Genomic DNA, 114,820 nt, shown 5'->3' with positions numbered 1-114,820 from the left:
CGTTGCTGTCGACCACCGGCAGGTCGTCGAGATCGACCTCCTCGCGCTCGAGGCGATGGCGATGGCCGCTGCCGCGCCACACCTCGACCGTCGGCAGGAATTCGCGGATGTGCTGGAAGGCCCAGCGGTTCCAGGGTGGCCGGTCCCAATCGAGCTTCGGCGGAACCAGCTTCGGCGGCGAGCCCTGCATGATCGGCGGGCGCGGATCGGAGTTGCGATAGGACGTCATTGACCCCTCCCTGAACGAAGAAAGGGAGGCCGGAGCCTCCCTCCTTTCATGCGCTGCGCAAAATTATTTGCGCAGGTTGGTCCAGATCTTGTTGTAGATCTCGACCACGTCAGGCGGGCAGGGCGGCACGAATTCCGGCGTCGGCGAGCCGGCTGGAGGGCTGATTTCCGGCGAGTTGGCGAACTCCGTTGGCAGGAATTTGTGGCTGCCGGCGATGCCGTTGTCATAGCCGGCGAACTCCGAGATCAGCGCCGCGTTCTCGGGCGCCATGACGAAGTCCTGGAACAGCTTGGCGTTGTCGAGGTTCTTGGCGCCCTTCAGCACCGCGACATTGTCCATCCAGCCTTCGATGCCTTCCTTCGGATAGGCATATTTGATCGCCGGTATCTTCTGCCGCGAGCGGTAGCTGGCGCCGTTCCATTGCTCCGACACGATGACGTCGCCGGAGGTGATCTTGGTGATGGTGTCGTAGCTGAAGGTCTTCCACGACGGCTTGGCGGCCATGAGGATATCGTTGACCTTCTTCAGATTGGCCTTGTCGGCGCCGCAGCGCGGCACGCCGGCATAGCGCTCGGCGGCATGCATGACGGTGTTGACGTCGTCGAGCACGTTGATCTGGCCCTTGATCTCGTCCGGCGGGTTGAACAGGATCGCCAGCGTATCGATGTCGCCCTTGAACTTGTCCGTGTTGACCGAGAACGCCGTCGTGCCGAACTGCCAGGGCGCGGTGTAGTGCCGGCCGGAGTCCCAATAGACGTCGACGAAGCGCGGATCGATGTTCTTGCCGTTCGGCATCGCGTTGGGCTCGGTCTTTTCGAGCAGGCCCTCCTCGACCATGATCTTCACGGTGTAGTCGGACGGCACCACGATGTCGTAGCCGGAATTGCCGGCGCGCACCTTGGACAGCATGGTTTCGTTGGAATCGTAGTCGTCCAGCGTCACCTTGACGTTGTACTGCTTCTCGAATTTTTCGATCAGCTTGGGGTTGGTGTAATCGCCCCAGTTGTAGATGTGCAGTTCGCCGTCGGCGAGCGCCGGCACTGCCCACAGCAGAACGACCGCGGAAACGGCCGCCATCAGTTTTCCAGACATTTTATGTTCTCCTTGCCTTCCCATTGTTTTGTGTTGGAGCTCTTGGTCACTTGGCGCGTCGCCGCGCAATCAGGAACGAGACCGAGACGAACAGGATCGACACCAGCAGCAGGATTGTGGAGATGGCGTTGATCTCAGGCGTCATCGGCCGCCGGATCTGGTTCCAGATGTAGAGGGGCAGTGTCGTCTGGCCGGGACCGGCGACGAGCTGCGTGATGGTGAAATCGTCGAAGGAGACGATGAAGGCGAGCGCGCCGCCGGACATGATGCCGGGAACCAAGAGCGGCAGCGTTATGCGCTTGAAGGCGTTCCACGGCGTCGCATAGAGATCGGCCGCTGCATATTCCAACGTCAGGTCCATGTCCTCGAGCCGCGCTCTGATCGGCATATAGGCGAAGGGGATGCAGAACACGGTGTGGGCGAGGATCAGATTGCCGATGCCGAAATTCAGTCCGAGCGTGCCGGCGATCAGCGCGAAGAAGGAGAGCGTCGCCACCGCCGTGATGATCTCAGGCACCATCAGCGGCAGGTTGATGACCATGAAGGCCGCGGCAAGCCCGCGCCATGGCTTCACCCGGGTCATGCCGATCGCCGCCAGCGTCGCGCAGATGGTCGAAACGATCGTCGCGGTCACCGAGATGATCAGCGTGTTCTTCGCGGCGCTGTGGAACTCCTCGTTGAGCAGCGCGCTGCCATACCAGCCGAGCGTGACGCCTTCCCAATGCGTGACCAGCGAGCCGCTGTTCAGCGAGAAGATCATCAGGATCAGCACCGGCACATAGAGCACCAGCAGGCAGATGATGGCGATCGAGCGGAAGCCCGGCTGGTCCTTGATGTCCATGATGCGGGGCTCAGCCATGCTGCATCTTCCCCGACGTGTTGCGGACATAGAAGTAGAGCGCCACCAGCACCGCCGCCATCAGGATCAGCGCCTGCGCGCAGCCGAGCGGCCAGTTGCGTCCCGATCCGAATTGCTGCGCGATGAGATCGCCGATCATCAGGTGCACGCCGCCGCCCAGGATCAGCGGCGTCACATAGGCGCCGAGCGCCGGGATGAAGACGAGCAGGCAGCCGGCGATGATGCCGGGCTTGGACAGCGGGATGATCACCCGCCACAGCACCTGCCGGCGCGTCGCATAGAGGTCGTAAGCCGCTTCGATCAGCCGGAAGTCGAGTTTCTCCAGGCTCGAATAGAGCGGCAGCACCATGAACGGCAGGAAGGCGTAGAGCAGGCCGAGCTGGATGGCGAAATTGGTGTAGAGCATGGTGATCGGCTTATCGATCACGCCGAGCGCCAGCAGCGCGTCGTTGATCAGGCCCTCGTCGCGGATGATGAACATGATCGCCAGCGTGCGGACCAGAAGGTTCGACCAGAAGGGGATGGTGATCAGAAGCACCCACCAGTTGCGCTGCGCTGGCGGCCGGGTCGCCATGAAATAGGCGGTCGGAAAGCCGAGCAGCAGGCAGATCACCGTCGTCACCACCGCGAACAGGAAGGAGCGCAGGTAGATGATCAGGAAGTCCGGCGTGAACTGCAGCGTGTCGTCGAAGATATCGCGCTGGAACAGGAAATTCAGATAGGCGTCGGTAGAGAACTGCCACTGCACGCCGCCATAGGGCGCGGCGACGAGGAACGAATAGACGCAGATGATGATCAGCGGCAGCACGCCGAAAATGCCGATGATGATCAGCGCCGGCAGCGACAGCAGCCGGTTCCGCCGTGCGCCGGCTTTCACCGCCCGGGCCTCGAACAACGCGGCCTTGGAGATCGTGGTTGGGGAGAGCGTGGCTGTCGTCATCAGTCTTTCAGGACGCGCGCGGCGTCCTCCTCGAACTGGATGCCGACCTTGGCGCCGGTCTCGTAGGTCACCGCGCTCGAACGGCTGTTCTGATGGCGCACGATGAAATCCTCGCCGCCGCCGTCGAGCTTGACGTGATAATGCGTGTCGGTGCCGAAATAGACGATATTGGAAAGTGTCCCGGCGATCGTGCCCTTGGCCGGATCGGGCACCAGATCGGCATGCTCGGGACGTACCACCAGCGTCACCTCGCCGGTCGGGTCGAAGCCTTCCGGATAGCCCGCTGAGATTGTCGCATCGCTGGCGAACTTGACCGTGGCCACTCCGGCCCGCTTCGACACCACCGTGCCAGGCAGGAAATTCGTCTCGCCGATGAAGTCGGCGACGAAACGTTCCGCCGGCCGGTCGTAGATGTCGCGCGGCGTGCCGACCTGCAGGATCTTGCCGGCCGACATCACCGCGATGCGGTCTGACATCGTCAGCGCTTCTTCCTGGTCATGGGTGACGAAGATGAAGGTGATGCCGGTTTCGTGCTGCAGCCGCTTCAGCTCGATCTGCATTTCCTTGCGCAGCTTGTAGTCCAGGGCCGACAGCGGTTCGTCGAGCAGAAGCACCTTCGGTTGCGGCGCCAGCGCGCGGGCCAGCGCCACGCGCTGCTGCTGGCCGCCCGAAATCTGGCTGGTGCGGCGTGCCTTCTGCACCTCCATCTTGACCAGCTTCAGCATCTGGGCGACGCGCGCTTCGATCTCCGCTTTCGGCTTGTCGAGCATCTCCAGCCCGAAGCCGATATTCTGCGCCACCGTCATATGCGGGAACAGAGCGTAGCTCTGGAAAACCGTGTTGACCGGGCGTTTGTAGGGTGGCAGCGGCGCGATATCCTGGCCGTGCAGCAGGATCTCGCCGGCGGTCGGGAAATCGAAGCCGGCAATCAGTCTCAGCAGCGTCGTCTTTCCGCATCCCGACGGGCCGAGCAGCGTGAAAAACTCGTTCTCGCGGATCGACACCGACACCGTGTCGAGAGCGGCGACCTGGTTTTCACCGGTTCCAAATACTTTTCTTACACCACGAACTTCGATCGCGTTCTTACCCGGTTGTTCCGGCACGATTACCCCATTGAGAAAGCCTGCTCTTGTCGGCAGGTGTGTTCCTGTTTGATTGTCACCATAAGCCGGGCGGCTTGGCAACTGCGCAGCAGTGACTCGATCCGAGCCCCTATTCAATTAAGCAATTCCTATGCCATCGTTAGGCTTGATAGGTGACCTTCCCCCCGCAGATGGTGGTCAGCGGACGCACGGTGTGCAACGCTTCCGGCGCCGTCGCCTCGATATCAGCCGACAAAACGACGATATCGGCCAGATACCCCGTTTTCAGGCGGCCCTTGCGATGTTCCATGAACTCCGCATAAGCGCCCTCGACCGTGTAGCCCTCAATTGCTTCCTGCAACGAGAAGCTCTGGTCCGGCATGCCTTCTGCCCAAGGTCTGCGCATCACTGCCGCCTGGATGGACAGGATCGGATCGACCGGCGAAACCGGCCAGTCGGACGCGAACACCACGCGCGCGCCGGCATCTTTCAGCGTGCGCCAGGCATAGCTCAGCGGCCACTTGTCGCGACCGATGCGCGAGATCGTCGGCTCCATCGGAAAGTTCAGCGCGCCCGGCGGATGCGCCGGCTGCATCGAGGCGAGCACGCCGAGCTCGGCGAAGCGCGGCACGTCGGAGGCCGTCGTCACCTCGATATGCTCGATGCGGTGCCGGCTGTCGCGCCTGCCGTTCTTCTTGAGCGCAGCCTGGTAGCCGTCGAGCACCGCCCGCACCGCGCCGTCACCGATCGAATGCACGGCGATCTGCAGGCCACGCCTGTCGGCCTCGACCGCCACTTTGGCGAAATGTTCCGGCGAAAACAGCGGTTCGCCGCGCCATCCGGGCCGGTCGGCATAGTCGTCGACCATCACCGCCGTCCAGGAATCCAGCACGCCGTCATAGAAGACCTTGACCATGCCGGACGAAAGCCATTCGGAATTGTAGGTCGCGGCCATGCGCGAGGCCTTTTCCAGCATGTCCAGCTTCATGAAATTCTTGAAGTGGAACGGGATCTTGGTGCGGCACAAAAGCCGCCCCTCCTTTTCCAGCCCGGCCAGCAGCTCGAGCTGGTAGAGATTGCCGTCCATGTTCTGGATCGATGTGATGCCGTGCTTGGCGCACCATTGCAGGCCGCGATGCATGAGGTCGCGATCGGCCGCCAATTCCTTCGCCGAAGGATAGGGATCCGGCTCGGCACCTTCGAGGCCAAGCCGCGTCCTGTTCGCCCCGTAATGGTCGAGGACCGGCCCGAAGGCCTCGCCTTCGCGCAGCTCGCCGGCGGCGAGCCCGTCCGCGGCCATGACGATCTCATTGCCCTGTCCGACCTGCCTGCCATGAAGCAGCCCGGCCTCTTCCAGCGCCTTGGTGTTCGCCCACATCGTGTGGTGGTCGGACGCCGACATGGCGAAGGGACGGTCGGGAATGATGCGGTCGAGATCGTGGCGCGTCACCGGCTCCGGCAGGATGGCGTAGTCGACGCCGGCTCCGATCAGAAGCGTGGCGTCCGGGCGCTTCGCCGCGAAATCCTGGATCGCGTCGCGCAGCGCGTCGAAGCCATGCACGCCCGCCAGATGCAGATTGTCGAGCTCGGCCGCACCGCCGAACAGATGCATATGCGCCTCGACGAAACCCGGCAGGACGGAGCCGCCCTGGGCGTCGACAACCTTTGTCGCCGGTCCCTTGAGCTCTTCGATGGAAGCGCGGTCGCCAATTGCAATGATGACGCCGTCCTTGACGGCAACAGCCTCAGCGGCGGGATTGTCATCGTTCATGGTCAGCACTCGGCCGTTGACGACCACCAGATCCGCACCACCATCCGCAACCGACATCGCGACTCCACATTTTGCTGAGGGACCGACAGCGGCCAGGTCCAACGAGCTGCCGCTCCACCGGGGCGACGCCGTGTGACAAAAGCCGATGCCGATGCGCCGTCTTCGAAATTCCCCTTGTTATCGTTGAAGACAGCGCGGATAAAGAATGCGACTGATTATTCGCGTTTGTCAACATGCCGAATTTGGAATGTATTGTGGACAGCACCGCGCGCCGATGGTGAGGCCGAGCGGGGAACGGGGGCAGCAAGCAGTGAAGCGCAGTCTCGACCGCAAGACCAGGATAGCGCTCGAACCGCGCAAGCAGCCGCGGCAGAAACGGTCAAGCAAGGTGGTCGACAGGATTCTCGACGCGGCGCTGATCCTGACGCGAGAGCAGGGAACCAGAACGCCGACGACGCTCGCCATCGCGCAGCGCGCGGGCCTATCAGTCGGTTCGGTCTACCAATATTTCCCCAACAAGGAAGCCATCCTTCTCGAACTCGGCAGGCGCTGGCTGTCGTCCTTTCCCGAGGTGATCGCCAAGCGCATCAAAGTCGCCCCACCCACCAACCCCGAAGAGTTTCGCCGCGAAGTGCGCAAGCTCTTTATCGACACGTCCCGGATCTATCTCGACAACGCGACCCTGATGCCGGTGATCGAGGCGATCTCCGGCAACGCCGACCTGAGGCCGATCCAGGACGAATACGACAAGGACATCATCGCCCTCTACGCCGCCTGGCTGCAGCATGTGAACCCGGCCCTTGAGGAAAAGACCGCCAAGCGGCTGGGCCTGGTGATGATGGAGGTCGGGCACGCCTGCAGGCTTGTCGGACTAAAGCGGGATCGCAAGACATTCGACCTCATCGAGGACGATGTGGAAGCCATGTGGCTGGCTCTCGTGACCCCCTATCTCAACCTCGACTGATTTTCGCACCTCCAACTGATTTCGCACTTCCAGGGGAATTTCTATGAAAACTGTCTATTCGCCGCTTCATGCCGGCCACTCAGGCCAGATGGAACTGGTCACCTCGGCGATCGTGCCGGGTTTCGAGAAGCCGTCGCGGGCCGAATTCATCAAGGCGCGGGTGGAGAGCGAGAAGCTCGGGCCGATCATCGGACCGGTTGAGCACGACCTCGCCGCCGCCAAGCGCGTGCATGAGGCCCACTACATCGATTTCCTGCCGACGGTGTGGCCGGAATGGGTCGCCGCCGGTTTCAAGGGATCGGCCATGGGCTTCACCTGGCCGACGCGCGGCCTGCGCGGCGACGTGCCGCCGAAGCGCGTCGATGCCTTGCTCGGCTACTATTCCTTCGATGCCGGCGCCACTTTCGTCGAAGGCACCTGGGCGGCGATCAAGTCTTCCTATGACGTCGCGCTGACCGCTGCCGCCCTGGTCAAGGGCGATGAGCGCACCGCCTTCGCGCTTTGCCGTCCGCCCGGCCACCATGCGGGTGCTGCCTTCATGGGCGGATATTGCTTCATCAACAACGCCGCCGTCGTCGCGCAATGGTTCCGCGACCAGGGCGCCAAACGCGTCTCGATCCTCGATGTCGACTATCATCACGGCAATGGCACGCAGGAGATCTTCTACCGCCGCGGCGACGTCCAGGTGCTCAACCTGCATGGCGATCCGATGGTTGAGTACCCCTTCTTCCTCGGCCATGCCGACGAGCGCGGCGAAGGCGAAGGCGAAGGCTTCAACGTCAATTACCCGATGCCCTTCGGCACCGACTGGGACGGCTGGAGCGCATCGCTTGAGGACGCCTGCGCCAGGCTCACGGCCTACGCCCCCGATGCGGTCATCGTCTCGCTCGGCGTCGACACCTTCGAGAAAGACCCGATCAGCCAGTTCAAGCTGAAGAGCGGGGATTACCCGAAGATCGGCCGCCGCATCGCCAAGCTCGGCCTGCCGACGCTGTTCGTGATGGAAGGCGGCTACGCGGTGGAAGAGATCGGCATCAATGCCGTCGGCGTGCTGACGGGTTTCGAGGATAGCTAAGCCAATCCCCCTCAAGGACATACGCCCTCGGATGCAACCGGGGGCGTATTTTTTTGCGAACCCGCCAGGAATCACCGGCCCAATTCGACTTTGAAATCACCACCACGTAACGCGAAGACTGGCCGCTGAGTCGCAATGCGAGTCCATCAGATTCGATTTTGTCAAATCGCGTTTGATGTCGGATTCATCTGCGGGTAGATTAGACCCGAATCAGCCGGTCCATGGGGGGCGCGGCGACCACCCAAAGTCTCAAGTCCCGGCGCCAGGCCGGCACCAGACGCGGACGGTTTCGCGTTCCCTAGAGGGATTCGGCGCGGTTGGGCGCCGTTCGCGCCTTTGAGTGTGTCTTCGTAAACGTGACGCGTTTCGGGTCCGGCCGTTGGCTTCGCCAGCGCCGGGCACAAGGATCGATTCCGGCAAGAATCCAAGAATTAAAATGAGCAGTTCCGCCGCGCTTCTCCAACCCGATGCTTCAGGCTCGCGCCTGACGTCGCGCGGCGATCTCACCAGCTTCTTCATGCAGCTTGCCGCCGATATCGGCGCCGACAGCTACATGCTGGTCGCCATCGTGCATGACCAGGACCGCAACGATGCGCGCATCGTCTCCTCGAACTGGATCTTCGACGCCATTGAGCTGATCGGCAAAAGGCTGATCGCCAACCTGGCGCTAGGCCCCTTGACCGTGGCACCGGGCGTACGCCCAAGGCCGTTGGTGGCCGCGCACGCGCCTGACGCCGGCGCGTTGCTGACCGGGGAAGAGGCCCGCCTGCTCGACGTGCTTGGCCACGCCGAAATCTATTCGTTGCGGCTCAATGTCGGCCGGCAGCGCCTGTTCGTGCTGTTCTCGGCCGCAGAGGCGGGGAAGATCGACCTGACCGCCCTGATGAAGGCGCAGCTCAAATGCTGCTATGCGCTTTCCAGCATTCCGCAGCTGATCGCGGCGGCGTCCATGCAGGATCCGCTGTCGGACCGCGAGCGCGAATGCCTGTTCTGGGTTTCGGAAGGCAAGACCACCGATGAGGTGGCCGTCATCCTCGGCGTCTCGTCGAACACCGTCAACAGCTACATCACGCACGCCATCCAGAAGTTCGCGGCCAGCAACCGCGCGATGGCGATCGCGACGGCGATCAGGAGCGGCATCATTTGAAGCACGCACAGGTCAGAGAGGCGGCCGCCGCCCTTTTCAACGATCAGCGCAACCCGTTCGGCGCGTTCTCGCTCGGCTCGGAGACCCACCACGCGGTCACCATTCCGGATGCCGTGCGCCGCTGCCGCTGGATCGCCGTCGACATCAACGCCTCGGCCTTCGGGCTATATTTCGTCAGCCCGTCCGCGGAACGCGCGCGGCTCGTGGCGTGTTTCGATTCCGATTATCCCGGCACGGCGGTCGCGACCAAATTCATCTCTGGCGCCAATGGCGAGGATATGGTGCGCCACAGCCGCATCTCGACGGCGCCGCGCTGGTGGGCGGACGATGGCGCGGCCGGCTCGCGGCAGATTTTTCAATCGCTCGCCTGGGCCGAGCCGACGGCGCCGCTGGCGCCCGGCACCAACGGCATCGCCTTCCCCGTGCATGCCGATCGCGGTCAATGCGGGCTGGTCGTCTTTCTGGGTTCGGAGATCGCGTTGTCCGACGACGCGCTTTGCGAGATCCACGCCCGCTCCTTTGCACTCTTCGCGGCGGTCGCCCGCATCCGGCCCAGCGACACCGGCAGGACGCGCTCGATCTCCAAGCGCGAGCTCGAATGCCTGAAGCTGACAGCCAACGGCAACACCAGCGAAGAGATCGCCAAGCTCCTCAAGCTCTCGGTGCACACCGCCAACCAGTACCTCACCCAGTCGACGCAGAAGCTCAACGCGGTCAACCGCAACCAGGCGGTCGCCAAGGCGTTGCGGCTCGGCCTGATCGAATAGCCACACCAAGCCCGCAGCGCTGAACGCGCCGCGGCAAGGTTGGCCGTCTGCTATCAAACCATCAAGGAAATGCCAGTGGCTCGGTCCTGCGGATGCGCGCTTCGTCGATTGCGTCCTCGAGCAAGGCGGTGTTGTGCTCGGGCGTCTCGCCAGGCTTCTCGAACGACACGTAGTTGACCACCACGGAAGCACCGTGCTCGGTCAGCGTCAGCTGGAAATACACCGTCACGCCGCGCGGCCGCAGCTCCAGATCGAGCACGATGCGCGGGCTGCCGCCCCAGTCGACATGCGCCTCGCCGCCATGGCCAAGCCGCAACGTGCCCGGCCGGAAGTAGAGCTCGGCGGCCGAATCCACCAGGTCCGACAGGCAGGCGAAATGCTCGAGCCGGATGAAGGCGATATAGTCGGCAACGTCGATGAGCCTCAATTCGCCCACCACAGGCTCGATGGCGCTGGCGACGATGAGCTCGCGGGAATTGGCGTGTGGTTGCCGGTCCATGGATTAGCGGCGTCCGTTCATTGGGTTGCTTTGCGCGCGGCCTTTTTCGAGTAGACGATCCGCACCAATTCGGCGACCGCCTGGTAGAATTGCGACGGGATCACGCTATCAACCGAAACTTGCTTGTACATGGAGCGCGCAAGCGCCACGTCCTCGAAGATCGGGATGTTGTTCTCCCTGGCGATCTCGCGGATCTTGAGCGCGACCAGATCCTGTCCCTTGGCCAGCACGATCGGAGCGGAATCCTCGTCGCGCACATATTTCAGCGCGATCGAATAGTGCGTCGGGTTGGCGATCACCAACGTCGCGCGCGGCACAGCCGTCATCATGCGCTTGCGCGCCCGGTCGCGCGCCAGCGAGCGCAGCCGCGACTTGACGATCGGATCGCCTTCCGACTGCTTCATCTCGTCCTTGACTTCCTGCCTGGTCATGCGCAGGTCGCGCCGCCAGTGGAAACGCGACCAGACGATGTCGACCACCGCGATCAGGCCCATGACGAAGACGATCGCCACCAATATGTCGACGAAGATGCCGCGGATGACCATGCCGAACGAGACCGGGTTGGTGATCATGCCGGCGAGCAGCTTGCGGTGATCTTCCGACAGCGTGAAGCTCAGCACAGCGATTGCGAAGCCGAGCTTGGCAAGCGACTTCAGGAATTCGACCCACCCCTGCACGCCGAACATCCGGCTCCAACCCTTGGCGATCGAGATGCGCGACAGCTGCGGCCTGATCCGTTCGCCGACGATTTGCGGCATGTTCTGGAAAATCGAGGCGCCGATGCCGGCAACCGTCAAAAGCACCAGCAGGCTGACGACGGCACGGCCGATCTCGGTCATCACCTGCTTGTAGAGCGAGATGACGTCGGTCTCGGTGTCCATCGGCCAGGCTTCCGGCTTTTCCAGGAACGTCGACAGGAACATGCCGAGATCGACAACCGCGTCCTTGGCGTAGAAGACGGCGAAAACCAGTATGGCGAGGAAGGACGCAAAGATCGCCGTCTCACGCGAATGGGGCAGCTTGCCCTGTTCGATCGTGTCGCGGATCTTCTTTTCTGTGGCTTCCTCTGTTTTGGAATCCTTGTCGACCGCATCCGCCATGGCGCTCTGACCGGGTCGTTATCGTCAAGCGGCTTCGGCGGCGGCCGCCTGCGTCGAAGGCAGCTCGAAAGCCCCTTCGCGCGACAGCCGGATGGCGGCGACCGATATGCTCTTGCGGGCCGCCATGATGTCGGCAAGCGCAATGCCTTCCGATCCTTGTCCGAGTTCGGATTCGATCATGCGGCGAGAGCGCGCGCCGATTGCCGATAGCGCGGATTCGGCAAGTTCCGGCGCCGCGCCGCGCAGCGCCAGCGTGACGAGCTCGGTCGACAGCCCGTCGAACAGCAGAACCCGCGCTTTCTGCGGCAGCAGAGGCAGGTCGTCGAAGGCGAACAGCCGCGACCTGACGCCGGCGAGATCGGGCGTTCCGGCTTGTTCCAGGTCCTGCATGAGGTCGTCCAGTTCCGGCTTCGCCATTTCGTTGAGCATGCTGGCGACGCGTTCCTGGCCGGCCGAGGTGTCCCTGCTGGCCTTCTGCGACAGCACGCTTACGCGCAGCTGGTTCTCGACGATCCGGGATGCCGCATCCGGGATGTTGGCCATCGTCACCATGCGCTTGATGATCTGGCTGCGCATCGGCTTTTCCATGGTGAGGAGCACATTGGCGGCTGTCTGCGGCGCGAGCTTCGAAAGCACCATGGCCGACGTCTGCGGATGCTCGCCGGAAAGGAAGGCGCCGAGCCGTGCCGGTTCGAGCTTTTCGAGGTCCGGCCATATCGGCGCGGGTCCTTCCGGGACCGGCTCGAACTTCTTGTCGCCCATGATGGCGCTCATCTCCTCGGGCGATAGCGATTCGTTCAGGATCGTATCCATTCGGTCGGCTGAATCGAGCAGGCCCGCGCCCTCGGTGAATTCGGCTTCGAACTCGGCGACGATGCGCTCCAGGTCGGCCTGCGGAATGGTGCGCAGCAGACGCGCGCCCTCGATCAGCGCCTTCAGTTCATCCTGTTTGAAGAATTTGAGCAGCCGGCTGGCCGCGGGCTTGCCCATGGCTACCAATATGGCTGCCGCCTTTTGCGGACGTGTGAGCGCCAATGCCGTCGTCATGCGTGTAGCCCTCGCTGCCGATTGGTCCGTCCGCCGACCATTCTCAGGCGCTCTTCGTCGCGGCGATGATCTCGGTGAGTCTGATGCCGAAGCGCGTCGGATCGCTTTCCAGCACCGTGATCTCGCCGCGCGCGATCTTGCGGCCGTTGACCACGACGTCGACGGGCTCGCCGATGCGGCGGTTGAGCGCGACAGTGGAACCCTTCTGCAGTGCCATCAACTCCGACACCGGCATCTCCGTGCTGCCAAGGATGATCTGCACGTCGACCGGAATGGTCATGATGATCGAGGAATTGGCGCCCGACTGAAGGGCGGCATCGGGGCGATTTTCTTCTTCCCGCAGCACGCCGCGCAGTTCCTCTATGGCGCGGTCGAGCTGTTCGTCGGGCTGATCGGGTTCGGCTTCCACCTTGGTCTTTGCCATCTGTCGTCTCCATAAATCCCGGGCCTGGCGTCAGCCCGGCATCAGTCCGTCGATGAAATCCTGCCCGGCATCATGCGGATGGCTGATGCGAACGGTGTAGTTCTGTCCCAACTTGCCGAACTCGCAGACAAACAATGTTTTGTCGCGGGTGCTGAGCCTGGCGTTGAGCTGCGCGTTCTCCTCGAATTCGATCACCTGGCCGGGCTCGAACGCCGCAAGGTCGCCGAGCGTCAGCCTGGCGAGCGGCATCGTCGCCTCGACGGGGACGGTCGAGCGCATCACCTCTTCGGAGAAGCGGGCCCGCCAGTCGAACTCCGTGGCCTCCCCATCCTCGCCCGCGGTGGCCTCGGCGCCGCGCGAGGTAAGCAGCAGGCGCTGCGGGATCATCACCGTGAGCGTGCCGCTGTCGGACGGCGTCGACAGGCCATAGACGATGCGCACGGCGGCGCCGTCGCGCAGCACGCGCCGCCTCGCCTCGTTGCCGGACATCGCCTTCGGCACCGGTAGGCGCAGATCGAGCGAGCGTTTGCCGGAGCCATTGAGCGCCGTCGCGACCTCCTGGAAAACGGTGGTCGCGACATCGGCCTCGATCTGCGACAGGTCGCGCTCGATCGGCGCGACCGGCTGGTCGGGATCGCCGCCGAACAGCGCGCTCACCATGACGGCGACCGCTTGCGCATCCATCACCAGCGTCATGGCGTCGGCCGAGGCCGGCGAAGGAATGATGCTCAGCGCGAACGCCTCGCCGGCGCGCGAGCGCGCCTCGGGGACGCGGCTGACTTCCACGACTTGCAGATCGACCGTCACCGGCGCGCCGAGCTCGCCTGCGAGCGCCTTTTGCAGCAGCGGCAACGCGCGCTCGGCCATGCCGCGCCCAACGCCGATCACCTGCGCGGCCTCGCCGCTGTCGCCGACGAGGCGCTCGATGATCAAGGCCCGCGTTTCTGACGGACTGGCCGGGCTGGTCATGACGGCAAGCGGCCCTGTCTGAGAAGGAGCATGCTCAGGCCGCCTTCTTCTCGGCGCCGCCAGCGTTCATGGTGCTCTGCTCGACGGCATCGATCGTCGGACGCTCGTAGGAAGAGATGGTCTTGCGGCCGAACTCGATCGCGACCTGCGGCAAGGCGCCGTTCATATACGCAAGCAGCGTCTGCTTGACGATGATGTAGAGGCGGTTCTTCTTTTCGCGCACTGTCTTGATCTTGGTAGCGACCGGACCGACCACGGCATAGGAGAGGAAGATGCCGAGGAAGGTTCCGACGAGCGCCGCGCCGATCAGCCCGCCGAGGATTTCCGGCGACTGGTCGAGCGCGCCCATCGCCTTCACCACGCCGAGCACTGCGGCGACGATGCCCAGCGCCGGCAGGCCGTCGCCGACCGCCACCATCGCGTGATAGGCCTTCAGCTTGTCGGTGCGGATCGTCTGGATCTCCTCATCCATCAGCGCCTCGATCTCGTGCGAGCGGGCATTGCCGATGATGATGATGCGGCAATAGTCGCAGATGAAATTCGTCAGATCGTGGTTCTTGAGCACGGTCGGGAACGCCTGGAAGATGGCCGACTCTTCCGGGTTGTCGATATGCGCCTCGACCTCGCTGCGTGACTTCGAGCGCAGCTCGCGCATCAGGCTGTGCAGCACGCCCAACGTCTCGAGATAGTCGCGCTCCTTCGGCACCGCCTGCTTGAACGCTTCGAGAATGCCCTTGCCGGTGTCCTTGACCGTCTTCATCGGATTGGCGACGAGGAAGGTGCCGAGCGCGGCGCCGCAGATGACCACCGCTTCCCATGGCTGCAGCAGCACATGCAGATGGCCGCCCATGGCCATGAAGCCGCCGAGAACGCAGCCGAGCGTCACCACAAGTCCGATCAGAATGCCCACGACAGGTCCTTCCGCATGTCACGTCGTGGATCAGGGATAGTCCCCGTGCCTTGTGTGAGGCTTGAAACCCGGCACCAGGCCAGGCGCAAACATCCACCATGGCAACGGCTTCATCGAGTTCGTCTACGAACTTCGACCGACGCCGGCGCGACCTGCGCGTCCGCGCCACCAAGTCGCGCATCGCCACACGGTATCGACACTGCGCCGTTTCGGTGCCCGCTCGCCCGGTCCCCGACCAAATGCAGCGCGCTTGAATTGGGATTCACATCAAGCCCAAAATGGCCTTGGCCATGCCCTCATTGGTGATGAAGCCATTCACGCAGCCGGACTTCAACGCAGCGAAGCCCGCTTGCGCTTTCTCGGCGCCGCCCGCCACAATGATCAGCTCATGTGAAGAGAGTATCGCCGGGCTCACGCCGATCGTACGCAGCGCGACGCTTTCGGTGATGAATTTGCCCGTGTCGGTGAGCAAATTGCCGGCAATATCGGCCACGACATTCAAATCGCGCAGTTCCTTGATCTCAAGCTTAGAAAGGAGGCTGTAGCTTTCAAAGAAGGAATTGACGCCCACGTGGCCCAGGCCAGTGAAATAGAAATCCGCCTCGTTCACCAGCTTCATGGCCCAGGACATACCGCGCTGGCGCAGGAAAAGCTCCCGGTCTGCCGCTGTCTCGACAATCAGCGGCGCGGTGAAAGCATGGCCTTTGCCGCCCGTTTTCTGGATCAGCGTGTTGATCACTTCAAAGGGGTTTGCATCATTGAGCACAGCAAAGTCCCCGGTCAATGACACAAAGCTTGTGTCAGGCCGGTGGACGGAGGGCAGGGAGCGCACGGTCGCCGCCATGGTACGGCCAGAGCCAATGCCGATGGTGCGGGGCTCGGTTGATTCCAGCCGGTTGAATAGGAAGGAAGCAGCCGCAGTCGAAACGACGCTCATGGCCGAGAACATATCGCCCTCAGTCCCGCCATCCGGTGCTACCATGCACGCCGAAAGGCCAAAAGCTGCGATCAGTTCTTTTTCCAGCTCCATGCAGAAGGTAGGCACACGGTCAACGAAGACGCGCACATAGCCGCGCTCGTAGGCGAGCTGCAAAAGCCGATGAACCTTCATGCGGCTCATACCGCGCCGATCCGCCACCTCGGCCTGGCTTAAGCCCTGCACGAGGTGAAGCCAGGCCACGTCGGCAGCAAGGCTGAGATTGTCAGTATCCCAACGTTTCTCTTCCTTGTGTGCCGCGGCGGACGAGGCGCTTTGCTTTTTCATGGCGAAAAACTATTCGATGGGAATCCGGAAGCAACCCAAAACTGAGGAAAGCCCCAAGACTCATGCGCTTTTCAGCTTGGCCTGCTCCAAGGACCAATACTCCATGTCAAAGAACTCGTTTTCCTTGATCGGGGTAAAGCGGCCGAGCTTTTCAGCAGCGACAATGACACGCGCGGCCTGTTCGGCGAGATCGGCACATATCCTGGCTTCTTTGTCATTGCGGCCAATACCGACCACGCCAAGCCCGCGAACAAGTGCGACTCGCGGCAGCGGATCAAGCATGGCCTTAGGCTCTGCCGCTTGCGGGGCATGGCGGCTGAAGTAGGCCGTGTAGTCATCGACATAGCGGACCACAGCGCGCTTCCAGTTTTCGGCCGAGAATTTGACGTCCCCCAACACCGGCTTCTGCTTCAAGCGGATCACATGGTCCGGCGTGATGGTACCGCGGCCGCTCACCTCTTCAAGATCGGGTATCGCAAGAAACTCTGAGATGCTCGCATTGGAACGCACATCAAAGGTCACGCCCTTCATGAAAGCGGGATAGGCCTGCAGCGCTTGCGCCAGCTTGCCAAGGACGTCCGTCTTCGCGGCGCCGTCCAACGGCCCATTTGCTTCAGGCGCGCGCAGGGCCGCGCCATGCCTGGCAATGAAGTCCTCGCAGGCCGTGGTGAAGGCCAGGATGGCTTCATAGGAGGTACGCGCGTCGTCATGGAAGCTGAACAGGCCATGATTGACGAGGAACAAGCCCTCGCAATCCGGCACCTTGTCGAAACAGTTGGCGGCTTCGATGGCAAGATCAAAGCCCGGCATCACATATGGCACGATGGCGAGTTTCTTGCCGAAGATTTCCTTGGCCAGTTCTGCGGCATTGGGCTGGTCGGCGATCACCAAGGCCGCCGCGGAATGGGTGTGGTCGACAAAAGCTGCGGGCAGGAAGGCATGAAGCAGTGTCTCGACCGAAGGATTGGGGCCTGACAGGTCGATCATATTCTTGCGGAGTAGAGCCACCATTTCAGGGTCCGAAAGGCGTGGACCCTTGCGTGTCGCAAGGAGAGGTTCGTGGACGATGCTCGGCAGGCCAGGCGCCTCAATGGTGGCGAGGTCCCATCCCGATCCCTTCACGTGAATGATCCGGCGCCTTTCTTCCTCGACCTTGACGGACGTGTTGCCCCCGCCATGCAGTACCAGGTCCATCTCCCGGCCGAGGAGTTGCGACGTATAGACTCGCAAAGCGAGCGCTTCCGCGGCCGCATTGCCTTTTCCGCGCGCACGCCATGAGTTGGCCGTTGCGTCATTCCAAAGTGATTGCATTCGAGGTTCCGATCTTGGAGAGGGTGATGATGAAGATGGCCGCGTCAGGTAAGAGCGCCTGCCGGCCGCCACAGCGGCTCTACCAGCCCTCGGTTGGCGATCTTGGTGATCTCGCCATTGAGGGCCATCCACTGCCGTTCCAGACTGCTGTAGGCCTCATGTTTTTCGGGCGCGGGCTCGATCTGGCGCTCCACCGGGCTTGCCATCGCAGAGACGGCCTCATCGAGCGTCTTGAACAAGCCAGCGCCGACAGCCGCAAGCATCGCGCAGCCGAGGGCTGTCGTCTCTTTCACCACTGGAATGTCGACCGGCAGGCCGAAGACATCGGCAATGATTTGCGGCCAGAGCGCGCCCTGACTGCTGCCCCCGGTAAATTGGATACGCTCAAAGGAATAGCCGGAAAGCGCCTTGAGCGTCTTCAGATGATCATGCGCGATGAAAGCACCCGCCTCCATGATACCACGTGTAGCCGCGCCAATGCCCACATCGGCGCGATTGATGTTGAAGCCGAGGAAGCCGGGGGCCGGGTGCAGCCACCGGTCGGCCTGCATCGGATTGGCCATCGTTGCATAAACACCCTCGCAGCCCGGCGGAACAGCAGTTGCAAGCTCTTCCATGCGCTGGAAGGCCTTGGACCGTTCGGAGGCGGGCAGCAGCGGCAGCACAAAGGCATCGCGCAGCCAGCGCATGGAGAAGCCGGTGAGGAAGCCGATGCCTTCCACCATCCATTCCCCGGGCTGCACATGGCACAGCGTACGCGGCGAACGCTTCGGGTCTATGAGTGGTTTGTTGGCGAGAATGGTTGTCTGCCAGAAACTGCCGCCCACCAGGGTGGCATCGCCCGCGCGACGCCCGAGGCCGAAGAGGGCAAGCTGCGTGTCCGCCCCACCGGCAATGACCGGGGTACCTGCAGCAAGGCCGCAGCGTTGCGCGGCTGCGGTCATCACACGGCCGACCACCGTGCCGGGCTCGACCACCGGCGGCATGATGGCAGGATCAAGGCCGATGGCCTCCACCAGTTCCATCGACCATGAGCGCTTGGAAAGATCGAACAAGGCCGAGGAAGAACCGACACTCGGCTCGGTGTAGTAGGTGCCGGTGAGGCGCGTTGCCAGCCAGTCCGAAATCAAGCCGATATGCCGCGCCCGGCTGGCAAGGTCGGGGTGACGCTTCTGCAGCCATTTCAAGCGGGCGGGGGCGGTGATCGAAACCCAGTCGCCGGCCGTTTCATAGATCTTTTGTGCTATGCCTTCGCGCACCAGTTCATTGGCCTCGGCCTGCGCGCGGGCATCTACATTGGGACAGGCCCAGAGCACGGTACCTGCCGCATCATAGAGCACGACGCCCTCGCGCATCGAAGTGGTCGAAACCGCGGCGATTTCCGAAGAGCTCAGATTGGCCTCGTGGATGGCTTTGCCGATCACGCGGTCAACCAGCGCGCCATTGACTTCCGCCGCAAAGTCGAAACCGCCCGGCACGTCCGGGACTGCTGGATGCGACCATTCCTCTTGCGCCAGGCTGACGATGGCGCCCTTCAGGTCGTAGACAATGGCGCGGCCGCTGCCGGTCCCGGCATCGATGGCTAAGACATAGCGTCCCAATTTCTCCTCCCGGCGCAACTCATGTTCCTGGTTTTATTAGCCAGTCATGCACATTCATTGATAAGCGGCTTTCCCTCCAGAAAGCGCTTGAGATCGGCCACCACTGTCTCTGCCGCATAGGTCGCAACGCGCCGCGAGGCGCCAGCGATATGCGGGGTCAGCGTCACGTTGGGGAGTGTGAGCAGATCGTCCTTGGTATCCGGCGGCTCTACCTCATAGGCGTCGAGGGCCGCGCCACCCAACGCGCCGCTCTTCAGCGCCTGAACAAGCGCCTTCTGGTCGATCAGTTCGCCGCGTGCGTTGTTGATGACGATGGCACCGCGCTTCATGCTTGCAATGTGCTCCTTTGACAGCATGCCCCGCGTCTGGTCTGTCAGCCGCGCATGCAGGGTGACCACGTCGCTACGCTTGATGAGGTCGTCGAAGTCGGTCTGCTCAACGCCGTCAGCACTGTCATAGATGTTGAGCTTCACGAAGGGATCGCACACCAGCACCTTGCAGCCGAAGGGCTTGAGCAGGCGCACCACGCGCTGGCCCACATGGCTATAGCCGACAATGCCCACCGTGAGATCGCAAAGCTCGTCGCCGGTACGATCGTAGCGGTAGAGGTCGCCGCGCCATGCGCCGGCGGCCATGCCCACATGACCTTCAGCGATCTTGCGTGTGCAGGCGAGGATTTCGCCGATGGTGAATTCGGCAACTGCGGTTGCATTTCGGCCCGGCACATTAGCCACCCTGATTCCCTTTTCGCGCGCGGCAGCCATATCGATGTTGACCGGACCGCCTCGGGTAACGCCAATGAATTTCAATTTTGGCGCGCGCTCAATCAAGCTGCGGGAAATGGGCCCCAGATGGGTCAGCAGCACATCAGCACCCATCACGTAAGCTTCGATGTCTTCCGGCTTGCCGCTGTATTCAGCGATCTCCGGGCCGGCGGGGCCGGAACGGTCGAAGAAGGGCACATCCGGCCAATCCGAATCGCAACCGTCGAGTTCATAGCCATCGGCGAGAACTGCCTTCAGCGCCCGGTCGAACACGGCCATCCCAATAAACTGGTCGCCAACCGCCGCGATCTTCAGCTTGCTCATCCTAGCAAAATCCTCCTGTGTGATAAAAATCACTTGACTGTTATTAATATCACAGATCAATATCACAATCGAGGCCGGGTGGAAGAATTTTTTTGGACCGGCCATCGGGAGGAACAAAAATGAAGAAGTTCATGAATGGCCCCGGCATGACGCGACGGGGCATGATCAAGGCCGGCATCGGCGCAGCAGCGGCCGCGCTCGCAGCCTCGCGCTTTGCTTCGCAGGCTTATGCGGCCTCGGGCGGCAATATTACGGTTCTCGCCTCACAGCCTCAGGCCGGCGGCATGCAGATCGTGGCCGACGCGTTCAAGGAAGCCACTGGGGTTTCAGTTGAGGTCGTCACGGCACCCCTGGACCAGATCCAGCAACAGCTGACGCTTGACCTGCAGTCGGGCGCCAAGCGCTTTGACGCTTTCGATTTCTGGTACGTGTCCAAGGGCGCGCTTGCCGATCAGGGCATCCTGCTCGACCTCACCGACCGCATCGCCAAGGATGCCGGCGAAATCAGTCCCGATGACTACATTCCGGCCCTTTACGATGCCTACAGCCTACACAAGGGCAAGCGCTATTCGTTGCCGTTCGACGGCGACACCCACGCACTTTTCTTCAACAAGGAGATCTTCGAACGCAACGGTGTGACCCCGCCCAAGACTTGGGATGACGTGGTGGCCGTTTCCAAGAAGATCACTGAGGCTGAAGGCAGCAAGGGCATCTATGGCATGGCGCTGATGGGCGTAAAGGCGCCGATCCTCAATGTCTCGGTCTATGCCAACCGCCTCGCCAATTATGGCGGCGCCTTCATCAACGATCAGGGCAAACCGGCACTGAGTTCGGATGCCGCCCTGGCCGCAGCTGAAAATCTCGTTGCCACTGTTCCCTATTCCCTGCCGACTCCGGCTGAAACCGGCTTCGAACAGGCGCTTACTGCCTTCATCGGCGGCAAGGCGGCCATGACCGAAGGCTGGACCGACCTTGGCACCTATGCCGACGATCCGAAGAACTCCAAGGTTGCCGGCAAGTGGGATGTCGTGCCGCTGCCGATCGGCGGCAAGGCTACTACGAGCCGCGCGCCGCTCAATGCCGGCTGGACGCTCGGTGTCTCGACCTACAGCCAAAAGCAGGATGTAGCCTGGGCCTTCATCAAGCTCGCCTCTTCAGCCGCCATGGGTCTCAAGTTGATTACCACCACGGGAAGCGGCATCGATCCGTTCAGGAAGTCGAACCTGAATGATCCGAAATACATTGCCTTCAACCCGGGGGTTCAGCGTGCCGCTTCATCCGCGCTCAACGGCGCGGTGGGCTGGCCCTCTGGTGCGCAATCTCCGCGCATGCTGGAAGCTCTCTCCGAGCAGCTCGCGGCGATGGTCTCTGGCGAAACCAGGCCGGAAGACGGCTTGGCCAATGTCCAGGCAGCCTGGGAACGCCTCCAGGATTAAGGCACAACAACTGTCACGGATGGCGGATCGCTTCCCTGCCATCCGTGAACACGGTCAAGACAGATGAACAAGTCTTTTCAATCCCAGCGTTCGACGTGGGCGGGCGCAATCATGGTTGCGCCGATGGTGAGCGGGCTGGCCGTCTTTGCCGGTTATCCGCTTGTCTATCTGATCGCATTGGCCTTCACCCGCTCTGATTTGGGCGACCGCTTCCAGAAGTTTGTAGGTCTCGGCAATTTCATCTGGGCGCTGAAGGGCACTGTCTTTGCCACGTCGCTCTTCAATGCCATCTGGTTCGCACTGGCGGTTTCCGCCGTGCAGCTCTGCCTTGGCCTCTTCATTGCGCATCTGCTGAACAGCTATGTGCGAGGAGGCCGCTGGCTCCGTGCCCTGATCCTCCTCCCGATGATGACGCCACCGGTGATGGTGGGCATCGCCTGGAAGCTGATGCTCAATCCCGCCGGCGGCTGGATCAATGGCGTGCTTTTGCGAAGCGGCCTGACCAGCGAGCCAATTTCGGTTTTCGGCGACCGCTATCTTGCTTTCCCTGGCATCATGGTGGCCGACACTTGGCAGTGGACGCCGCTGGTGGCGCTGCTTTGCTTCGCGGCCCTTACCACCGTGCCTGAAGACGTTTATGAGGCGGCGGCCCTTGATGGCGCCTACCCGCGCCGCATGTTCTGGACCGTGACCCTGCCGATGATCGCGCCGGCTTTGGTGGCGATCTATCTCCTGCGCCTCGTCATGGCCTTCAAGACTTTCGACCTTGTCTACGCGCTCACGCAAGGCGGCCCCGGCAACGCCACCACTATTGCGACTTTCGAGATTTGGAAAACCGCAATGCGCGAATTCGACGTCGGCCTCGCCGCGGCACAAACCATTCTCTTTGCCCTGACTGTCTCGATCGTGACGCTGCCCGTGGTCGCCCTGTTCAACTATCTGGAGAGCCGCCGGTGATCGAGGGTATGCCCATTTCGAAGATTGCACGCCGCCTGGCTTGGCTGTGGCTACTGATCATCATTGCCTTTTTCATGGTGCCCATCGCCTATCTCCTCGCCACCTCCTTCAAGACGCCGGACGACGTCCTTCAGGGCTATCTGCTGCCCGGCAATACGACGCTGGAGAATTATCCAGCCGCCTTCCGTCATGTGCCTATCGCCAGCATGATCCGCAATTCAACCCTCATCGCGGTTCTGAGCGGCATCATCACCCTGGTGATCACCGTGCCTGCCACTTATGCCATGGTAAAACTTGGCTTCCTGCGGCGGGTGATCCCCAACATCACACTGGCTTCCTATGCCGCACCACCCATCATCGCGCTGGTGCCGCTGTTTTTCCTGATGCAGATGATCGGGCTCATCGACACCATTCCCGGCCTGGCGCTGGTCTATGGCATCATGAACATTCCCGTTGCCTTCTGGCTGCTGCGCAGCTTCGTGAAGGATATTCCCGACGACATTGATGAGGCCGCCTGGGTCGACGGCGCTGGTTATTGGCTCACTCTCCGCCGAATCGTCTTGCCGCTGTTGTGGCCCGGCATCATCGCCACAGCCCTGATCTGCATCATACTCTCGTACAACGAGTTGCTCTTTGCCTCCGCCATGACCTTCAAGGACACAAGCCGCACCATCACCGTTGGCATGTCGCTTTTCCAGGGCGAAAGGCTTGTCAATTTCGGCCAGATGGCGGCCGGCTCCTTTGCCGGCATGCTGCCGGTCTATGTCATCGCTGTATTCTTTCAGCGCTACCTTGTCGGTGGCCTCACCCAGGGAAGCGTCAAATAGGTCTGATCATGGTTGCGATTTCAATTCAGGGTCTGGAAAAGCGCTACGGAGAATTGCCGGTTCTGTCCGGTATTGACCTCGAGATTGCCGATGGCGAATTCGTGGTGCTCGTTGGCCCCTCGGGCTGCGGCAAGTCTACGCTTCTGCGCTGTATCGCCGGCCTCAACACCATTTCAGGCGGAGTGATCCGCTTTGGGGACCGCATGATGAACGGCTTGCCGCCGCAGGAGCGCAATGTCTCCATGGTGTTCCAGAACTACGCGCTCTATCCGCATCTCACAGTGGCGGAGAACATGGCCTTCGGCCTCAGGATCAAGAACGTCCCCAAGGACGAGATCAGCCGCCGCGTTGCCTGGGCGGCTGAAATACTTTCAATCACACCCTATCTGCAGCGTCGCCCGCGCGCGCTCTCAGGTGGCCAACGCCAGCGCGTCGCCATGGGCCGCTCGATGGTGAAGTATGCGGATGCGTTTTTGTTCGACGAGCCGCTTTCCAACCTGGACGCCAAGCTGCGCGTGCAGATGCGCAAGGAAATCCGCAATCTGCAAATGAAGATCAAGACCACCTCGATCTACGTGACACATGACCAGGTCGAGGCCATGACCATGGGCGACAGGATCGTAGTGATGAATGCCTCGCGCATCGAGCAGGTGGGAACACCGCTTGAGCTTTATGAAAACCCCAAGACCCAATTCGTCGCAGGCTTCATCGGCTCACCGCCGATGAATTTCCTCGCCGCGGAGTCTAGCGGCCGCGAAGTGCGGCTGGTCAATGGCGCCGTGCTGAAGACTGTCGTGGATCATCGCGGGCCGGTGACGGTGGGCATCCGCCCGGAACACTTCTTCGGTGGCGGGGTTGAGAACCGCATCATGGTGCCGGTGAAATACCGTCAGGAACTGGGGGCGGCGGTCAGCTATTTCGCGGAGATCGGCGGCCAGGAGATCGAGGCCTATGACGCGCGGCCAGATCGTCTGCCCAAGGACAAACTCGACCTTTGCGTGGCGCCCGAACGCATTTTACTGTTTCATGAAGGCAGGCGGCTGTAAGACCCCTGCCTGATGGTCGCGCCGGAGCGGCCCGTCCCTTCTCCTTGTGGATCACGACATGATCGCTCCGCAGCCGCAGGGTGGCGCAGACCGCCAGACATCGGTGTAATGGAGTGGGCCCGTGCGGGTTCCGGCCTGGATCATCCGTGATCGGGGCCTCCCCTTTATGGATCGGCGCCGGTCGGGCCTTCCCGACGCATTGCGCCGAATCCCACAGAGCTTGAATCCCAAGGCGAGAGTATCCGATTCAGCTTCGCGCAAGGAAGTGACGCTATTGTGCCGGGATAGCTTCGGCCGGAGGCGTGTCCTTGCTCAATACCTACACCAGCTATCAGTTGATTGTTAAAGACATCAACAAGTCGATCGACCAGGTTGAAAAACAGCCGACAGTCGATCGGGATACCCAATATTATCTGGCCAACATCACGAAGGTGAAATCGATCGACGATTTCGTCAACAACGATCGGCTGTTCAAATATGCCATGAAGGCCTACGGCCTCGAGGGCATGGACTATGCCAAGGCCTTCATGGTCAAGGCGCTCAAGGAAGGCGTTTCCGACCCGGACAGTTTCGCCAACAAGCTGACCGACAAGCGTTACGCCCAATTCGTCAGCGCCTTCAATTTCGCCGCCAACGGCGCCGATGCGACCGTGTATAGCAAGGCGCAGCAGCTGGTGACGAAGAATTACGCCACGCAAGCGCAGATCGCAGGGCTCGATCCGAACTCGGACTATGTGAAGGGTGAGACGACCTATTACCTGGCAAACATCACCAAGGTGAAGTCCGTCGACGACCTGATGGGCAACAGCCGGCTCTACACCTACGCGCTGGCCGCGTTCGGGCTCGATTCCGCCACCGAAGACAAGGACCTGATCAAACAGGTCCTGCAAGGCGGCGTGCGCGACCCCAACAGTGTCGCCAACAAGCAGGCCGATCCGGCCTATGCCGCGCTGGCCTCCGCCTTCAACTTTGAACAATACGGCGAAAACGCCACCACCTATGTTCCGGCGCAGCAGCCGACCGTCGACAGATATATGCGCCAGACGCTGGAGGAAGACGCCGGCAAGACCAACGAGGGCGTGCGGCTGGCGCTTTATTTCCAGCGCAAGGCGCCGGACATCACCAGCTGGTATGACGTGCTCGCCGACACGGCACTTGCCAGCGTGGTGCGTTCCGCGCTCGGCCTGCCCGATTCCTTCGCCACCGCCGACATCGACAAGCAGGCGCAGTTGTTCGAGCAGAAGCTCGACATCAAGGATTTCACCGATCCCGAGAAGCTCGGCAAATTCCTGACCCGCTTCACCAGCATGTACGAGATCAACCACCCGACCTCGACGGCCGTGTCGTCGATCAGCGTGCTCTTCGCGAAGCCGACCACCGTCGGCATCTCCACCGATCTGATGATGGCCATGCAGCAGTTGAAGTTCTGAGAAGATCATGCAGGACAGTCTTTACGTCGCCCTTTCCTCGCAGATCGCGCTCGAGCGCCGTCTCGACACCATCGCCGACAATGTCGCCAATGCCTCGACCATCGGCTTTCGCGCCACCGGCGTGAAGTTCGAGGACGTCGTCTCCGGCACCGGGCCCAGGTCGGTTTCCTTCGCCTCCTCCGGCAAGACTTATCTTTCCGGCGCGCATGGCGCGCTGAGCGAAACCGGCAACCCGTTCGACTTCGCCGTCCAGGGCGACGCCTGGTTCGCCATCGACACGCCCGCCGGCACGGTGATGACGCGTGACGGCCGGTTCTCCATGAACGAGAACGGCGAACTGATGTCGATCGAAGGCTATCCGGTGCTGGACAGCGGCGGCGCGCCGATCCAGCTCGATCCGCGCAACGGCCCGCCCAAGGCAGGCGCCGACGGCTCGCTCAGGCAGAATGACCAATTGGTCGGGGCCATCGGCCTCTACAACTTCGATCCCGGCGAGAATTTCGTCCGCTATGGCAATTCGGGCATCGTTCCGGCGCGCACGCCCGAACCTGTCACCGATCGCTCGGGCGTCGGTGTCGCTCAAGGGTTTCTGGAAGAGTCGAACGTCAACCCGGTGCTGGAAATGACCCGGCTGATCCAGGTTCAGCGCGCTTTCGAGAACACCGCAGCGCTGATGCGGCAGACCGATTCCTCCACCGACGAAGCGATCAAGACGCTCGGCTCGAAGTGACGGCATGACGATCGGCTCGTCCCTGTTGCGCGCTTCCGAGAGCCCGGCGGATACCGGACGGGCGGACAGGCTGGCCGAGCTCGAACGCGTCTTCCGGCGGTTCGACGATCCGCAGACGCTGCTTGCGCGCGGCGGCCGCGTCGCCGAGATATCGCCGACGCATTACAAGGTCCGCGGCCTGTCCGGAATTGCCAGGCTGGGCGACATCGTCGAGCAGCGCGGCAAGGCCGGCGCGCGACGCGGCGAGATCGTCAAGATCGGCAGCGACGAAGTGGTGATCGCGCCCTTCGAACGCAGCGCCGATGCCGGCATTGGCGACGCCGTCTTTCGCCGGGGCCCGCTCGCGGTCACGCCGCATGTCTCCTGGCGCGGGCGCGCCATCGATGCCTTGACCCGAGCCATCGACGGCGGCCCGCCACTGATCAGGCCGAATGCTGCCGACGTCACGCATGGCGCGACGCCAGGCGCCTTGTCGCGGCAGCGCGTCGGCACCGGCTTCCTCACCGGCGTAAGGGTGATCGACATCTTCACCCCGCTTTGCTTCGGCCAGCGGCTCGGTATCTTCGCCGGTTCCGGCGTCGGCAAGTCGACGCTGCTTGCCATGCTCGCCGGCGCCGAGGCCTTCGATACAGTGGTCGTGGCCCTGATCGGCGAGCGCGGCCGCGAGGTGCGCGAGTTCCTCGAGGATACGATCGGCGCCGAGAGCATGGCCAAGACCGTCGCGGTCGTCGCCACCAGCGACGAAAGCGCCATGATGCGCCGGCGCGCCCCCGACACCGCCATGTGCGTGGCCGAGCATTTTCGCGACCAGGGCCATCGTGTGCTCCTGGTGCTGGATTCCATCACCCGCTTTGCCCATGCGCTGCGTGAGGTTGCGACGGGAACCGGCGAGCCCCCGGTCGCGCGCGGCTATCCGGCCTCGGTCTTCACCGACCTGCCGAAGCTGCTCGAACGCGCCGGACCGGGCGCCGAAGGCCCCGGGGTCAAAGGTAGGGGCTCGATCACCGCCATCATCTCCGTGCTGGTCGACGGCGACGATCACAATGATCCGGTTGCCGACTCGGTGCGCGGCATCCTCGACGGCCATGTCGTGCTCGACCGCGCGCTTGCCGAGCAGGGCCGTTATCCGCCGGTCAATCCGCTGTCGTCGATCTCGCGCCTCGCCGACAAGGCCTGGAGCGCCGAGCAACGCATGCTGGTGACAAGGCTCAAATCGATGATCGCGCGCTTCGAGGATACGCGCGACATCCGCCTGCTGGGCGCTTACCAGAGCGGCGCCGACGCCGAGCTCGATATCGCGGTGCGACAGGTGCCGCTGATTTACGAGGCGCTCACGCAATCGCCGCGGGACCGCGCATCGGCCGATCCGTTCGCCGACCTCGCCCGCCATCTCAAGGGGAAGCTCAATGGCGATCAAGGAGACTGAGCTCCAATACACCGAGCGCATGCTGCGCGACATGCTTGCCGAGGCCGAGGCAGCGGAGAGGGCTGAGGCCGACAAAGCAAGAATTGCCAGGGATAAGGCCGCGCGCGCCAAGGCGGTGATGGCAACAGCTCTTCTGATGAGAGCCGACAAGCCGCATCCGCCGAGAACATCCGCTGCCGCGATCGCCGATGAGGCACAAGTCAGCCGCGATTCGTTGATCGACGGGCTTTTTCCAAGCACCGAGTGGCCACAGCCGCCGAAAGCCCAGTTCCCGCGCCTGGTCGACAGACGCGCGGACCGCCGCAGCGATCTTGTCATCGCCGCGCTCGGCATCACGCTCGGCCTGATCTGCGCATTGTTTCCCTGGTACATCTTCTTCAACCAGGAGCAGTTCGGCGTCCAGGCCATCAAGTTCGGCGGCAGCGGCAGCAATTCCGGACGCGAGGGCGGCGGCGTCGTAGCCGAACGCAGCGGACCGCTGACGGCCAAGGACGTTCCCAATGCCGATATCGACCTGTTTGCCACGGGAACGGTGCAGGACGAACCCGCGCCCGCGCCCGGTGACCAGCCATTCCCGGCCGCCGCTTCGGAATTCAAGATGGTGCATGTCGCCAACGGCCGCGCCATGATCGAGGACGATACAGGTCTTTGGATCGTTCAGCGCGGCTCCGTCCTGCCGGATTCCAGCCGCGTCGCCTCCATCGAGCAGCGCGGCGGCAGGTGGGTGATCGTCACCAGCACCGACAAGGTGATCCAGCTCTCTAAGTAACGGCTAATGCATGTCGCCCAGAAGTGTGCAGCGGTTTCGGACGACATAATGCTCTATTTCCTTGGTTTAGAGCCGGATTCTGATTTCAGGTCGAACAGAACTGAAATCATCCGGCTCTAGGGCTGCATAGCCCTCCCCGCGCAAGGTCCGCGCAAGACTGGCCGCCTAGTCTTGCGCGTACTCGTCCGGGAGATTCCCATGGAACCCGTAAACCTTTTTGATCTCGCCACGCGTCAGTCGCAATGGCTGGCGGTGCGCCAGTCGGCGATCGCCTCCAACATCGCCAATGCCAACACGCCTGGCTACACCGCCAATGACGTCGAGCCGTTCGAAAAGCTCCTCGATCGGACCGCGGTGACGTTGGCCGCCACGCAGGCGGGCCACCTTGGCTCCGAAACCGCCAATGCCGGCTTCAACGTGAAGCCGGAAGACCCTGACGGCGCGATCATGCCGTCGAAGAACACCGTCGTTGTCGAACAGGAGTTGATGAAGGCCGGCGAGGTCCGCCGCTCCTTCGAGCTCAACACGGCAATCGTCAAGGCCTTCCATTCGATGATGACGATGGTGGTGAAGAGCTGAGCATGGATGCGCTGACTGCAGCCCTCAAAGTCGCGGCATCCGGCCTTGGCGCCCAGTCGGAGCGCCTGCGCGTGGTTTCGGAAAACCTTGCCAACGCCCAGTCGACCGGCAACACGCCCGGCGCCGATCCCTATCGTCGCAAGACGATCACCTTCCAGTCCGAGGTCGACCGCGCAAGCGGCGGCTCGCTGGTGGAAGTCAGCTCGATCTCTCGCGATCCCTCGGACTTCCCGATCGAATTCCAGCCCGGCAACGAAGCCGCCGACGCCAAAGGGTACGTCAAGATGCCCAATGTCAACACGTTGGTCGAAATGGCCGACATGAGCGAGGCGAACCGCTCCTATGAAGCCAACCTGCAGGTCATCAAGCAGGCTCGCGATCTGATTTCCATGACCATCGACCTTATGAGGAACCAGTAATGATCGGCGGTATCGGGGCAATACAATTCAAGACAGCGGTTGACGGAGCGGGGTCTGCGTCACCGAACCTGCTGCCAGGCGGCGTCGGAACGCAGGCCGGCGAAAGCGTCGGCAGCACCTTCGCCGACGTCCTTAGCCATGCGGCGACCAAAACGGTCAACACGCTGCAGGGCGCCGAGCAGATGTCGATCCAGGCCCTGAAGGGCGATGCCGATACGCGCCAGGTTGTCGATGCGGTGCTGAGCGCCCAGCAGGCGCTGCAGACCACCATCGCGATCCGCGACAAGGTCGTCTCGGCCTACCTCGAAATCAGTCGCATGAGTATCTAGGACAGCGTCATGAAAGCACTTGCCATCGCCGCCACCGGCATGAATGCCCAGCAGACCAACCTGGAAGTCATCGCCAACAACATCGCCAACATCAACACCACCGGCTACAAGCGGGCGCGGGCCGAATTCTCCGACCTGCTCTACCAGGTCGACCGCACGCAAGGCGTGCCTAACCGTTCCAACACCTCGCTGGTGCCGGAAGGCGTCTCGATCGGCCTCGGCGTCAAGACGACGGCGGTCCGCAACGTCCACACGCAGGGCGAACTGGCCAGCACCGGCAACAGTTTCGACCTGGCGTTGACCGGCAGGGGCTGGTTCCAGATCGAGGGGGCCGACGGCGGCACGCTCTACAGCCGCGCCGGCGCCTTCAACACCAATGCCACCGGCCAGCTCGTGACGGTGGACGGCGCCAACGTCATCCCGGCCATAACCGTGCCGACCGACGCCATCGAGGTGATCGTCAACAAGACCGGCCAGGTCTTTGCCCGCTTGGACGGTCAGACCAACCTCCAGCTTCTCGGCCAGCTCCAGATCGCCAACTTCGCCAACGAGGCGGGCCTGGCGCCGCTCGGCGACAACCTCTTCCAGGAAACGGCTGCCTCGGGTCCGGCCAATGTCGGCGTTCCGGGCGATCCTGGCTTCGCCACGATCCAGCAGGGTTATCTGGAGTCCTCCAACGTCGATCCGGTGAAGGAAATCACCGAGCTGATCTCGGCGCAGCGCGCCTACGAAATGAACTCCAAGGTCATCCAGGCCGCCGACGACATGGCCTCGGTGGTCTCCAAGAACATCAGGTAACGGATGATGGCCGAGCCGATCTCCTGCGCACTGCGCCGCGCCGCGCTGGCCGCCATTCTGGTGGGCGCCGGCATGCCGGCTTTCGCGCAGGACCCGACCGGCCAGTCGGCAAACCAGATCGCCGCCGGCCAATCCGTCGGCGAGGCCGTGCTGATCCCCAACCGGGTCATCTATCCCGGCGAGACCATCGAATTCGCCTCGCTCAAGCAGGTGACGCTCATCCCCGGCAAGCACAAGCCGGACGGCATGGCGACGCGCTCCGAGGAGCTCCAAGGCAAGGTTGCCAAGCGCACGCTTCTGCCCGGCCGCTATATCCCGGTCACCGCCATCCGTGACGCCTGGCTGGTCGAACAGGGCGCTTCCGTGCAGGTCTATTTCACCGCCGGCGCGCTGACCATTTCGGCGGCCGGCGTCACGCTGCAACCCGGTGCCGCCGGCGACCAGATCAAGATCCGCAACATCGACAGCGGCAAGATCATTTCCGGCACGGTGATGGCCGACGGCACCATCAAGGTCGGCGCTTCGTGATGCGCGCCTTTGTCCTTCTGCTGAGCACGGCCATTGCTCTTCAGCCAGCGCTGGCGGACGGGCTGACGCCCAAGGCCAAGCGCGAGCTGGCGCAGAAAAGCGGCGGCGTCTACGACGATCCGCAATACGATCCGGCCACGACCCAGCGCATGTTCCGGGTCTCGACCGGGCCAAGCACGCTGCCGCCCGGCCAGGTCGCCGCGCGCATCAAGGACATCGCCCAGCTGCAGAGCGCGCGCGACAACCAGCTCGTCGGCTACGGCCTGGTCATCGGCCTTGCCGGAACCGGCGACAGCCTGCGCAACTCGCCGTTCACCGAACAGTCGATCCGCGCCATGCTGGAGAATCTCGGCATCGCCACCGAAGGCGGCAGCGCGCGCGCCAAGAACGTGGCCGCCGTCATCGTCACCGCCAACATGCCGCCCTTCGTCCAGTCGGGCAGCCGCATCGACATCGATGTATCCTCGATGGGCGACGCCACCTCGCTTGCCGGCGGCACGCTGGTGATGACGCCGCTGAAGGCGGCCGATGGCGAGATCTATGCCGTCGGGCAAGGCTCGGTGATCGTTGGCGGTTTCACCGCCCAGGGCCAGGCCGAGCAGTTGACTCAAGGGGTGCCGACCGCCGGACGCGTGCCGAACGGCGCCATCACCGAGCGCTCGGTGCCGGCCGAGTTCGACGACCAGGGCGTGTTGACGCTGCAGCTGCGCAATCCCGATTTCTCCACCGCCATCCGCATCGCCGACGCTATCAACGACTACACCTCGCAGCGTTTCGGCATGCGGGTCGCAGCCGAGCGCGATGCCCGCACCGTGCAGATCAGGCGGCCGAAGAATATTTCCGCCGCGCGGTTCTATGCCGAGATCGAGAATCTCGTCGTCGAGTCGGATGCCCCTGCCCGCGTCGTCATAGACGAGCGCACCGGCACCATCGTCATCGGCAGCAATGTCAGGATCTCGCGCGTGGCGATCAGCCACGGCACGCTTACCGTGCGCATCACCGAAGCGCCGAAGGTGGTCCAGCCGGAACCCTTCTCCAGGGGCCAGACCGCGGTCGAGCCTTTCACCGCCATCGAGGCGAGCCGGCCCGACGCGCGCGTTGCCGTGCTCGACGGTCCCGACCTCGAAACGCTTGTCTCCGGCCTCAATCGCCTCGGCGTGAAACCCGACGGCATCATCGCCATCCTGCAAGGCATCAAATCGGCCGGCGCCTTGCAGGCCGACCTTGTTCTCCAATAGGCACGCCGATGATCAAGCTCCTCTCCTCGAAGACGCACCGCCCCTTCACAATGATCGCAGCTGTGGCAGCAGCCGCGCTTCTTGGCAGCGCTTCCGTCGGCGCGGAGGAAATTCGGCAGGTTCTGCCCGGTGGACAGGCGCCGGCCCAGTCGGCGGAACTCACGCGCGAGAAGGAGCCGGTCCAGCCGGCGGCACTCGCAGGCGGCAAGGCTCCCGACGAAAGCGAGATCCAGCGCTTCTGCTCCAACATCGCGGACGCTGCGCGCGACCGCCGCTACGCTCTGCAGGCCGAGGAGCTGAAGCAGCTGCAGGCCGGCATCGACGAGCGCATGAAAGCGCTGGAAGCAAAGCGCGCCGAATACGAGGAATGGCTGAAGCGCCGCGAAGTGTTCCTGGCGCGCGCCGAGGACGGCGTCGTCAAGATCTATGCCGGCATGAAGCCCGACGCCGCCGCCGAACGGCTGGCGATGGTCAACGCCGAGCTCGCTGCGGCCATCCTGATGAAGCTCGATTCGCGCAAGGCCGGCGTCATCTTGAACGAAATGGACCAGAAGGCGGCGGCGACGCTCACCGGCATCATGGCCAGCGCGGCGCGAAGGGTTGATCCGTCATGAAATTGAAGTTCCTTGTCCTCGTCGCGGTCGCGGCGCTGTCCGGCTGCGGCACCAATTTCAAGGAGATCGGCAGGGAGCCGGCCTTGTCGCCGGTCGGTTCCGGCATCGGCGACGGTGCCTCCGGGCCTTACAGCTATCCCGAGCCACCGGCCTCGCGGCCGAAAAAATTTTCGCTGTGGGACGACCGCCAGAGCCGGCTCTTCACCGATCCGCGCGCGCTGCGCGCCGGCGACATCCTGACCGTCAACATCAAGCTCAACGACAAGGCCAATTTCAAGAACCAGAACGATCGCAGCCGTACCGCGGCACGCAAGCTCGGCTATGACGTCAATCTCGGTTGGGAAAAGGCAAGCACCAGCGGCAAGGGCGATGCCGGCCTGAGCTCCAGCACCGAGACCAATGCCGACGGCGAGATCAAGCGCTCGGAGAATCTCGAACTCAACGTCGCGGCCGTTGTCACCGATGTGCTGCCCAACGGCAATCTGATGATCAGGGGCTCGCAGGAAGTCCGCGTCAACTACGAACTGCGGGTGCTGACCATCGCCGGCATGGTGCGTCCGTCCGACATCGGTGCGGAGAACACCATCCCCTACGAGCGCATCGCCGAGGCGCGCATCTCTTATGGCGGCCGCGGCCGCGTGAGCGAGGTCCAGCAGCCGGCCTATGGCCAGCAGGTCCTCGACCAGGTTCTTCCTTTCTAGGGCCGGGAGCGAGCAACGGTGGCGAATGTCGAGCAGGCCCAGCCCAAGAAGGGACCTTCCCTGGTGATCCAGCTCGCCATGCTGCTGGTCATGACAGGTGCGGCCGTCGGCATGGGCTGGGTTTCCGGCGGCTATCTCAAGCAGGGTGAGACTCCGGCGCCGGTGCCTGCGGCGCCGGGAAACGCCGGCACCGCGGAAAAGTCTGCCGAAGCCGGCAAATCGGCGGCCGGACCGGCGCTGGTTCAGCTGGCGCCGATCACCACCAATCTCGCCTCGCCGTCGGACGTCTGGATCCGGCTGGAGGCGTCGCTGCTCTACGATAGCCCACAGCCGCCGGAAATGACCGAGCAGATCCACCAGGATCTGCTCGCTTACGTGCGCACGCTCAAGCTGCATCAGATCGAGGGGGCCAGCGGCTACCAGCATCTCAAGGCCGATCTCGAGGAGCGCGCGACGCTGCGCAGCGGCGGCCACGTTAAACAGGTTCTTGTCAGGACGATGCTGCTCGAATGAGAAAGTTCCTCATAGCCACTGCGCTCATCGTCGTCACCACATCCGTCGCCGCGGCGCAGCAACTCGATCTTGGCGGCATCGGCAAGGCCGACGGCACGACCGTCGGCTATCTGATACAGATGTTCGGCCTGCTCACCGTACTTTCGGTGGCGCCGGGCCTGCTCATCATGGTGACGAGCTTCACCCGCTTCGTCATCGCCTTCTCGATCCTGCGCGCCGGCATCGGCCTGCAGTCGACGCCGGCAAATCTGATCCTGATCTCGCTGTCGCTGTTCATGACCTTCTATGTCATGGCGCCGACCTTCGACCAGGCCTGGAACACCGGCGTGAAGCCGCTGATGGACAATCAGATCACCCAAGCCGAGGCGTTCGAGAAGATCTCCGGCCCGTTCCGGGACTTCATGCTGCACAATGTGCGCGACAAGGATTTCGATCTCTTCGCCGACCTCGCCCGCGAGCGCGGCCAGACCGTGTCGCGCGAGACCGTCGACCTGCGCATCCTGGTCCCGGCATTCATGATCTCGGAAATCCGCCGTGGCTTCGAAATCGGCTTCCTCATCGTTTTGCCGTTCCTCGTCATCGACCTCATCGTCGCCACCGTCACCATGGCCATGGGCATGATGATGCTGCCGCCGACGGTGGTATCGCTGCCGTTCAAGATCCTGTTCTTCGTGCTGATCGACGGCTGGAACCTTCTCGTCGGCAGCCTGGTGCGGTCCTTCACCTGACTCCGCAAAAAAGCCTGACGCCGGATACTGGCTCGAATTTTAAGCAATATATTTTCGATTAACCCTGCGATTTAGGTCTTTGGTAGGGTCTGGTCCGCATATTGCTCGCAGATGGCGGGTGATCGGGTTCCACAGATCATTGGCATGATGCCGCACCGTCATACCGGACATGCCGGTATGTCAAAAAAATCCGTGTAAAAACAAGGTACGAGTACCATGGCCAGTATCATGACCAATGCCTCGGCGCTGACCGCGCTGCAGAGCCTGAACGCCACCCAGAAGAACCTCGACACCACCCAGGCCCGTATCTCGACGGGTTACCGCGTCTCCCAGGCTTCGGACAACGCCGCTTACTGGTCGATCGCCACCACGATGCGTTCCGACAACCAGGCCATGTCCACCGTTTCGGACGCGCTCGGCCTCGGCGCCTCGAAGGTCGACACGGCCTACACCGGCATGGACAGCGCGATCACCACCATCAACAAGATCCAGCAGAAGCTGACCGCATCCTACGGCCAGACGGACGCCTCCAAGGAAAAGACCCAGGTTGAAATCAAGGCTCTTCAGGATCAGTTGAAGGCCTATGCCGATGGCGCCACCTTCTCCGGCACCAACATGCTCTCGGTCAACAGCGGCGCCACCGCCACGACTGCGGCCGACGTCAAGATCGTTTCGGCCTTCAACCGCAGCGCCACCGGCGCGGTTTCGATCTCGACGATCGACGTCAACGTGGAAAGCATCAAGCTGTATGAGGCCGGCGCCGCTGCGGGCGTGACGAAGGGCATTCTCGATGCCGACCGCCTCGGCATCGATGGCACCGTCCAGACGGCGGCGTCGAACCCGACCCTGGGTGCTGCCGCAGCGGCCACCGACACTTATTCGGTCGCCACCATGAAGATCTTCTCCGGCACCACCGCTGCTAGCGATACTCAGATCCAGCAGATGATGAACGTCGTCGATGCCGCGCTCAAGTCCATGACGAACGCCGCCACCAAGCTCGGCGCCGCCAAGAGCTCGATCGACCTGCAGAAGACCTTCACCTCGAGCCTGATGGACTCCATCGACCGCGGCGTCGGCCAGCTCGTCGATGCCGACATGAACAAGGAATCGACCCGCCTCCAGGCGCTGCAGGTTCAGCAGCAGCTCGGCGTCCAGGCGCTTTCGATCGCCAACGGCTCGTCGCAGTCGATCCTGTCGCTCTTCCGCGGCTGATCGCCCTAAAACAGCTACGCCAGACAATCGGGCCGCGCCAAAAGCGCGGCCCGATTTGCGTTGGAGCGGTTCCCGACCGTTCACACTTGTGCTCTAAAGCGCGTCGCGCTGAACCGGATTCAGGCGACGCGCTTTAAGTCCTGGTTTTTATGCATGTCGTTGTCCCGGAACCGCGTACACTTCTGGGCGACATGCATTAGCTCAAGGCTCGCGCAACCCTCGTTCCTTAACCTCTCGAAAGCCTGCTTTTAACAGGCCATTAACCATATCGAGCTAGGTATGGTTAACCAATGACTTCGGTTGTCGAATCGGCCCGACCAGCACGATCGCAACCGATGGGCAGGCCAGACCCGGCCTGCGTGGCATGCCGGCTTTTGAGAAGGAGCGAGTTTCTTGGCGAGCATCATGACGAACGCTGCGGCGTTGACTGCACTTCAAAGCCTCAACGCCACCAACAAATCGCTTGAGCAGACGCAGGCCCGAATCTCGACCGGCTACAGGGTCTCAGAGGCCTCCGACAATGCCGCCTACTGGTCGATCGCCACTACGATGCGCTCCGACAACTCGGCGCTGTCGACCGTGCAGGATGCGCTCGGCCTCGGCGCCTCGAAAGTCGACACCGCCTACACCGGCATGAACAACGTGCTGGACACGATCGGCAAGATCAAGACCAAGCTGCTGTCGAGCGTCGGCCAGTCGGATGCCAACAAGGCAAAGACACAGACCGAAATCACCGCGCTTCAGGCGCAGATGAAATCTTTCGCCGATGCCGCCACCTTCTCCGGTTCGAATTTCCTTTCGGTGACGTCCAAGCAGGTCGCCGCGGCCAATGACGGCGTCCAGCCAGACGCCAAGATCGTTTCCTCCTTTAACCGTTCCTCGTCCGGCGCCATCTCGCTCGGAACCATCGACATCGATATCGAGAGCACCAAGCTGTTCGATTCCGGTCTTGCCGCCGACGTCAAGAACCAGGGCATCCTCGATCGCAAGACCTCGATATATTCCACGGCCGCAGACCAGTCCGCGTATGACACGGCCTATGCGGCCTCGATCGCCGCCGGCAACACCGACATCGCCGCCAACACCGCCGGCCAGGCCGCTGTGACGGGCACCCCCGTCAAGATCGACAATGTCTCCGCTTTCAATCTCGACATCACGGCAGCGGGCGTGACCGACGACATCATCACGCAGATGGTCACCAAGATCGACAACGTCATGAACCAGCTCACCAACTCCGCCACCGTGCTCGGCTCAGCCAAGAGCTCGATCGACCTGCAGAAGACCTTCACGCAGAGCCTGATGGATTCCATCGATCGCGGCGTCGGCCAGCTCGTCGATGCCGACATGAACAAGGAATCGACCCGTCTTCAAGCCCTGCAGGTGCAGCAGCAGCTCGGCATCCAGTCCTTGTCGATCGCCAACAGCTCCTCGCAGTCGATCCTGTCGCTGTTCAAGAACGGCTAAGCCACTAGATCCACTTCGACCGACGAGAAAGGCCGCGTCTGAAGCGCGGCCCTTTTCGTTGGTGGAGAGGAAATCACCCGTTCAGTATTTTGCTCGCTCTTCGATGGCGCAGCTATCATCCTCGCACAAGCTTCGCGGTCTAGTCTTCCGGCGGACAGTCGTGCTGGGAGCCGTTGAATCGTGCCGGAACAGATCCAGAGCATCATCGCGAATTTGAAGAGCTTCGGCGTGAGGCGACTGGCGCTCATGGGCGGCATCGCGGCCCTGGTCATGGCCGTCATCGGCATCGCCTCCGTCTATCTCAACCGGCCGGCCTATGAGACGCTCTATGTCGGCCTCGAGCGCTCCGACGTGAACCAGATCGGCCTGGTGCTGGCCGATGCCGGCATCGGCTTCGATGTCGGTTCCGACGGAACCTCGGTGCTGGTGCCGGCCGGCACCACCGCGCAGGCGCGCATGCTGCTTGCCGAAAAAGGCCTGCCGACCAGCGCCAATGCCGGCTACGAGCTGTTCGACAATGTCGGTTCGCTCGGCCTCACCTCCTTCATGCAGCAGATCACCCGCGTGCGCGCTCTGGAAGGCGAGATCGCGCGCACCATCCAGTCGATTTCCGGCGTCAAGGCGGCCCGCGTCCACATCGTCATGTCCGAGCGCGCCAATTTCCGCCGCGACGAACAGCAGCCTTCCGCCTCGGTGGTCATCCGTTATGCCGGCAGCGACGCCGAAAAAAGCGCCATGTCGATCCGCCACCTCGTCGCCGCAGCCGTTCCGGGCCTTTCGGCCGACAAGGTCACCGTGCTCGATTCCAACGGCAATTTGCTGGCCGCCGGTGACGATCCTTCAAACACGAGTGCCGCCCGCACGCTCGGTGTCGAGCAGACGGTCGAGGCGCAGATCGGCGACAACATCCGCCGCGCGCTGGCGCCTTATCTCGGCCCCGACAATTTCCGCGCCAGCGTGAAAGCCGACGTCAACACCGACACCCGCCAGACCGAGGAAACGATCTTCGATCCGAACTCGCGCGTCGAGCGCTCGGTGCAATCGGTGAAGACCAACGAGGCCAGCAACCAGAAGCAGGCCTCGACCCCGACCAGCGTCGAGCAGAACCTGCCCGAGACCCAGACCACCACCACCGAGGGACCGCAATCGACCTCGCAGAACGACCGCAAGGAGGAGATCACCAACTACGAGATCAACTCGAAGAAGATCGCCACCGTCTCCAACGGCTACACGGTCAACAAGATGTCCATCGCGGTCGTCGTCAACCAGGATCGGCTGAAGACCATCCTCGGCAAGGACGCGACGCCGGAGCAGATCGCCAAGCGCGTCGCCGACATCCAGAAGATGGTGGCCTCGGCGACCGGCTTCGACGACAAGCGCGGCGACATCATCGACGTGTCGGCGGTCGAGTTCATCAACGGCCTCGACGGTGAGCCGATCGATCAGCCGGGCATCCTCGCCTCGATCGGCACCCATACCGGCACGCTGATCAATGCCGGCGCCTTCATCGTCGTCGTTTTCCTGGTGGCCTTTTTCGGCCTGAAGCCGATGGCCGCGGCGCTCACGGCATCGGCGAAGCCCGCGGCCATCGCCGGCCCAAGCTTCGACGACGTGCAGCGCTCGCTGCCGACACCCGATGCGCCGGTCGCTGCGATCACCGCCGAGGCCCCGGCCAGTGCCCTGCCCGGCGCGCGCGCCGGCGCAACCCCGCTCGATGATCTGCGCCAGAAAATCCGGCCGGCGCCGCAGGAGCGGCTTGCCCGCATGGTCGACCTCAATGAGGAGCGCACCGCGCAGATTCTGCGCAAATGGGCAGCAGTGCCGGAAGCCGTGGGTTAGGCCATGGCCTCGGCAGCCCTCTTCGATCTCCTGCCCGATTTTGGTTCGCGGGCCTCAGCAGCCAACCAGGCGCCGGCCGCGCGCGACGCCGAACATATGCCGGCCGCGCCGCCGCCGCAGGCCGACATAGGCGCGCTGATCGCCGAGGCGGTGGCCGACGCGGAGGCGGCGCTGGAGACGCGCCTCGCGCTCGCCCATCAGGCGGCGCTCGACGCCGAGCGCCAGGCCAATGACGATGCGGCGAGGGCTTTCCTTGAAAGCTTCGGAGGCGATCTCGGCACCGCTGTCGCCACGCGGATCGAGGCCATGGAGCAGCGCGTGGCCGAGCTTGCCGGCGCGACCGTCGCCCGCATCGTCGGCGGCCTTCTCAGCGACGACCTGCAGCAACGGTCGCTCGCGGCCCTTTCGCGCACCATCAGCGCCGCGGTCGCCGACAACGAGGCCGTCCGCATCGGTGTTCGGGGACCGCTCTCGCTGTTCGAGCCGCTGAAGGCGGCGCTTGGATCCCGCGCCGCCAATCTCGACTTCACCGAGGCGCCGGGCTTCGACCTGACCGTCACCATTGACGAAACGGTGTTCGAGACACGTATCGCCGAGTGGTCGGCGTCATTGTCGGAGGTTCTGTCATGAGCGCCATCGACCATGCCGAACCCCGGCACGAGATCATCATCGTCAAGCGCAATCACGACGGTCATGACGACGATCACCATGGTGGCGTGTGGAAGATCGCCTTCGCCGACTTCATGACGGCGATGATGTGCTTCTTCCTCGTCATGTGGTTGATCAACGCCGCCAACGAGCAGACCAAGGCAGCCGTCGCCAGCTATTTCAATCCGGTCGAGCTGATCGACCGCAATTCCAGCCGCAAGGGTCTCGAAGACCTTGGCGACGGCCCTAGCAAGGTCGGCCTGACCTCGGACAACCCGCAGGACGGCGCGACCAAGGCGGGCGATGACGGCAAGGGCGGCGCCGGCTCGTCCGAACGCCGGCAGACCAAGGACGGGGCGCAGGACGCCCAGCTCTCCGATGAAAAGCTGTTTGCCGATCCCTATGCGGTGCTGGCCGAGATCGCCGCCGACACGGGGGTGATGCAGAACGTCAGCGCCAAGGGCGAAGGCGGTGCTCAGGCGGCCGGCCCGGCGACCGGCGCCTCCGGCGGCGAATCCTATCGCGATCCGTTCGCGCCGGATTTCTGGTCGCAGCAGGTGGCGGCGCCTGTTGCCGAGGCCACCGCCGAGCGCGCCAGGATCGAAGGCGATCCGGCCAAGCCAGGCGAGAAGGCCGCGACAGTCGCGGTGCCGAAGGTGAAGGCCGTTCCGGCTGCTCCTCCACTGACGGCCGCGCCATTGGAGCCGCTGGCGGCCCCGCAAAAGACCGACGCCAAGAACGGGCAGGAAGCCGTGCACGGCAAGGCCGAGAAGCCATCGAGCGAAGCGGCCAGGGGCGGGAAAGCCGAAGCCGACAAGCGTGAGCTTGCGGCTGGAGACACCAAGGCAGAAGCAGCGAAGGCGGAAAAGGCTGAACCGGAGCAAGCCGCCGACAAGGGCGACAAGGCGCCAAGCAAAGCCGCTATTCAGGAAGCGGCGGATATCAAGAAGGAACTCGCCAAGGCATTCCTGCCTGGCGAAAAGCTCGCCGATGGCGTCTCGGTCGAAGCCACCGACAAGGGCGTCGTCATTTCGATCACCGACCAGCTCGATTTCGGCATGTTCGAGATCGGCTCGGCCATGCCGCGCCGCGAGCTGGTGCTGGCGATGGAAAAGATCGGCCACATCATCAACGAGAAGAAGGGCACCATCACAATCAGCGGCCACACCGACGCGCGGCCGTTCCGCAGCGACACTTACGACAATTGGCGGCTGTCCACCGCGCGCGCCCATTCGGCCTACTACATGCTGGTGCGCGGCGGCGTCGACGAGAGCCGCGTCACCGAGGTCGCGGGCTTCGCCGACCGGCAGCCAAAGATCGCCTCCGATCCGATGGCCGCCGCGAACCGCCGCATCGAAATCCTGATGGCGGCTGGCGGATGAGGGGCGGAACCGTCATCGGCGGCGCGATAGCGCTTCTCCTCGCCGCCGGGTCGCCATCGGCGGTCCTCGCGCAGGACGCGCTGCAGCCCTATCAGCTGGTGCGTTCGCTGCAGCTGATCCAGGACCGCATTGCCGGCGGCGATCATGCCGCGCTGCCGATGCAGGCAAAGCTCCTCGAAATGATCGACGCGCGGATGCGCGATGCGAATGCCGAGGATCTCAACGAGCCTAAGAATTTCCGCGCTTTGCTGGTCTATGGCATGAGCGGCGGCAATCCGGTTACGGTCGCGGCGGCGGCTTCGCGCGCGCTAACCGATCCGCAAAGCGTCGCCATCGCCAAGGGTGTCGTCGCCTATCTGAACGGGCGGCCGGCCGAGGCGATCGAAATGCTGAAGCCGATCGATCCGATGGGCGTGCCCGCCGACATCGGCGCCTTCCTGGCGCTGGTCAAGGGCTCACTGCTAGCGACCGACGATCCTGCCCAGGCGCTCGCTCTGCTGGACGAGGCGCGCCTGCTCAGCCCCGGCACGCTGGTCGAGGAGGCAGCGCTTCGCCGCTCCGTGGGCATCGCGGCCGCGCAGGGCGACGCCGCCCGTTTCGCGCTGGCTTCGACCCAGTATGTCGCGTCCTATCTCTATTCGCCTTACGCCGGCCAATTCGCCGATGCCTTTGTCTCCGGCGTCATGACGCTGCATATGGCGATCAGCCAAGACAAGATCGCCGACATCACCTCGATGATGGATTCCGAGCGCGAAAAGGTGATCTACCTGCGCATCGCACGCCGCGCCGCGATCGACGGGATGACGGAGCTGTCGGCTTTCGCCTCGGCCAAGGCGGAGCTGGGCCGCAACGGCAATAGTAACCAGGACGACCCTCGCACCCAGCTCTATTCGAGCCTTTCCACCATGACATCGGCCAGCGTCGATGAGGTGCGCGCCAAGCTTGGCAGGATCGACCGTGGTAAGCTCTCGGAAAGCGACCGCGCCTTGCTCGACGCCGCGCGGGCCGTGGCCGGCGAGGTTGTGGCGCCGGTGAAGTCGGCGGCCAGGAACGAAGCCGCGCCTGCTGTCTCGGCAAAGAGCGACGATGCGAAATCCACGGCCGAGGCCTCGGCCGATGCGGCCAATGCAGACCTGCCTCCGGTGGAAGGAGCGATGCCCGACCAGCCGGCGGTTGCGGCAGGTGGTCAAGCCAAGGACGTGCCGCCCGCGGCTTCGCCGCCTCCTGCCCTGCAACCTGCGCAACCCATCGCTGCAACGCTGGCGGCCGCTCCGGTACAGGCCGACGCCGCACCCGTGGTGCCGGCATCCGTGCCGGCGACTACCCCCGATGCCCACGATCCTGTCGATGCGGCGGTGGCCAGCACGCGCCGTCAGCTCGACCAGATCGACCAACTACTCGGAGCAGCCCCAAGATGACCAGCGTCAACCAGACCCTGCCGGGCTTTGCTTCGACCCAGTCCCAGCCCAGGCAGCATGCTGCCGGCGGCAAGGATGGGGATCAGGATTTCGGTGAGATGGTGCAGGGAACCGAGAGGCCTGATCGGCCGCAGGACAGGCACACGAGCGGACCGGTCGTGCCGGACGCTCATCCTGCAAAGCGATCGCCGGCCAGCGACGGCAAGGAGGAGCCGGACCCGCAGAGGAAAACCGGCTCACAGAAAGCAGCGACGGGAAAGTCCGCGAAGACCGACGGCCAGGCGAAGCCAACGGCGAGCAAGGATACAACGGCGCAAGCCGGCGATTCCGCGCCGCTACGGGACCGCTTGCCGTTGCTGATGGCGCTGAGCGACATGAAGCATTTCGCGCAATCGTCGGGCACGGGCAGCAAGACTTCCGCCGACGGTGAAGAGGGTGCCGGCGAGCATGGCTCGCCGGAACTGCGACTGCGGGCTGGCAAGCGCGCGGCGCTCGACAACTCCGCCGAGCCGCTGTCGCGATCCGCCCCCTCGACAATGGCGGAAGGTTCGGGGGCCGATTTCGGCCAGGAGCCGGCAAAGGCGAAAGTGGCCTTGGATATGCCGGGCCGGCGCGATGCCGAAGCCTTGCCGGTGCAAGGGGATGAGCCGCAGGCCGACAGCGCATTGCCGCCGCAGGGCTGGCGGCCGACCTCCGCTTCCAAGGCTTCGCAACAGTCGCAATCCATGCAGCAGGCACCGGCCAAGCCATCTTCTTCGGCCGGGCGCATGGAAGTCGTCAGCCAGCAGAGCTTTCCGGCGCCGGCGCAAAACCCGGTCAGCCAGACGGCATCGGCGCTGGTTGAAGCGCTTGCCTCCGACAAGGGCGTCCAGCAGGCCTTTGCGAGCGCCTCGGCAGGCTTGCAGACGACCAACTCTGTTGCCGTTCCGACACATGTGCTGAAGATCGAGCTCCACCCTTCGGAGCTCGGGTCGGTCACCGCCAGCCTGCGGCTCTCGGGGGAGCAACTGTCGATTGAGATGAAGCCCGAGACACACGAGGCATATCGTCGTCTCACCGCCGATAGCGATGCCATCATCAAGTCCATGCGCAGCCTCGGCTTCGATGTCGACAAGGTTACCATTCTGCAACCCTCGATAGCAGCACACGCAGCCAGCCGCGCCGACGCGAACAGCGCCATGCCGATGTCGACGGGTCGCCACCAGCCTTCGTTCCAGCCCGGGAACTCGGGCGGCAACAGCGCGGGCGGCGGCCGGCAACCGGGAAGGAACGAGGGCAATGGCGCACAGGAATTCGGGCGTGCCGCTTCGCCTGTTGGCGAGCGCGCTGGCGACGATATGTTTATCTAGTTTCGCCGCCGGCACGGCCAACGCCGCCGCCAATCCCTGCGAGCCGGAGATACTGCGCGCCGCCGATCGCTACGGGGTGCCGGCCGGGATTCTCTATGCGGTCGGCCTGACCGAGACTGGAAAGAAAGGCAGCCTTCAACCTAATGCCTTGAATATAGAAGGAAAAGCCGTCTTTCCGCGCAACCGCGGTGAAGCGCTCGCGACATTCGAGAATGCTCGTCGCGAGGGCAAGACGTTGATCGACCTCGGCTGCATGCAGATCAACCACCACTATCATGGCGATCATTTCCGCAGCGTCGAGGACATGCTCGACCCGCATCAGAACGTCGACTACGCGGCACGTTTCCTGGCCAGCCTGCACGCCCGGCATGTGACCTGGTCGATGGCTGTCGCCCGTTACCATGCCGGCCCCGACAACGACCCCGCGCAGAAGGTCTATGTCTGCCGCGTCATCGCCAATATGGTCGCCACCGGCTTCGGCAAATGGACGCCGAATGCCAACGCCTTCTGCAATCAATAGTTGCTTCATCCTGAATGCCGATCGGCCTTCGCCGGCCTATCCGCCGGCGCCAATATTCGCTCGCCAACAGTTGGCGCGAACACACCTGCACAACCGCTTTTATTACGGCTCCCAAAAAAACTCCCAAGAAAATAGCTACAAGAAATGATGGTTTTTCAGGATTCGTCGAGCCGGGTACCCCTTTCCGCACGGGGCAAATGAAATGATTCGGAGGGCGGGCCGATGATCGTGATCGTTGACGAGCGAGAGCTCGTGACTGAGGGCTACTCTTCACTTTTCGATCGCGAGGGGGTGGCCACTGCCGGCTTCGCGCCAGGGGAATTCGGCGAATGGGTGAGTTCCGCCGCCGACACCGATCTCAGATGCGTCAGGGCCTTTCTCATCGGCGACTGCCGCGAGGGTGCGATATCGCCGCGCCAGATCCGCGACCGCACCGGCGCGCCGGTGATCGCGCTCAGCGAACACCATTCGCTCGAACATACGCTGCGGCTGTTCGAAAGCGGCGTCGACGACGTCGTCCGCAAGCCTGTCCATATCCGCGAGATACTCGCTCGTATCACCGCCATCCGCCGCCGCGGCTCCGAAGAGGTCGCCTACACCGAAGTCGGCTCGATGCGAATCTTCATGGATGGTCGCGATCCGGAGATCGACGGCGAGCCGCTGCCGCTGCCGCGGCGCGAGCGGCGCATCCTGGAATATCTGGCCAGCAACCGCGGCCGGCGCGTGACCAAGACGCAGGTCTTCAACGCCATCTACGGCATCTTCGACGAGGAGGTCGAGGAGAACGTGGTGGAGAGCCACATCTCGAAGCTGCGCAAGAAGCTGCGTGAGAAGCTCGGCCGCGACCCGATCGATTCCAAGAGGTTTCTCGGCTACCGGCTCGTGTTTTGATGGCCGTCCAAGGCACATCCCGCGCCAGCCTCGCGCAAGACACGAGGCATAGCTTTATGGCCTCCTACCCAGGCACTGCGGAGATGTATCGATGAGCCTCTACGGAATGATGCGAACCGGCGTTTCCGGTATGAACGCGCAGGCCAACCGCCTCTCCGCGGTGGCCGACAACATCGCCAATTCGGACACCACCGGCTACAAGCGCTCTTCGGCCGAGTTCTCGACACTGATCATGCCCGGCACCGGCGGCGCCTATAATTCGGGCGGCGTGACGACGGCGATCCGCTCCGCCGTCAGCACGCAAGGCGTCATGACATACACCACCTCGGTGTCCGACCTTGCCGTTAACGGCGACGGCTTCTTCGTCGTGCAGGATGCCAGCGGCACGCCCTACCTCACCCGCGCCGGCTCCTTCGTACCGGACGCGCAAGGCCGGCTGGTCAATGCGGCAGGCTACCAGCTCATGGCCTACAGCTACGCCAATGGCGAGCCGGCCGCGACCGCCAACGGCTTCGAAGGCCTCGTGCCGGTGCAGATCTCGGACCAGGAAATGACGGCGACGCCGAGCACCGAAGGCACCTTCGGCGGCAACCTGCCCGCGGGCGCCACCCCGCCCGCCGGCCCGCTGCCGTCCACCAACAGCGCGACCGCCGAATACACGTCGAAAACCTCGCTGGTTGCCTATGACAATCTTGGCAACAAGAAGCTCCTCGACGTCTACTTCACCAACACCGGCGCCGGCACGTGGCAGGTCTCGGTCTTCGATCAGTCGAAGGCAACGCCCGGCACTTCCTTCCCCTACACCGGCGGCGCACTGGCATCGACGAACCTCACCTTCGACACCACCACGGGCAAGCTCACCGGCGCGACCAACAGCATCTCCTTCACCGTGCCGGGCGGCTCGACGCTTGACCTCGATCTCTCCAAGCTGACCCAGCTCGGCACCGGCTTCACCGTCGCCGACGCCAAGGTCAACGGCAACGCGCCGAGCTCCATCCAGAAGGTCCAGATCGGCCAGGACGGCGTCATCTACGCACAGTTCGAGGACGGCTCGACCAAGGCGCTGTACAAGATCCCGCTGGCCGACGTTCAGAGCCCCGACAACCTCACCGCCATGCCCGGCAACGTCTATGTGCAAAGCACCGATTCCGGCGCGGTTCACATCGGCTTTGCCAATGAAGGCAAGCTCGGCTCCATCGTCTCCGGAGCGCTCGAAAACTCTAACGTCGATATCGCCGAGGAACTGACCAACATGATTGCGGCGCAGCGCAGCTACACCGCCAATTCCAAGGTCTTCCAGACCGGTTCGGACCTGATGGACGTCCTCGTCAACTTGAAGAGATAAACGACGGGCGCCGCCCGTGAAAGATCAGCATGTCGCTTTCCTCCGCACTAAGCATTGCCCAGTCGGCGCTCCTGGCCACGTCCAAGCAAACCAGCGTCGTATCGCGCAATGTGGCCGATGCGTCGAACCCGGACTATACCCGCCGCATCGCCGTGGTAACCAGCACGGCACCCGGCGCCAGGGCGGTGGAAATCCAGCGCGCCGCGAATGATCTGCTGTTCCGCCAGAACCTTTCGGCGCTGTCGGCATGGAGCGGCCAGAGCGCGCTTTACAACGGCATGGATCAGCTCGATCTCTCGGTCAACGGGGTCGACAACGCGTCGTCCCCCTCGACGGCGATCGCCAATCTGCAGCAGTCCCTGCAGCTCTACGCCACCACGCCGTCGAACCAGAACCTCGGCACCAGCGTCATCGACGCCGCCAAGCAGGTGGTGAATTCGCTGAACAGCGGCACCAAGGCGATCCAGGATTTCCGCACCCAGGCCGACAGCCAGATCGCCACCGCCGTCAACGACCTCAACTCGCTGCTCAGCCAGTTCCAGGATGCCAACAAGGCCGTCATCTCGGGCACACGTTCAGGCACGGACGTATCCGATGCGCTCGACCAGCGCGACGCGCTTCTGAAGAAGATATCGGAATATGTCCCGGTCTCGACCTTCACGCGCGGCGACAACGACATGGTCATCACCACCAAGGACGGCTCGACGCTGTTCGAGACCGTGCCGCGCTCAGTGACCTTCGCGCCGTCGGCCGGCTACTCGGCCGGCACGCCCGGCAACACGATCTACATCGACAACGTGCCGGTTTCGGCGGGCACCAGCGACGGCACCACCGCCGACGGCAAGCTTGCGGGCCTGCTGAAGCTGCGAGACGGTGTCGCTTCGACCATGCAGAGCCAGCTCGACGAAATCGCGCGTGGCCTTATCACGGCATTTGCCGAGACCGCGCCATCGCAGCCCAACGCGACCGGCCTGTTCACCTGGTCCGGCGCGCCGGCAATTCCGGCCGCTGGCACCCTGGTCAACGGTCTCGCCGGCTCGATCAGCGTCAACGCCGCCTTTGATCCGAGCGCCGGCGGCAATCCGGCGCTGCTGCGCGACGGGGGCGCCAACGGCGCGGCCTATGTCGCCAACACCAGCGGCGGCGCATCCTATTCGGACCTCCTGATCGGCTACGGCAACAAGCTGGATCAGCCGATGGCCTTCGATACCTCGGCTGGCATCACCGTCAGCTCCGGCGTCTCCGACTATGCGGCCAATGCCATCGGCTGGTTCGAAGGCGTCCGCCAGCAGGCCTCGACCAATGCCGACAGCAAGCAGGCGCTGGCCGCACGCACGGCCGAGGCGCTATCCAACGACACTGGCGTCAATGTCGACCAGGAGATGTCGCTGCTTCTCGACCTGGAGCACACCTATCAGGCCTCGGCGCGTATGATGAAGACCGTAAGCGATATGCTGGACGCGCTGATGAGCGCGGTAGGATAATTCATGAAAGCGACAGCCGTTTCCTCAGCCGCCATCTCCAATGCCTTGCGCTACCAGCAGGCGCGCATGCAGGCCGACCTCGTCAAGGCGACAACGGAATCCTCGACCGGCAAGGTGGCGGATGTCGGCCTGGCGCTTGGCGGACGCACGACCCAGGCCGTCACCTTCCAGCGCGATCTCGACAGGCTGAACGGCATCGTCGATTCCAACGCGCTCGTCACCGCGCGCCTGACATCGACCCAGAATTCGCTCGGCCAGATCGCCGCTACCGCGCAGAGCTTCCTGTCCGCGCTGACCAGCGGCGTGTCGGGCGACTCCTCGACCAATATCCTGCAGACCGCCGGCGCCTCGGCGCTGCAGCAGATGACGGGCATCCTGAACACCAGTGTCAACGGCGAATATTTGTTTGCCGGCACCAACACCGACGTCAAGCCGGTCGACGATTTCAGCGCCGCCGGCTCGCCGGCCAAGGCCGCATTCGATGCCGCCTTCACCAGCTATTTCGGCTTTACCCAGACCGCCCCGGCGGCAGCCAACATCACCGCCGCCCAGATGGACGATTTCATCACCACCAAGGTCGAGCCGCAATTCCTGGGCGCCGGCTGGCAGACCAACTGGTCGAGCGCCACCGACGATCAGATCACCAGCCGTATTTCGCTCAACGAAACCACCCAGACCTCGGTCAACGCCAACGAGCAGGGCATCCGCAAGCTCGCCATGGCGGCCGCCATGGTCAGCAGCCTGGTCACCGGCGGCATCAGCGAGGCCGCCCAGAACGCGGTCGTCAGCCGCGCGCAGGCGCTTGTCGGCGAAGCCATCGGCGGCATTACCCAGTTGCGAGCCGAAACGGGCATCGCGCAGCAGCGCGTGTCCGATGCCAGCGACCGCATGAAGACCCAAGTCGACCTCTTCGAGAAGCATATCGTCAATCTCGAAGGCGTCGATCCGGCGGAAGCCGCTACCCGCGTCGCCGACCTGACGCAGCATATCGAGACGTCCTTCGCCTTAACCGCGCGTCTACAGCAGCTCAGCCTGCTCAACTATCTGACCTGAACACATAAACCGGAACGCCAGAGCGCCGACGATGTATCAATTCTCATACGCCGACATCCAGACCGACTCCGTCGCCGATGCCAAGGACCGGGAGCGGCAGTTGCTCACCAGATCGATCGACATGCTGGCCGCGGCCGCCGCCGTCGGCAGCGACTCGATGGAAGCGGTCGAGGCGCTGCACTTCACCAACCGCGTCTGGACCACCTTCGTCGAGGATCTCGGCTCCAGCGACAACGCCCTGCCCAAGGAGCTGCGCGCCAACCTGATCTCCATCGGCCTGTGGCTGCTGCGCGAAACGGAAGACATCCGCCAGGGCCGCACCAACAATTTCGAAGGATTGATCGAGGTCTCCCAGATCATCCGAGACGGCATCCAATGACCAACACGCTGAAGATTTCGCTGAAGCCCAACGAGAAGATCTATATCAACGGGGCGGTGATCCGCGTCGACCGCAAGGTCACCATCGAGCTGATGAATGACGTGCAGTTCCTGCTCGAAAGCCATGTCATCCAGGCCGACCAGGCCTCGACGCCGCTCAGGCAGCTTTATTTCATCGTCCAGATCATGCTGATCAACCCGATAGGCGCCGCCGAGGCGCGCGACATGTTCCGCCGCTCGCTGCCGATGCTGATTGCCAGCTTCGAGAACCAGGACATCTGCAAGGGCCTGAAGCAGATCGACCGCATGGTCGGCGAGGACGATATCTATGAGGCGCTGAAGGCGATCCGCGCGCTCTATCCGCTCGAGCGCAAGGCGCTCGAGGACAATGACGACATTCCCGAAACGCCCCGCGCATTGGCTGTAGGAGCATAAGATGGCCGTCGACATGACGACAGCGATCCCGGTTGGCGCCAACCAGGCCAGCCAGCAGACCTCGAAGACGGCGGTAGACTACCAGTCGTTCCTGAAGCTCTTGATCGCCGAGATGAAGAACCAGGATCCGACCAAGCCGATGGATTCGACGCAGTATGTCGCGCAGCTCGCCACCTTCTCCCAGGTCGAGCAGTCAGTGCAGACCAACACCAAGCTCGATCAGATCATGCAGTCTTCGGCATTGTCACAGGCCGACGCCCTGATCGGTCGCTCGATCACCTCGGCCGACGGCAAGACCACCGGAACGGTGGCTTCGGTGACGCTCTCCAGCAGCGGCCTGATCGCGGTGCTGCAGGATGGCACACAGGTCCCCGTTGGGGCAGGTGTGTCGATCAAGCCGGCCAGCTAATGCATATCGCCCGGAAGTGTGCAGCGGTTCTGGGACAACGACATGCATCAAAACAAAGACTTAAAGCGCGTCGCCTGAATCCGTTTCAGCGCGATGCGCTTTAGGCTGTCGATCAACGCGGTGCCCGCATGAACGAGGCCGACGCCCTCGATATCGTCCAGTACGCGGTGTGGACGGTTCTTACCGCTTCCGCCCCCGTGGTGCTGGTGGCGATGGTGGTCGGCATCGGCATCGCGCTCATCCAGGCGCTGACCCAGATCCAGGAAATCACCCTGACCTTCGTGCCGAAGATTGTCGCCATCATGCTTGTGGTGGCGCTGACCGGCCCCTTCATCGGCAGCCAGATCTCGGCCTTCGCCAACGTCATCTTCGAGCGCATCGAACACGGTTTCTGACGCGAAACCGCAGCGGACGTCGAGCGGCATCCACGCGAGCCGCAAGATCGCTTGCGGCGGCGTTTGTTGCAGCTAGATTGTAAGCGCGCCGGCATCGGCCGGCGTCGTTATCTCAGGCGATTTTTCTGGAAGCGATGCATCAGGCAAGAACAGCCGGCAGGCCATGTGCGGAATAGCCGGCGTCTGGCGAAAGCGCGATCCGATCGGCAGCGGCGATCTCTCCGATATCGTGCGTATGATGCAGGCATTGGCGCATCGCGGTCCCGACGATCACGGCAACTGGAACAACGCCCGCCTGGCGCTCGGTCACCGCCGGCTGACCATCATCGATCCATCGCCCGCCGCGCGCGAGCCGATGCTGACTGCGTCCGGCGACGGCGTGCTGTGCTACAACGGCGAGGTCTATAATTTTCGCGCGCTGCGCAAGACGCTGGAGGCGGAAGGCCTGGCGTTCCGCACGGTGTCCGACACCGAGGTGGTGCTGCAGGCCCTACACCACTGGGGCCCGCAGGAGGCGGTGCCGATGTTCGACGGCATGTTCTCCTTCGCCTATTTCGATGCCCGCGACGGCGCCTTGTGGCTTGCCAGGGACAGGCTGGGCATCAAACCGATGTCGGTCGCCGAAACCGGCGACCGCTTGCTGTTCGCGTCCGAGGACAAGGCGATCCTTGCCTGCCACGACTTTCCGCGCCGGATCGACACGCGCGAGCTGACATTGCGGCTGGCCCGGCAAAGCCGCGATTCGAGCTACAGCGTCTTCGACGGCATCGAGCGGCTGCCGCCGGCCGGCCTGTGGAAGATCACCGGGGATGGCATCGAGAAGCGCCGCTTCTGGCATATTCTCGACGTCCTGGAGACCGCGCGCATCGCCGGCGACAACACCTCCGACGCCGGACATATGTCGATGCTTCAGACGCTGCTTGAGGAAAGCGTCGAGCTGCATTGCATCGCCGATACCAGCCTTGCCACCGCCTGCAGTGGTGGCGTCGATTCCGGCCTGATCACCGCGCTTGCCAAACGCTTCAGGCCTGAGTTGCATGGTTATGTCGTCGACCCGAAGCTCGGCCGCAGCGAGGCGCAAGACGCCGAGCGGACCGGTCGCCATGTCGGCGTCAGCCTGCGCCGGGTGCCTTTGGATAAAGACCGGTTTCTCGAGCTCTGGCCGCGTGCGGTCTGGCATCTTGAAACCGACGGCTGGCACGCCAGCCATGCCGCGCTGCTGGCGCTTGCCGAGCAGTGCCGCGCCGACGGCGTCAAGGTGCTGCTCACCGGCGAGGGTTCCGACGAGCTGTTTGGCGGCTATAAATGGCAGGCGTCGACGATGCGGCTCTGGCGCCAATCCTGGCTGCAGCGCCTGTTCCGCTCGAAGGCCAGGCGCGACCGCAAATTCGCGGAGTTGCGCCGTACCCCCTTCCGCAACTCGATCGGTCGTGGCTCGCCCTCGGACCGCGCCATGGCGCTCAGGGCCCTGTCGCCGGAGCTGAACTTCCTGCAGACAAAGCTGTTCGACAGGCTGGAAGGCGTCACGCCGCCTGGTGACCGCGCGTTCCTTGCAGCCTGTTTTTACGACCTCTACTCGCACCTGCAGGACCTGCTGCATCGGCACGACCGGTTGAGCATGGCAGCGTCGGTCGAGCTCAGGGTGCCGTTCCTGGAGAACAGGCTCATCGACTTCGCCATTCATTTGCCGCGCAGGCAGAAATACCGCGACGGGACCGGCAAGTGGCTGCTGAAAAAGGTCGCCGAACACCATCTCCCGCGTGAAAACATCCGCGCGGCGAAAAACGGTTTCGAGATCGCGGACGCTTTTTCAGCCGGCACGCAGGGCCTGCTGCGCGGCGGCCTGCTGTGCGACGCGATGAAATGGTCTTCTTCCGAGTTGGACGACCTGATCGACATGGCAAGGAGCCAGGAAACGTCGCGCCTGCGCCTCGTCGGCATGGAAATGCTGCTGAGGCTCTACATGGGTGGCGAGACGACAGGCAGCCTGACCGAGGCCCTGCACGCCGCGGCGCGAAGCGTGAAATAGCCAAAAGTTGGTCCAGACCGGCCAGATGCTTGGTTTAAAGCTTCGCCGACGCATTTTCGCCTTTGCCATCCTATTGTTGGATCGCACTCTTTGGCGAGTCGCCGGCCTTCCGGGCGCGACGCGCATATAGCGGACGAGGGTGCAACGATGATCGACGACGAGCCGGAAAGCGAACGCGTCTCGGCGCTGGCGCCGTTCCGGCATGGCATCTTCCGCGCCGTCTGGTCGGCCAGCCTGGTGTCGAATTTCGGCGGCCTGATCCAGGGCGTCGGCGCCGCCTGGATGATGACCACGATCGCCACCTCGTCCTATCAGGTGGCGCTGGTCCAGGCCTCGACCACCTTGCCGATCATGCTGTTCGCGCTCGTTGCCGGCGCCATCGCCGACAGCTTCAACCGCCGCAAGGTGATGCTGGTGGCGCAGACCTTCATGCTCGTCGTCTCGGCGCTGCTGACCTTGTTCACCTGGCTCGGCTGGATGACACCCTGGACGCTGCTTGCCTTCACCTTCCTGATCGACAGCGGCACGGCGCTGAACAGCCCGGCATGGCAGGCATCGGTCGGCGACATGGTGCCGCGCGCCAAGGTGCCGGCTGCGGTCGCGCTCAACTCGCTTGGTTTCAACATCACCCGCAGCGTCGGCCCGGCCATCGGCGGCGTCATCGTCGCTGCCGCCGGTGCGGCCGCGGCCTTCGCCGCCAACGCCGTCAGCTATATCGGCCTGATCGTCGTGCTGTTCCGCTGGAAGCCGACGCTGCCCGAGCAAACCCTGCCGCGCGAGTCGCTGGGTGCCGCGATGGGCGCCGGCCTGCGCTATGTCGCCATGTCGCCCAACATCGCCAAGGTGCTGGTCCGCGGTTCGGCCTTCGGCTTCAGCGCCGGCGCGGTGCTGGCACTGTTGCCGCTGGTGGCGCGCGACGTCGTCAAGGGCGATGCGCTGACCTACGGCATCATGCTCGGTGCCTTTGGCATCGGCGCGGTCGGCGGCGCGCTGATCAGCGTTAGGCTGCGGCAGCTGCTGTCGAGCGAGGTGATGGTGCGCATGGCCTTTTGCGGCTTCGCGCTCTGCGCCTTCAACGCCGCCGTCAGCCACAATGCCTGGCAGACATCGGCGGGCCTGCTCATAGGCGGCGCCTGCTGGGTGATCGCGCTCTCGCATTTCAACGTCACGGTGCAGATGTCGACGCCGCGCTGGGTGGTCGGTCGCGTTTTGTCGATCTACCAGACGGCGACCTTCGGCGGCATCGCGCTGGGCAGCTGGATCTGGGGCGTCGTCGCCGATGCGCATGGCGCGGAAACCGCGTTGATCGCGGCCGCGGTGGCGATGCTGGCCGGCGGCGCGATTGGTTTTGTTCTGCCATTGCCGCAGCAGACGACGCTCAACCTCGACCCGCTCAACCGGTTCAAGGAGCCGATGCTGGCGCTCAACCTCAGGCCACGCAGCGGCCCGATCGCCATCATGATCGAGTACATCATCCGCGAGGACGACGTGCCGGAATTCCTGGCGACCATGGCCGAGCGCGGCCGCATCCGTCGCCGTGACGGCGCCCGCAACTGGACTTTAGCCCGCGACCTTGAAAATCCCGGCATCTGGATCGAGCACTACCACACGCCGACCTGGGTCGAGTATATCCGCCACAACCGGCGCGCCACCCATGCCGACGCCGTGGTCGGCGAACGCATCCGCGCGCTGCACAGCGGCGAGAATCCACCGCGTGTGCGCCGCATGATCGAGCGCCCGACCACCGCGGGCACGGCGCTTGTCTCACCCAAAGGCCCGATCGATCACTGACGGCATGCCGCCTGGCAGACGACATGCACCAAGAGAGCAACGATCAGTCGGCGCTCTGGATCATGTAGAGCTTGCGGGTGGTCTCGTGGATGCGCCACTCGCCCTTCCATCCCCGCGGCAGGACGAGAAGGTCGCCCGGTCCCAGCTCACGCATCTCGCCATCGGCGCGGCTCACCTCCACGCGGCCGGAGATGATGTGGCAAATCTCCGACGAGTTCGTGCGGTCGGCGGTGAAACGGCCGGGCGTGCATTCCCAGATGCCGATGTCGATGGTCCCGTCCGGCGACTGGAAGAATGATCGCACAGCTTCGACCTGATCCCCTTCGAAAGAGGTCGGCTTCGGTGAAAAAGCCCCGATGTCGGCCTTGGCAAGGTCGTGGAAAGTCGAAAGGTCGATCAAGCTGGTCTCCATGATCAATGGCCCGTGAGGCTGTCGGCCAAAGCTGCAAGTTTCGAAGTGTGATTGAGCCCTGCGGCCTCGCGTTGGTCGGCGATGCGATAGAGCTGGTACATCGAGTGGACACCCAGCCAACGGAACGGCTCCGGCTCCCACGGCCGTACCTTGCGGTTGACCCAGGGCAGCCGCGTCAGCTCGCTATCCTGGCCAAGCACGAGATCGGTCAGCGTGCGTCCCGACAAGTTGGAGCTCGACACGCCGAGCCCGACATAGCCGCCGGCCCAGCCGATGCGCGTCCTGGGGTCGAGCCCGACCGTCGTGCACCAGTCGCGCGGCACGCCGAGCACGCCGCACCAGGCGTGATCGATGCGGCATCCGGCCGTCTGCGGCAGGAGCGTCGTCAGGATCGTGTGCAACTGGTCGATCGTTGCCTGCTGCGTCTGCCCGTTGACGTCGGTGCGCGAGCCGTAGCGGTAAGGCACGCCGCGCCCGCCCATGGTGATGCGCCCCTCGCGCGTGCGCTGCGCATAGCAATAGGCATGCGCGGCATTGCCGAGCAGCTCATGCCCCTCCCAGCCGATTTTGCGCCAGAGTTCTTCCGACAGCGGCTCGGTGACGATCTGCGCGCTGTTGAGTGCCAGCCAGGTCCGCTCTTCTCCCGGAATGCCTGCGGTGAACCCTTCCGTGGCGCGGATGATGGTTTCGGCCCGCACCGTGCCGCGATCCGTGGTGACGCTGCCCTTGGCAATCGCGGTCACCGTCGTCTTTTCGTAGATCGAAACACCAAGTCTTTCGACCGCCGCCGCCAGCCCGCGCACCAGCTTGGCCGGCTGCACCCGCGCCTGGCCGTGGATGACGAAGCCGCCCATGGCATTTTTGATGTTGATGCGCGCGCGTGTCGCGTCGGCATCGAGAAGTTCGATGCGCTCGGGGTCGGCATCCCAGGAGCGGATCGTCTCGCACTCCTCGCGCACGCGTTCGAGCTGCGCCGGATTGGTGGCGACCGTCAGATTGTCGGCGCGGCGGATGTCGGCATCGATGCCCTCTTCCGTCGCCACCCGGATCACCTCGTCGACGCAGCCGGCCATCGCCTTCTGCATGGCGGTGACGCCTTGCCGCGTCGAAGTCTTCAAATACCTCTCGCGCGACCAGCCGAAGCCGCCCGACAGCCAGCCGCCATTGCGGCCCGAAGCGCCGAAGCCGGCGAACTCCCGCTCGACGAGCACGATGCGCAGCGAGGGCTTCGCCTTCTTTAGGTAATAGGCGGTCCACAGCCCGGTATAGCCGGCGCCGACAATCGCGACATCCGCCTCGATGTCGCCCGGCAAAGGCGGGCGCGGTACGGGGATGGCACCCAGATCCGCATACCAGAACGAGATGTCGCCGTTGCGCTTGACTTGCATGGGATGGTTTCCGCCAAGGCAATTCCAGGAAAAGTGTGAAACGGTTTCCGTCCGGAATTGCGTTAAAACAAAAGATGATCAGGTGAGTGTGGTGTCGGCCGTGCTGTCGTCGGGCAGGAGTTTCGCATCGGCGCCGTCGAAGCAGAGTTCGACCTTATCGCCGAGGCCAAAGCTCTCGCCGGCAAGTGGCGAGCGCACGATCGCGGTCGAGCCGTCGCCGAGCTTCACTTCGTATTTCGATCCCGAGCCGAGATAGATCGCCTCGGCGATCGTTCCCGACAGCCGGTTCGGGCCGGTGGCATCCTGTCCGGGTCGGCGGATGGCAAGTTTCTCCGGCCGCAACAGCATCACCGGACTGGCCTCGCCATTGAGGCGGCGCGGCGCGGTGATCGTCTCGCCGGCGACGCTCAGCGCCGTGCCGGTGCCATCGCTTTTCGCCTCGCCGCGCAGCACGGTGGAGTCGCCGATGAAGCGGCCGACGAACAAGGTCGCCGGCTCGTCATAGAGCTGGCGGCCGGTGCCGACCTGCTCGATGCGCCCGCGGTTGAACACGGCGATGCGATCCGACAGCACCAGCGCCTCTTCCTGGTCGTGCGTGACATAGACGAAGGTGGTGCCGAGCTCGCGGTGAATGCGCTTGATCTCGAGCTGCAGCCATTCGCGCAGCTTCTTGTCGAGCGCGCCGAGCGGTTCGTCCATCAGCAGCAGCGGCGGATCGAAGACGATGGCGCGTGCCAGCGCCACGCGCTGCTGCTGGCCGCCCGACAATTCGCTCGGATAGCGATGCGCGAAGTCGCCCATCTTGACCATGTCGAGCGCCCTTGCGACGCGCGCCTTGCGCTCGTCCTGCTTGATGCCGCGCAGCGTCAGCGGATAGGCGACGTTGCGGCCGACCGTCATATGCGGGAACAGCGCATAGTGCTGGAAGACGACGCCGATATTGCGCTTGTGCGCCGGCACGCCGACGACGCTCTTTCCTCCGACCGAGAGCTGGCCGCTGGTCACGTCGGTGAAGCCGGCGATCACATTGAGCGTCGTCGTCTTGCCCGAGCCGCTCGGCCCTAGCAGCGTCATGAACTCGCCGGGCTCGATCCTGAGCGAGACACCGTCCAGCGCCTTGAAGGAACCGTAGGCCTTGCTGACCGTATCGAGGTCGATCGCGGCACCCCGATTTTCCGCTCTCGGGTTCATAGGCGTCCCTTCCGGTCGCGGCCAAGGAGAAGCATGCCGCCGCCGATGAGGATCGTGGTGGCGAATAACAGGATCGTGCCGACGGCCGCGACCGTCGGGTCGGCATCGCGCGTGATCGAGGAAAATATCTGCACCGGCAATGTCTTGAGATAGGGGTTGGTGATGAACAGCGACACCACGATCTCGTCGAAGGACGTGGCGAAGGCGAACAGCAGGCCCGACAGCATGCCGGGCAGGATCAGCGGCAGCGTCACCGTGCGGAACGTGGTCAGTGCCCCGGCGCCGAGGCTTGCCGCCGCCGTCTCCAACCGCCGGTCGAACACCTCTAGATTGGCCGAGACCGCGATCAGCACGAAGGGCAACGCAAGGATCGTGTGCGCCAGCACGAAGCCGGTCAGCGTGCCGACAAGCTGGGCGTCGAGATAAACGGCATAGATGCCGATGGCTAAAACCACGCCTGGCACGACCATCGGCGTCAGCATCAGCATGCGCAGCAGATTGGCCGGCCGCGCCTTCATGCGGTCGAGGCCGAAAGCGGCGAGCGTGCCCAGTACCGTCGCCAGCATCGCCACCAGCGAAGCGACCTTCAGCGAGTTGAGGAAGCTCGTCGACCAATCGGGGTTGGTGGCAAAGTTCTGGTACCACTGCCAGGAAAAGCCCTGCGGCGGAAAAGCGAGTGACTTGTTCTCGTTGAACGACATCGGCACGACGACCAGCGTCGGCGCTACCAGCCATATCGCGACCAGCAGGCAGACCAAGCCGAGGATGACGCGGGTAAGCGGCTTCATCTCCATCAGCGTCGCCCCGCTTCCCGATGCCTCGACCGCATCACGGGTGCTGCCAGCGCCAGCAGCACGAAGGTGGTGACCAGCAGCACCACGCCCATGGCGCCGCCGCGTCCCCATTGCAGCAGGCTCAGCACCTGCGTCTGCACCAGCGTCGACAGCATGGTCGAGCGCGGCCCGCCGAGCAGTGCCGGCGTGATGTAGAAGCCGAGCGCCAGGATGAAGACGATGATCGCGCCGGCATAGACGCCGGGCAACGACAGCGGCAGGTAGACCGTGAAGAACGCGCGCGACGGACGCGCGCCAAGGCTTTGCGCCGCCCGCATCAGCCTGAGGTCGATGCCCTTCATCACCGAATAGAGCGGCAGGATCATGAAGGGCAGAAGCACCTGCGCCATGCCGATCACCACGCCCGTCTGGGTGCGGATCAGCCGGATGCCGTCGAAACCGGCCGAGCGGAGCAGCGAATTGATGACGCCGGAATCCTGCAGCAGGATCACCCAGGAAAGCGTGCGCACCACGCCGCTCACCCAGAACGGGATCAAGACGCAGAGCACCAGGATGAGCCGCGCGCGCGGCCCGACGGCGGTCATCAGATAGGCGTAGGGGTAAGCGCAGATCACGCAGACCAGCGTCACCCAAGCCGAGATGGTGAAGGTGCGCTGCAGCACCGTCAGATTGACCGGAGCGCCGAAGAACCAGGCGTAGTTCTGCAGGCCCCATTGCGGCTCCGACAGGCTGCGCAGCACGATGGTGATCAGCGGATAGCCGATCACCGCGGCAAGCAGCACGAGAGCCGGCAGCGTGAGCGCGTACGGCCGCCATGCCCAGCCCGCCCGGTTGGGGGCGGAAGGCGTCGTCGGTTCGAGCGCGCTCACTGGCTTTGCCTCTCTCTCAGCCGGTCAGTTGCCGGCCATCAGCGCCGACCACTTCTCCTGCGCCACCGCGAAGTTCGGCACCCAGAACTTGAAGTTCTGCTTGTAGCCCTGCTTCTGGCGCTCCGGCGTGTTGGTGAGGAAGGCGGCGACGGAAGCGTCGACCTTGGGCTGCGCCTCACTGTTGATCGGCGTGTAGGAGGTCTTCTCGGTCAGGATCTCCTGGGCATTCTTGCCGAGATAGGCATTGAGCAGCGCATAGGACGCGTCCGTATCCTTGACGCCGACCGGGATCGTCATCTGGTCCATCACCACCAGCCAGTCCTGCCAGGCCGGCGCATATTTGGCGCCGTTCTTGACCGCGGTCATGGCGCGGCCCGTCCACATCATCAGCATATCGGCCTCACCGGATTCGGCGAGTTGCTGCGATTCGGCGCCTGTCTTCCAGAAGATGGTGTCGGGACCGAGCTTGCGGACCACGTCGATGGCCTTGTCGATATCGGCCACGGTCATCGCCTTCGGGTCGCCGCCGGCAACCTTGAAGGCCTGTTCCAGCAGGCCGCCGGTCGGGCTGCCGGAGCCGTCGATGCCGCGCACGCCGGGGAATTTTTCGGTGTCGAAGAAGTCGGCCCAGCTCTTGGGCGGATTATCCTTGTACTTCTCCTTGTTGTACATCAGCACGACGCCGTAATTCATCGCCGGCACCGAGCATTCGCCGACCTGGCCTTCCGGGATTTTCGAGACGTCGAGCTTGGTCAGGTCGAGCTTCTGGAACAGCTTGCCGCAATAGACGTAAGGCGGCAGGTCGTCGGTATCGACGACGTCCCAGGTGACGTTGCCCGATTCGACCTGCGCCTGGAGCTTGGCGATCTCGGTCGGACCGTCATTGAGCAGCTTGACGCCGGACTTGTCGACGAACTCCTTGAGCGCCGCCGCCTGGCCGTCCTGGTAGATGCCGCCATAGGAGACGAAGGTCAGGGTCTTGCCCTTCAGTGATCCCTCCTTGACCTCGCCCGCCACGGGCTTGTCCTGCGCAAAGGCCGTCCCGGTCAGAACGCCAAGCGCCAGAACGGCGCCAAGGCCTGCAAGTTTCGACTTCACCATGATTGTAACTCTCCCATTGAGGCCCGCGTTTAGTCCGACTGCCTGGCCGCGAGCGGTTTCCAGGACTTGTACTGATCGAGCTCGGCGCGTACCGAGGTCGGCGGCGCGATGATCCACATCACTTCGGCCCGGCCGCTGCCGATGTTCTCCGTGCGATGCGGGGTGGATGTTGTGTATTCGACGCTGTCGCCCTCTTCGAGGACATGGCGCGCCTCGCCGAGCGAGACCTCGACGATGCCGCGCAGCACGATGAGCATCTCATGCGCGTCGCCATGCGTGTATTGCTCGGAGCCGGTCGAGCCGCCGATTTCGAATTCGCCGACATAGACTTCCATGTCGCTCAACGGCGGCCGCGACAAGAGCATCTTGCGGCAGCCGTCGCTGGGCGGCAGGCTCGGCCGTTCGCTGCGTCGCACAACGCCATGGCTTTGCGTCGTGCTTTCCTCGAACAGCATTGCAACGCTGACGCCGAGCGCGGACGCGATCTGGTTGAGTGATGCGGTGCTGGCGCCGGTCAGGCCGCGCTCGAGCTGGCTGATGAAGCTGGCGCTCGTTCCGGTCGCTTCGGCGAGATCGCGCAGGGAAAGCCGGCGAGCAAGGCGAAGGCTCTTGAGGCGCATGCCGAGCACCTCTTGCGCCGCTGTCGCGACCGAACCGTTCTTGTTCCCGGCTGGAGCCTGGCCCTTATCGGAAGCCTTGGGCATCTCGTTTGTTCTCCACTGAACGCCTTGTACAGTGAGACTGTACAAAGCGCAAGCGGCGAGAATCCGTCGTTGCAGCAGCCTTCACAATGAGAGCGAACCGGTGTTCAGCCTTCTGGAATTTAGATCAGTTTACCGGCTTGGAATTGACAGGCTGCAGACTCGCCGGCGGCCAAGATTTCGCGGTTCGCCTCGTGACCCGTCTGGTTGAGCCCTTCCAACGTCGCGCGTCCGCTTCGCTCCCGCTCCGCCCGTGGATGACGAAGTTTAATGCATGTCGCTTAGAAGTGTGCAGCGGTTCTGGGACAACGACATGCATCAAGATAAAGACTTAAAGCGCGTCGCCTGAAATCCGGTTCCGCGCGACGCGCTTTAGACGTCTCGGCTAATCTCTGGGGTTGCGATGTGCCGGGGTAATATGCACCGGCAAGATTCCTGTGTCGAAAACTACCCCTCGCCGGACAGGTCGCGCCGCGCCTTGTCGAGTTCTTCGGCGTAGCGGCGCATCAGATGGCTTTCGGTGAGCAGGCCGAGAACGATGCGCTCGTCGAAGTCCTCGACCACCGCCAGCTCTTCGGCCCCCGTGCGCTGGAACGTCTCGGCGGCGGTCTGGACGTTCATCGACGGCACCAGCACCGCATCCTTGAACTGCGCGAGCGCGCTTACCGGCGTGGCGCCATCGGAAAGATCGCTGTGCAATTCCGGCACCAGCAGCATGCCGACATATTGGTCGGCCTGCTCGACTGCGATGACACGCTGTCCGGAGCCGAGCGGAATCTCCTTGCGGAATTCGGCGAGCGTGATCGAGGCGGGAATGGTGCGGACATCCTTGCGCATCATCGAGCCGACGGTGAGGCTTCGCATCCAGCCGACGTCATGGGCACTGCGGATCGTCTCGCCGCGCAGATGGAAGCGCCAGGTCGAGAAGGAGTAGCCGAAGGTCTCGCGCACCAGGATCGCCGACATGATCGAGGCCGCCAGCACCACGCCGGTGAGCGTCAGGTCGCGGGTGGACTCCAGCGCCAGGAACGTCATGGTCAGCGGGCCGCCGACGACGCCGACCGCAAGCGATGTCATGCCGACGACGGCGGCGACCGCCGGGTCGATGCCAGCCGACGGCGCGGCCAGCGCCATGACGCCGGCAAAGACCTTGCCAAGCAAGGCCCCCAGGAACAGCGAGGCGAAGAACAGGCCGCCGCGGAAGCCGGAGCCGAGCGAGATGGCGGAGGCCGCCAGCTTCATCACGAAGACGCTCGCCACCACCGGAAGCGCGTAATTCATGGCGAACTCGCGGTGCAGCGCGCCATGGCCGCTGGAGAGCACTTGCGGCGTGACCAGCCCCAACAAGCCGACGAGGATGCCGCCGATGAAGGGCCTGACCGACGCGTCGATCGACAGCCGCACAAAGAGACCCTCGACAATGCTCACCAGATGCATGATCGCGATCGAGGCTGCCCCGCCGAGCAGTCCCAGCAGCAGGAACGGCACATATTCGCTGGCGGTCAAAGTCGGCAGACCCGAGAGCTCGAGCGGGAACGGCACGCCGCCGAACACTTCCGCCGTCAGCGAGGCGGCGATCGCCGCCGCCATCACCGGCGCCACATTGGCGACGGAGTAGATGCCGATGACCAGTTCGAAACCGTAGAAGGCGCCGGTCAGCGGCGCGTCGAAGGCGGCCGAGATCGCGCCGGCGGCACCGCACCCGACCAGCATGCGAACATCGTTGCGGCGCAGCCGGAACGCGCGGGCAAGTCGGGAGGCTATGCCGGAGCCGACCTGCGTATAGCCGGCTTCCAATCCGACCGAGGCGCCGAAACCGCTGGAAATCATCGTCTGCGCCACGATGATGAAGGTGTCGGTGAGCGACATGCGCCCGCCATAGAGCGCGTTGGCCTCGATCGGGTCGACGGGGGTGCGGAACTTGCGCTTTCTGAGCCAGATCACGGAGAGGCCGAGCAGCAGGCCGCCTATCGCCGGGAACATCGCCTGCACCGGATCGGCAAGCGAGAACATCGCCGAAAGCCTGCCGCCCGGCTGCACGTCGAACAGCAGGTAGTGCATGCCTTGCACCAGCGCGCTCATGCCGGTGACCAGCGCACCCGCGATCACGCCGACCATGCCGGCCATCAGCACGATCACGATGCCGCGCGCCTCGAGCACCGGGATCGACCTGATCAGCACCGCGCGAAGCCGGCGGGCGTAGACTTGTGGGTCGTTTCTGGCAGGCAACGGAGCGGCTCGCCGGTATGCGAAAGATTAACAACTGCCGTGCCTGATACGCGCGGCGGCTTTGCGTGGCAATCGCAATGCCGACCGCTTGTGGCGCCATTTTGGCGTTGCGCGAAATAGCGTCACCGAAGGCTTGCCGTCGCGACCAAGGTGATAGACTTAGTCAGCTACAGGGATGGTCAGGTCGGCGCGCCGCCGTCCGTTTCGTAAAGGGTAAGCCTGCGATCGCCGATGCCGAGCTCCGCCCAGCTCGCGCGCCATTCAGCGATATGCGCCGACTTGAAATGCGCTTCGAGCGCGGCGCGGTCGCTCCAGGCCTCCGAAACATGGATGAGCCCGGCATCCAGCACATCCTGCGCGTAGGAATAGCCGAGGCAGCCCGGCTCGGCGCGGCTTGCCGAGATCATCCGTTGCATCGCCGGCCTGGCCTGCTCGAATCTGTCGGCTGGCAGCCGAACCGTGCCGATGATCAGGAGCATGCGACTTTCCTTTCGCTACTGCACGTCCCAAAACTGCGTAGCGGTTTTGCGACAATGACATGCATCGAAACAAAAACTTGAAGCGCGTCGCCCGAATTCATTTCGCCCCGACGCGCTTTAAGGCCGGATGAGGTCCCGTAGCCACTCTCCCACCTTCGCGCAAGCTTGGCCGGTTACGGTCGGGGGGCTGCCCTGTGCGTGGCAGCTCTTGATTTGAGGACGACATGGCGATCAGCGAAACTCTCCCGTCGGGCCTGGTGGCCAAGAACGGCCGCGACGTCTTCTTCGCGCTCGGCATCGTCTTCATCCTGGCGGTGCTGTTCCTGCCGATCCCCGCCTTCCTCATCGATATCGGCCTCGCTTTCTCGATCGCGCTTTCGGTGCTGATCCTGATGGTGGCGCTCTGGATCCAGCGGCCGCTCGACTTCTCGTCCTTCCCGACCGTGCTGCTCATCGCCACCATGCTGCGGCTGTCGCTCAATATCGCCACCACCCGCATGATCCTGTCGCACGGCAATGAGGGCACGCATGCCGCCGGCTATGTCATCTCGGGCTTCTCAAAGCTGGTGATGTCGAGCGACTTCGTCATCGGCCTCATCGTCTTCATGATCCTCATCGTGGTGAACTTCATCGTCATCACCAAGGGCGCCACGCGCATCGCCGAAGTCGGCGCGCGCTTCACCCTCGACGCCATCCCCGGCAAGCAGATGTCGATCGACGCCGACCTCTCCGCCGGCATGATCGACGAGAAGACGGCGCAGCTGCGCCGCCGCGAGCTGGAGGAAGAATCCTCCTTCTTCGGCTCGATGGACGGTGCCTCGAAATTCGTCCGCGGCGATGCCATCGCCGGCCTGATCATCACCGCCATCAACATCGTCGGCGGCATCGCCATCGGCTATCTGCGCCACGGCATGGGCCTTGGCCAGGCGGCCGACGTCTTCATCAAGCTGTCGGTCGGCGACGGCCTCGTCACCCAGATCCCGGCGCTCATCGTTTCGCTCGCCGCCGGCATGCTCGTTTCCAAGGGCGGCACGCGCGGCTCGACCAACCAGGCGGTGTTCGGCCAGCTCGGCGCGCATCCGCGCGCGCTCTACGTCGCGGCCTCGCTGCTGGTCATCCTTGGCCTGATGCCCGGCCTGCCGCTGTTCCCGTTCTTCGCGCTTGCCGGCGGCATGGCCGGCCTCGGCTACATCATCCCGCTGCGCCAGAACCGCGCGCTTGCCGCTGCCGAAGCCTTGAAGACGCAGGAGAAGGCGAACAAGGTCGAGGAGGAGAAGAACTCGGTCAAGGCCTCGCTCGTCACCGCCGAGATCGAGCTTCTGATCGGCAAGCAGCTCTCGACCAGGCTGATGGTGGCGCACCAGGAACTGGTGTTCCGCATGTCGAAGATGCGCAAGAAATTCGCCCAGCAATATGGCTTCGTGGTGCCGGAAATACGCGTCGCCGACGACTTCGCCATCCCGCCGAAGAGCTACCAGATCAAGGTGCACGGCACGGTGGTCGCCGAATACCAGATGCGCGTCGGCGAGATCATGGTGCTGCTCGGCACGCGTGGCGTGCCGGAAATCCCCGGCGAGGAGATTCGCGAGCCGGCCTTCGGCATGCGCGCCTATTCCGTGCTCGAAACCTTCGCCGAGGATCTGAAGCGCGAGAACTTCACCTTCGCTGACAACATGTCGGTGCTGCTCACGCATCTTTCCGAGGTCATCCGCAACAACCTGCCGCAGCTTCTGTCCTACAAGGACATGAAGGCGCTGCTGGAACGGCTCGACCCGGAATACCGCAAGCTTGCCGACGAGATCTGCACCTCGCACATCTCCTACCCCGGCCTGCAGGCCGTGCTGAAGCTGCTGCTCGCCGAGCGCGTCTCGATCCGCAACCTGCATCTGATTATCGAGGCCATCGCCGAGATCGCGCCGCATGTGCGCCGCACCGAGCAGATCGTCGAGCATGTGCGCATCCGCATGGCGCAGCAGATCTGCGGCGACCTCTCCGAAGGCGGCATGCTCAAGGTGCTGCGCCTCGGCAACCGCTGGGACCTTGCCTTCCATCAGAGCCTCAAGCGCGATGCCAAGGGCGAGGTGCGCGAATTCGACATCGACCCGCGTCAGCTCGAGGAATTCGGCCAGGACGCCACCAAGGCGATCCGCAAGCATCTCGAGGCCGGCGAGCGCTTCGTGCTCGTCACCGCGCCCGACGCGCGTCCCTATGTGCGCATGATCATCGAGCGGCTGTTCACGACGCTTCCCGTTCTCAGCCATGTCGAGATCGCCAAGGGCGTCGAGATCAAGGTGCTCGGAACGATCTCGTGAACACGCTCTCGCAAGGCGTCGTCATCGCCGCCTTCCTCGCCTTCTGCCGCATCGGCGCCTGTTTCATGCTGATGCCGGGCTTGTCGAGCGCCCGCGTGCCGCTGCAGATCAGGCTGTTCGTCTCGCTGGCCGCCACCGGCGGCCTGCTCGCCTTCCTCTGGGACCGCATCTATCCGTTCGTCGATCCGCGCCCGCAGATCCTGGCGCCGATGATCGTCTCCGAGCTGCTGGTTGGCGGGCTGATCGGCGCCATGACCAGGCTCTACATGGAGGCGCTGCGTTTCATGGGCTCGGCCATCGCCATGCTGATCGGCTATGGCGGCTCGGGCGGACCGGCGATCGAGGAGCCGGAACCGCAGGCGGCCCTTGCCGCGATCATCTCGTTCTCAGCGCTGCTTCTGCTTTTCGTCTTCGACTTCGACCATGAGATCGTCAAGGCGCTGGTCGCCTCCTACACGGTCGCTCCGGTCAACGTGTTCTTCAATCCGCAGGCGGCCCTTGTCGACGTCACCGACACGGTGTCGGACGCCTTCTTCCTGGTCATCCGCCTGGGCAGCCCGTTTGTCGCCTATGCCATCCTGGTCAATCTGACGATCGGCTTCGTCAACAAGCTGACGCCGCAGATCCCGGTCTATTTCATCTCGCTGCCGTTCGTCATCGCCGGCGGAATGATCATCTTCTATTTCGCCGTAGGCACCTTGCTGTCGCTCTTCGTCGACGGCTTCGTCGACCTCACGCTGGCGAGATAGGCGCCATGACCACGCGAAAAGACCGCCTGAAGAAACTGGTCAAGGTGCAGGAGCAGTTGAAGGCGCTGCACGAAACGCGTCATGCCGGCTTCCTCGCGGCCGCCGTCAAGGCGGAAGCGGAGGCCAAGGAACTGATCGAGCATTTCGACACCGACAAGTCGCTGGCCGGCCTGTTCCCGGCGCTCTACCATCGCCGCATCACTGACGCGCTCGGTCGGCAGACACAGAACCTCGATAATGCCCGCCAGGAAGCGGCGCTGATCGCCACCGCGACGGCGCGCACCAACATGGTCGAGCGCGCCTACAAGGACGTGCGCCGCCGCGACGAGCGCGAGCGCTCCGACCGCGAGCGGCTCGACCTCATCACGCAGAAGCGGGCCGAGGAGTAGCTCAGTAACAACCCGAAGGTGATTTACGGGCGACACCACGACCGCTTTGCGCCTCATATCGGTTATTGAGCCGGCTACGGCCGCATCCGAAAAGCGGACATCCTATCAGTCAGGCGATCGTTCCGATGGCTTTTGCGCGAAGATCTGCCTTGAGCTTGGCGAAGGTGGCGGGCGTGGTGGAAGTGAAGTTGGTTAGGTTCGCTCGCCCCGGGCCGCAGGTAGGTCCACGGCAAGCATTTTTCCTCCGGTCTCGCAGCCTTGTTATGCGGCCTCGGAGAGGAAGGGTTTGGGACCGCTCCTCCACGAGGGAACGGTCCCATCATTCTATGCCGCCTGAACGGTGCCTCTGCCGACGAGGCTGATGTCGTCCGGATTGATGAGGTCTGAACTCGTCCAGCCGGAAAGATCATATTCGCTCATGCAGTCCTTCACGATCGATTGCATCGAGGCCAGATCTCCGGTGGCAGTGGCGGCGTTCAGGGTTTCGATCCTCAGGTTCTCGTAGTTGCCCGCATAGTTTCGTTCATACAGTTCGTGGCGTCCGCCGAATTCGGTTCCGATGGCATCCCAAAGCAGTTTCAGCAGCTTGACGCGATCGAGCGCTGCATACCCGTTCGAACCGCGCACGAAGCGGTCGAGATAGGGCCGGATCGCCTCGCTCTCGAAATCGGCCGAACTCGACGGCAGGTAGATCAGGCCGCTGGCGACGTGCCGTTCGATGAGCTCCTTGATCCTGGGGTAAGCCATCGGCGCGAGCACGCGGTAGGCAAGGCCTGCGTTCAGGTTGGGGAGGTTGTAGCCGTCGGTGCCGTCCCATGGAACCGGCGATTTGACCATGGCATCGCCGAGCGCATGGAAGGTGTTGCGCCATGCGATGACTTCGCCGACGCCTGCCTGGACGCCGCGGAAGTCCTTTGATCCCGTCGCCTCGACAGCCATCGAAAACAATCCGGCGATGAAGTCCAGTTTCACCGACAGGCGCGTCAGGCCATGCAGGGTGAAGCGCGGGACGAAGCCGGATGCCGGGAAGAACTGGTTGATCTTGTCGACGTCGCCATAGATGAAGATGTTCTCCCACGGAACCAGAACCTTGTCGAAGACCAGGATCGAGTCGTTCTCGTCCAGACGGCTGGAGAGCGGATAGTCGAAGGGCGATCCGGTTGCCGCCGCGTTGAACTCGTAGGACGAGCGGGCGATCAGCTTGATGCCGGGCGAGTCCATGGGCGCGGTGAAGATCAGCGCGAAGGACTTGTCCTTGATTGGGATGCCGTAATGGGCGATGAAATTGTAGTGGGTCAGCGCCGAGCCGGTCGCCACGACTTTCGCGCCCGACACCACCACCCCCTTGTCCGTTTCCTTGTCCACATGCATGAACACGTCGCTGACTTCCTCGATCGGACGGTCCCGGTCGATCGGAGGGTTGACGATCGCGTGGTTCCAGTAGTCGAGACGTTCCTGGGTGCGGGCATACCAGTTGCGGGCGTTCCCGGCATAGTCTCCGTAGAAGGCCGAATTGGCGCCGAGCGTGCCAAGGAAAGAAGCCTTGTAGTCGGGCGAACGTCCCATCCAACCGTAGGAAACCTTCTGTAATTCGGCGATCGCATCGCGCGACCTGACCAGATCCTCGGTGGTCTTGGAGCCGAGGAAAAAGGGGTGCGTCAGCTTCCCTGAGCCGGTGTCCGTCAACGCGCCGATCTCGTTCTTCTTTTCGTGGAAGCGGTCGTACCAGCGCGCAACCATCCGGGCCGAGTTGCGGAACGCCGGATGTTGGGTGACATTCTTGACGCGCTCGCCATAAATATAGATTTCACGGCCGTCCTGGATGCTCTCCAGGAATTCGGAACCGGTGTAGGCATCGGTTCCCGGTGCTTGGGTATCAAGCACCGGCTTGGTAGCCAGATTATGCATATCCTGTACTCCTCCATTAGGCCGGACCAGGCATTCGCTAGCCGGCATCGGGCTTAGAAAAGGGTTCCTCTTCCCTTTCGAGGCTGGAGGCTACGCGCCGATGAAGTGCTAATGATAGGTATCATGCGATACCGGATCGGGTATCGCTGGCGTCGCCACCTAGCGTTAGATTTCGTACGTCGACGGTGCCGAGAGGATGGCGCCTCCGGTCGCGAACGTGGGAGGAGACCATGGTTCACCCCAGACAAATCGAGACGTCCGTCCATCGTGAGAACGTGCTCAGGCTTTCCGCCAGCGTCCTGACGATAGGGTCGTTCGACGGCGTGCATCGCGGGCATCAGGAACTGATCGGTACGGCGGTCGTCACGGCCCGCAAACTCGGTGTCGCGTCGGTGGTCTACACGTTCGACCCGCCTCCCAAGGCGCTGCTGTGCGGCGTCCGGCCGCTGACGTCGATCGAGGACAAGGTGGCGAGGATCAGCCTGCTGGGACCGGACCACATCATCGTCGCTCGCTTCGACGCGGCGTATCGGGCCCGCACGGCAGATGACTTCGTCGGCGAGATCGGCGCACTGACGCCGCGGGTCATCTGGGTCGGAGCAGACTTCCGGTTCGGTTCCTGCAAGAGCGGCGATCCGCTGCTCCTCGCTCGCTACTTCGACACCCGCATCCTTCCGGCCGTGCGTTGCGAGGCCGGAGAGATCGTGTCGAGCTCGCGTATCCGCGCCCTGAGGGCCGCGGGACGCTCCATCGAGGCCGAGATACTCGAAGGCTGGTCCGGCCGGCCATACGCTCGTGCTGTTCATGCAAGCGGAGGATCACATGTCACCGCTTGAGCAACGGACGTTCCGCGACGCATGCGGGCTTTTCGCCACGGGGGTCAACGTCATCACCACCCATTGGGATGGACACGACCACGGGATGACCGCCAATGCATTCATGTCGATCTCGCTCGACCCGCCGCTGATTGCGATCTCGATCGCCGAGAAGGCGCGCATGCTTGGAAAGATACAGGCCTCGGGCCGATTTGCTGTCAGTGTTCTGGCGTCCGGCAAGGACAAGATCGCCTGGCATTTTGCAGGCAAGCCCAATCCCGAGCTTCACGGCCTCTTCGATTCGCTCGACGGGCTGCCGGTGGTCCGCGGCGCGCTCGCCACCTTTTCGGCGGAAGTTCGCGACGAGATCCTTGCCGGCGATCACACGATCTTCGTCGGCCACGTCCGGGCGCTCAACTGGGACAGCAATGCCGATCCGCTGCTGTTCTTCAAAGGCAAGTTCGGCGCGCTCGAAGACGCTCGCAAGGCCCCTGCAAGGATGCCGCAGATCGAAACTGAACTCATGTGGTGACCCCAAAAAGAAACCCACGCTACCATTCAAGGAGGAAAATATGCGCAATGTTACCCAGCAAAACATCTCGGACGTTGTGATCGCAGCCTTGTCTTCGGACATCCCGGCGCGCAATCGCCAGATTCTCGAGAGCCTGATCCGGCACATCCATGCGTTTTGCATCGAAACCAAGGTGACGCATGCCGAACTGATCCAGGCCTGCCAATTCCTGGTTCGCGCCGGCCACATCTCGGACGACGCCCGCAACGAATTCATCCTGCTTTCCGACATCCTCGGAATAGAGGTCCTCGTCGACATGCTCGACCACACCGTCACGGACGGCGAAAGCGAGTCGACCGTGCTTGGGCCATTCTATCGCGAGAATCCGCCGGTGCTGCCGAAAGGCGCCTCGATCGTCCAGAAGAGCTTCGAAGGCTGTCAGAGCGTGCGCGTCAGCGGCGCAATCAGCGACACGTCGGGGCGGCCCATTCCGGGCGTCATCATCGATGTGTGGGAAGACGCTCCGAACGGGCTCTACGAACAGCAGGATCCGGACCAGCCCGATTATAATTTGCGGGGCCGTTTCCTCACCGATGAAGAGGGCCGGTACGAATTCGTCGGTATCCGCCCGGCGCCGTATCCAATTCCCTACGATGGGGCGGCCGGCGAGTTGCTGAACTATATGGGCCACCATCCGTGGCGGCCGGGGCATATCCACTTCATGATCCAGAAGGACGGTTACCAAAGCCTGGTGTCGCAGATCTACGACGCCGACACGAAGTACCTCGACAATGATGCGGTCTTCGCCGTCAAGGAAAGCCTGATCGGCAAGTTGCACAAAGCGCCTGCCGGATCGGACACGGACTTGGTCATGGAATTCGACTTCAAGCTCAAGCCAAAGGCTGCCGCAATCGCCGTCGCGGCCGAATAACAGTCAGCAATCGACCCGCCTGGTGCTTGCCCAGGCGGGTTCTCCCGAGGGCAGTCGGTATGTCGATCATCGTCACCGAAAACATTCCACCCAGCGCCGCTCCCATCGAGCTTGGGCGCGACACGCGGATCAGATCGATTGCCGCGACCATCATCGAGGCGCCCACAGTCCGGCGCCACAAGCTTTCGAATACCGAGATAGCGCACCAAGGGTTCGTCCTCGTACGCGTCCAGCTTGAAAACGGCGTTACCGGGATTGGTGAGGCCTCCACGCTCGGAGGACCGCGTTGGGCCGAAGAAAGCGTGGAATCTATCTGGGCCGCCATAGCGATCTACCTCGAACCTGCGCTCGTTGGTCAGAACGCCATGCTCTTCGAAGCCAATGCCGTGCGCATGGCCAAGGCGGCAACGCGCAATTTCGCGGCAAAAGCAGCGGTGGAGTCGGCGCTCTTCGACGCTGTCGGCCATACGCTCGGCCTGCCCGTCAGTGCCTTGCTTGGCGGACAGGTCAGAGATCGGATGGGTGTGATCTGGGCGCTTGCTTCGGGTGATGCCGGGCAGGAACTCGAGGAAGCGAAGGAAAAGCTCCGGCTGCGCCAACACAAGGATTTCAAGATCAAGCTCGGCTTCAACTCGCCTGAGGCCGACATCGTGCGCTTGCAACATCTTCGCGCCGGCCTGGGTGACGACGTGAAGCTGATCGTCGATGTCAATCAGGCGTGGACCGAGGCGCTTTGCATTCGGCTTTTTCCTGCGCTTGAGGAACTCAATGTCGCGTTGATCGAGCAGCCCGTTCAAGCAAGCCAACGCGAAGCGATGGCGCGCGTCGCGGCCCGCACGCACATTCCGCTTCTCATCGACGAGGCTGCGTTCACCAATTCGGAGCTGGCCAGCGTGGCGACGCAGGCCTGCGGCAGCGTCTATTCGCTGAAGCTGGTCAAGAGCGGCGGCCTCCTGGAGCTCAAGCGGGCCGCCGGCATTGCCCAGGCGTTCGGAATCGAACTCTACGGCGGTTGCCTGCTGGAGAGCAGCATCGGCGCCGCGGCCCACATGGCCGTCTTCTCGACACTGCCTCACCTCGAATGGGGAAGCGAACATTTCGGTCCGCGAATACTGGTCGAGGATCTGGTCGCTACGCCGCTGGTGTTCGAGGAGTTCGAAATACGCGTGCCGGCCGGGCCGGGGCTCGGTGTGACGCTGGACGAGGACAAGGTGCGCATGATGGCGCGTAAGATGTGAGACCGACCATGCCGCGCGTTCGAAACTTACGCCAGCGACTCGATGACATGGCGGCCGCCCTCGAGCGGAGACCCCATTTGCTGCGGCTTGGCCGCCTCTTCAACGAAACCATCCTGATCGAGGTCGACCAGGACGAATTCTACCTGACCTTCGAGAAGGGAAGGGTTGTCGAGATCAAGGAAGGTCCGAGCAAGAAGCTTCCTTGGCGGTTTGCGCTGCGAGCGAAGGGCGATGCATTGCGCGAATTCTGGCAACCTCTGCCTAAGCCGGGTTTCCATGACATTTTCGGCCTGGTGAAATACGGAAACGGCAGCATCGACGGCGATATCCTGACGCTGATCAAGAACTTGCAGTACTTCAAGGAATTCATGGCGTTGGGACGCAAGGAGGGTTTCTCATGAAATCTTCGATCGAGCCGATCGTGGGCCGCTATGTCAATGTGACGGTGGGAAATGCCCGTCAGCGCATCTACTTCGAGGAAGCCGGCCAGGGCCGTCCGGTCGTGTGCCTTCACACGGCGGGCGCCGACACGCGGCAGTGGCGGTCCGTCCTGAACGACGAGGCGTTCACCAGATCCCACCGGTTCATCGCCTTCGACATGCCCTGGCACGGAAAGTCGCTGCCGCCGGAGGGGTTCGAGACCGAGGAGTATCTGCTCTCGACCGAGACCTACATGGAGACGGTGCTGGCATTCTGCCGTGCGGCAGGGCTGGAAAAGCCTTTGCTGGCCGGATGTTCGATGGGTGGGAGGATTGCGCTGCAACTGGCAGCCCTCCATCCTGAATCCTTCTCGGGTTTCATCGCGATCGAGGCGTCCGATTTCCAGCCGGCATGGTATGACATCGATTGGTTCCACCGGCCCGATGCGCATGGCGGCGAAATGGGAGCCGCCCTGGTCTCGGCCAACATCGCGCCGCAGGCGCCCGACGCGGAGCGTTGGACCACACTGTGGATGTTCATGCAGTCCGGGCCAGGCGTTTTTCGGGGAGACCTCAGCTTTTACACGTCCGATGACAGCCTGGTCGGGCGGCTCGCGTCCATCGACACGCGGCGCACGCCCGTCCATATCATGTGCGGCGAGTACGACTTGACCTGCACTCCTGAAGACGCGCAACGCACGGCAGCCGCGATCAAGGGTTCCACTCTTGCGATCATGAAGGATCTTGGTCATTTTCCGATGAGCGAGAACCCCACTGCCTTCAGGGCCTATTTCAAGGAGGCACTGGAAATGGTCACGCGGGTGCCTGCGCGGCTGATGGATGCCTGACAGACGGCGATGGACTTCAAACGGCTGAGCTATTTCCTGGCAGTGGCCGAAGAACTTCATTTCGGGCGCGCCTCGGCGCGGCTCGGAATTGCTCAGCCTCCATTAAGCCGACAGATCGCCCAGTTCGAAAGAGAGATCGGCGCGGCCCTGTTCGACCGCAGCCGCAGCCAGATTCGGCTCACCCAGGCAGGCGAATTGCTGCTGGAGCGGGCAAGGGAAATCCTCGAACGCGTCGACCAGACGGAACGTGAAGTAATGCGGATCGGGCAGGGCGTCGCGGGACGCCTGCGGATCGCGTTCGTCGGAACGGCAACCTTCGGTGTTCTGCCCAACATCATCAGGGCTTTCCGCGCCGCGCATCCGGATATCGAACTGGCGCTTTCGGCCATGAACAATGCCGAGTTGCGACGAGCCCTGATCCAGCGGGAAATCGACATTGCGGTGGCGCGCCCGTCGATCGAAGACGCGGAGGTCAAATCCGAAACGCTCGTGAAGGAACCGCTCGTGCTGGCGCTTCCCGACAGCTATGCCAATCGTGAGCAACCATTCCATCTCGCAGATTTCAAGAATGCTACTTTCGTCCTCTTTCCGCGGCGCCCGCGGCCAAGTTACGCGGACTATGTGCTCGACGTATGCAAGGTTGACGGCTTTGTTCCCGCCTTGCAGGTCATGGCCCAGGACTATCTTACAGCGATGAGCCTGGTTTCGGTTGGCGTCGGCATCTCGGTCGTGCCAGCATCGGTCAGCGAAAATCAACGGCCCGGCATTGTTTATCGGAAATACGAAGGCCACAATCCGGGAACCGAGCTTTCACTCAACTATCGACGAGACAACCGCTCGCCGCATTTATTCGGCTTTCTTGAATTGGCTCGGAAAATAGCGCGGGCTTCGCACTCGGGTCCGCCGGTCTGAATACGTCGCGTCGGCAATGCGATGATCGCGGACATGACCGAAGTGGAACTGGTTTAGCTCAGGGCGTCGCCTATCGATGAGTTGACACCAGAATGGCAGCTCAACCGGTCCTCGACGCCAACACCAGACAGTTCGCAGTCGGTCTAAAGGCGACATCAGAAACATTTGCTCGGGGAGCGCCACTCGTGGCGCGATGCAGAGAACTGATCCATACATCCGCATTCCGCCTCCCTTTTCCCGCAAGCCTGCCACAAGCTTGTTCAGTCATTGTGCGGATAACAAAACCGGCAAAGGGCGGACTTTCTTGGCCATTTCCCCACCCAGCGACATCGTCATGGACGTTGCCCGCGCAGCGGAGCCGGCCGATGTCGAGGCCGCGCGCGCGGCGCTCGCCAGACGAGCGAATGGCAGCTCGGTACCGTTCTCGGTCGATCCATCCGCCACGGTCGATGCCGGCTCCGTGCTCTCGCGCGCTACGGCCGACAAGGCGGAAGCCGCCAATCCCGCGAAGAAGTTCCAGCGCTTCGAGGCGATGGTGCTGACGACCTTCATCCAGAACATGATGCCCAAGGACACCGAGGGCGTTTACGGCAAGGGCCTGGCCGGCGACATGTGGAAATCGCAGCTCGCCGAAAAGGTGGCTGACGTCATGGCTGCGCATGGCGGCATCGGCATCGCCAAATCGATGCTCGCCGACCATTATCTCGACGGCAAGCACAAGGTGCCGGTCGGCCCCGTCGCCGGGGGGCCGCAGAAAACCGAGATCGACCGGCAGACCAGGCTTTCGACCTCGATGCTCGAGGAGCTCGAGCGCAAAGCCGCACGGTCGATGACCGGTGACGACACGACAACAAAAACGGACATCAATATCTAGGGACCTACATGGCCGACCAAACGGACCTTTCCAACCTTCCCGCACGGACCAACGCAATGGAAGCGCCCGCCGCCGCACGACCCGGCAACCTCGCCGCCATCATCGGCCGCATCGAGGAAGTCGTGGACGAGGAGACCTCCGGTATCCGCAGCGGAACGGCCTATGACCTCAAGGCCTCGAACGCGCGCAAGAGCCGGTATCTCTACGAGCTGAACCGTGCCCTGAAGGGCGCCAACGAGATCGAGTTCCTCGATCAGCATCGCGAGGGCCTGCTGCGGTTGCGCCAGAAACTGGCGAAGAACGAGGCGGCGATCCTCGCCCATCTCAATGCCGTCAACGAGGTCGCCACGCTTCTGCGGAACGCCATCCAGCGAGCCGATGCCGACGGCACCTATTCGGCGGGCGAATTCGGAATGGCCCGAGCATGATCCCGAAAAGTGGAAGCCGGTTCTCGGGCGAGATCATGCTCGAAACAAATAGAACATGATCAAGTTCATCGTCGCCGCGCTGTGGATTTGCGCCGTGACGCTTGGCGCGGTTTTCTATTCCTTCCAGGCGGCCGGCCAGCGCGGCGTGGGCGAACCGCCGAAGCCGATGCTGGGCGGCCTCGACTATGTCAAGACCGACATGATCTCGGTACCGTTGCTGCGCGACGGCACGATCGACGGCTATTTCCTCACCAAGCTCGTCTATACGGTTGAGCCGGAACAGATTAAGAAGCTGTCGATCCCGGCGCAGGCGCTGATGACCGACCAGGTCTATTCCTATCTCTATTCCAACCCGCAGATCGATTTCACCAAGAAGGAATCGATCGATCTCGACGCTTTCCGCAAGTCGATCCGCGACACCATCAACGCCCGGGTCGGCGTCGAACTGGTGCACGAGGTGCTGATCGACCAGGTCAACTTCCTCTCCAAGGACGATATCCGCGACAACGCGCTTCGCCGCCGCAAGAATGCCGGCGAAACCGCGGCGGCGATGACCAAGCCTTTCCAGGCACATTGATTGCCGATTTAAGGGTGGCCGGCGCTTGTCCGTGATGCGACTTGACGCATGGTGACCGCGTTGACGTAAACGTCAACTCGAAGCTATATGCGCCGGTGACAGGCGACCGCGCGCACGCGCGGCGCGCCTACCTCGCCCAGCGGCTCGACAAGCCGGTGCGCGTCAACGCAACCAACGAGGAGAACCGCCATGGGCGTTCAGGAGATTGCCGACAAGATCAAGTCGCGCGTGGCAAGCGCGGGCTTCGAGCATTCGGTCAAGTTCGATACCGGCGCCGACGGCGTCATCGTCATCGACGGCGCGACCGTTTCGACCACCGATGCCCCGACCGACTGCACGATCAAGCTCTCGCTCGACGATCTGGATTCGCTGATCGCCGGCGACCTCAACCCGACCATGGCCTTCATGGCCGGCAAGCTCAAGGTCGAAGGCGACATGACGGTCGCCATGGCGCTCGGCCAGTTGCTCGGCTGACCATCTCGCTTAAACCGATGCGGCGTCATTAAAATCGTGACGCCGCATCGATAATTTTTAGCTGGTTCAATGCCGTCAGGCGACGAACTCCAGCGCCTGTCCCTTGAGCTTGCGGCCGGCAGCCTTGATGGTGCCCTTGCCGCCGTTCAGCGCGCCGTCCTTCAGTTCCAGCGCCAGGAGCCGGTGCCGCTCATAGGGGCCAGGCATGGCAAGCGTTCCCGTGCGGTCGGCCGAGAAGCCGAACCGCCCGTAATAGGGCGCGTCGCCGACCAGCAGGATCGCGCCATGGCCGAGCCGCGCGGCCTCGGCGAGCGCATGCCGCATCAGCGCCGAGCCGATGCCGCCGCTCTTCAGTCCCGGTTCGACCGCGAGCGGACCGAGCAGCAACGCCGGACCGCCCTCGCCCAGCCTCACATCCCACAGCCGCACCGTGCCGACGACCGCGCCCGAGCGATCGCGGGCGACAAAGGCCAGGCCTTCCGAGGGCCGGCGGCCGCGCCGCAGCTTCTCGGACGACTTTGTCTTGCGCTTCGGCCCCATGGCGCGGTCGAGCAGCTTTTCGCGCGCCACGACGTCGCCCACGCCTTCGCCAACGATAACGAAGGCCGGCGCCTGGACGGCCCCCTCGTCCGGCGCGCCGCGCGAGCCAGCCTGTGCCCAAAGGGCCAGGCAGGGCGCCAGCGCTGCCGCGGAGCCATTCTCCCCTGCGGAGAAAAGCTCAGCCGACGGTCCGGACGAGGGGGCAATTTCAGTGGCCGCAAAGGCCGATTTGATCAGGTATTCCATGTCCGCGATCCTTCACGAGCGGAGATCTGTTTCCACAAGCGAACCCAGGTGGGCGACAGGCGCCCACCGGGTCGATCTGATCGGTCCTTGCGAACCGGTCAGATCACGTAGGATCGGAGGGGCTCGAAGCCGTTGAACGCGACCGCCGAATAGGTGGTCGTGTAGGCCCCGGTGCCTTCGATCAGCACCTCGTCGCCGATGGTCAGCGACAAAGGCAGCGGATAAGGCGTCTTCTCATACATCACGTCGGCCGAATCGCAGGTCGGGCCGGCGAGCACGCAAGGCGCGGTCTCGGAGCCGTCATGCCGGGTGACCAGCGGATAGCGGATCGCCTCGTCCATGGTCTCGGCGAGACCGCCGAACTTGCCGATGTCGAGGAACACCCAGCGCACATTGTCGTTGTCGGCCTTCTTCGAGATCAGCACGACTTCCGACTTGATGACGCCGGCATTGCCGACCATGCCGCGGCCGGGCTCGATGATCGTCTCGGGCAGCGCGTTGCCGAAATGCTTGCGCAGCGCCGAGAAGATCGCCTGGCCATAGGCCTGCGCCACCGGCACGTCCTTCAGGTAACGGGTCGGGAAGCCGCCGCCCATGTTGACCATCTTCAAGACGATGCCTTCGTCGGCCAGCGTCGCGAACACCTTCTTTGCGTCGCCCAGCGCGCGGTCCCAGGCCGTCAGATCCGTCTGCTGCGAGCCGACATGGAACGACACGCCATAGGCGTCGAGGCCGAGGCCCTTGGCATGGCGCAGCACGTCGACGGCCATCGCAGGCACGCAGCCGAACTTGCGCGACAGCGGCCACTCGGCGCCTTCGCCGTCGGTCAGCACGCGGCAGAAGACGCGCGCGCCAGGGGCGACGCGGGCGATCTTTTCGACCTCCTCGACGCAGTCGACCGCGAACAGGCGGATGCCGAGCTGGTAGGCGCGTGCGATATCACGCTCCTTCTTGATGGTGTTGCCGAAGGAAATGCGGTCCGCGGGCGCGCCGGCGTCCATCGCCATCTCGACTTCGGCAACCGATGCGGTGTCGAAGGACGAGCCCATCGCAGCAAGCAGGCGCAGGATCTCCGGCGCCGGGTTTGCTTTCACCGCATAGTAGATCTTGGAATCGGGCAACGCCTTCTCGAAGGCGCGAAAATTGTCGCGCACGACATCAAGGTCGACGACGAGGCAGGGGCCGTTCGGACGTCGGGTGGCGAGGAAGTCAAGGATGCGCTGGGTAGCCATCGGGGTTCTCTCCATAAACGCCTTTCGGCGCGCAATAAGGCTGCGGGACGCGGGCTGTCGGCCTCGCGAACACGCGGTGGACAAAGGCGGGACGGAAAATTCATGGAACCAGCCGGTGGAGACCCCGGAACCATGAAATGCCGTCTCGCGGCGATGAACCTTGGCCTTGCCCGGCCTCGATTCGCTTTGTCTGCCTTGGCTTGGATGGGAGACCCGTCCGCACTGCCGGCAATGAAGGTGTGCCTCTTTAGTAACCCCGGTCTTTGGACAACCGGAAGAGAACCAGAAAGGCCCGCACCGTCGTTGCTTCAAGGTGTCCTCGGTCTTGTGGTTGGCCACTGACCGACTGGAGGGGTTGGCTCCAGTTACCTTACCGATTGCCCTCACCATTCGAGGATCGGCGGACACCCACAGGCACGTGCGACTTTGGGCAAGCGCGATATAGGAGCGAAGGGTTTCACAATCAATAAAAATCGTATGCTCAGGTTGTAAAATTTCTGGCATCGAACAATGTGTGTCGGACCGTATACGGAAATCGAACGATGCCAGGAACTCAAGGGCCGCTTCACGCCTTCCTCGATCTGCGCCAAATGCCTGTGGCGAATGCGGAATTTGGCCCGCTCGCCGGCCTGCGCCTGGCCGTCAAGGATATCTATGACGTTGCCGGCTATCGCACCGGCTGCGGCAACCCGCAACGGTTCGCGGAGGCGCACGCCGCCTCGCGCACGGCGGCAGCGGTGCAGACGATCCTCGACGCCGGCGCGCGATTCGTCGGCAAGACGCAAACCGACGAGCTGGCATTCTCGCTGTTCGGCCAGAATTCGCATTTCTCGTTTCCGGTCAATCCCGCGGCGCCCGAGCGCGTCACCGGCGGCTCCTCCTCCGGCTCGGCATCCGCGGTCGCCGGCGGGTTGGCGGACATCGCCACCGGCTCCGACACCGGCGGCTCGATCCGCGCGCCGGCGAGCTTCTGCGGACTGATCGGACTGCGCACCACCCATGGCCGCATCACGCTCGACGGCGCGATGAAGCTGGCATCGAGCTTCGACACCTTCGGCTGGTTCGCCGACGACATCGAGACCTATGCGGCGGTCGGCAAGCTTTTGCTTGGCCGCGATCCGCACCAGCACCCTCTCAACCGCCCGTTGTCGATCCGCTGGCTGGATGCCTTCGTCGCCGGTCCGGCGGAAGCCGCGGAATATGCGCGCATGAAGGCGTTGGCCGCCACCGTTATTGGCCCGCCGGCGGAGACCGAATACGCCTTCGCCTCGTCCCCCGACGAGCTCTACTGGTGCTTTCGCCGCCTGCAGGCCTTCGAGGGCTGGCGCGAGCATGGCGCCTGGATCTTGTCCGGCGGCCGCCTCGGCCCCGGCGTTGAGGAACGCTTCGGCTTCGGCCGCACCATCGATGCCGGAACCGTCGCCGCCGAAGCCGCGCGCCGCTTGGCGTTCCGGGCCGAGTTCGGGGCGCTGCTCGGCAACAACGGCTTCCTCGTTCTGCCCACCGTCCCCGGCGCGGCACCGCTCGCTTCGAGCACACCGGAACAGTTCCAGGCCTACCGCGAAAGGGCGCTGCACCTGCTGTGCCTCTCCGGTCTTTCAGGTTTCCCGCAGATCACCTTGCCGATCGGCTCCGTCGACGGCGCGCCCTTCGGCCTTTCGCTGCTTGGCCCTTCCGGCAGCGACCTTGCCCTGATACGGCTCGGCCGCAGGATTCTCGACGCGGCACGAAAGGTCTGACCATGGACACATTGACCCGCATGCGTGCCTTCATCGACGTGGTCGAGGCGGAAGGCTTTTCGGCTGCGGCGCGCAAGATCGGCCGCTCCAAGGCGCTGTTGTCGAAATATGTGCGCGAGCTGGAGGACGAGCTCGGCGCGCTGCTGCTCAACCGCACCACGCGCCAGTTCTCGCTGACCGAAGCCGGCCACACCTATTATCAGCGCGCCTCGGAAATCGTGCGCGAGGTCGACAGCCTCGCCGAGACCGTGCGCCAGTCTTCCGGCGACGTCCGCGGCAGGATCAAGCTGTCGGCCGCCCGCACCTTCGCCGACGCGCCGATCGGTCAGTCGCTGGTCGACTTCGCCAGGCAGCATCCAGACATCGTGCTCGACATCCATCTCGACGACCGCTTCGTCGACCTGGTCGAGGAAGGTTTCGACCTTGCCGTGCGCATCTCGCGGCTGGAGAGCTCCTCGCTGATCGCCAGGCGGCTGGCACCGTTCTCGGTCAGGCTTTGCGCGTCACCGGAGCTGATCGCCAAGCATGGCGCGCCGACACGTCCGCAGGATCTGGCCAACATGCCCTGCATCGTCGACACCAACGGCCGCTCGCTCGCCAACTGGCGCTTCAAGGGTGAAGGCGAAGAGTCCATGAGCGTCGCAGTCTCGGGCCCGATCGAGGTCAACAGCCCGATCGTGGCAAGAGCCGCCGCGCTCTCCGGCCTCGGCTTTGCCATGCTGCCGGATTTCATCGCCGCCCCCGACGTCGCGTCCGGCAAGCTGGTCAGCGCGCTCGACGATCGTATCCTGGCGGGCACCGGCATCTTCGCCGTCTACCCGCACCGCCGCTATTTGCCGGCCAAGGTGCGCGTCTTCGTCGATTTCCTGGTGCACTGGTTCAAGACGCGCGACACCGTCTGATGCGGGCCGCCCGGGTATGCAGTGGCATGCGTCAAAACTTACGTGAGGCGCGCGTCCCAATTTCGCCCGCTTTGTGTTAACCCTCGGGCTCACTCCCGAAGTCAATGGAATCGCGGCCCGGAATGCATCTGAAACGGCAAGCAATCATGCTGGCTTCGGCCCTTGCGGCCACGTTTGCCGCCGTCGAGCCGGCCGAGGTGCATCCGCATGTCTTCGCCGAAGCCCGCCTCGACGTCATCCTCAGCCAGGATCAACAAAGTGTGACGGCGCTGCGCCACCTTTGGCGCTTCGATGACCTGTTTTCGAGTACAGTGATGATGGAGTTCGACAAGAACTCCGATCTGAAACTTGACGACAAAGAGCTCAAGGAGGTGGCCGACACCGTCCATTCCTCGCTGGCCGAGTTCAACTACTTCCAGCTCGTCACCCAGGACGGCAAGGACGTGGCCATGGTCCCGCCGCCGCATCTGATGGCGAACTTCGACAACGACCAGCTGATCATCCTGTTCGAGTCGCAGCCGAAGACGCCGATCAAGCTGACCGGCAAGATCGACATCGGCGTCTACGATCCGACCTTCTATACGGCGATCGACTTCACCGACGACGCCAACCTCACCGTCGAAGGCCTGCCCTCGACCTGCACCAAGAAGGTCATCCGTCCCGATCCGGACGAGGCGATCAAGGAAAACCAGAAGACCCTGACGGACGCGTTCTTCAACGATCCGACAGGCACCAACATGAGCAAGATCTTCGCCACCAAGCTCGAGTTGAACTGCTCGCCGGAAGGATAATTTGGTGATGAAACCGTCGCTGCGCGCAAGCAGGTTCCGCAAAAGTGTCCCACGGTTTTGCGACCGGAACCTGCGACAAGCAAGGGAATCTAGGCGGATATTCGTGGGGCATCCCACGAATATCCGCCTGGTGCTCGGCCTGTTGGCCACCACCCTGGTGATCACTCATTTGCCTGTCGTCGCGCATGCGCAAAGCTCGCTCGGCATCGGCACCAATGACGGCATGGCGCCGACCACCACGGGCCCGTTCGCCCACATCCTGATGTGGATCAATCTGCGCCAGCAGGAATTCTACCATTCGCTGGCCGCCGCCATGAAGGCGATGCGCCAGGACGGCAGCAAGCTGTGGCTTTTGATTGGCCTCTCCTTCGCCTACGGCATCTTCCACGCTGCCGGCCCCGGCCACGGCAAGGCGGTGATCTCCTCCTACATGGTCGCCAACGAAGTGGCGCTCAGGCGCGGCATCATGCTCTCCTTCGTCTCGGCGCTGCTGCAGGGCCTGACGGCGATCGTCGTCATGATGCTTGCCTATTTCGTGCTGCGCGGCACCGCGATCTCGATGACCGACGCGGCATGGTTCCTCGAAATCTCGAGCTACGTGCTGGTCACGCTGTTCGGCGCCTGGCTTTTGTGGCGCAAGCTCGGTCCGTCGATCCTGCGCCTGTTTGGCAGAACCCCCGCCTACAGCCTGTCGGCCGCCCATGCCGGCCATTCGCATGGCGGACATTCTCATGCCGGACATGCCCACGCTCACGCCCATTCTCATGCAGGCCATTCCCACGCGCATGCGCACGCCGCGCATTCCCATGCCCCGCACGTGCATGACGATCATGATCACGATCATCATGACCATTCGCACGCGCACGGTCATGATCATGGCGCGCATGACCACCACCATCACGCAGCACATGACCACGGTCACCACGACCACGGCCCGGGCGAAGTCTGCGAGACCTGCGGCCATTCGCATGCGCCGGACCCGGCACTGCTTTCGGGCGACCGCTTCGACTGGCGCACGGCCTGGTCGGCGGTGGCCGCCGTCGGCATCCGCCCCTGCTCCGGCGCGCTGATCGTGCTGAGCTTCGCGCTGCTCAACGGACTGTGGGTAGGCGGGCTGCTGTCGGTGCTGGCAATGTCGATCGGCACCGCGATCACCGTCTCGGCATTGGCGACGATCGCCGTGACGGCCAAGAACTGGGCCGTCTATTTCGCTGGCGACGGGCGCATCGGCAACCGCATCCACTCGATCATCGAGATCGGCGGCGCGGCCTTCATCTTCCTGGTCGGTCTGCTGCTGCTCTCGGCCGGCCTGGCGGGCGGTGTCTGACCGCCGAATTTTCGCCACCCAAACGCTGAATAGCCCCTACGCTACCTTTCCGCCCAGCTCATCATCGATATGAGCCTGGATGATCTCGTCGAAGCTGCTTTCGGCGGCAAAGCCGAGTTCCCTCGCCCGCTTGGCCTCGAACCGGGTCGGCCAGCCTTTGACGATCGCCCAGATCGTCTCGTCGGGCTGCTCGCGTATTCGCTTCGCAACCTCGGCGCCGGCGATGCGCTGCAGCGCCTCGATCTGCTCGCCGACAGTGACGGCGACGCCAGGCATTGTGACGTTGCGGCGTGGGCCGACCGCTTGACCGTCGATCTCTGCCGCGTGGACCAGGAAATTGACCGCCGAGCGCGGGCTGGCATGGGTGTGCAGCACCGAGCGCGGCACCGGCAGGATCGCCTCCTGGCCCGCGAGCGGCTCGCGGATGATGCCGGAGAAGAAGCTTGACGCCGCCTTGTTGGGTTTGCCGGGACGCACGCAGATCGTCGGCAGCCGGATGCCGATGCCGTCGAAGAAGCCCCGCCGCGTATAATCGGCAAGCAGCGCTTCGCTCATCTGCTTCTGCGTGCCGTATGAGGTGAGCGGCGTCGGATGGAATTCATCCGGAATGATGTCCGGAAACGGCGCGCCGAACACGGCGATCGACGAGGTGAAGACAAGGCGCGGCGCAAACGCCGCCAGCCGCACTGCATCGAACAGCGCACGCGTGCCGTCCAGATTGACGCGGTAGCCGAGATCGAAATTGGCTTCCGCCTCGCCCGACACGATGCCGGCCAGATGAAAGATCACATCCGGGCGGGAGGCTACGAGTGAGGCCATGGCGCCGGGTGTCGAAAGGTCGCCGGTGTGAACCGAGACATCGACGCCCGCGAGCGCCGGCGCCGGCGGCGCCATGATGTCATGCAGATCGAGCGCCGCTATCCTACGCCCGCGCAGGATGCCATCCTTGGCCAGCCGAGCAATCAGCTTGCGACCGACCATGCCGGCGGCACCCGTGATCAGGATTCTCATCTTCAGAGGCCTTTCTTGCGCTGGCTGCGTCCGCGCAGCCACAGGACGACGAACAGCCCAACCATGAAGATCACGGCGATGATGGCGGCAAGGATCGTCGATATCTTGCCCGCGGCCAGCATGATGGTCGGCAGGAAATAAGCGGCTATACCGAACAGGAGCAGTATCACGGCCGCGGCGATCGCCGCGTTGCGAGTGTCACGATCCATCAGCAGGCATTCCTCGTTTCGAGGCCGTTCGGCTTCATCGTCGCGGCGCGATCAGTGATAGTGCCGGCGATCGCGCGGCGCATCATGCGTGTGGTCATGATCATGATGGTGGTCGTGCTCGTCATGGCTGTCCGCGCATTGGCCGAATTCGGGCTCGACCGTGGCATGCTCGATGCCATGCTTGACCGCAAGCCGTTTCTTGATGGCGCTCACCGCCACATGCGCATCGACGCCGTCAGTCAGGCAAGCATGCAGCGTGGCCATGTTGGAGGTGCCATCGAGCGACCAGACATGCATGTGATGCACCTCGCGCACGCCCTTGACCGCGCCTTCCAGGTCCTTGGCGATCAGGTCGCGGTCGAGGCTTGCCGGCACGCCTTCGAGCAGGACATGCGCGGCCTCGCGCATCAGCGACCATGCCGTCGTCAGGATGAGCAGCGATACGAGCACCGACAGGATCGGATCGATCGGCGTCCACCCTGTCGCCAGGATGACGACGGCAGCGGCGATGGCCGCGGCGGAGCCCAGCAGGTCGCCCAGCACATGCAATATCGCGCCGCGCATATTGAGGCTCTCGCGGTCGCCGCCGTGCAGCACGAAGAAGGAAGCGATGTTGACCAGCAGACCGGCCACCGCCACCACCAGCATTGGCCCGCCGAGCACGGGCGCGGGTGCCATCAGCCGTCCCCAGGCTTCGTAGACGATCCAGAGCGCGATGACGAAGATGGCGATGCCGTTGGTGTAGGCGACCAGCGTCTTCACCCGGCCGAAACCATAGGTGAGACGGCCGGTGGCCGGGCGTCCGGCGAGATGGAAGGCATACCAGGCAAGTCCGAGCGCGATCGCGTCGGCAAGCATGTGGCCAGCATCGGCGACCAGCGCCAGCGATCCGGTCAGCCAGCCGCCCAGCGCCTCGGCGACCATGAAGCCGGCTGTCAGGCAGGCCGCGATCAGCACCCGCTTCATGTCGGTCGAGCCATGCACATGGCCCACACCATGGCTGTGGCTAGGACCATGCTCCGCGTGATCATGCGCCATCGCGAAAACTCCTGTTACGCGCCAAAGTCGGCGCGGAAGTCCTCAAGCCGCCGCTTCTGGCCGCCTTCGCCATCGAAATTCGCTGGATCGAGCCAAGCCTCATAGGCTTTGCGCAATGCTGGCCATTCCTTGTCGATGATCGAATACCATGCCGTATCGCGGTTTTCGCCCTTTACCACGAGATGCTGGCGGAAAATGCCTTCGAATCTGAAGCCGAAGCGCTCCGCGGCGCGCTTCGAGGGCTCGTTGCGGTTGTTGCATTTCCACTCGTAGCGGCGGTAGCCGAGATCGTCGAAGAGATATTTCGCGAACAGGAACTGCGCCTCGGTCGCTGCCGGCTTGCGCGAAATCAGCGGACCCCAATAGATGTTGCCGATTTCGCCGACGCCGTTGCTGGCGTCGATGCGCATCAGCGTCTGGCGCCCGGCAATCTTGCCGCTGGCCTTGTCGATGACGGTGAAGAACAGCGGATCCTCGCTCGCTTCGGCTTTGTCCAGCCACGGCTGGAAGGCGGCGCGGGTCTCGGGCGGATAGTCGGGCAGCCAGGCGAAACGTCCGCCGACATCCGAAACCGACGAGGCCTCGTAGAGGCCGTCGCCGTGCTTTGCGGCGCTCAGCGGCTCGAGCCTGACGGTACGCCCCTCGATCGCCTTGCGTTCCGGCCGCGGGCGCGGCTGCCAATTCTTCAGATCTTCCGACACCGGCCACTCCAATCCGTTTGACTTTTATCAGCGGACGGTCACAAAAACGCTCGCTCACAGAAAGAACCACAGGAACGGGAAAAATGCTCCACACGATCGCGGCCTTCGACCGGCTCGGCGAGGAAAACGCCTTCGCGGTGCTGGCACGGGCCACCGCGCTTGCCCATCAGGGTCGCGATATCATCAACCTCGGCATCGGCCAGCCCGACTTCAAGACCCCGCAGCACATCGTCGAGGCGGCGATCAAGGCGCTGCGCGACGGCCACCATGGCTACACGCCGGCCAACGGCCTGCTCGCCACCCGCGAGGCGGTCGTGCGCCGCACGCTGGCCACCGCCGGCGTCGAGGTGTCGCCCGAGAATGTGATGATCCTGCCGGGTGGCAAGCCGACGATGTTCGCCGCGATCCTGATGTTCGGCGAGCCGGGCGCGGAGATCCTTTATCCCGATCCCGGCTTTCCGATCTATCGCTCGATGATCGAGTTCACCGGCGCCGCTCCGATCCCCGTGCCGATCCGCGAGGAGAACGGCTTTGCCTTCTCGGCCGACGAGACGCTGGCGCTGATCACGCCGAAGACAAGGCTCCTGATCCTCAATTCGCCCGCCAATCCGACCGGCGGCGTCACCCCGCGGGCCGAGATCGAGAAGCTGGTCAAGGGGCTGGAGAAGCACCCCCAGGTCGCCATCATGTCCGACGAGATCTACGACGTCATGACCTATGACGGCGAGACCCACTGCTCGCTGCTCAATTTCCCCGAGATCCGCGACCGGCTGATCGTGCTCAACGGCTGGTCGAAGACCTGGGCGATGACCGGCTGGCGCATGGGCTGGTCGATCTGGCCGAACGGCGAAAAGGGCGCCCATCTCTACGATAAGGTGCGCAAGCTGGCGGTGAACTGCTGGTCCTGCGTCAACGCGCCGAGCCAATTTGCCGGCATTGCGGCGATCGACGGCCCGCAGGATGACGTCGAGAAGATGATGCGTGCCTTCGACAACCGCCGCAAGATCGTGGTCGAGGGGCTGAACGCGCTTCCCGGCATTTCCTGCATCACGCCGAAGGGCGCCTTCTATGCCTTCCCCAATGTGTCGAAGACCGGCTGGAAAGCGAAGAAGCTGGCCTCGGCGCTGCTCGAGGATGCCGGCGTGGCGCTGATCGGCGGCCCCGATTTCGGTGTGCTCGGCGAAGGCTATATCCGGCTTTCCTACGCCAATTCCGAGGAGAACATTTTACGCGCGCTGGAACGGATCGAAGCGTTTTTGAAAAAGTAGCGCTTCAGCCGCGCCCGACGAACGGCATCTTCGTCGCCATCACGGTCATGAACAGCACGTTGGCATCGAGCGGCAGGCTCGCCATGTGAAGCACGGCGTCGGCGACGCGCTGCACATCCATCACCGCTTCGGCCGCGATCGAACCATTGGCCTGCGGCACGCCCACCGTCATCGGCTGCGCCATCTCGGTCAGCGCATTGCCGATGTCGATCTGGCCGCAGGCGATGTCGAAGGGCCGGCCGTCGAGCGCCAGCGTCTTGGTCAGCCCGGTGATCGCGTGCTTGGTCGCCGTATAGGGTACGGAGCCGGGGCGCGGCGCATAGGCTGACACCGAGCCGTTGTTGATGATGCGGCCGCCCATCGGCTTTTGCCGGCGCATGGCGCCGAAGGCAGCGCGCGCGCACAGGAACGAGCCGGTGAGGTTGACGCCGACGACGTCGTTCCAGACCTCGACCGGGATCTCGTCGATCAGCGTCGACTTGTAACCCATGCCGGCATTGTTGAAGAGCAGGTCGACACGGCCGAACGCCTCGAGCACCGTCTCGAACATGTCATCGACTTCCGCGGCCTTGCTGATGTCGCAGGCGACGGCCAATGCCTTGGCTTGCGTCTTCCCCGCCTCGGCGATCGTTTCTTCCAGCACCTTCTTGCGGCGGCCGCAGAACACCGTGTTCCACCCTGCCTTGAGCAGCGTCGTGGCGACGCTCTTGCCGATGCCGGTGCCGGCGCCGGTAACGATGGCGGTCTTCTGTGCTATGGCTGTCATCGCTGTCCTCCCGGTCGTGGATGGAAAGACGTGGCATCGCAAATGCCAGGGATCATGGCAAGCAGCTGTTGGAATAAAGAAAGAGCCAACAAAAAGGGCGGCCATTGGCGACCGCCCCTATCTGAACCGCGCTTGGGAGGAGGATAAGCCGGTCCGACTGGTTAGAATCATGCGCTTGCTGGGTTAACGAAAAGTTAACGGCAATAGCGCGCGCTAACCCTCTTGCCTACCACGGCGAGCTCGGCGAGTTGCCGCCCGGCACCTTCGCCGCCGACACTGTCGCCTCGACGTGATCGACCAGAGCGTCCGGCAGGCCGAGCCGGCCGGCAAGCAGGTCGAGATAGCCGCGTTCGGCGCGCGTGTCGGGATCGATGGTGAGCCGCGAGGCGGTATAGAGCTCCAGCTTCTGCGCATCGGTCTTGGCGCCGGCAACCAGCGTGTCGAGATCGAGCGGGCTCTCGAGCTCTGCCATCAGGAATTTCTCTGCTTCTGCGCCGATGCCGGCGAGCTTGAGCTTGTCGGCGATCTTCTTGCGCTCCTCGTCATCGACATGGCCGTCGGCCTTCGCCGCCGAGATCATTGCCCTGACCAGCGTCAGCGTGAACTCGGCCTCGCCCTGCGGCGCCTGCGAGGGATGGAAGGCGGTGTCCGCCGGCGGCGGCAGCAATTCCGGCTCGCTGGCAGTTGGCGGCTGCGCCGGTTCCTTGCCTGCCTTGTAGTTCTGATAGGCCTTGTAGGCGAGACCGCCGATCGCGGCCAGACCGCCAAGCTTGACGGCCGCGCCCGTCACCTGCCGGCCGGTGCCGGTGCCGAGCAGCACGGCGGCCAAAGCGCCGGCGGCCAGCGGATTGTCCTTCGCCATCTGCACCGCCTGCCCCGCCTTGTCGCGGACAGTCGAGCCGGTCCCAGGGATTTGCGAGCCGAGAAGGTCGTCGAGCAGCTTCTTGGGGTCGAGCATCAATGCCTCCAGAATTGGCCCGGCCGAACGCGCCCGGGCAGGGTTTCGGACCGGCAAGAGGTAGGCTCCGCGCTTCGACATTACAATGACAGCGGACATTTCGCCCGCACCGTGGGCAAGCTCCCCTCATGTGTCGAAACGGTGGAATGCTTCGAGTAGGATCGCGGCCATTTCAGAAAGGAGCGATCGGATGACGAATGCACAAAACCGCCAGCCGGCGCGCGATCCGCAGGATCTCGAGCGTTTGCTGATCGATGGGCAATGGGCCGGCGACATCGAGGGAATGCTGGCACTGTTCGAGCCCGACGCCGTCGTCGACAGCGGTGGTGACGAGCCGGTTCGCGGCCGGCATGCCATCCGCGCGCTCTTCGAGCAAAGCATCGCCTCGGGTCGCAAATTCCAGCGCGGCGAACAGCGCCCCGCCCTCATCAACGGCGATCTGGCGCTGACGTCGACGAGGCTGCCCGACGGCAGCATAACCAGCGAGGTCGCCCGTCGTCAGAGCGATGGAACATGGCTCTGGGCCATCGACCGCTATTCGGTCGCTTTCTAGCTGCCGATATGGCGCTTGCCGCCACGCGCCTGCGCCAGTTCCACCTGACGGTGGCGTTCGGCATAACGCTCTCGATCCGCGTCGGACCGGGTTTCAAAACAATGCGGACATGCGACGCCCGCGGTGAATTTCGGCGACAGCCGGTTCTCGGCCGTCAGCGGATGCCGGCAGGCGCGGCAGAGTTCGGCTTCGCCCTCTGCCAGACCTTGTGAGACCGACACGCGCTCGTCGAACACAAAACATTCGCCTTGCCACAGGCTGTCCTCGGCCGGCACATCCTCCAGATATTTCAGGATGCCGCCCTTGAGATGGAAGACGTTTTTGAGGCCGAGCGACTTCACATAGGCCGTCGCCTTCTCGCAGCGAATGCCGCCGGTGCAGAACATCGCCACCTTGCGGCCTTCAAGGTCTCCGCGGTGCCGCTCGACCCAGGCCGGGAATTCGCGGAAGCTGGTGGTCTTGGGATCGACCGCGCCCTTGAAGGTGCCGAGCGAGACCTCGTAGGCGTTGCGCGTGTCGATGACGACGGTATCGGCGTCCGAGATCAGCATGTTCCAGTCGGCCGGCGCGACATAGGTGCCGGCACTGGTCGCCGGATCGATGTCCTCGACGCCCATGGTGACGATCTCGCGCTTCAACCTCACCTTCATGCGATGGAATGGCATCTCGGCGGCGCCGCTGTATTTGACTTCCAGCCCGGCAAGGCCTTCGATGGCCTGGAGATGATCCATCAGCCCTGCGATTGCTTCCTCGCTGCCGGCAACGGTGCCGTTGATGCCTTCATGCGCCAGAAGCAGCGTGCCCTTGATGCCGCGCCCGCAACAGAAGGCCGCGAGCGGCGCGCGCAGGGCCTCGTATCCGTCGAGCCGGGCAAACTTGTAGAGCGCGGCGACGCGAACGGGCTGAGTTTTTATGGTCGTTGTCATGGCCATGACATAGAGCAATTCCAGGAAAAGTGTGAAACGGTTTTCCGTCCGGAATTGCGCAAACTAAAAGATGGAGCGGTTTGCCGTTTCCGCGAAACGGTGAACCGCTCTAGACCGTGGTGAAAGCGGTTTCAAGGCAGAGTGCTCGGCCGGCAAGCCGTGCGGCATCGCGACAGGCCCGGCTTCGTGGACTCGGCATAGCCGTTCTGCTAATCGGTTGAAATCGATAGAAATGGAGACCAGCACATGACCAGCAAGACCGAAAGGCTCCTGTCGCTTCTCAACGGTCAGCCGGTTATCCCGGTGCTCAAAATCGCCAACGTTGCGGATGCCGTGCCGCTTGCCCGCGCTTTGTCGCGCGGCGGCTTGAGGGCCATCGAGATCACGCTGCGCACGGCCGATGCGCTGGAAGCGATCCGCCGCGTGGCCGGCGAGGTCGAGGATGCGGTCGTCGGCGCCGGCACCATTCTCGATGCCAAGCAATTCGATGAAGCAGCCGCCGCCGGCTCGAAATTCATCGTCAGCCCCGGCATCACCAGCCAGCTTCTCGACGCGGCCAAGGGCAGCCCGGTGCCGCTGCTGCCCGGCGCCATCACGCCCGGCGAAATCATGGCCGCGCGCGAGGCCGGCCTACGCTTCCTGAAATTCTTCCCGGCCGAGCAGTCCGGCGGCATCGCGTCGCTGAAGGCTTTCGCCTCCCCGCTCGCCGACGTGAAGTTCTGCCCGACCGGCGGCATAACGGCCAGGAACGCCGCCGACTATCTCAGCCTGTCCAACGTCATCTGCGTCGGCGGCTCCTGGGTGGCGCCCGACGAGCTCATCAAGACCGGCAAGTGGGACGAGATCGAAGCGTTGGCGCGAGAGGCGAGCAAGCTCGCCAAATAGTTTTAGCTAAGCTCACCAGGGTAGCGGACCGTTCTCGTCGAAGTATCCGCCGGTTGGTCCGCCGGCTCGAATGCCGGCGCCGGCACGATGCCACGGTTGCCGGCTGGTTCCCGCTCATGGATTCGAACCACGATTCACGCCTTCAAAGGGCGCTGTCCTACCATTAGACGAAGCGGGAATGTGCGTGTGGGCTAATGCATGTCGCCCAGAAGTGTGCAGCGGTTCTGGGATAACGACATGCATAAAACAAAACTTAAGGCGCGTCGCTTGAATCCGTTTCAGCGCGACGCGCTTTAATGCATGTCGCCCAGAAGTGTGCAGCGGTTCTGGGACAACGACATGCATCAAAACAAAGACTTAAAGCGCGTCGCTTGAATCCGTTTCAGCGCGACGCGCTTTAAGACAGATCGCGCGATAATAACAAAGCCGCGCTGATGGCCAACGCGGCTTTGCGGCGGCCGGGCAGCTTCGGCTACTTCGTTTGGAAGCGAGCGACCGAGAGGAATTTCACCGCATTGCCGGTGAAACGGCTTGGATCGGGCACCTCGTCGTCCGCCTGGAAGCCGGCCGTATAGACCTCGCTCGGCGGCGTATGCACGATGTTGTAGGCATAGCGCGGCGCCGTCGTCGGGTCGGAAACCGAGGCAATGTTCACGCCACCGCCCAGCGCCCAGCGCGCGGCCTGCGGCGGTGGCGTGACCACCATCGCCTTCGGTCCCGGCTTCAGATCGTGGGCAGACGCCCTGGCCTCCTTGGCCGTCGTCTTCACACCGGCGCCGATAGCCTGCGCGGGATCGGTCCCTGCCGGGAGGGCGGCGATGGCCTTGCGCGGCGAGGCCGCATCGACGCCTGACGGATCGTTGAACGCCGAGCGCGGCTCCGGTTCCGTCAGCGACGCAAGCTGGTATTCGGCGCCGGCGCCGCCGGCCTCGACGGTCGCATTGGCCTGTTCGAGGACGGCTTTGACCTCATCCTGCTTGCCGGGCTGCGGCCGGGCGGTCGGCAGCACGGAGAACGCGTCGGTCGCGCTCTTGTCCTGCGAAGCGGTTTCGGCCAGCGCCAGAAGCACGTTCTTGTCCTTCGGCGCCAGCTCCGCCGGCGTCGAGCGGTCGGGACGCCACGTCGGCACCGGAATGTTGTTGACCGCCACCTGTGCCGGATCGGCGCTCGCGGCATCCGCCGCGCTGGCCGTGCCGAACGGAACCTTGTCAGGTGCGGGAGCCTGTGCCGTCGAAATTGCCTGCTCCGTCGTCGCCGAGGCATCCGCCACGGCGAACGGCACGTTCTGCGGCGTCTGCTGGCCGACGTCGGCCTTCGGGCGCGGCGCGAAGTCGGGGAGCGGGATCTCCTTCGGCGGCAGCGCGGCGATGATCGTCTCAGGCGTATCCTGCTGCGGCTGCGAATCGTCGGCGCTGTCATCCGCGATCTGCGGGATGTTGGCGCGCTTGGCATCCCGCGGCGCAACGATCGCGATGCCCGGCTGGCTGCTGCTGCGGGCCGTAGCGACCTGGACCTGCTTCACAGCCTTCGCCTGAGGCGCAGCGCCACCGTCGCCGGTATCGGCATCGTCATCGGCCTCGTCGGCGCCACCGCCGAACAAGGCCGCAAGCAGGCCGCCGGACCGCTTGGTCGAGCCACCGGCGCTGGCCAGTTCGATGTTCGGGGTGCCGGAGCCGGCACGTGACTTGTAGGCGGCCACCGCCTGCTCATAGCCGGGCAGCGGGCGTCCGTCGCTCGGCACATGCAGCGTCTTGCCGTTGGGGAACAGGCTGACCAGTTCCTGGCGGCTGATGCCCGGCCAGTGGCGCACATTGCCGACATCCATATGGACGAAGGGCGAGCCGGAGGTCGGGTAGTAGCCGACGCCGCCGCCCTGCATCTTGAGGCCGATGTTGCGCAGCTTCTTCAGCGGCACGCCGGGGATGTAGAAATCCATCGCCTTGCCGAGCATGTGCTGGCTTTTCTCGGCGACACCACGGCTGCGCGAACGCAGCAGCGCGTTGGTCGATGGCGAACGATAGCCGCAGACGACCTGGATATAGTCGGTCGCGCCGCTTTCGCGATAGGCTTCCCAGACGAGGTCGAGCAGCCGCGGGTCCATCTTGGTCGGTTCGTTGCGGCGCCAGTCGCGCAGGATGATGTTGATCTTGCGCAGGCCTTCCGGATCGTAGCGGCCATTGCGCTTGTAGACGATCTCGGCCTTCTCATGCGTATGCAGGTGATAGAGCTTGAGCGTACGAACCTCGGCCCTGGCGCCCGACGTCGCTGCGGACAGAAACCCGACGGCCAAAATCACGAACGTCAGCCACCTCGGCCAGACGCTCATGTGAAAATGCCGCCCGTTTTTGTGTCGTTCGACTTTGTTCAAATCAAATGGCCTTGCAGGCTGCCGTTTGTCCCCGGATTTGACCAAACGGATGCGTGGTTTTCACATCCGAATATCGATCCTAATGGTTAATCATCGTTTATTGAAGTCGAAATGCGGTAACACCGTGGCGATATCCCGTCAAAAATGATGCACAGCATTTCGTGGTAAACCGCTGGTTTAGATCAAGAATCCGGCCCCGGCCAGAACACGATCTGTTACCGTTAGCGTTAATGCGTGATCCTCGGCAACGCCAACCGCTGAAAACCCAGGGTTTTCACGTCAAAAGCGACAATTTGACTCGGATTTTAGGCGGGCAAGCTGATTCGAGGCTTGCTTGTCACGAGGCAAGCCGGTCGACGCGGCCAGCTTCAGGATCAATGCCATATTCCTTCAACTTGCGGTAGAGTGTCGAGCGGCCGATGCCCAACCGGCGGGCAACCTCGCTCATCTGGCCGTTATAATGATCGATCGCGAGCTTGATCATCTCGAGCTCCACTTCGGCCAGCGCCCGCACATTGCCGCGCTCGTCGAGCGCCCGAAGCGTGCCTAAACGCGGCTGCAGCCTGGCTGGCGCCTCGCTGTCGGACAAGGCGAACCCAGTTGTGTCGGCGATCGTCTCGTCCGCCTGCGCAGACGTTTGCGCGGTCGTTTCGGCCGTCGCGGATGCCGGTTCCGCTTCGAGATTGACAGTTCCTTCCACCTGCGCCCGGATCTGCGGGAACTCTTCCTCGGTGAGAACATCGCCCTCGGCAAGCACCGACGCCCTGAAGACCGCATTCTCCAACTGGCGGATGTTGCCCGGCCAGTCATAGGCCTGCAGCATGGCAAGCGCCGGCGCCGATATGCCGGCAAGGCGCCGGCGCGGATCGGTCGGAGCGACCTTTTCCATGAAATGCCGGACCAAGTAGGGAATGTCGTCGCGACGGTCGCGCAGCGGCGGCACGAAGATCGGGTAGACGTTCAGCCGGTAGAACAGGTCCTCGCGGAACTTGCCGTCCTTGACCTGCTGCAACAGGTTCCGGTGCGTGGCCGAGATCAGCCGGATATCGACCTTGACGGTGGAGCGGCCGCCGACCGGATCGACCTCGCCTTCCTGCACGGCGCGCAGCAGCTTGACCTGGACGTCGAGCGGCAAATCGCCGATCTCATCGAGGAACAGCGTGCCGGAATTCGCCTCGACGAATTTGCCGGTGTGCTTGTCGGTGGCGCCGGTGAACGAACCCTTCTCATGGCCGAACAGGATCGATTCGACCAGATTGTCCGGGATGGCGCCGCAATTGACGGTGACGAACGGCTTTGAGCGGCGATCGCCGCTGCCCTGGATGGCGCGCGCCACCAATTCCTTGCCGACGCCGGATTCGCCCTCGATCAGGATCGGGATGTTGGAGGCCGCCGCTTTCTGCCCGAGGCGTATCACCCGGTCCATTGCCGGGCTGCGCGTGATCATGTCCTTGAAGGTGAGATGGCCGCCGCCGCGCCGCCGCGATGCGCGCTTCATCTCGTCCTCGACGGCCTCGACCTTGAGCGCGTTGGAGATCGCGGTCTGCAGCCTGTCGGGTGATGCCGGCTTGACGACAAAGTCGAAGGCGCCGTGCCGCATCGCCGAAACGACCGTCTCGATGCCGCCCTGAGCCGTCTGCACGATGACGGGGATGTTGATGGCGCGCTCGCGCATCGCCTTCAGCACGCCGATGCCGTCGAGGCCGGGCATGACAAGGTCGAGAATGACGACGGACACCTCGCGCGCGTTCGGCCCGTCGAGGACGTCGAGACCGGCATCGCCGCTATCCGTGACGATCGCGGTGTGGCCGAACTTGGTCAACGCGGCTTCAACCAGCCTGCGCTGGACCGGATCGTCATCGACTATGAGTATGGAACCTGTCATGACTGTGCTGGCTGCCCGCCTTAGAAATCCCCATGGATCATCTTGGCACAGGGTTCTAAATAAGGTTTCAAAAAACCCGGTGAACGAATTCCTTAGGATTTGACCGGCTTCTCCTTTCCCTTGGATTCTGCCCCCTTGGTTCAAAGAAGGTATTGTTGATGCGCATGATGTTTGGTCGGCGGCTTGCGGCGCCAGCGTCCGGACAGGGCGCGGCGGAGCTTGGCGATCTGCCGGAGTGGAATCTCGCCGATCTCTATTCCGGCATGGAAGCGCCCGAGCTGAAGCGCGACATCGCCAAGGCGGCGAGCGATGCCATCGCCTTCGAAACCCGCTGGAAAGGCACCCTTGCCGCGGAAGCCGGACGCGGCGGCGCCGGCCGGCTCGGCGAGGCGCTGAAAGCCTATGAGGCACTTGAGGAATTGATCGGCCGCATCGTCTCCTATGCGGGCCTCGTCTACGCCGGCAACACCGCCGATCCGCAGCGCGCCAAGCTCTATGGCGACGTCCAGGAAAAGATGACGGATGCCAGCGCGCATCTCCTGTTCTTCGCGCTCGAGCTCAACCTGATCGATGATGCGGCGATCGAGAGCGCGCTTGCCGCCGACAAGGCCTTCGGCCACTACCGGCCCTGGGTGCTCGATCTCAGGAAGGACAAACCCTACCAGCTCGAGGACCGCGTCGAGCAGTTGTTCCACGAAAAGTCGGTCACCGGGCGCGGCGCCTGGAACCGTCTGTTCGACGAGACGATGACCGATCTGCGCTTCGACGTCGACGGCGAGGAGCTGACGCTGGAGCCGGCGCTCAACCGCCTGCAGGACGCCGATAGCGAGGTGCGCCGCCGTGCCTCCGAGGCGCTCGCCGCGACCTTCCGCAAGAACCTGCGCACCTTTACACTCATCACCAACACGCTCGCCAAGGACAAGGAAATCTCCGACCGCTGGCGCGGCTTCCAGGACATTGCCGACTCGCGCCACCTCGCCAACCGCGTCGAGCGCGATGTGGTCGACGCGCTGGCGGCGGCCGTGCGCGAGGCCTATCCGCGGCTTTCGCATCGCTATTACGCGATGAAAGCGCGCTGGCTCGGCATGGAGGTGATGAACCACTGGGATCGCAACGCGCCGCTGCCGGAGACGCCGCGGGCGGTGATCCGCTGGGACGACGCCAGGGACACGGTGCTCTCCGCGTACCAGCGCTTCTCACCGGACATGGCCGAAATCGCGCGCGGCTTTTTCGATCGCAGATGGATCGACGCGCCGGTGCGGCCGGGCAAGTCGCCCGGCGCCTTCGCCCATCCGACGGTGCCGTCGGCGCATCCTTACGTGCTGCTCAACTATATGGGCAAGCCGCGCGATGTGATGACGCTGGCGCATGAGCTCGGCCATGGCGTGCACCAGGTGCTGGCCGCCGGCCAGGGCGCGTTGATGGCCTCGACACCGCTGACGCTGGCCGAAACGGCCTCCGTCTTTGGCGAGATGCTGACCTTCCGCTCGCTGCTCGAGCAGACCATCGACAAACGCGAGCGCAAGGCCATGCTCGCCCAGAAGGTCGAGGACATGATCAACACGGTCGTGCGCCAGATCGCCTTCTACGAGTTCGAGCGCAAGGTACATGCCGAGCGCAAGAATGGCGAGTTGACCTCGGACAGGCTCGGCGAATTCTGGCTGGAGGTGCAGGCCGAGAGCCTGGGGCCGGCGATCAAGCTGCGCGAGGGTTACGAGGTCTTCTGGACCTACATCCCGCACTTCATCCACTCGCCCTTCTACGTCTATGCCTATGCCTTCGGCGATTGCCTGGTGAACTCGCTCTACGCCGTCTACCAGAATGCCGAGCGCGGGTTTCAGGAGAAGTATTTCGAAATGCTGCGCGCCGGCGGCACGAAACATCACTCCGAACTCCTGGCGCCCTTCGGCCTCGACGCCACCGATCCCGCTTTCTGGCAGATAGGCCTTGGCGTGATCGGCTCGTTGATCGACGAGTTGGAGGCGCTCGACAAATGACAGCAACTACGGAGCGAGCATCGGCTGCAATAGTTTAGCCGGGATGTATATCAGCAAGGAACTATTCTTGCCCTAAATAGCTGTTCTTGAATAACTCTCCGGCGCCTTTTTCAACTGGCTTTCGACAAGCCATATGATAGCGTCCGGCCTCAAGCCCAGCCGGACGCATCGTGCAGGCCAGAGATGGCCGGTCGCGGCGCTACGGCGAATGCGATGATGGCCGTCGGCCCGGACAAGGCCGAACGCCGATGGCTCGATAGGTGCCGGCGGTTCCGCCGACCACGCAACCTTTGACGATCCTTGGCGTGAGCTCGCCTTTCCGGGCCTCGGCCGACAGATCGGACTGGAGAGGGAAATGAGCACTTTCTTCTACATGCTCCTGGCGTTCGTTGTGGGTATCCTGGTTGGCTGGTTCATCTGGGGCCGCCTGCGCGGCGAGCTCGACGGTCTGCGTGGCGACCTCGATCGCACGCGAAGCGAGCGCGACAGGCTGCGCGCCGATAGCGATCGGTTGAAGGGCGAGCTCGATGCCTGCGGCCGCGCCCGCGCCGATCTCGAAAGCCGGCTGCGTGATGCGCCGGCCGCCAAGGCGGGCGCCGACAAGGCCGCCACGCCGGCGCCGGCGGCGCTGATGTCGACCCCGGCAGCCGCGGCAAAGGCCGCTCCGGCGAAGTCGGCCGCCGCAAAGAAGCCGGCGGCCAAAGCCGCCCCGCCGAAGAAGGCGGCAGCGCCTGCGGCAAAGAAAGCAGCGGCGCCGCCGGCAGCATCCGGCAAGGCCGACAATCTGCGTCGTCTCATCGGCATCGGCCCGGTCAACGAGAGGCTGCTCAAAGGCCTGGGCGTCACCACCTACGCCCAGATCGCCGCCTGGACCGCCGCCGACGTCAAGCGCATCGAAGAGGTGCTCAACTTCGACGGCCGTATCGCGCGCGAAAACTGGATCGAGCAGGCGAAATTGCTCGCTTCGGGCAACGAGGCGGAATTCGCCCGCCGCTTCCCGACCGCGGGAACCGCAGGCAACACCTGAGCATCTCGCCAGCGTCGCCAACGCCGGAGGTTGGCCAGAAACGCCGGCCATTTCGTCATCTTATGGCGTAGCGAGGAGCGAAGCGACGCAGACCATAAGATCCATTCCGTTCCCTACAAGCGTTGCGGCGGCGCAGAAAGGCCTTCTTTCTGCACCGCCCTTACCCTTCGCGCGAGGTCATAGGATCCTCGGGTCTACGCGTCCGCCTCGCTTCCGCTCCGCCCGTGGATGACGACGTTCGAGCGTTTCCGCCAATCGCTGCAAAATCAGCTACCGAAGCTTCCGCGCCAACTGGACGGCTTTGCGCCGCCCGACGCCGCTCCCTCGATTGCGCCTCGGCGAACCCCCATATAGAGCGGTCGACTTAGTTGTCCGCATCCGAGGCTCATGTCCCTGCCCGCAGCCATTTTCCGCAACGACGCGACCGCTCGTCAGCTGGTCTTCGACCGGCCGCAGGAGGTCATTGTCGCGCGCGACGCGGACGAATTCGTGCCAGCGCTTGAGACAGCACAGGCCGCCTCGGACTCCGGCAAATGGCTGGCCGGCTATTTCTCCTACGAGGCCGGTTACCTGCTCGAGCCGAAACTGGTGCCGCTGCTGCCCGAAGGCCGCCGCGCGCCGCTGATCTGCCTCGGCGTCTTTGATGCGCCGGTCGAACAAGCGGTGCCGCAAATGCATGCGTTCGCCAGCAATGGACCGATCTTCGATGCCAGGGCAACATGGTCCGCCGAGGACTATGCCGGCCGCTTTGCGCGCCTTCACAACCACATCCGCAAGGGCGATTGCTACCAGGGCAACCTCACCTTCCCGGTCCGCGCGCAATGGTCCGGCGATCCGCTCGCCGCCTTCGACGCGCTGACCGAACGCCAGCCGGTGAAATACGGCGCGCTGGTCTCGCTCGGCGACCCGATCGTCTTGTCGCGCTCGCCCGAATTGTTCTTCGAGATCGATGCCGACGGCATGATCGAGACGCATCCGATGAAGGGCACCGCGCCACGCGGCGCGACCAAGGCCGAAGATGCGAAGCTGAAAGCCTTCCTGCGCAACGACGAGAAGAACCAGGCCGAGAACCGGATGATCGTCGACCTGTTGCGCAACGACATCTCGCTGATCAGCGAAGTCGGCACGCTGGACGTGCCGGAACTGTTCCGCATCGAGACCTATCCGACGGTGCACCAGATGGTGAGCCGCGTGCGGGCGAAGCTGTTGCCTGACATCGGCATCCGCCGGATTTTCGCCGCGCTCTTTCCCTGCGGCTCGATCACCGGCGCGCCAAAAATCCGCGCCATGGAAATCCTGAACGAGCTGGAAGACGCACCGCGTGACGTTTATTGCGGCGCCATCGGCTGGATCGCGCCTGGCGGCAGGATGCGTTTTTCCGTGGCGATCCGCACCATCTCGCTCTTTGCCGACGGCGAGGCCGTCTACAATGTCGGCGGCGGCGTCGTCTTCGATTCCACCGCCGGGGAGGAGTACAAGGAGTGTCTGTTGAAAGCGCGCTTCGCGACGGGAACGGCGCCGGCTTCGAGCTGATCGAGACCATGCGCTGGGAGCCCGCCTCAGGCTTCCTGCGCTTCGAGCGCCATCTCGCCAGGCTTTATGCGTCTGCCGCCGACCTGGGCTTTGCCTGCGATCCCGAGCGGGTCGGCGAGGTGCTTTCCGGCGCCGTCGGCGGGCACGGGATTGCCTTGCGCGCGCGCCTCGCTTTGCAACGCAGTGGCGAAGCGACGGCTGCCGTGCAGCCTTACGAACCGCTGCCCGCCGACAAGGTCTGGCGGCTGCAGCTGGCGCGGATCCGTCTCGATTCCGGCAACATGCTGCTGCGCCACAAGACAAGCCGCCGCGAGACCTACCAGCATGCGCGCGCTGAATATCTCGCCACCCGCGCCGACGAAGTGCTTTTGGCCAACGAGCGCGGCGAGCTCTGCGAGGGCACGATCACCAATCTCTTTGCCGATTTCGGCGACGGCCCGCTGATCACGCCTCGCCTCGACTGCGGCCTGCTGCCTGGAATATTGCGCGGCGCGCTTCTGGACGAAGGCCGCGCCGTGGAAGCGATCTACAGCTTCGACGATCTGAAAGCGGCGAAGGCGATCTTCGTCGGCAACTCGCTGCGCGGGCTGATCCCGGCGCGGCTTGGGTGATCGGACTGGAGAGAGCAACTGGATAGAACGCAAGCAGATATGAACGCTCGTCAGCCGACCCATACGCCCTATGACGGGTCGTCAAAACTCTTCACTATCGGGCTGAAGCCGCTCGAATTCGATCGCTGGATCGAGGTCGATGAATTCCTCCTGCCGCATCTGGCCGAAAAGCAACGGCTTTACACGCAGATCCCGCAAAAGGTCTTTGTCGAGGAAGACGGCACCCGCGTCGCCCAACGCGAAGTGCTGGACCTGCTCGTCGCGGATCTCGAAGCCGCGCATCCCCGCACGCATCGCCGCACCGACGCCGAGCCGGTCGGCTTCGAGGGCGCCATCGACAGGCTGCCTCCTGGCTTACGCGAGGCGCCGCTCGCAAAGGCTTCGCTGCTCGTCCAGGAAGACCTGATCCTGATGCGTCGCGACGAGCGCGGCTGGCGGCTCGCCGCCGGCTCGCTCTGTTTCCCTTCATCCTGGTCGCTTCAGGAAAAATTCGGCAAGCCGCTGCAGGAGATCCACGAACCGGTGCCCGGCTTCGGACCCGGCACGCGCCCGGCCGAGCTCATCAATCGCATGTTCGACGGCCTGCAGGGCCAGGCGGTCGAGCGTTTCAACTGGTCGATCCAGGCCGACGACACGCTCTATCATCCACTGTCCAACATCGAGCGCATCGACCGCGCCACGAGCCGCCCGAGCCGCTTCCCCGACGGCGACGTCGACGCCCACGCCTTCATCCGCGTCGAACGCCAGACGCTGCGCAAGCTTCCCGCCTCGCGCGACATCCTGTTCACCATCCGCATCCACCTCGATCCGCTCAAGGTGCTCATCCGCCATCCTGATCGGGCGACGCTGGCGGCCTCGTTCGCCGAGCAGCTCACCGCCCTCGACCAGCAACAACTCGACTACAAAGGCCTGACCGCCGACCGCGACCGGCTGGTTGCATTCCTCGATCGCATGGCCGGATCGGCTTAACCACGCCACCAAACCGGCTTGACCGCGGTTGGCGCTTTTCGCTGGTTTATGACAATGATCTGTGGTGTAGCGCTTGGCCGTCGGGCGAAAACCGCCCGATTTTGCGTGTTTGAAGGAGTGTGCGAAAAAATGGCGAATGAAAACTGGCCCGTTTACGGTGAAATCACCGGTCCTGTCGTGATGATCGGCTTCGGCTCGATCGGGCGGGGAACGCTGCCGCTGATCGAGCGCCATTTCAAGTTCGACAAGTCGCGCATGACGGTCGTCGACCCGCGCGACACCGACCGCAAGCTGCTCGACGAGCGTGGCATCGCCTTCATGCAGGATGCGGTGACCGAGAAGAATTACAAGAAGCTGCTTACGCCGCTTCTGACCAATGGCGGCGGCCAGGGCTTTTGCGTCAACCTGTCGGTCGACACCGGCTCGGTGGACCTGATGAAATTGTGCCGCAAGCTCGGCGTGCTCTACATCGACACCGTCGTCGAGCCGTGGCTCGGCTTCTATTTCGATGCCGAGGCCGACAATGCCAGCCGCACCAACTACGCGCTGCGCGAGGCGATGATCAAGGAAAAGCACGACAAGCCGGGCGGCCCCACGGCGGTCTCCACCTGCGGCGCCAATCCCGGCATGGTCTCGTGGTTCGTCAAAAAGGCGCTGGTCAACCTCGCCACCGATCTTGGTCTCGAGTTTTCGGAACCCGCGCAGGAAGATCGCGAGGCCTGGGCCAAGTTGATGAAGAAGACCGGCGTCAAGGGCATCCATATCGCCGAGCGAGACACCCAGCGCACCAAGAAGCCGAAGCCGATGGACGTGTTCTGGAACACCTGGTCGGTCGAGGGCTTCATCTCGGAAGGCTTGCAGCCGGCCGAGCTCGGCTGGGGCACGCATGAAAACTGGATGCCGAAGAACGGCAAGAAACACAAGCACGGCTCCAAGGCGGCGATCTATCTGGAGCAGCCCGGCGCCAACACGCGCGTGCGCAGCTGGTGCCCGACGCCGGGCGCGCAATACGGCCTGCTGGTGACGCATAACGAGGCGATCTCGATCGCCGACTTCTTCACCATGCGCTCGAAGAAGGGCAAGCTTCAATACCGTCCGACCTGCCACTACGCCTATCATCCCTGCAACGACGCCCTGCTGTCGCTGGACGAGATGTTCGGCGCCGCCGGCAAGCCGCAGCCGGTTCACCACGTGCTCGATGAGCACGAGCTGGTCGATGGCGTCGACGAGCTTGGCGTGCTGCTCTACGGCCACGACAAGAACGCCTATTGGTACGGCTCGCAGCTGTCGCTGGCCGAGGCGCGCAAGCTCGCCCCCTACCAGAACGCCACCGGCCTGCAGGTCACCTCCGCGGTGCTCGCCGGAATGGTCTGGGCGCTGGAGAATCCGACGGCCGGCATCGTGGAAACCGACGAGATGGACTACCGCCGTTGCCTCGAGGTGCAAATGCCTTATCTCGGGCCGGTCAGGGGCTACTACACCGACTGGACGCCGCTGGATAACCGCCCTGGCCTCTTTCCGGAGGATCTCGACAAGGACGACCCGTGGCAGTTCCGCAACATTCTGGTGCGATAGCGGCCAGCGTGACAGCCCTCACCGCCTTGCAATCGCCCGGAAATCGGGCGATTGAGGATGAGCGGACTGAGGAGAGGATTTTCAAAATGAACATTGCGCGCAAACTGCTTTCGGCAGGCGCCGCAGCGAGCCTTCTGGCTGCGGCCGCTTGCACCACCACCGGCCCTTCCGACCAGCCATCGATGACGCCCAAGGGTGTCGAGGGCAACTGGATCGATGCCAAGGGCACCGGCCTGTCGACTTTCGCGGCCGGCAGCTTCACCACCGTCGCCACCGATACCGGGCAGAAGCTGTCGGAAGGCAGCTACACCATGACCGGAGCGACATCGGTCGAGATCCACGGCACCTCGCTGATCCGCCAGACGCCGGTCAGCTTCAACTGCCTGATGGTTTCCACCAGCCAGCTCAACTGCACCAGCGCCAGCGGCCAGAATTTCGTGCTGACGCGCCGCGCTTAAGGCCTGCAAATCTTGAACTGATAGGACGGCGGCGCAAGCCGCCGTCCTTTTTTATGCCGGCAAATATCTCCCTGATTTGTGCTTGCATCGGCCCGAACCCGATGTGAACATGACCCGAGGCTGACTGTTATTTTCCAGTTAAGCGAGGGCATTGATGCACGTCGCCCAAAAGTGCGCCGCGGTTTTGGGAGAACGACATGCACGAAAAGAAAGCCTTAAAGCACGTCGGCCGAATCCGCTTCAGCGCGACGCGCTTCAAGCACCTTGGAAGTCAGCTCATCCGGGAGACGAAGATGAAGAAGATTGCCGCCATCCTAGCCCTGTCCGCCTCCACGCTTGGCCTGTCGGCGGGCGTATCTTTTGCCGACTACACGCTGAACATCCTGCATTTCAACGATTGGCACAGCCGCATCGAAGGCAACAACAAATACGAGTCGACCTGCTCCGCCGAAGAAGAGACCAAGGGCGAATGCATCGGCGGCGCCGGCCGGCTGATCACCGCGATCGCGCAGGAGCGCAAGAAGCTCGAGGGGCAGAACGTGCTGCTGCTCAATGCCGGCGACAGCTTTCAGGGATCGCTGTTCTACACCACCTACAAGGGCGCCGTGGAAGAGGAATTCCTCAACCAGATCAAGCCTGACGCGGTAACGCTCGGCAACCACGAATTCGACGACGGCGAGACCGCACTGGTGCCTTTCCTCGACAAGGCGAAGTTCCCGGTCGTCAGCGCCAATGTCGAGCCCAACGACAAGTCCGGCGCGGCGGGCAAGATCAAGCCGTCGATCGTCGTCGAGGTCGGTGGCCAGAAGATCGGTATCATCGGCGCCGTCACCAACGACACGCCGGAACTCGCCTCGCCCGGCCCGAACATCGCCATCGCGGACGACGTCAAGTCGATCACGGCGGAGGTCGAAAAGCTGAACGGAGAAGGCATCAACAAGATCATCGCCGTCACCCATATCGGCTACAGGCGCGAGCGCGACGTCATTGCGAAAATCCCGGGCATCGACGTGGTGGTCGGCGGCCACAGCCACACGCTTCTGTCGAACACCGATCCGAAAGCCGAGGGACCGTATCCGACCATGGTCGACAACCCCGACGGTTCCAAGGTGCCGGTGGTGCAGGCCGCGTCCTATTCGAAATATCTCGGCGAGTTCAAGGTTGTGTTCGACGACAATGGCGTCGTCAAGGAAGCCAGCGGCGCCCCGATCAATCTCGACAAGTCGATCATGCCCGATCCCGCCGTGCTGGCCCGCATCAAGGAGCTCGGCGCGCCGATCGAGGCGCTGAAGAACAAGGAGGTGGCCGAGACCACCAAGCCGATCGACGGCAGCCGCGAGAACTGCCGCACGCGCGAATGCGAGATGGGCAATCTCGTTTCCGACGCAATCCTCGACCGCACCAAGGGCCAGGGCATCGAGATCGTCATCTCGAACGGCGGCGGCCTGCGCGCTTCGATCGACCAGGGCACGGTGACCATGGGCGAGGTGCTGACCGTGCTGCCGTTCCAGAATACGCTGGCGACCTTCAAGATCTCGGGCAAGGACCTGGTCGCGGGCCTCGAAAGCGGCCTCAGCCAGATCGAGGACGGCGCCGGCCGCTTCCCGCAGGTTGCCGGCCTCAAATATTCCTTCGACAAGTCGGTCGCGCCCAATGCCGGCCGCGTCAAATCGGTCGAGGTGATGGAGAACGGCGCCTGGACGCCGATCAATCCCGACAAGCAGTACCTCGTCGCCACCAACAACTATGTCCGCCAGGGCGGCGATGGCTACAAGGTCTTCGCCGACAAGGCCACGGACGCCTATGATTACGGCCCCGGCCTGGAGCAGGTGGTGGCCGAGTATCTCGGCGCCCATCGGCCCTACACGCCGAAGCTCGACGGCCGCATCACCGAAATTGTGGCAACGACGGCGGCGGCGCAACCCGCCAAGCCTGCGGAACCGGCAAAGCCGGCCGAGACGGCTCCCGCCGCCACAACCCAGACGCCGGCAGCCGAGGCAGCGAAGCCGGCCGAGACCGCTCCGGCGAACAGCGAACCTGCGATGCCGGCCTTGCCTTCCGGTTCCAGCGACATTGCCGGCGCGCCGCCAGCCGTTCCGGCTGAGACTGCGCCCGCGGCGCCGGCCGCGGAACCGGCAAAGCCCGCCGAGACCACCCCGGCAACGCCTGCTCCCGCCGCCGAACCGGCCAAGCCGGCGCAAGCAACGCCGGCGGAAGCCCAATCCGCCGAGACCAGCCATACGGTTGCCGCAGGCGATACCTATTGGGACCTGGCCAAGCAAGCCTACGGCGACGCCACCAAGTGGAAGCTCATCTCCGAAGCCAATAAGGATTATAAGCCCCGTCGCCTGCCACTCGGCGCGACGCTGACCATTCCGCCGGCCGCGAAATAATCGACCATCCGAAATTGATGGCACCCGCCCGGGAAACCGGGCGGGTGTTCCATTTCCAGACCCAAACGCGATAAGGTGCGGCCAGACGCAGCATTGAAAACCGGCAGGGCATCGCTAGTTTGGCGGCGCTACCGGAGACTGTCTATGACGCTTGCCAGCCCCACCGATGCCAAGGCCGCCAAGGCCGTCGGTCCGCTGTCCGCCGACGCCGCGCCCGTCAGGCCGGGCAAGATCGGCATCATGCTGGTCAATCTCGGCACGCCTGACGGCACCGAGTTCAAGCCGATGTGGCGCTACCTGCGCGAATTCCTCTCCGACCCGCGCGTCATCGAGCTCAACAAAGCGATCTGGTACCCGATCCTCTACGGACTGGTTCTGACCACCCGGCCGAAAAAATCCGGCGCCAACTACGCCCGTATCTGGAACCGCGAGATGAACGAGTCGCCGCTGCGCACTTTCACCCGCGCTCAAGGTCAGAAACTGGCCGCAGCGCTCACCGACCTGCCCGATGTGGAGGTCGACTGGGCGATGCGCTACGGCAATCCCTCGACAGCAGACGTCGCTCAAAAACTGGTCGAGCGGGGCTGCGACCGCATCCTCACCTTTCCGCTCTATCCGCAATATTCGGCGACGACGACGGCGACGGCCAACGACCAATTGTTCCGCGCGCTGATGAGGATCAGGCGCGCGCCGGCGGTCCGCAGTGTGCCGCCCTACTATGACGAACCGGTCTATATCGAGGCGCTTGCCCGTTCGATCGAGCGGCACATCGCGACGCTCGACTTCGTGCCGGAGGTGGTGATCACCTCCTACCACGGCATCCCCAAACCCTATTCCGACAAGGGCGATCCCTATCGGTCGCACTGCCATGAAACGACGCGGCTGCTGCGGGCAAGGCTAGGCTGGGACGAGAACAAGCTCATCATCACCTTCCAGTCGCGCTTCGGCGCGCAGGAATGGCTGCAGCCCTACACCGATGTCACGGTCGAGAAATTGGCGAAGGACGGCGTGAAATCGATCGCCGTCGTCAATCCCGGCTTTTCCGTCGACTGCATCGAGACGCTGGACGAGATCGGCCGCGAAGCAGCCGAGACCTTCCATCACGCCGGCGGCAAGAACTTCGCCCACATCCCTTGTCTCAACGACAGCGCCGAGGGCATGGCGGTGGTCGAAGCGCTGGTGCGACGCGAGCTTGCCGGGTGGGTGTGACCGGCTTCACCGACTTATGCATGTCACCCAGAAGTGTGCAGCGGTTCTGGGACAACGACATGCATCAAGACAAAGACCTAAAGCGCGTCGACTGAATCCGTTTCAGCGCGACGCGCTTTAGCCTGAAACCGGTGCGCAAAACCCGCCGCTAACCAATATTGGCGATCACCTGATTGTAACGTTGCGGAAACACACTTAAGTGATTCCGTGAGGTCGCCACCTTTGAGGGAGAAACGAAATGGGCTTTAGCGGTTTCGATATTGCCATCATTGTCCTTGTTTTCCTGGTCATTATCCTGCTTTTCAAGGGCATCAAGACGGTGCCGCAAGGTTATAATTACACGGTGGAGCGCTTCGGCCGTTACACCAAGACCCTGACCCCTGGCCTGAACATCATCAACCCGATCTTCGAGCGCATCGGCGCCAAGATGAACATGATGGAGCAGGTGCTCGACGTCCCGACGCAGGAGATCATCACCCGCGACAACGCCATTGTCGGCGTCGACGGCATCGCCTTCTACCAGATCCTCAATGCCGCGCAGGCTGCTTATCAGGTCGCCGGGCTGCAGAACGCCATTCTCAACCTCACGATGACCAACATCCGTACCGTCATGGGCTCGATGGACCTCGACGAATTGCTGTCGAACCGCGACGCCATCAACGAGCGGCTGCTGCGCGTCGTCGACGAGGCGGCCCACCCGTGGGGCATCAAGATCACCCGCGTCGAGATCAAGGACATCAACCCGCCAGCCAACCTCATCGAATCGATGGGCCGGCAGATGACCGCCGAACGCAACAAGCGCGCCCAGATCCTGGCCGCCGAAGGCCTCAAGCAGTCGCAGATCCTCGAGGCCGAGGGCCGCAAGGAAGCAGCCTTCCGCGACGCCGAGGCGCGCGAGCGCTCGGCGGAGGCCGAGGCCAAGGCGACGCAGGTCGTGTCGGAGGCCATAGCAAAGGGCGACGTCCAGGCGCTCAACTACTTCATCGCCCAGAAATACACCGAGGCGCTGACCAAGATCGGTTCGGCCACGAACAGCAAGATCGTGCTGATGCCGCTGGAGGCCTCGTCGCTGATCGGCACGCTCGGCGGTATCGGCGAAATTGCCAAGGAAGTCTTCAAAGGCGATGGCTCTTCGGGCTCGCAGCGGCAGGCAGCCCGCCCGCCGGTGGTTCGCCCGAACGAGAACTGATGTCTGGATCGGTTCATCGTTTCATGGAAACGCCGAACCGCTCTCCCTTTGTTTTGACGCAATTCCGGACGGAAAGCCGCTTCACACCTTTCCTGGAATTGCTCCAATAGGTGGGCATTATGATAGACCGTATCGTTTCCGAACTCGGCCCGTGGAACTGGATGGTTCTGGGCTTTGTGCTCCTGGTGATGGAGATCGTCGCGCCGGGCGTCTTCATGCTGTGGATCGGCATCGCCGCGCTCATCGTCGGCGCCGTGTCGCTGGCGATCTGGGACGCGGCTTTCTGGAGCTGGCAGGTGCAGGTGCTGGTCTTCCTGGTCCTGTCGCTGGTCTCGGCTTTCGTCGGCAAGAAGCTGATGGCCGGCCGCCACGGCGATGCCGACCAGCCGCTGCTAAACCGGCGCGGCGCGCAGATGGTCGGCAAGCTGGCGACGCTGGCCGAGCCGATCAAGAACGGCCGCGGCCGCATCAAGCTCGGCGACACGCTGTGGCGGGTCTCCGGCCCGGACTTGCCGGCGGGCACGCAGGTGCGCGTCATCAGCGCCGCCGATACCGACCTGGAGCTGACGGTAGAAGCAGTCTAACTCCAGCGTCCAGGAATGCGTTGAGATTCAGGTCAGTCGGAGTCGAAGACGGGCGCGAAGCGACCAAATTCCGTAGTTTCCGAGAACCGGCCTACGCCGGCCGTAGCCTTCATAGGGCGGAGACACTTATGGGGGCTTCGGTCGGCGAAGGCTGGAAGCGCAGGAAGCCGCCATTTGCAGGCCGTCCTCACCTGAATATCAGCGCATTCTATGCCGCGCCGATCCGCAGCAGGTCGTGCAGGTGTACAAGTCCAACCGGGCGTCCGCTCTCGACGACCATCAGACTGGTGATGGCGGATGTGTTGATCGTCTGCAGCGCCGTCGCCACCAGCGTGTCCGGGCTTGCCGTCTTCGGCTTCTTCGTCATCACCTGATCGACACTCATGGAAAGCAGGTCGCTGGCGATGTGCCGGCGGATGTCGCCGTCGGTGATGATGCCGGCCAGCGCGCCGTCGGCGCCGGTGATCGCCACGCAGCCAAAACCCTTGCGCGACAATTCCAGGATCGCCTCGCGCATGCCGGTGCCCAACGGCACCAGCGGCAGCCGTTCGCCGACATGCATGATTTCATGCAACTGGGTCAGATTGGCGCCGAGCTGGCCGCCCGGATGGAAGGTGCGGAAATGGTCCGGCGTGAAGCCCCGCGCCTCGAGCAGCGCAATCGCCAGCGCATCGCCCATGACGAGCTGCAGCAAGGCCGACGTTGTGGGCGCCAGCCCATGCGGACAAGCCTCGGGCACGGCCGGTAATAGCAGCACGACGTCGGCGGCCCGCGCCAGCGCCGAACCCTCGCCCGAGGTAATGGCGATCAACGGGATGGAGAAGCGCCTGGAATAGGCGACGATGCCCATCAATTCCTTGCTCTCGCCCGACCAGGACATGGCGATGATCGCGTCGTCCTTGGCGATCATGCCGAGATCGCCGTGATTGGCCTCGGCCGGATGGACGAAAAAGGCGGGCGTGCCGGTCGAGGCAAGCGTCGCAGCGATCTTGGAACCGATATGGCCGCTCTTGCCGACGCCGGTGACGATGGCGCGGCCCTCGATCCGCGAGATCAGGTCGATCGCGGCTGCGAAAGGCTCGGCCAAGCCGTTTGCGAGCGCGGCGGCCAGCGCCGCCACACCGGCCTGCTCCGTCGCCACCGTTCTCAGCGCCGATTCGATCGCAGCCTGCCTGTCCGGCTGCTTTCTTTCTGGGGACCCCGCATGCATGGCGCAAGCGATTAGCGCTTTGCCGCGCCCCTGTCCAACGGAATTGCCGCGGTCTGCCGATGCGGGAGCTCCAAGGCAGCGCTCTCAACCCTCCGTTAACCATCCGCATTTACGGTTCGGTAAGTATGGCGCAACCGCGCCGCGCAAGCAGTGGTGACGATGTCCGGGGGCCAGCCTGAAGCGAAAATCGGTCGAAGGGGCATTGCCGTTGCAGCACTGCTGCTGACGGCAAGCGCGCTTGCCTTGCTGCGGCCGGCGCCGGCGTTTTCCCAGGAAACCGAGCTGCGTGGCGAGGTTTCCGAATCGGCCATACTCGCCGACCAGCAGCGCAAGGCCAGGCAGTTGAGGGCGCAAGGGGCGCAGGATCAGAACTCGCCCGCAGCCGCGGCCGTCCAGGACACCGCATCGACCACGTACCAGCCTGCAAGTCCGGGCGCCGTTCCCGATGACGACCAGACGGCGGGTGCAACCGACAGCATCTTTGACCAGCCGCAAGCTACTGGCGATCCACCGGCCGACACGGCGACCCCGGTAAAGCCGCGCCGGCCTTCGACGGCGAAGCAGCGCGCCCAGGATGCCAAGGCTGGCACCAAGACAGCCGACAAGAAAAAGGCCAAGAAGAAAACCGGCGAGGCGACGGACAGCACAACCACCGCTGCCACCGCAGGCACGGGCAACCGGACCGACGCGACCGCCACCGATGACGATAACAGCAACCGCCGCGCGGTCACCATCGACAGCGTCGACAAGCAGAAGCTCGACCCAGGCCAGGAGCGCACCGCATCCATTGAAGGCCAGAAGGTCAAGCCGGAGGACGATCCTTTCGCCGCGCCGGGCGTCAAGGTCGGCACTTTTCTCTTCCGGCCGTCGCTGGAGCAGGGCTTCACCGCGACGTCCAATGCCGATTCCAGCAGCACCGGCAAATCGGCCGTTCTGTCCGAGACGGCGCTGCGTTTCACGGCGACCTCCGACTGGCGCGAGAATTCGGCTTTGATCACCGGCTATGGCCTGTTCCGCAACACCGTCTCGGGCGAAAAGATCAACGATGCGCAGGGCCGCATCGAGGGCCAGCTCAATGTCGATCTCGACAACGAGCTGCGCGCCATCGCCAAGCTCGGCTATGAGGCAGCTCCGGAATCGGCCTCCTCGCCGGATGCGATCGCCGGCGTCACCTCTCAGCCGCTGCGCCAGACCGTGGACGGCAGCCTCGGCATCGAAAAGAGTGTCGGCAAGATGCGCTATGCGCTGACCGGTGCGGTCTCGCATGATTTCTACGGCGATGCCGAACTCTCCAACGGCACCACCGTGTCGCAGAAGGATCGCGATTCCACGCTCTACACCGCGACCTTGCGCACCGGCTACGAGATCTCGCCGGCGCTGACACCCTTCACGGAGGTCGAGGCCGGGCGGCGCATCTATGACCTGCGCGTCGACACCGACGGCTTCGAGCGGTCCTCGACAAGGCTTGGCGCGCGCGCCGGCCTCGAGCTCGACATGGGCGAGAAGCTGTCCGGCGAATTTTCCGTCGGCTGGCTGCGCGAGGCGATCGACGACAACCGCCTTCGGGCGGTGGCGGGTCCGAGCATCGACGCCGACCTCAAATGGTCGCCCGAGCGCGGCACTATTATCGGCCTGACCGGCAAGACCAGCGTCGAAACAACCACGACAGCCAACGAGAGCGGCGATATCCTCTACTCCGGCCGTCTGACCGGCGAGCGCCAGATCCGCGCCAATCTGACGGCGAACTCGGCGCTTGGCCTCGATTGGCGCGATTATACCGGCTCCGACGGCCACGATATGATCCTCAGCGCCGAGGCCGGGCTGACATGGTGGCTGAACCGCTACGCCGGGGTCACCACCCGCGTCAGGACGGAGAAGCTGACCAGCAACCTGCCTGGCCGCGACTATACGACCAACAGCGTCTATCTCGGCCTGAAGGTCCAGCGCTGACGCTTCGTCATCCTCGGGCGTAGCGGTAGCGAAGCGGACGCGCAGACCCGGGGATCCATGCCGTGACTTGGGCCGAATAGTAAAAGCGGCGCAGAACAGAGGTGGTTTTGCACCGCTGCGATGCTCGCAGGTGACGGCATGGATCCTATGGTCTGCGCCGCGTCGCTTCGCTCCTTGCTACGCCATAGGATGACGAAGCCCGGTGGCCTTGGCCAGCAAAACTAAGAAGCCGCGCCTCGGCGCTCCACCGGCCGCACCTCATCCAGCAGCGTGCGGATGACGCCGGCCATGCTTGCGTTCATGTCGCTGCGCCAGAGCGCGAAGGCGACATTGGCCTCGACGAAACCTTCCGGCGAGCCGCAGTCGAAGGTGCGCCCTTTGTAGTGATAGCCGTAGAAGGGCTGCTTCTTCTCCAGCTTCAGCATAGCGTCGGTCAGCTGGATTTCGTTGCCGGCGCCGCGTTCCTGGCTTTCCAGGATGCCGAAGATTTCCGGCTGCAGGATGTAGCGGCCGTTGATGAAGAGGTTGGAGGGCGCCGTGCCCTGCTTCGGCTTCTCCACCATCCCGGTGATGCGGAAGCCGTGATGGGTGTCCTCGCCGCGGCCGACAATGCCGTATTTATGCGCCTCGGCCGGGTCGCATTCCTGCACGGCGATGATGTTGTTGCCGGTCTCGGCATAGAGCTCGACCATGTCCTTCATGCAGCTCTTCTCCGACTGCATGATCATGTCGGGCAAAAGCAGCGCGAACGGCTCGTCGCCCACCAGCTCGCGGGCGCACCAGACCGCGTGGCCGAGGCCCATCGGCACCTGCTGGCGCGTGAAGCTCGTCTGTCCCGGCGCCGGCTGCAGCCGCTGCAGGCGGGCAAGCTGGTCGTCCTTGCCGCGCTGGGCGAGCGTGTCATAGAGCTCGAACTGGACGTCGAAATGGTCCTCGATGACCGCCTTGTTGCGACCGGTCACGAAGATGAAA

At 63.6% G+C, this 114,820-nt stretch carries 112 protein-coding genes and 1 tRNA gene (2 of these 113 only partly in view); 73 read left to right on the top strand and 40 right to left on the bottom strand.

What is annotated here, in order from left to right:
• The 6 genes from RFM98_RS16105 to RFM98_RS16080 form a co-directional block, all read right to left on the bottom strand.
• A protein-coding gene (locus RFM98_RS16105) for a serine hydrolase domain-containing protein (protein ID WP_320309787.1) crosses the window boundary here: on the bottom strand, positions 1-229 show its 5' portion. The gene continues 968 nt to the left of window position 1, outside the view; the window shows 229 of its 1,197 coding nt (coding positions 1-229); the start codon lies at positions 227-229; the stop codon falls past the left edge of the window.
• Between the two features lie 63 nt (positions 230-292).
• Positions 293-1,321: an extracellular solute-binding protein gene (locus RFM98_RS16100; RefSeq protein WP_320309786.1), complete on the bottom strand. Its 1,029-nt coding sequence runs from the start codon at positions 1,319-1,321 to the stop codon at positions 293-295.
• A gap of 46 nt (positions 1,322-1,367) precedes the next feature.
• The gene (locus RFM98_RS16095) at positions 1,368-2,180 is read right to left on the bottom strand and encodes an ABC transporter permease (protein ID WP_320309785.1); all 813 of its coding nucleotides are present in this window, start codon (positions 2,178-2,180) and stop codon (positions 1,368-1,370) included.
• Positions 2,173-3,090 (bottom strand): ABC transporter permease, encoded by a 918-nt coding sequence (locus tag RFM98_RS16090; protein WP_430682315.1) that lies wholly within the window; start codon positions 3,088-3,090, stop codon positions 2,173-2,175. The genes RFM98_RS16095 and RFM98_RS16090 overlap by 8 nt, the downstream gene beginning before the upstream one ends.
• 29 nt (positions 3,091-3,119) lie before the next feature.
• Positions 3,120-4,223 carry an ABC transporter ATP-binding protein gene (locus RFM98_RS16085; RefSeq protein ID WP_320309783.1) on the bottom strand — a complete coding sequence of 368 codons (1,104 nt, stop codon included), beginning with the start codon at positions 4,221-4,223 and terminating at the stop codon, positions 3,120-3,122.
• Between the two features lie 139 nt (positions 4,224-4,362).
• Positions 4,363-6,030: an amidohydrolase gene (locus tag RFM98_RS16080; RefSeq protein WP_320309782.1), complete on the bottom strand. Its 1,668-nt coding sequence runs from the start codon at positions 6,028-6,030 to the stop codon at positions 4,363-4,365.
• A gap of 253 nt (positions 6,031-6,283) precedes the next feature.
• Here RFM98_RS16080 and RFM98_RS16075 point away from each other — a divergent pair, with 253 nt between their 5' ends.
• The 4 genes from RFM98_RS16075 to RFM98_RS16060 all read left to right on the top strand — a co-directional run bounded on the left by RFM98_RS16075 (position 6,284) and on the right by RFM98_RS16060 (position 9,926).
• Complete coding sequence (locus RFM98_RS16075) at positions 6,284-6,937, top strand: TetR/AcrR family transcriptional regulator (protein ID WP_320309781.1); 654 nt, start codon at positions 6,284-6,286, stop codon at positions 6,935-6,937.
• Between the two features lie 43 nt (positions 6,938-6,980).
• Positions 6,981-8,012, top strand: coding sequence for a histone deacetylase family protein (locus RFM98_RS16070; RefSeq protein ID WP_320309780.1), 1,032 nt, complete (start codon positions 6,981-6,983; stop codon positions 8,010-8,012).
• A 436-nt stretch (positions 8,013-8,448) separates the two neighbouring features.
• On the top strand, positions 8,449-9,159 hold the full coding sequence (locus tag RFM98_RS16065) for a helix-turn-helix transcriptional regulator (protein WP_320309779.1): 711 nt from the start codon (positions 8,449-8,451) through the stop codon (positions 9,157-9,159).
• A complete protein-coding gene (locus tag RFM98_RS16060) occupies positions 9,156-9,926 on the top strand; it encodes a helix-turn-helix transcriptional regulator (RefSeq protein WP_320212435.1) in 771 nt (256 codons plus the stop codon). Before RFM98_RS16065 ends, RFM98_RS16060 begins: the two co-directional genes overlap by 4 nt.
• Positions 9,927-9,987: 61 nt before the next feature.
• On the opposite strand, the gene RFM98_RS16055 is transcribed toward RFM98_RS16060, so the two are convergent.
• The 10 genes from RFM98_RS16055 to RFM98_RS16010 all read right to left on the bottom strand — a co-directional run bounded on the left by RFM98_RS16055 (position 9,988) and on the right by RFM98_RS16010 (position 20,139).
• Positions 9,988-10,425, bottom strand: coding sequence for a BspJ family T4SS effector nucleomodulin (locus RFM98_RS16055; protein WP_320309778.1), 438 nt, complete (start codon positions 10,423-10,425; stop codon positions 9,988-9,990).
• Positions 10,426-10,442: 17 nt separating this feature from the next.
• Entirely contained in the window at positions 10,443-11,525 is a 1,083-nt protein-coding gene (gene flhB, locus RFM98_RS16050; RefSeq protein WP_320309777.1) for a flagellar biosynthesis protein FlhB, read from the bottom strand.
• Between the two features lie 24 nt (positions 11,526-11,549).
• Positions 11,550-12,572 carry a flagellar motor switch protein FliG gene (locus RFM98_RS16045; protein ID WP_320212438.1) on the bottom strand — a complete coding sequence of 341 codons (1,023 nt, stop codon included), beginning with the start codon at positions 12,570-12,572 and terminating at the stop codon, positions 11,550-11,552.
• Positions 12,573-12,615: 43 nt separating this feature from the next.
• Entirely contained in the window at positions 12,616-12,996 is a 381-nt protein-coding gene (gene fliN / locus RFM98_RS16040) for a flagellar motor switch protein FliN (protein ID WP_320309776.1), read from the bottom strand.
• Between the two features lie 30 nt (positions 12,997-13,026).
• Positions 13,027-13,929 (bottom strand): FliM/FliN family flagellar motor switch protein, encoded by a 903-nt coding sequence (locus RFM98_RS16035; RefSeq protein WP_320309775.1) that lies wholly within the window; start codon positions 13,927-13,929, stop codon positions 13,027-13,029.
• 70 nt (positions 13,930-13,999) lie between these two features.
• Positions 14,000-14,875 (bottom strand): flagellar motor stator protein MotA, encoded by an 876-nt coding sequence (gene motA, locus RFM98_RS16030; RefSeq protein ID WP_320309774.1) that lies wholly within the window; start codon positions 14,873-14,875, stop codon positions 14,000-14,002.
• A 262-nt stretch (positions 14,876-15,137) separates the two neighbouring features.
• Positions 15,138-16,139 (bottom strand): sugar-binding transcriptional regulator, encoded by a 1,002-nt coding sequence (locus RFM98_RS16025; protein ID WP_320309773.1) that lies wholly within the window; start codon positions 16,137-16,139, stop codon positions 15,138-15,140.
• 60 nt (positions 16,140-16,199) lie between these two features.
• Positions 16,200-17,450 (bottom strand): class II aldolase/adducin family protein, encoded by a 1,251-nt coding sequence (locus tag RFM98_RS16020; RefSeq protein WP_320309772.1) that lies wholly within the window; start codon positions 17,448-17,450, stop codon positions 16,200-16,202.
• Between the two features lie 44 nt (positions 17,451-17,494).
• The gene (locus tag RFM98_RS16015; protein ID WP_320309771.1) at positions 17,495-19,051 is read right to left on the bottom strand and encodes an FGGY family carbohydrate kinase; all 1,557 of its coding nucleotides are present in this window, start codon (positions 19,049-19,051) and stop codon (positions 17,495-17,497) included.
• 44 nt (positions 19,052-19,095) lie between these two features.
• Complete coding sequence (locus RFM98_RS16010) at positions 19,096-20,139, bottom strand: 2-hydroxyacid dehydrogenase (RefSeq protein WP_320309770.1); 1,044 nt, start codon at positions 20,137-20,139, stop codon at positions 19,096-19,098.
• A gap of 119 nt (positions 20,140-20,258) precedes the next feature.
• Between RFM98_RS16010 and RFM98_RS16005 the strand changes: the two genes are divergently transcribed.
• The 36 genes from RFM98_RS16005 (at position 20,259) to RFM98_RS15830 (ending at position 55,249) form a co-directional block, all read left to right on the top strand.
• Positions 20,259-21,575 carry an ABC transporter substrate-binding protein gene (locus RFM98_RS16005; RefSeq protein ID WP_320309769.1) on the top strand — a complete coding sequence of 439 codons (1,317 nt, stop codon included), beginning with the start codon at positions 20,259-20,261 and terminating at the stop codon, positions 21,573-21,575.
• 111 nt (positions 21,576-21,686) lie between these two features.
• Positions 21,687-22,532 (top strand): carbohydrate ABC transporter permease, encoded by an 846-nt coding sequence (locus RFM98_RS16000; RefSeq protein WP_320309768.1) that lies wholly within the window; start codon positions 21,687-21,689, stop codon positions 22,530-22,532.
• The gene (locus tag RFM98_RS15995) at positions 22,529-23,359 is read left to right on the top strand and encodes a carbohydrate ABC transporter permease (RefSeq protein ID WP_320309767.1); all 831 of its coding nucleotides are present in this window, start codon (positions 22,529-22,531) and stop codon (positions 23,357-23,359) included. The genes RFM98_RS16000 and RFM98_RS15995 overlap by 4 nt, the downstream gene beginning before the upstream one ends.
• Before the next feature lie 8 nt (positions 23,360-23,367).
• Positions 23,368-24,405, top strand: coding sequence for an ABC transporter ATP-binding protein (locus tag RFM98_RS15990; RefSeq protein ID WP_320309766.1), 1,038 nt, complete (start codon positions 23,368-23,370; stop codon positions 24,403-24,405).
• A gap of 308 nt (positions 24,406-24,713) precedes the next feature.
• Complete coding sequence (locus tag RFM98_RS15985) at positions 24,714-25,835, top strand: DUF1217 domain-containing protein (RefSeq protein ID WP_320309765.1); 1,122 nt, start codon at positions 24,714-24,716, stop codon at positions 25,833-25,835.
• A gap of 7 nt (positions 25,836-25,842) precedes the next feature.
• Complete coding sequence (gene flgF / locus RFM98_RS15980) at positions 25,843-26,565, top strand: flagellar basal-body rod protein FlgF (protein WP_320309764.1); 723 nt, start codon at positions 25,843-25,845, stop codon at positions 26,563-26,565.
• Positions 26,566-26,569: 4 nt separating this feature from the next.
• Positions 26,570-27,991 (top strand): flagellar protein export ATPase FliI, encoded by a 1,422-nt coding sequence (fliI, locus tag RFM98_RS15975; protein WP_320309763.1) that lies wholly within the window; start codon positions 26,570-26,572, stop codon positions 27,989-27,991.
• The gene (locus RFM98_RS15970) at positions 27,972-28,760 is read left to right on the top strand and encodes a hypothetical protein (protein WP_320309762.1); all 789 of its coding nucleotides are present in this window, start codon (positions 27,972-27,974) and stop codon (positions 28,758-28,760) included. Before fliI ends, RFM98_RS15970 begins: the two co-directional genes overlap by 20 nt.
• A 198-nt stretch (positions 28,761-28,958) precedes the next feature.
• A complete protein-coding gene (flgB, locus tag RFM98_RS15965; protein ID WP_320309761.1) occupies positions 28,959-29,339 on the top strand; it encodes a flagellar basal body rod protein FlgB in 381 nt (126 codons plus the stop codon).
• 2 nt (positions 29,340-29,341) lie between these two features.
• Positions 29,342-29,758, top strand: a complete 417-nt coding sequence (gene flgC / locus RFM98_RS15960; protein WP_320212446.1) for a flagellar basal body rod protein FlgC — start codon at positions 29,342-29,344, stop codon at positions 29,756-29,758.
• The gene (gene fliE / locus RFM98_RS15955; RefSeq protein WP_320309760.1) at positions 29,758-30,087 is read left to right on the top strand and encodes a flagellar hook-basal body complex protein FliE; all 330 of its coding nucleotides are present in this window, start codon (positions 29,758-29,760) and stop codon (positions 30,085-30,087) included. The genes flgC and fliE overlap by 1 nt, the downstream gene beginning before the upstream one ends.
• 9 nt (positions 30,088-30,096) lie before the next feature.
• Entirely contained in the window at positions 30,097-30,885 is a 789-nt protein-coding gene (flgG, locus tag RFM98_RS15950) for a flagellar basal-body rod protein FlgG (protein ID WP_126059625.1), read from the top strand.
• A 6-nt stretch (positions 30,886-30,891) separates the two neighbouring features.
• Entirely contained in the window at positions 30,892-31,413 is a 522-nt protein-coding gene (flgA, locus tag RFM98_RS15945) for a flagellar basal body P-ring formation chaperone FlgA (RefSeq protein WP_320309759.1), read from the top strand.
• 149 nt (positions 31,414-31,562) lie between these two features.
• Positions 31,563-32,651: a flagellar basal body P-ring protein FlgI gene (locus tag RFM98_RS15940; RefSeq protein ID WP_320309880.1), complete on the top strand. Its 1,089-nt coding sequence runs from the start codon at positions 31,563-31,565 to the stop codon at positions 32,649-32,651.
• A gap of 8 nt (positions 32,652-32,659) precedes the next feature.
• A complete protein-coding gene (locus tag RFM98_RS15935; protein WP_320309758.1) occupies positions 32,660-33,265 on the top strand; it encodes a MotE family protein in 606 nt (201 codons plus the stop codon).
• On the top strand, positions 33,262-33,966 hold the full coding sequence (flgH, locus tag RFM98_RS15930; RefSeq protein ID WP_320309757.1) for a flagellar basal body L-ring protein FlgH: 705 nt from the start codon (positions 33,262-33,264) through the stop codon (positions 33,964-33,966). The genes RFM98_RS15935 and flgH overlap by 4 nt, the downstream gene beginning before the upstream one ends.
• Positions 33,967-33,984: 18 nt before the next feature.
• A complete protein-coding gene (locus RFM98_RS15925) occupies positions 33,985-34,479 on the top strand; it encodes a flagellar basal body-associated FliL family protein (protein ID WP_320309756.1) in 495 nt (164 codons plus the stop codon).
• The gene (gene fliP, locus RFM98_RS15920) at positions 34,476-35,207 is read left to right on the top strand and encodes a flagellar type III secretion system pore protein FliP (protein ID WP_040997123.1); all 732 of its coding nucleotides are present in this window, start codon (positions 34,476-34,478) and stop codon (positions 35,205-35,207) included. The genes RFM98_RS15925 and fliP overlap by 4 nt, the downstream gene beginning before the upstream one ends.
• 216 nt (positions 35,208-35,423) lie before the next feature.
• Entirely contained in the window at positions 35,424-36,419 is a 996-nt protein-coding gene (locus RFM98_RS15915; RefSeq protein WP_320309755.1) for a flagellin N-terminal helical domain-containing protein, read from the top strand.
• Positions 36,420-36,812: 393 nt separating this feature from the next.
• Positions 36,813-37,883, top strand: coding sequence for a flagellin N-terminal helical domain-containing protein (locus RFM98_RS15910; RefSeq protein WP_320309754.1), 1,071 nt, complete (start codon positions 36,813-36,815; stop codon positions 37,881-37,883).
• 180 nt (positions 37,884-38,063) lie between these two features.
• Entirely contained in the window at positions 38,064-39,722 is a 1,659-nt protein-coding gene (gene fliF, locus RFM98_RS15905) for a flagellar basal-body MS-ring/collar protein FliF (RefSeq protein ID WP_320309753.1), read from the top strand.
• Between the two features lie 3 nt (positions 39,723-39,725).
• A complete protein-coding gene (locus RFM98_RS15900) occupies positions 39,726-40,352 on the top strand; it encodes a hypothetical protein (RefSeq protein ID WP_320309752.1) in 627 nt (208 codons plus the stop codon).
• Positions 40,349-41,752, top strand: a complete 1,404-nt coding sequence (locus RFM98_RS15895) for a MotB family protein (RefSeq protein ID WP_320309751.1) — start codon at positions 40,349-40,351, stop codon at positions 41,750-41,752. Before RFM98_RS15900 ends, RFM98_RS15895 begins: the two co-directional genes overlap by 4 nt.
• Positions 41,749-43,170, top strand: a complete 1,422-nt coding sequence (locus RFM98_RS15890; RefSeq protein ID WP_320309750.1) for a MotC family chemotaxis protein — start codon at positions 41,749-41,751, stop codon at positions 43,168-43,170. Before RFM98_RS15895 ends, RFM98_RS15890 begins: the two co-directional genes overlap by 4 nt.
• A complete protein-coding gene (gene fliK, locus RFM98_RS15885) occupies positions 43,167-44,519 on the top strand; it encodes a flagellar hook-length control protein FliK (RefSeq protein WP_320309749.1) in 1,353 nt (450 codons plus the stop codon). The genes RFM98_RS15890 and fliK overlap by 4 nt, the downstream gene beginning before the upstream one ends.
• A complete protein-coding gene (locus RFM98_RS15880; RefSeq protein ID WP_430682313.1) occupies positions 44,470-45,039 on the top strand; it encodes a lytic transglycosylase domain-containing protein in 570 nt (189 codons plus the stop codon). Before fliK ends, RFM98_RS15880 begins: the two co-directional genes overlap by 50 nt.
• A 222-nt stretch (positions 45,040-45,261) precedes the next feature.
• Complete coding sequence (locus RFM98_RS15875) at positions 45,262-45,930, top strand: response regulator transcription factor (protein ID WP_320309748.1); 669 nt, start codon at positions 45,262-45,264, stop codon at positions 45,928-45,930.
• A gap of 91 nt (positions 45,931-46,021) precedes the next feature.
• Positions 46,022-47,275 (top strand): flagellar hook protein FlgE, encoded by a 1,254-nt coding sequence (locus RFM98_RS15870; protein WP_320309747.1) that lies wholly within the window; start codon positions 46,022-46,024, stop codon positions 47,273-47,275.
• A 29-nt stretch (positions 47,276-47,304) separates the two neighbouring features.
• Complete coding sequence (gene flgK, locus RFM98_RS15865; protein ID WP_320309746.1) at positions 47,305-48,759, top strand: flagellar hook-associated protein FlgK; 1,455 nt, start codon at positions 47,305-47,307, stop codon at positions 48,757-48,759.
• A 3-nt stretch (positions 48,760-48,762) separates the two neighbouring features.
• Positions 48,763-49,812 carry a flagellar hook-associated family protein gene (locus RFM98_RS15860; protein WP_320212465.1) on the top strand — a complete coding sequence of 350 codons (1,050 nt, stop codon included), beginning with the start codon at positions 48,763-48,765 and terminating at the stop codon, positions 49,810-49,812.
• A gap of 31 nt (positions 49,813-49,843) precedes the next feature.
• The gene (gene flaF / locus RFM98_RS15855; protein ID WP_320212466.1) at positions 49,844-50,191 is read left to right on the top strand and encodes a flagellar biosynthesis regulator FlaF; all 348 of its coding nucleotides are present in this window, start codon (positions 49,844-49,846) and stop codon (positions 50,189-50,191) included.
• On the top strand, positions 50,188-50,625 hold the full coding sequence (flbT, locus tag RFM98_RS15850; protein ID WP_320309745.1) for a flagellar biosynthesis repressor FlbT: 438 nt from the start codon (positions 50,188-50,190) through the stop codon (positions 50,623-50,625). The genes flaF and flbT overlap by 4 nt, the downstream gene beginning before the upstream one ends.
• Before the next feature lies 1 nt (position 50,626).
• Entirely contained in the window at positions 50,627-51,034 is a 408-nt protein-coding gene (gene flgD / locus RFM98_RS15845) for a flagellar hook assembly protein FlgD (protein ID WP_320309744.1), read from the top strand.
• 128 nt (positions 51,035-51,162) lie between these two features.
• Positions 51,163-51,429 (top strand): flagellar biosynthesis protein FliQ, encoded by a 267-nt coding sequence (gene fliQ, locus RFM98_RS15840; RefSeq protein ID WP_320309743.1) that lies wholly within the window; start codon positions 51,163-51,165, stop codon positions 51,427-51,429.
• 163 nt (positions 51,430-51,592) lie between these two features.
• Positions 51,593-53,458, top strand: coding sequence for an asparagine synthase (glutamine-hydrolyzing) (asnB, locus tag RFM98_RS15835; RefSeq protein ID WP_320309742.1), 1,866 nt, complete (start codon positions 51,593-51,595; stop codon positions 53,456-53,458).
• 147 nt (positions 53,459-53,605) lie between these two features.
• A complete protein-coding gene (locus tag RFM98_RS15830) occupies positions 53,606-55,249 on the top strand; it encodes an MFS transporter (RefSeq protein ID WP_320309741.1) in 1,644 nt (547 codons plus the stop codon).
• Positions 55,250-55,292: 43 nt separating this feature from the next.
• On the opposite strand, the gene RFM98_RS15825 is transcribed toward RFM98_RS15830, so the two are convergent.
• The 9 genes from RFM98_RS15825 to RFM98_RS15785 all read right to left on the bottom strand — a co-directional run bounded on the left by RFM98_RS15825 (position 55,293) and on the right by RFM98_RS15785 (position 64,413).
• Positions 55,293-55,661, bottom strand: a complete 369-nt coding sequence (locus tag RFM98_RS15825; RefSeq protein ID WP_320309740.1) for a cupin domain-containing protein — start codon at positions 55,659-55,661, stop codon at positions 55,293-55,295.
• A 2-nt stretch (positions 55,662-55,663) separates the two neighbouring features.
• Positions 55,664-57,049, bottom strand: coding sequence for an NAD(P)/FAD-dependent oxidoreductase (locus RFM98_RS15820; protein ID WP_320309739.1), 1,386 nt, complete (start codon positions 57,047-57,049; stop codon positions 55,664-55,666).
• Positions 57,050-57,127: 78 nt separating this feature from the next.
• A complete protein-coding gene (locus RFM98_RS15815; protein ID WP_320309738.1) occupies positions 57,128-58,240 on the bottom strand; it encodes an ABC transporter ATP-binding protein in 1,113 nt (370 codons plus the stop codon).
• On the bottom strand, positions 58,237-59,034 hold the full coding sequence (locus RFM98_RS15810) for an ABC transporter permease (RefSeq protein WP_320309737.1): 798 nt from the start codon (positions 59,032-59,034) through the stop codon (positions 58,237-58,239). The genes RFM98_RS15815 and RFM98_RS15810 overlap by 4 nt, the downstream gene beginning before the upstream one ends.
• Entirely contained in the window at positions 59,034-59,903 is an 870-nt protein-coding gene (locus RFM98_RS15805) for an ABC transporter permease (RefSeq protein WP_320309736.1), read from the bottom strand. The genes RFM98_RS15810 and RFM98_RS15805 overlap by 1 nt, the downstream gene beginning before the upstream one ends.
• Before the next feature lie 24 nt (positions 59,904-59,927).
• Entirely contained in the window at positions 59,928-61,004 is a 1,077-nt protein-coding gene (locus RFM98_RS15800) for an extracellular solute-binding protein (protein WP_320309735.1), read from the bottom strand.
• Positions 61,005-61,033: 29 nt separating this feature from the next.
• On the bottom strand, positions 61,034-61,708 hold the full coding sequence (locus tag RFM98_RS15795; RefSeq protein ID WP_320309734.1) for a helix-turn-helix domain-containing protein: 675 nt from the start codon (positions 61,706-61,708) through the stop codon (positions 61,034-61,036).
• A 444-nt stretch (positions 61,709-62,152) separates the two neighbouring features.
• Positions 62,153-63,934: a chloride channel protein gene (locus RFM98_RS15790; protein ID WP_320309733.1), complete on the bottom strand. Its 1,782-nt coding sequence runs from the start codon at positions 63,932-63,934 to the stop codon at positions 62,153-62,155.
• A gap of 179 nt (positions 63,935-64,113) precedes the next feature.
• Complete coding sequence (locus tag RFM98_RS15785) at positions 64,114-64,413, bottom strand: putative quinol monooxygenase (RefSeq protein ID WP_320309732.1); 300 nt, start codon at positions 64,411-64,413, stop codon at positions 64,114-64,116.
• A gap of 224 nt (positions 64,414-64,637) precedes the next feature.
• On the opposite strand from RFM98_RS15785, the gene flhA reads away from it, so the two are divergent.
• The 3 genes from flhA to RFM98_RS15770 are packed head-to-tail and all read left to right on the top strand — an operon-like array spanning position 64,638 to position 67,863.
• Positions 64,638-66,725: a flagellar biosynthesis protein FlhA gene (gene flhA, locus RFM98_RS15780; RefSeq protein ID WP_320309731.1), complete on the top strand. Its 2,088-nt coding sequence runs from the start codon at positions 64,638-64,640 to the stop codon at positions 66,723-66,725.
• Positions 66,722-67,474 (top strand): flagellar biosynthetic protein FliR, encoded by a 753-nt coding sequence (gene fliR / locus RFM98_RS15775; RefSeq protein ID WP_320309730.1) that lies wholly within the window; start codon positions 66,722-66,724, stop codon positions 67,472-67,474. The genes flhA and fliR overlap by 4 nt, the downstream gene beginning before the upstream one ends.
• Positions 67,475-67,479: 5 nt before the next feature.
• Positions 67,480-67,863: a hypothetical protein gene (locus RFM98_RS15770; RefSeq protein ID WP_320309729.1), complete on the top strand. Its 384-nt coding sequence runs from the start codon at positions 67,480-67,482 to the stop codon at positions 67,861-67,863.
• Between the two features lie 324 nt (positions 67,864-68,187).
• Here the strand turns inward: RFM98_RS15770 and RFM98_RS15765 are convergent, their stop codons facing one another.
• On the bottom strand, positions 68,188-69,771 hold the full coding sequence (locus RFM98_RS15765; protein ID WP_320309728.1) for a 4-hydroxyphenylacetate 3-hydroxylase N-terminal domain-containing protein: 1,584 nt from the start codon (positions 69,769-69,771) through the stop codon (positions 68,188-68,190).
• A gap of 230 nt (positions 69,772-70,001) precedes the next feature.
• Here RFM98_RS15765 and RFM98_RS15760 point away from each other — a divergent pair, with 230 nt between their 5' ends.
• The 11 genes from RFM98_RS15760 to RFM98_RS15710 all read left to right on the top strand — a co-directional run bounded on the left by RFM98_RS15760 (position 70,002) and on the right by RFM98_RS15710 (position 77,798).
• The gene (locus RFM98_RS15760; RefSeq protein ID WP_320309727.1) at positions 70,002-70,607 is read left to right on the top strand and encodes an FAD synthetase family protein; all 606 of its coding nucleotides are present in this window, start codon (positions 70,002-70,004) and stop codon (positions 70,605-70,607) included.
• Positions 70,594-71,118, top strand: a complete 525-nt coding sequence (locus RFM98_RS15755; protein WP_320309726.1) for a flavin reductase family protein — start codon at positions 70,594-70,596, stop codon at positions 71,116-71,118. Before RFM98_RS15760 ends, RFM98_RS15755 begins: the two co-directional genes overlap by 14 nt.
• Positions 71,119-71,158: 40 nt before the next feature.
• A complete protein-coding gene (locus RFM98_RS15750; protein WP_320309725.1) occupies positions 71,159-72,028 on the top strand; it encodes a dioxygenase family protein in 870 nt (289 codons plus the stop codon).
• A gap of 59 nt (positions 72,029-72,087) precedes the next feature.
• Positions 72,088-73,266, top strand: a complete 1,179-nt coding sequence (locus tag RFM98_RS15745) for a muconate/chloromuconate family cycloisomerase (RefSeq protein ID WP_320309724.1) — start codon at positions 72,088-72,090, stop codon at positions 73,264-73,266.
• A gap of 77 nt (positions 73,267-73,343) precedes the next feature.
• Complete coding sequence (locus tag RFM98_RS15740) at positions 73,344-73,667, top strand: hypothetical protein (protein ID WP_320309723.1); 324 nt, start codon at positions 73,344-73,346, stop codon at positions 73,665-73,667.
• Positions 73,664-74,533 (top strand): alpha/beta fold hydrolase, encoded by an 870-nt coding sequence (locus RFM98_RS15735; protein WP_320309722.1) that lies wholly within the window; start codon positions 73,664-73,666, stop codon positions 74,531-74,533. Before RFM98_RS15740 ends, RFM98_RS15735 begins: the two co-directional genes overlap by 4 nt.
• 9 nt (positions 74,534-74,542) lie before the next feature.
• Entirely contained in the window at positions 74,543-75,445 is a 903-nt protein-coding gene (locus RFM98_RS15730; RefSeq protein ID WP_320309721.1) for a LysR family transcriptional regulator, read from the top strand.
• 304 nt (positions 75,446-75,749) lie between these two features.
• Positions 75,750-76,319, top strand: coding sequence for a rod-binding protein (locus tag RFM98_RS15725; RefSeq protein WP_320309720.1), 570 nt, complete (start codon positions 75,750-75,752; stop codon positions 76,317-76,319).
• Positions 76,320-76,327: 8 nt separating this feature from the next.
• Positions 76,328-76,747 carry a hypothetical protein gene (locus RFM98_RS15720; protein ID WP_320309719.1) on the top strand — a complete coding sequence of 140 codons (420 nt, stop codon included), beginning with the start codon at positions 76,328-76,330 and terminating at the stop codon, positions 76,745-76,747.
• Positions 76,748-76,802: 55 nt separating this feature from the next.
• Positions 76,803-77,324 carry a hypothetical protein gene (locus tag RFM98_RS15715; RefSeq protein ID WP_320309718.1) on the top strand — a complete coding sequence of 174 codons (522 nt, stop codon included), beginning with the start codon at positions 76,803-76,805 and terminating at the stop codon, positions 77,322-77,324.
• Positions 77,325-77,513: 189 nt separating this feature from the next.
• The gene (locus tag RFM98_RS15710; protein WP_320309717.1) at positions 77,514-77,798 is read left to right on the top strand and encodes an SCP2 sterol-binding domain-containing protein; all 285 of its coding nucleotides are present in this window, start codon (positions 77,514-77,516) and stop codon (positions 77,796-77,798) included.
• A gap of 75 nt (positions 77,799-77,873) precedes the next feature.
• Here RFM98_RS15710 and RFM98_RS15705 read toward each other — a convergent pair whose 3' ends face one another.
• A complete protein-coding gene (locus RFM98_RS15705; RefSeq protein WP_320309716.1) occupies positions 77,874-78,584 on the bottom strand; it encodes a GNAT family N-acetyltransferase in 711 nt (236 codons plus the stop codon).
• Between the two features lie 98 nt (positions 78,585-78,682).
• Entirely contained in the window at positions 78,683-79,816 is a 1,134-nt protein-coding gene (gene odc2, locus RFM98_RS15700) for an ornithine/lysine decarboxylase (RefSeq protein WP_320309715.1), read from the bottom strand.
• A gap of 542 nt (positions 79,817-80,358) precedes the next feature.
• Here odc2 and RFM98_RS15695 point away from each other — a divergent pair.
• From RFM98_RS15695 to RFM98_RS15680, 4 genes are all read left to right on the top strand, one after another.
• Entirely contained in the window at positions 80,359-81,555 is a 1,197-nt protein-coding gene (locus RFM98_RS15695) for an amidase (protein WP_320309714.1), read from the top strand.
• A gap of 2 nt (positions 81,556-81,557) precedes the next feature.
• Positions 81,558-82,457 (top strand): LysR family transcriptional regulator, encoded by a 900-nt coding sequence (locus RFM98_RS15690; protein WP_320309713.1) that lies wholly within the window; start codon positions 81,558-81,560, stop codon positions 82,455-82,457.
• Positions 82,458-82,579: 122 nt separating this feature from the next.
• Complete coding sequence (locus tag RFM98_RS15685) at positions 82,580-83,248, top strand: DUF1007 family protein (protein WP_320309712.1); 669 nt, start codon at positions 82,580-82,582, stop codon at positions 83,246-83,248.
• Between the two features lie 103 nt (positions 83,249-83,351).
• Positions 83,352-84,575 (top strand): nickel/cobalt transporter, encoded by a 1,224-nt coding sequence (locus RFM98_RS15680; protein WP_320309711.1) that lies wholly within the window; start codon positions 83,352-83,354, stop codon positions 84,573-84,575.
• Positions 84,576-84,611: 36 nt separating this feature from the next.
• Here RFM98_RS15680 and denD read toward each other — a convergent pair whose 3' ends face one another.
• The 4 genes from denD to RFM98_RS15660 are packed head-to-tail and all read right to left on the bottom strand — an operon-like array spanning position 84,612 to position 87,534.
• Positions 84,612-85,586 (bottom strand): D-erythronate dehydrogenase, encoded by a 975-nt coding sequence (denD, locus tag RFM98_RS15675; protein ID WP_320309710.1) that lies wholly within the window; start codon positions 85,584-85,586, stop codon positions 84,612-84,614.
• 2 nt (positions 85,587-85,588) lie between these two features.
• On the bottom strand, positions 85,589-85,795 hold the full coding sequence (locus tag RFM98_RS15670) for a hypothetical protein (RefSeq protein ID WP_320309709.1): 207 nt from the start codon (positions 85,793-85,795) through the stop codon (positions 85,589-85,591).
• Between the two features lie 51 nt (positions 85,796-85,846).
• Positions 85,847-86,833 carry a cation diffusion facilitator family transporter gene (locus tag RFM98_RS15665; RefSeq protein WP_320309708.1) on the bottom strand — a complete coding sequence of 329 codons (987 nt, stop codon included), beginning with the start codon at positions 86,831-86,833 and terminating at the stop codon, positions 85,847-85,849.
• 14 nt (positions 86,834-86,847) lie between these two features.
• Positions 86,848-87,534 carry a GNAT family N-acetyltransferase gene (locus RFM98_RS15660; protein ID WP_320309707.1) on the bottom strand — a complete coding sequence of 229 codons (687 nt, stop codon included), beginning with the start codon at positions 87,532-87,534 and terminating at the stop codon, positions 86,848-86,850.
• 83 nt (positions 87,535-87,617) lie between these two features.
• Between RFM98_RS15660 and RFM98_RS15655 the strand changes: the two genes are divergently transcribed.
• Entirely contained in the window at positions 87,618-88,802 is a 1,185-nt protein-coding gene (locus RFM98_RS15655) for a pyridoxal phosphate-dependent aminotransferase (RefSeq protein WP_320309706.1), read from the top strand.
• 4 nt (positions 88,803-88,806) lie between these two features.
• Here RFM98_RS15655 and RFM98_RS15650 read toward each other — a convergent pair whose 3' ends face one another.
• Together RFM98_RS15650 and RFM98_RS15645 are read right to left on the bottom strand one after the other, a co-directional pair.
• Positions 88,807-89,568 (bottom strand): SDR family oxidoreductase, encoded by a 762-nt coding sequence (locus RFM98_RS15650; RefSeq protein WP_320309705.1) that lies wholly within the window; start codon positions 89,566-89,568, stop codon positions 88,807-88,809.
• A 226-nt stretch (positions 89,569-89,794) separates the two neighbouring features.
• A complete protein-coding gene (locus RFM98_RS15645) occupies positions 89,795-90,526 on the bottom strand; it encodes a tellurite resistance TerB family protein (protein ID WP_320309704.1) in 732 nt (243 codons plus the stop codon).
• Positions 90,527-90,716: 190 nt separating this feature from the next.
• On the opposite strand from RFM98_RS15645, the gene RFM98_RS15640 reads away from it, so the two are divergent.
• Positions 90,717-91,079 carry a YybH family protein gene (locus tag RFM98_RS15640; protein WP_320309703.1) on the top strand — a complete coding sequence of 121 codons (363 nt, stop codon included), beginning with the start codon at positions 90,717-90,719 and terminating at the stop codon, positions 91,077-91,079.
• Here the strand turns inward: RFM98_RS15640 and trhO are convergent.
• Positions 91,076-92,005: an oxygen-dependent tRNA uridine(34) hydroxylase TrhO gene (trhO, locus tag RFM98_RS15635; protein ID WP_320309878.1), complete on the bottom strand. Its 930-nt coding sequence runs from the start codon at positions 92,003-92,005 to the stop codon at positions 91,076-91,078. The two genes, RFM98_RS15640 and trhO, sit on opposite strands and share 4 nt — an antisense overlap.
• Positions 92,006-92,251: 246 nt before the next feature.
• Between trhO and RFM98_RS15630 the strand changes: the two genes are divergently transcribed.
• Entirely contained in the window at positions 92,252-92,890 is a 639-nt protein-coding gene (locus tag RFM98_RS15630; RefSeq protein WP_320309702.1) for a 2-dehydro-3-deoxy-phosphogluconate aldolase, read from the top strand.
• A gap of 104 nt (positions 92,891-92,994) precedes the next feature.
• Here RFM98_RS15630 and RFM98_RS15625 read toward each other — a convergent pair.
• The 3 genes from RFM98_RS15625 to RFM98_RS15615 form a co-directional block, all read right to left on the bottom strand.
• Positions 92,995-93,068 (bottom strand) — tRNA-Gln (locus tag RFM98_RS15625).
• Between the two features lie 294 nt (positions 93,069-93,362).
• Positions 93,363-95,216 carry a peptidoglycan L,D-endopeptidase MepK gene (locus RFM98_RS15620; RefSeq protein WP_320309701.1) on the bottom strand — a complete coding sequence of 618 codons (1,854 nt, stop codon included), beginning with the start codon at positions 95,214-95,216 and terminating at the stop codon, positions 93,363-93,365.
• Positions 95,217-95,595: 379 nt separating this feature from the next.
• Complete coding sequence (locus RFM98_RS15615) at positions 95,596-97,143, bottom strand: sigma-54-dependent transcriptional regulator (RefSeq protein WP_320309700.1); 1,548 nt, start codon at positions 97,141-97,143, stop codon at positions 95,596-95,598.
• Between the two features lie 158 nt (positions 97,144-97,301).
• Here RFM98_RS15615 and RFM98_RS15610 point away from each other — a divergent pair, with 158 nt between their 5' ends.
• From RFM98_RS15610 to RFM98_RS15560, 11 genes are all read left to right on the top strand, one after another.
• Entirely contained in the window at positions 97,302-99,140 is a 1,839-nt protein-coding gene (locus RFM98_RS15610; RefSeq protein WP_320309699.1) for a M3 family oligoendopeptidase, read from the top strand.
• A 355-nt stretch (positions 99,141-99,495) separates the two neighbouring features.
• Entirely contained in the window at positions 99,496-100,167 is a 672-nt protein-coding gene (locus RFM98_RS15605) for a helix-hairpin-helix domain-containing protein (protein ID WP_320309698.1), read from the top strand.
• Positions 100,168-100,554: 387 nt separating this feature from the next.
• Positions 100,555-101,700, top strand: a complete 1,146-nt coding sequence (locus RFM98_RS15600) for an aminodeoxychorismate synthase component I (RefSeq protein ID WP_320309697.1) — start codon at positions 100,555-100,557, stop codon at positions 101,698-101,700.
• Entirely contained in the window at positions 101,649-102,311 is a 663-nt protein-coding gene (locus RFM98_RS15595; RefSeq protein ID WP_320309696.1) for an aminotransferase class IV family protein, read from the top strand. The genes RFM98_RS15600 and RFM98_RS15595 overlap by 52 nt, the downstream gene beginning before the upstream one ends.
• Before the next feature lie 39 nt (positions 102,312-102,350).
• Positions 102,351-103,280 (top strand): heme-dependent oxidative N-demethylase family protein, encoded by a 930-nt coding sequence (locus RFM98_RS15590; RefSeq protein WP_320309695.1) that lies wholly within the window; start codon positions 102,351-102,353, stop codon positions 103,278-103,280.
• A 129-nt stretch (positions 103,281-103,409) separates the two neighbouring features.
• Positions 103,410-104,855 (top strand): homospermidine synthase, encoded by a 1,446-nt coding sequence (locus RFM98_RS15585; protein ID WP_320309694.1) that lies wholly within the window; start codon positions 103,410-103,412, stop codon positions 104,853-104,855.
• Positions 104,856-104,941: 86 nt separating this feature from the next.
• Complete coding sequence (gene omp10, locus RFM98_RS15580) at positions 104,942-105,313, top strand: outer membrane lipoprotein Omp10 (RefSeq protein ID WP_320309693.1); 372 nt, start codon at positions 104,942-104,944, stop codon at positions 105,311-105,313.
• 293 nt (positions 105,314-105,606) lie between these two features.
• A complete protein-coding gene (locus RFM98_RS15575; RefSeq protein ID WP_320309692.1) occupies positions 105,607-107,706 on the top strand; it encodes a 5'-nucleotidase C-terminal domain-containing protein in 2,100 nt (699 codons plus the stop codon).
• Between the two features lie 144 nt (positions 107,707-107,850).
• Positions 107,851-108,915, top strand: a complete 1,065-nt coding sequence (hemH, locus tag RFM98_RS15570; protein ID WP_320309691.1) for a ferrochelatase — start codon at positions 107,851-107,853, stop codon at positions 108,913-108,915.
• A gap of 238 nt (positions 108,916-109,153) precedes the next feature.
• On the top strand, positions 109,154-110,104 hold the full coding sequence (locus tag RFM98_RS15565; RefSeq protein ID WP_320309690.1) for an SPFH domain-containing protein: 951 nt from the start codon (positions 109,154-109,156) through the stop codon (positions 110,102-110,104).
• A gap of 119 nt (positions 110,105-110,223) precedes the next feature.
• A complete protein-coding gene (locus RFM98_RS15560; protein ID WP_320309689.1) occupies positions 110,224-110,688 on the top strand; it encodes an NfeD family protein in 465 nt (154 codons plus the stop codon).
• A gap of 208 nt (positions 110,689-110,896) precedes the next feature.
• Here RFM98_RS15560 and RFM98_RS15555 read toward each other — a convergent pair whose 3' ends face one another.
• On the bottom strand, positions 110,897-111,898 hold the full coding sequence (locus RFM98_RS15555; RefSeq protein WP_320309688.1) for a KpsF/GutQ family sugar-phosphate isomerase: 1,002 nt from the start codon (positions 111,896-111,898) through the stop codon (positions 110,897-110,899).
• Positions 111,899-112,057: 159 nt separating this feature from the next.
• Here RFM98_RS15555 and RFM98_RS15550 point away from each other — a divergent pair, with 159 nt between their 5' ends.
• Positions 112,058-113,848 (top strand): outer membrane beta-barrel protein, encoded by a 1,791-nt coding sequence (locus RFM98_RS15550; protein ID WP_320309687.1) that lies wholly within the window; start codon positions 112,058-112,060, stop codon positions 113,846-113,848.
• 221 nt (positions 113,849-114,069) lie between these two features.
• Here RFM98_RS15550 and galU read toward each other — a convergent pair whose 3' ends face one another.
• On the bottom strand, positions 114,070-114,820 hold the 3' portion of the coding sequence (gene galU, locus RFM98_RS15545; protein WP_320309686.1) for a UTP--glucose-1-phosphate uridylyltransferase GalU. 155 nt of this gene lie beyond the right edge of the window; only the last 751 of its 906 coding nucleotides appear in the window; its start codon lies off the right edge, out of view; its stop codon occupies positions 114,070-114,072.

The sequence above is a fragment of the Mesorhizobium australafricanum genome (genome assembly GCF_033977265.1).
Taxonomy (GTDB): Bacteria; Pseudomonadota; Alphaproteobacteria; order Rhizobiales; family Rhizobiaceae; genus Mesorhizobium; species Mesorhizobium australafricanum.
Note: the sequence above shows the minus strand (reverse complement) of the source record. Positions and strands in the feature narration are given on the sequence as shown.

Coding starts and splice junctions, on each gene's coding strand:
- RFM98_RS16100 (WP_320309786.1), bottom strand. CDS start 1,321: ATGTCTGGAAAACTGATGGCGGCCGTTTCCGCGGTCGTTCTGCTGTGG.
- RFM98_RS16095 (WP_320309785.1), bottom strand. CDS start 2,180: ATGGCTGAGCCCCGCATCATGGACATCAAGGACCAGCCGGGCTTCCGC.
- RFM98_RS16080 (WP_320309782.1), bottom strand. CDS start 6,030: ATGTCGGTTGCGGATGGTGGTGCGGATCTGGTGGTCGTCAACGGCCGA.
- RFM98_RS16070 (WP_320309780.1), top strand. CDS start 6,981: ATGAAAACTGTCTATTCGCCGCTTCATGCCGGCCACTCAGGCCAGATG.
- RFM98_RS16065 (WP_320309779.1), top strand. CDS start 8,449: ATGAGCAGTTCCGCCGCGCTTCTCCAACCCGATGCTTCAGGCTCGCGC.
- RFM98_RS16055 (WP_320309778.1), bottom strand. CDS start 10,425: ATGGACCGGCAACCACACGCCAATTCCCGCGAGCTCATCGTCGCCAGC.
- flhB (WP_320309777.1), bottom strand. CDS start 11,525: ATGGCGGATGCGGTCGACAAGGATTCCAAAACAGAGGAAGCCACAGAA.
- RFM98_RS16045 (WP_320212438.1), bottom strand. CDS start 12,572: ATGACGACGGCATTGGCGCTCACACGTCCGCAAAAGGCGGCAGCCATA.
- fliN (WP_320309776.1), bottom strand. CDS start 12,996: ATGGCAAAGACCAAGGTGGAAGCCGAACCCGATCAGCCCGACGAACAG.
- RFM98_RS16025 (WP_320309773.1), bottom strand. CDS start 16,139: ATGAAAAAGCAAAGCGCCTCGTCCGCCGCGGCACACAAGGAAGAGAAA.
- RFM98_RS16020 (WP_320309772.1), bottom strand. CDS start 17,450: ATGCAATCACTTTGGAATGACGCAACGGCCAACTCATGGCGTGCGCGC.
- RFM98_RS16010 (WP_320309770.1), bottom strand. CDS start 20,139: ATGAGCAAGCTGAAGATCGCGGCGGTTGGCGACCAGTTTATTGGGATG.
- RFM98_RS16005 (WP_320309769.1), top strand. CDS start 20,259: ATGAAGAAGTTCATGAATGGCCCCGGCATGACGCGACGGGGCATGATC.
- RFM98_RS16000 (WP_320309768.1), top strand. CDS start 21,687: ATGGTTGCGCCGATGGTGAGCGGGCTGGCCGTCTTTGCCGGTTATCCG.
- RFM98_RS15990 (WP_320309766.1), top strand. CDS start 23,368: ATGGTTGCGATTTCAATTCAGGGTCTGGAAAAGCGCTACGGAGAATTG.
- flgF (WP_320309764.1), top strand. CDS start 25,843: ATGCAGGACAGTCTTTACGTCGCCCTTTCCTCGCAGATCGCGCTCGAG.
- fliI (WP_320309763.1), top strand. CDS start 26,570: ATGACGATCGGCTCGTCCCTGTTGCGCGCTTCCGAGAGCCCGGCGGAT.
- RFM98_RS15970 (WP_320309762.1), top strand. CDS start 27,972: ATGGCGATCAAGGAGACTGAGCTCCAATACACCGAGCGCATGCTGCGC.
- flgB (WP_320309761.1), top strand. CDS start 28,959: ATGGAACCCGTAAACCTTTTTGATCTCGCCACGCGTCAGTCGCAATGG.
- flgC (WP_320212446.1), top strand. CDS start 29,342: ATGGATGCGCTGACTGCAGCCCTCAAAGTCGCGGCATCCGGCCTTGGC.
- fliE (WP_320309760.1), top strand. CDS start 29,758: ATGATCGGCGGTATCGGGGCAATACAATTCAAGACAGCGGTTGACGGA.
- flgG (WP_126059625.1), top strand. CDS start 30,097: ATGAAAGCACTTGCCATCGCCGCCACCGGCATGAATGCCCAGCAGACC.
- flgA (WP_320309759.1), top strand. CDS start 30,892: ATGGCCGAGCCGATCTCCTGCGCACTGCGCCGCGCCGCGCTGGCCGCC.
- RFM98_RS15940 (WP_320309880.1), top strand. CDS start 31,563: ATGTTCCGGGTCTCGACCGGGCCAAGCACGCTGCCGCCCGGCCAGGTC.
- RFM98_RS15935 (WP_320309758.1), top strand. CDS start 32,660: ATGATCAAGCTCCTCTCCTCGAAGACGCACCGCCCCTTCACAATGATC.
- flgH (WP_320309757.1), top strand. CDS start 33,262: ATGAAATTGAAGTTCCTTGTCCTCGTCGCGGTCGCGGCGCTGTCCGGC.
- fliP (WP_040997123.1), top strand. CDS start 34,476: ATGAGAAAGTTCCTCATAGCCACTGCGCTCATCGTCGTCACCACATCC.
- RFM98_RS15915 (WP_320309755.1), top strand. CDS start 35,424: ATGGCCAGTATCATGACCAATGCCTCGGCGCTGACCGCGCTGCAGAGC.
- RFM98_RS15900 (WP_320309752.1), top strand. CDS start 39,726: ATGGCCTCGGCAGCCCTCTTCGATCTCCTGCCCGATTTTGGTTCGCGG.
- RFM98_RS15895 (WP_320309751.1), top strand. CDS start 40,349: ATGAGCGCCATCGACCATGCCGAACCCCGGCACGAGATCATCATCGTC.
- RFM98_RS15890 (WP_320309750.1), top strand. CDS start 41,749: ATGAGGGGCGGAACCGTCATCGGCGGCGCGATAGCGCTTCTCCTCGCC.
- fliK (WP_320309749.1), top strand. CDS start 43,167: ATGACCAGCGTCAACCAGACCCTGCCGGGCTTTGCTTCGACCCAGTCC.
- RFM98_RS15875 (WP_320309748.1), top strand. CDS start 45,262: ATGATCGTGATCGTTGACGAGCGAGAGCTCGTGACTGAGGGCTACTCT.
- RFM98_RS15870 (WP_320309747.1), top strand. CDS start 46,022: ATGAGCCTCTACGGAATGATGCGAACCGGCGTTTCCGGTATGAACGCG.
- flgK (WP_320309746.1), top strand. CDS start 47,305: ATGTCGCTTTCCTCCGCACTAAGCATTGCCCAGTCGGCGCTCCTGGCC.
- RFM98_RS15860 (WP_320212465.1), top strand. CDS start 48,763: ATGAAAGCGACAGCCGTTTCCTCAGCCGCCATCTCCAATGCCTTGCGC.
- flaF (WP_320212466.1), top strand. CDS start 49,844: ATGTATCAATTCTCATACGCCGACATCCAGACCGACTCCGTCGCCGAT.
- flbT (WP_320309745.1), top strand. CDS start 50,188: ATGACCAACACGCTGAAGATTTCGCTGAAGCCCAACGAGAAGATCTAT.
- flgD (WP_320309744.1), top strand. CDS start 50,627: ATGGCCGTCGACATGACGACAGCGATCCCGGTTGGCGCCAACCAGGCC.
- fliQ (WP_320309743.1), top strand. CDS start 51,163: ATGAACGAGGCCGACGCCCTCGATATCGTCCAGTACGCGGTGTGGACG.
- asnB (WP_320309742.1), top strand. CDS start 51,593: ATGTGCGGAATAGCCGGCGTCTGGCGAAAGCGCGATCCGATCGGCAGC.
- RFM98_RS15830 (WP_320309741.1), top strand. CDS start 53,606: ATGATCGACGACGAGCCGGAAAGCGAACGCGTCTCGGCGCTGGCGCCG.
- RFM98_RS15825 (WP_320309740.1), bottom strand. CDS start 55,661: ATGGAGACCAGCTTGATCGACCTTTCGACTTTCCACGACCTTGCCAAG.
- RFM98_RS15820 (WP_320309739.1), bottom strand. CDS start 57,049: ATGCAAGTCAAGCGCAACGGCGACATCTCGTTCTGGTATGCGGATCTG.
- RFM98_RS15815 (WP_320309738.1), bottom strand. CDS start 58,240: ATGAACCCGAGAGCGGAAAATCGGGGTGCCGCGATCGACCTCGATACG.
- RFM98_RS15810 (WP_320309737.1), bottom strand. CDS start 59,034: ATGGAGATGAAGCCGCTTACCCGCGTCATCCTCGGCTTGGTCTGCCTG.
- RFM98_RS15800 (WP_320309735.1), bottom strand. CDS start 61,004: ATGGTGAAGTCGAAACTTGCAGGCCTTGGCGCCGTTCTGGCGCTTGGC.
- RFM98_RS15795 (WP_320309734.1), bottom strand. CDS start 61,708: ATGCCCAAGGCTTCCGATAAGGGCCAGGCTCCAGCCGGGAACAAGAAC.
- RFM98_RS15785 (WP_320309732.1), bottom strand. CDS start 64,413: ATGCTCCTGATCATCGGCACGGTTCGGCTGCCAGCCGACAGATTCGAG.
- flhA (WP_320309731.1), top strand. CDS start 64,638: ATGGCGATCAGCGAAACTCTCCCGTCGGGCCTGGTGGCCAAGAACGGC.
- RFM98_RS15770 (WP_320309729.1), top strand. CDS start 67,480: ATGACCACGCGAAAAGACCGCCTGAAGAAACTGGTCAAGGTGCAGGAG.
- RFM98_RS15765 (WP_320309728.1), bottom strand. CDS start 69,771: ATGCATAATCTGGCTACCAAGCCGGTGCTTGATACCCAAGCACCGGGA.
- RFM98_RS15760 (WP_320309727.1), top strand. CDS start 70,002: ATGGTTCACCCCAGACAAATCGAGACGTCCGTCCATCGTGAGAACGTG.
- RFM98_RS15755 (WP_320309726.1), top strand. CDS start 70,594: ATGTCACCGCTTGAGCAACGGACGTTCCGCGACGCATGCGGGCTTTTC.
- RFM98_RS15750 (WP_320309725.1), top strand. CDS start 71,159: ATGCGCAATGTTACCCAGCAAAACATCTCGGACGTTGTGATCGCAGCC.
- RFM98_RS15745 (WP_320309724.1), top strand. CDS start 72,088: ATGTCGATCATCGTCACCGAAAACATTCCACCCAGCGCCGCTCCCATC.
- RFM98_RS15735 (WP_320309722.1), top strand. CDS start 73,664: ATGAAATCTTCGATCGAGCCGATCGTGGGCCGCTATGTCAATGTGACG.
- RFM98_RS15730 (WP_320309721.1), top strand. CDS start 74,543: ATGGACTTCAAACGGCTGAGCTATTTCCTGGCAGTGGCCGAAGAACTT.
- RFM98_RS15720 (WP_320309719.1), top strand. CDS start 76,328: ATGGCCGACCAAACGGACCTTTCCAACCTTCCCGCACGGACCAACGCA.
- RFM98_RS15715 (WP_320309718.1), top strand. CDS start 76,803: ATGATCAAGTTCATCGTCGCCGCGCTGTGGATTTGCGCCGTGACGCTT.
- RFM98_RS15710 (WP_320309717.1), top strand. CDS start 77,514: ATGGGCGTTCAGGAGATTGCCGACAAGATCAAGTCGCGCGTGGCAAGC.
- RFM98_RS15705 (WP_320309716.1), bottom strand. CDS start 78,584: ATGGAATACCTGATCAAATCGGCCTTTGCGGCCACTGAAATTGCCCCC.
- odc2 (WP_320309715.1), bottom strand. CDS start 79,816: ATGGCTACCCAGCGCATCCTTGACTTCCTCGCCACCCGACGTCCGAAC.
- RFM98_RS15695 (WP_320309714.1), top strand. CDS start 80,359: ATGCCAGGAACTCAAGGGCCGCTTCACGCCTTCCTCGATCTGCGCCAA.
- RFM98_RS15690 (WP_320309713.1), top strand. CDS start 81,558: ATGGACACATTGACCCGCATGCGTGCCTTCATCGACGTGGTCGAGGCG.
- RFM98_RS15685 (WP_320309712.1), top strand. CDS start 82,580: ATGCATCTGAAACGGCAAGCAATCATGCTGGCTTCGGCCCTTGCGGCC.
- denD (WP_320309710.1), bottom strand. CDS start 85,586: ATGAGAATCCTGATCACGGGTGCCGCCGGCATGGTCGGTCGCAAGCTG.
- RFM98_RS15670 (WP_320309709.1), bottom strand. CDS start 85,795: ATGGATCGTGACACTCGCAACGCGGCGATCGCCGCGGCCGTGATACTG.
- RFM98_RS15665 (WP_320309708.1), bottom strand. CDS start 86,833: ATGGCGCATGATCACGCGGAGCATGGTCCTAGCCACAGCCATGGTGTG.
- RFM98_RS15655 (WP_320309706.1), top strand. CDS start 87,618: ATGCTCCACACGATCGCGGCCTTCGACCGGCTCGGCGAGGAAAACGCC.
- RFM98_RS15650 (WP_320309705.1), bottom strand. CDS start 89,568: ATGACAGCCATAGCACAGAAGACCGCCATCGTTACCGGCGCCGGCACC.
- RFM98_RS15645 (WP_320309704.1), bottom strand. CDS start 90,526: ATGCTCGACCCCAAGAAGCTGCTCGACGACCTTCTCGGCTCGCAAATC.
- RFM98_RS15640 (WP_320309703.1), top strand. CDS start 90,717: ATGACGAATGCACAAAACCGCCAGCCGGCGCGCGATCCGCAGGATCTC.
- trhO (WP_320309878.1), bottom strand. CDS start 92,005: ATGACAACGACCATAAAAACTCAGCCCGTTCGCGTCGCCGCGCTCTAC.
- RFM98_RS15630 (WP_320309702.1), top strand. CDS start 92,252: ATGACCAGCAAGACCGAAAGGCTCCTGTCGCTTCTCAACGGTCAGCCG.
- RFM98_RS15620 (WP_320309701.1), bottom strand. CDS start 95,216: ATGAGCGTCTGGCCGAGGTGGCTGACGTTCGTGATTTTGGCCGTCGGG.
- RFM98_RS15615 (WP_320309700.1), bottom strand. CDS start 97,143: ATGACAGGTTCCATACTCATAGTCGATGACGATCCGGTCCAGCGCAGG.
- RFM98_RS15610 (WP_320309699.1), top strand. CDS start 97,302: ATGCGCATGATGTTTGGTCGGCGGCTTGCGGCGCCAGCGTCCGGACAG.
- RFM98_RS15605 (WP_320309698.1), top strand. CDS start 99,496: ATGAGCACTTTCTTCTACATGCTCCTGGCGTTCGTTGTGGGTATCCTG.
- RFM98_RS15600 (WP_320309697.1), top strand. CDS start 100,555: ATGTCCCTGCCCGCAGCCATTTTCCGCAACGACGCGACCGCTCGTCAG.
- RFM98_RS15590 (WP_320309695.1), top strand. CDS start 102,351: ATGAACGCTCGTCAGCCGACCCATACGCCCTATGACGGGTCGTCAAAA.
- RFM98_RS15585 (WP_320309694.1), top strand. CDS start 103,410: ATGGCGAATGAAAACTGGCCCGTTTACGGTGAAATCACCGGTCCTGTC.
- omp10 (WP_320309693.1), top strand. CDS start 104,942: ATGAACATTGCGCGCAAACTGCTTTCGGCAGGCGCCGCAGCGAGCCTT.
- RFM98_RS15575 (WP_320309692.1), top strand. CDS start 105,607: ATGAAGAAGATTGCCGCCATCCTAGCCCTGTCCGCCTCCACGCTTGGC.
- hemH (WP_320309691.1), top strand. CDS start 107,851: ATGACGCTTGCCAGCCCCACCGATGCCAAGGCCGCCAAGGCCGTCGGT.
- RFM98_RS15565 (WP_320309690.1), top strand. CDS start 109,154: ATGGGCTTTAGCGGTTTCGATATTGCCATCATTGTCCTTGTTTTCCTG.
- RFM98_RS15560 (WP_320309689.1), top strand. CDS start 110,224: ATGATAGACCGTATCGTTTCCGAACTCGGCCCGTGGAACTGGATGGTT.
- RFM98_RS15555 (WP_320309688.1), bottom strand. CDS start 111,898: ATGCATGCGGGGTCCCCAGAAAGAAAGCAGCCGGACAGGCAGGCTGCG.
- RFM98_RS15550 (WP_320309687.1), top strand. CDS start 112,058: ATGTCCGGGGGCCAGCCTGAAGCGAAAATCGGTCGAAGGGGCATTGCC.